Source organism: Flavobacterium sp. Arc3 (assembly GCF_041431375.1).
Classification (GTDB): domain Bacteria; phylum Bacteroidota; class Bacteroidia; order Flavobacteriales; family Flavobacteriaceae; genus Flavobacterium.
This window is the reverse complement of record NZ_JASMRI010000005.1, coordinates 1-115,343: the sequence shown is the minus strand read 5'-3', so window position 1 is coordinate 115,343 and position 115,343 is coordinate 1. Positions and strand designations below refer to the sequence as shown.

Annotated in this window: 99 protein-coding genes and 2 pseudogenes (1 of these 101 running past the window's edge); 54 read left to right on the top strand and 47 right to left on the bottom strand. The window is 33.3% G+C overall.

All coding sequences use genetic code 11. From position 1 onward, the window contains the following. From QO200_RS05075 to QO200_RS05065, 3 genes are all read right to left on the bottom strand, one after another. Nucleotides 1-648, bottom strand: the 5' portion of a protein-coding gene (locus QO200_RS05075; RefSeq protein ID WP_371537172.1) for a phosphotransferase. The gene continues 345 nt to the left of window position 1, outside the view; 648 of the gene's 993 nt are visible here — the first part of the coding sequence; its start codon is at nt 646-648; its stop codon lies off the left edge, out of view. Between the two features lie 105 nt (nt 649-753). Beyond that, a complete protein-coding gene (locus QO200_RS05070) occupies nt 754-1,788 on the bottom strand; it encodes a serine hydrolase domain-containing protein (RefSeq protein WP_371537170.1) in 1,035 nt (344 codons plus the stop codon). Between the two features lie 155 nt (nt 1,789-1,943). After that, nucleotides 1,944-2,942 (bottom strand): YhdH/YhfP family quinone oxidoreductase, encoded by a 999-nt coding sequence (locus tag QO200_RS05065; protein ID WP_371537167.1) that lies wholly within the window; start codon nt 2,940-2,942, stop codon nt 1,944-1,946. A gap of 139 nt (nt 2,943-3,081) precedes the next feature. Between QO200_RS05065 and QO200_RS05060 the strand changes: the two genes are divergently transcribed. Beyond that, nucleotides 3,082-3,408, top strand: a complete 327-nt coding sequence (locus tag QO200_RS05060; protein ID WP_371537165.1) for a winged helix-turn-helix transcriptional regulator — start codon at nt 3,082-3,084, stop codon at nt 3,406-3,408. Nucleotides 3,409-3,510: 102 nt separating this feature from the next. On the opposite strand, the gene QO200_RS05055 is transcribed toward QO200_RS05060, so the two are convergent. From QO200_RS05055 to QO200_RS05010, 10 genes are all read right to left on the bottom strand, one after another. Beyond that, nucleotides 3,511-4,041 carry a CIA30 family protein gene (locus QO200_RS05055; protein WP_371537163.1) on the bottom strand — a complete coding sequence of 177 codons (531 nt, stop codon included), beginning with the start codon at nt 4,039-4,041 and terminating at the stop codon, nt 3,511-3,513. Nucleotides 4,042-4,252: 211 nt separating this feature from the next. Further along, nucleotides 4,253-4,678 (bottom strand): YidH family protein, encoded by a 426-nt coding sequence (locus QO200_RS05050; RefSeq protein ID WP_371537162.1) that lies wholly within the window; start codon nt 4,676-4,678, stop codon nt 4,253-4,255. Between the two features lie 9 nt (nt 4,679-4,687). Next, nucleotides 4,688-4,756 carry a hypothetical protein gene (locus tag QO200_RS05045; protein WP_371537391.1) on the bottom strand — a complete coding sequence of 23 codons (69 nt, stop codon included), beginning with the start codon at nt 4,754-4,756 and terminating at the stop codon, nt 4,688-4,690. 175 nt (nt 4,757-4,931) lie between these two features. Beyond that, entirely contained in the window at nt 4,932-5,090 is a 159-nt protein-coding gene (locus tag QO200_RS05040; protein ID WP_371537161.1) for a universal stress protein, read from the bottom strand. A gap of 194 nt (nt 5,091-5,284) precedes the next feature. Continuing rightward, complete coding sequence (locus QO200_RS05035; RefSeq protein ID WP_371537159.1) at nt 5,285-5,740, bottom strand: TlpA family protein disulfide reductase; 456 nt, start codon at nt 5,738-5,740, stop codon at nt 5,285-5,287. A gap of 317 nt (nt 5,741-6,057) precedes the next feature. Beyond that, nucleotides 6,058-7,794, bottom strand: coding sequence for a response regulator (locus tag QO200_RS05030; RefSeq protein WP_371537156.1), 1,737 nt, complete (start codon nt 7,792-7,794; stop codon nt 6,058-6,060). 603 nt (nt 7,795-8,397) lie between these two features. After that, nucleotides 8,398-9,825: an L-serine ammonia-lyase gene (locus QO200_RS05025; RefSeq protein WP_371537154.1), complete on the bottom strand. Its 1,428-nt coding sequence runs from the start codon at nt 9,823-9,825 to the stop codon at nt 8,398-8,400. Between the two features lie 227 nt (nt 9,826-10,052). Then, complete coding sequence (locus tag QO200_RS05020; protein ID WP_371537152.1) at nt 10,053-12,344, bottom strand: BamA/TamA family outer membrane protein; 2,292 nt, start codon at nt 12,342-12,344, stop codon at nt 10,053-10,055. A gap of 27 nt (nt 12,345-12,371) precedes the next feature. Then, a complete protein-coding gene (locus tag QO200_RS05015; protein WP_371537149.1) occupies nt 12,372-17,318 on the bottom strand; it encodes a translocation/assembly module TamB domain-containing protein in 4,947 nt (1,648 codons plus the stop codon). A 217-nt stretch (nt 17,319-17,535) separates the two neighbouring features. Then, the gene (locus QO200_RS05010; RefSeq protein ID WP_371537147.1) at nt 17,536-19,218 is read right to left on the bottom strand and encodes a Na/Pi cotransporter family protein; all 1,683 of its coding nucleotides are present in this window, start codon (nt 19,216-19,218) and stop codon (nt 17,536-17,538) included. A 352-nt stretch (nt 19,219-19,570) separates the two neighbouring features. Here QO200_RS05010 and QO200_RS05005 point away from each other — a divergent pair, with 352 nt between their 5' ends. Beyond that, nucleotides 19,571-19,810, top strand: coding sequence for a hypothetical protein (locus tag QO200_RS05005; protein WP_371537144.1), 240 nt, complete (start codon nt 19,571-19,573; stop codon nt 19,808-19,810). Between the two features lie 153 nt (nt 19,811-19,963). Here the strand turns inward: QO200_RS05005 and QO200_RS05000 are convergent, their stop codons facing one another. From QO200_RS05000 to QO200_RS04990, 3 genes are all read right to left on the bottom strand, one after another. Next, on the bottom strand, nt 19,964-20,263 hold the full coding sequence (locus tag QO200_RS05000; protein WP_371537141.1) for an HPF/RaiA family ribosome-associated protein: 300 nt from the start codon (nt 20,261-20,263) through the stop codon (nt 19,964-19,966). 253 nt (nt 20,264-20,516) lie between these two features. After that, entirely contained in the window at nt 20,517-21,287 is a 771-nt protein-coding gene (locus QO200_RS04995; RefSeq protein WP_371537138.1) for a patatin-like phospholipase family protein, read from the bottom strand. Nucleotides 21,288-21,508: 221 nt separating this feature from the next. After that, entirely contained in the window at nt 21,509-21,946 is a 438-nt protein-coding gene (locus tag QO200_RS04990) for an acyl-CoA thioesterase (RefSeq protein ID WP_371537135.1), read from the bottom strand. Nucleotides 21,947-22,367: 421 nt separating this feature from the next. Between QO200_RS04990 and QO200_RS04985 the strand changes: the two genes are divergently transcribed. The 4 genes from QO200_RS04985 (at nt 22,368) to QO200_RS04970 (ending at nt 27,942) form a co-directional block, all read left to right on the top strand. After that, the gene (locus tag QO200_RS04985; RefSeq protein ID WP_371537388.1) at nt 22,368-23,918 is read left to right on the top strand and encodes an SDR family NAD(P)-dependent oxidoreductase; all 1,551 of its coding nucleotides are present in this window, start codon (nt 22,368-22,370) and stop codon (nt 23,916-23,918) included. 1,008 nt (nt 23,919-24,926) lie between these two features. Next, entirely contained in the window at nt 24,927-26,171 is a 1,245-nt protein-coding gene (locus QO200_RS04980) for a glycine betaine/L-proline ABC transporter ATP-binding protein (protein ID WP_371537133.1), read from the top strand. 1 nt (nt 26,172) lies between these two features. After that, on the top strand, nt 26,173-27,036 hold the full coding sequence (locus QO200_RS04975; protein ID WP_371537130.1) for an ABC transporter permease: 864 nt from the start codon (nt 26,173-26,175) through the stop codon (nt 27,034-27,036). A gap of 33 nt (nt 27,037-27,069) precedes the next feature. Then, complete coding sequence (locus tag QO200_RS04970; RefSeq protein WP_371537127.1) at nt 27,070-27,942, top strand: glycine betaine ABC transporter substrate-binding protein; 873 nt, start codon at nt 27,070-27,072, stop codon at nt 27,940-27,942. A gap of 179 nt (nt 27,943-28,121) precedes the next feature. On the opposite strand, the gene QO200_RS04965 is transcribed toward QO200_RS04970, so the two are convergent. Then, nucleotides 28,122-28,481: a zinc-binding dehydrogenase gene (locus QO200_RS04965; protein WP_371537385.1), complete on the bottom strand. Its 360-nt coding sequence runs from the start codon at nt 28,479-28,481 to the stop codon at nt 28,122-28,124. A 311-nt stretch (nt 28,482-28,792) separates the two neighbouring features. On the opposite strand from QO200_RS04965, the gene QO200_RS04960 reads away from it, so the two are divergent. Then, nucleotides 28,793-31,411, top strand: coding sequence for a TonB-dependent receptor domain-containing protein (locus QO200_RS04960; RefSeq protein ID WP_371537125.1), 2,619 nt, complete (start codon nt 28,793-28,795; stop codon nt 31,409-31,411). Between the two features lie 145 nt (nt 31,412-31,556). Here the strand turns inward: QO200_RS04960 and QO200_RS04955 are convergent, their stop codons facing one another. Both QO200_RS04955 and QO200_RS04950 read right to left on the bottom strand, forming a co-directional pair. Then, a complete protein-coding gene (locus QO200_RS04955) occupies nt 31,557-31,946 on the bottom strand; it encodes a DUF1398 domain-containing protein (RefSeq protein ID WP_371537121.1) in 390 nt (129 codons plus the stop codon). A 164-nt stretch (nt 31,947-32,110) separates the two neighbouring features. Beyond that, nucleotides 32,111-32,800 carry a DUF2461 domain-containing protein gene (locus QO200_RS04950; protein ID WP_371537119.1) on the bottom strand — a complete coding sequence of 230 codons (690 nt, stop codon included), beginning with the start codon at nt 32,798-32,800 and terminating at the stop codon, nt 32,111-32,113. Between the two features lie 207 nt (nt 32,801-33,007). Between QO200_RS04950 and QO200_RS04945 the strand changes: the two genes are divergently transcribed. The 3 genes from QO200_RS04945 to dnaK all read left to right on the top strand — a co-directional run bounded on the left by QO200_RS04945 (nt 33,008) and on the right by dnaK (nt 36,332). Next, nucleotides 33,008-33,469, top strand: coding sequence for a transcriptional regulator (locus tag QO200_RS04945; protein ID WP_371537117.1), 462 nt, complete (start codon nt 33,008-33,010; stop codon nt 33,467-33,469). Nucleotides 33,470-33,472: 3 nt separating this feature from the next. Beyond that, nucleotides 33,473-34,111, top strand: coding sequence for a nucleotidyl transferase AbiEii/AbiGii toxin family protein (locus tag QO200_RS04940; RefSeq protein ID WP_371537115.1), 639 nt, complete (start codon nt 33,473-33,475; stop codon nt 34,109-34,111). 337 nt (nt 34,112-34,448) lie between these two features. Next, nucleotides 34,449-36,332, top strand: a complete 1,884-nt coding sequence (gene dnaK, locus QO200_RS04935) for a molecular chaperone DnaK (protein ID WP_371537112.1) — start codon at nt 34,449-34,451, stop codon at nt 36,330-36,332. A 78-nt stretch (nt 36,333-36,410) separates the two neighbouring features. Here the strand turns inward: dnaK and QO200_RS04930 are convergent, their stop codons facing one another. Next, nucleotides 36,411-37,310, bottom strand: coding sequence for a Brp/Blh family beta-carotene 15,15'-dioxygenase (locus QO200_RS04930; RefSeq protein WP_371537109.1), 900 nt, complete (start codon nt 37,308-37,310; stop codon nt 36,411-36,413). A gap of 116 nt (nt 37,311-37,426) precedes the next feature. Here QO200_RS04930 and QO200_RS04925 point away from each other — a divergent pair, with 116 nt between their 5' ends. From QO200_RS04925 to QO200_RS04860, 14 genes are all read left to right on the top strand, one after another. Continuing rightward, nucleotides 37,427-38,152 carry a bacteriorhodopsin-like gene (locus QO200_RS04925; RefSeq protein ID WP_371537106.1) on the top strand — a complete coding sequence of 242 codons (726 nt, stop codon included), beginning with the start codon at nt 37,427-37,429 and terminating at the stop codon, nt 38,150-38,152. A gap of 224 nt (nt 38,153-38,376) precedes the next feature. Further along, nucleotides 38,377-39,447, top strand: a complete 1,071-nt coding sequence (corA, locus tag QO200_RS04920; RefSeq protein ID WP_371537104.1) for a magnesium/cobalt transporter CorA — start codon at nt 38,377-38,379, stop codon at nt 39,445-39,447. 153 nt (nt 39,448-39,600) lie between these two features. Further along, complete coding sequence (gene pta / locus QO200_RS04915) at nt 39,601-41,694, top strand: phosphate acetyltransferase (RefSeq protein ID WP_371537101.1); 2,094 nt, start codon at nt 39,601-39,603, stop codon at nt 41,692-41,694. Between the two features lie 118 nt (nt 41,695-41,812). After that, nucleotides 41,813-42,997 (top strand): acetate/propionate family kinase, encoded by a 1,185-nt coding sequence (locus QO200_RS04910; RefSeq protein WP_371537098.1) that lies wholly within the window; start codon nt 41,813-41,815, stop codon nt 42,995-42,997. A gap of 98 nt (nt 42,998-43,095) precedes the next feature. Next, on the top strand, nt 43,096-45,843 hold the full coding sequence (locus QO200_RS04905) for a histidine kinase (RefSeq protein WP_371537095.1): 2,748 nt from the start codon (nt 43,096-43,098) through the stop codon (nt 45,841-45,843). Nucleotides 45,844-46,085: 242 nt separating this feature from the next. Beyond that, nucleotides 46,086-49,076: a SusC/RagA family TonB-linked outer membrane protein gene (locus QO200_RS04900; RefSeq protein ID WP_371537092.1), complete on the top strand. Its 2,991-nt coding sequence runs from the start codon at nt 46,086-46,088 to the stop codon at nt 49,074-49,076. Nucleotides 49,077-49,096: 20 nt separating this feature from the next. Next, nucleotides 49,097-50,557 (top strand): RagB/SusD family nutrient uptake outer membrane protein, encoded by a 1,461-nt coding sequence (locus QO200_RS04895; protein WP_371537089.1) that lies wholly within the window; start codon nt 49,097-49,099, stop codon nt 50,555-50,557. 26 nt (nt 50,558-50,583) lie between these two features. Then, the gene (locus tag QO200_RS04890; RefSeq protein WP_371537086.1) at nt 50,584-51,402 is read left to right on the top strand and encodes a LamG domain-containing protein; all 819 of its coding nucleotides are present in this window, start codon (nt 50,584-50,586) and stop codon (nt 51,400-51,402) included. 178 nt (nt 51,403-51,580) lie between these two features. Beyond that, nucleotides 51,581-52,963, top strand: coding sequence for a glucoamylase family protein (locus tag QO200_RS04885; RefSeq protein ID WP_371537084.1), 1,383 nt, complete (start codon nt 51,581-51,583; stop codon nt 52,961-52,963). 34 nt (nt 52,964-52,997) lie between these two features. Then, nucleotides 52,998-53,696 (top strand): prolyl oligopeptidase family serine peptidase, encoded by a 699-nt coding sequence (locus tag QO200_RS04880; RefSeq protein WP_371537081.1) that lies wholly within the window; start codon nt 52,998-53,000, stop codon nt 53,694-53,696. A 6-nt stretch (nt 53,697-53,702) separates the two neighbouring features. Beyond that, the gene (bglX, locus tag QO200_RS04875; RefSeq protein ID WP_371537078.1) at nt 53,703-56,000 is read left to right on the top strand and encodes a beta-glucosidase BglX; all 2,298 of its coding nucleotides are present in this window, start codon (nt 53,703-53,705) and stop codon (nt 55,998-56,000) included. A gap of 148 nt (nt 56,001-56,148) precedes the next feature. Continuing rightward, nucleotides 56,149-58,248 carry a glycoside hydrolase family 97 protein gene (locus tag QO200_RS04870; RefSeq protein WP_371537075.1) on the top strand — a complete coding sequence of 700 codons (2,100 nt, stop codon included), beginning with the start codon at nt 56,149-56,151 and terminating at the stop codon, nt 58,246-58,248. Between the two features lie 163 nt (nt 58,249-58,411). After that, nucleotides 58,412-60,187: a discoidin domain-containing protein gene (locus QO200_RS04865; RefSeq protein ID WP_371537072.1), complete on the top strand. Its 1,776-nt coding sequence runs from the start codon at nt 58,412-58,414 to the stop codon at nt 60,185-60,187. A gap of 19 nt (nt 60,188-60,206) precedes the next feature. After that, complete coding sequence (locus QO200_RS04860; protein WP_371537069.1) at nt 60,207-61,586, top strand: M28 family peptidase; 1,380 nt, start codon at nt 60,207-60,209, stop codon at nt 61,584-61,586. Nucleotides 61,587-61,723: 137 nt separating this feature from the next. On the opposite strand, the gene QO200_RS04855 is transcribed toward QO200_RS04860, so the two are convergent. From QO200_RS04855 to QO200_RS04840, 4 genes are all read right to left on the bottom strand, one after another. Next, nucleotides 61,724-62,821 carry an AI-2E family transporter gene (locus QO200_RS04855; protein ID WP_371537066.1) on the bottom strand — a complete coding sequence of 366 codons (1,098 nt, stop codon included), beginning with the start codon at nt 62,819-62,821 and terminating at the stop codon, nt 61,724-61,726. A 91-nt stretch (nt 62,822-62,912) separates the two neighbouring features. Continuing rightward, the gene (locus tag QO200_RS04850; protein WP_371537064.1) at nt 62,913-64,013 is read right to left on the bottom strand and encodes a PAS domain S-box protein; all 1,101 of its coding nucleotides are present in this window, start codon (nt 64,011-64,013) and stop codon (nt 62,913-62,915) included. A gap of 293 nt (nt 64,014-64,306) precedes the next feature. Continuing rightward, on the bottom strand, nt 64,307-65,125 hold the full coding sequence (gene kdsA, locus QO200_RS04845) for a 3-deoxy-8-phosphooctulonate synthase (RefSeq protein WP_371537061.1): 819 nt from the start codon (nt 65,123-65,125) through the stop codon (nt 64,307-64,309). A gap of 167 nt (nt 65,126-65,292) precedes the next feature. After that, a complete protein-coding gene (locus QO200_RS04840) occupies nt 65,293-65,745 on the bottom strand; it encodes a 2-dehydro-3-deoxyphosphooctonate aldolase (protein WP_371537059.1) in 453 nt (150 codons plus the stop codon). A gap of 179 nt (nt 65,746-65,924) precedes the next feature. Between QO200_RS04840 and QO200_RS04835 the strand changes: the two genes are divergently transcribed. Together QO200_RS04835 and QO200_RS04830 are read left to right on the top strand one after the other, a co-directional pair. After that, nucleotides 65,925-66,482: a YeeE/YedE family protein gene (locus tag QO200_RS04835; RefSeq protein WP_371537056.1), complete on the top strand. Its 558-nt coding sequence runs from the start codon at nt 65,925-65,927 to the stop codon at nt 66,480-66,482. Nucleotides 66,483-66,485: 3 nt separating this feature from the next. Next, nucleotides 66,486-66,899: a DUF6691 family protein gene (locus tag QO200_RS04830; protein WP_371537053.1), complete on the top strand. Its 414-nt coding sequence runs from the start codon at nt 66,486-66,488 to the stop codon at nt 66,897-66,899. Between the two features lie 50 nt (nt 66,900-66,949). Here QO200_RS04830 and QO200_RS04825 read toward each other — a convergent pair whose 3' ends face one another. The 9 genes from QO200_RS04825 to QO200_RS04785 all read right to left on the bottom strand — a co-directional run bounded on the left by QO200_RS04825 (nt 66,950) and on the right by QO200_RS04785 (nt 74,682). Further along, a complete protein-coding gene (locus QO200_RS04825; RefSeq protein WP_371537051.1) occupies nt 66,950-67,621 on the bottom strand; it encodes a lysoplasmalogenase in 672 nt (223 codons plus the stop codon). Nucleotides 67,622-67,630: 9 nt separating this feature from the next. Continuing rightward, on the bottom strand, nt 67,631-68,902 hold the full coding sequence (locus QO200_RS04820; RefSeq protein WP_371537048.1) for a sterol desaturase family protein: 1,272 nt from the start codon (nt 68,900-68,902) through the stop codon (nt 67,631-67,633). A 102-nt stretch (nt 68,903-69,004) separates the two neighbouring features. Beyond that, nucleotides 69,005-69,280 (bottom strand): ATP-dependent Clp protease adaptor ClpS, encoded by a 276-nt coding sequence (locus QO200_RS04815; protein ID WP_371537046.1) that lies wholly within the window; start codon nt 69,278-69,280, stop codon nt 69,005-69,007. Nucleotides 69,281-69,414: 134 nt separating this feature from the next. Next, nucleotides 69,415-70,248, bottom strand: a complete 834-nt coding sequence (prmA, locus tag QO200_RS04810; RefSeq protein ID WP_371537044.1) for a 50S ribosomal protein L11 methyltransferase — start codon at nt 70,246-70,248, stop codon at nt 69,415-69,417. A gap of 107 nt (nt 70,249-70,355) precedes the next feature. Further along, nucleotides 70,356-71,108, bottom strand: a complete 753-nt coding sequence (gene tpiA, locus QO200_RS04805; protein ID WP_371537041.1) for a triose-phosphate isomerase — start codon at nt 71,106-71,108, stop codon at nt 70,356-70,358. Nucleotides 71,109-71,159: 51 nt separating this feature from the next. Then, the gene (locus tag QO200_RS04800) at nt 71,160-71,660 is read right to left on the bottom strand and encodes a TlpA family protein disulfide reductase (protein ID WP_371537039.1); all 501 of its coding nucleotides are present in this window, start codon (nt 71,658-71,660) and stop codon (nt 71,160-71,162) included. Between the two features lie 208 nt (nt 71,661-71,868). Continuing rightward, entirely contained in the window at nt 71,869-72,945 is a 1,077-nt protein-coding gene (locus QO200_RS04795) for an ABC transporter permease (protein ID WP_371537037.1), read from the bottom strand. Nucleotides 72,946-73,025: 80 nt separating this feature from the next. Beyond that, nucleotides 73,026-74,126, bottom strand: a complete 1,101-nt coding sequence (locus tag QO200_RS04790) for a BT_3928 family protein (protein ID WP_371537034.1) — start codon at nt 74,124-74,126, stop codon at nt 73,026-73,028. Nucleotides 74,127-74,139: 13 nt separating this feature from the next. Continuing rightward, nucleotides 74,140-74,682, bottom strand: coding sequence for a DUF1599 domain-containing protein (locus QO200_RS04785; RefSeq protein ID WP_371537032.1), 543 nt, complete (start codon nt 74,680-74,682; stop codon nt 74,140-74,142). A 165-nt stretch (nt 74,683-74,847) separates the two neighbouring features. On the opposite strand from QO200_RS04785, the gene folP reads away from it, so the two are divergent. Together folP and QO200_RS04775 are read left to right on the top strand one after the other, a co-directional pair. Then, a complete protein-coding gene (gene folP / locus QO200_RS04780) occupies nt 74,848-75,672 on the top strand; it encodes a dihydropteroate synthase (protein ID WP_371537030.1) in 825 nt (274 codons plus the stop codon). A 137-nt stretch (nt 75,673-75,809) separates the two neighbouring features. Next, nucleotides 75,810-76,427: a hypothetical protein gene (locus QO200_RS04775; protein ID WP_371537027.1), complete on the top strand. Its 618-nt coding sequence runs from the start codon at nt 75,810-75,812 to the stop codon at nt 76,425-76,427. A gap of 47 nt (nt 76,428-76,474) precedes the next feature. On the opposite strand, the gene rlmH is transcribed toward QO200_RS04775, so the two are convergent. From rlmH to QO200_RS04745, 6 genes are all read right to left on the bottom strand, one after another. Then, nucleotides 76,475-76,948: a 23S rRNA (pseudouridine(1915)-N(3))-methyltransferase RlmH gene (rlmH, locus tag QO200_RS04770; protein ID WP_371537025.1), complete on the bottom strand. Its 474-nt coding sequence runs from the start codon at nt 76,946-76,948 to the stop codon at nt 76,475-76,477. Between the two features lie 58 nt (nt 76,949-77,006). Continuing rightward, nucleotides 77,007-77,315 (bottom strand): antibiotic biosynthesis monooxygenase, encoded by a 309-nt coding sequence (locus tag QO200_RS04765; RefSeq protein WP_371537022.1) that lies wholly within the window; start codon nt 77,313-77,315, stop codon nt 77,007-77,009. Nucleotides 77,316-77,360: 45 nt separating this feature from the next. After that, nucleotides 77,361-78,860 (bottom strand): adenosine deaminase, encoded by a 1,500-nt coding sequence (locus tag QO200_RS04760; protein WP_371537020.1) that lies wholly within the window; start codon nt 78,858-78,860, stop codon nt 77,361-77,363. Between the two features lie 89 nt (nt 78,861-78,949). After that, entirely contained in the window at nt 78,950-80,893 is a 1,944-nt protein-coding gene (locus tag QO200_RS04755; protein WP_371537018.1) for a mechanosensitive ion channel family protein, read from the bottom strand. A 38-nt stretch (nt 80,894-80,931) separates the two neighbouring features. Then, the gene (locus QO200_RS04750) at nt 80,932-82,194 is read right to left on the bottom strand and encodes a DUF2254 domain-containing protein (protein ID WP_371537015.1); all 1,263 of its coding nucleotides are present in this window, start codon (nt 82,192-82,194) and stop codon (nt 80,932-80,934) included. Nucleotides 82,195-82,305: 111 nt separating this feature from the next. Next, entirely contained in the window at nt 82,306-83,370 is a 1,065-nt protein-coding gene (locus QO200_RS04745) for an endonuclease/exonuclease/phosphatase family protein (RefSeq protein WP_371537012.1), read from the bottom strand. 403 nt (nt 83,371-83,773) lie between these two features. On the opposite strand from QO200_RS04745, the gene nadC reads away from it, so the two are divergent. The 4 genes from nadC to priA all read left to right on the top strand — a co-directional run bounded on the left by nadC (nt 83,774) and on the right by priA (nt 88,707). Then, nucleotides 83,774-84,631 carry a carboxylating nicotinate-nucleotide diphosphorylase gene (nadC, locus tag QO200_RS04740; RefSeq protein ID WP_371537009.1) on the top strand — a complete coding sequence of 286 codons (858 nt, stop codon included), beginning with the start codon at nt 83,774-83,776 and terminating at the stop codon, nt 84,629-84,631. A 57-nt stretch (nt 84,632-84,688) separates the two neighbouring features. After that, nucleotides 84,689-85,621 (top strand): YihY/virulence factor BrkB family protein, encoded by a 933-nt coding sequence (locus tag QO200_RS04735; RefSeq protein WP_371537007.1) that lies wholly within the window; start codon nt 84,689-84,691, stop codon nt 85,619-85,621. Nucleotides 85,622-85,767: 146 nt separating this feature from the next. Next, entirely contained in the window at nt 85,768-86,196 is a 429-nt protein-coding gene (locus QO200_RS04730; protein WP_371537004.1) for a DUF2147 domain-containing protein, read from the top strand. A gap of 57 nt (nt 86,197-86,253) precedes the next feature. Further along, on the top strand, nt 86,254-88,707 hold the full coding sequence (gene priA / locus QO200_RS04725; RefSeq protein WP_371537002.1) for a primosomal protein N': 2,454 nt from the start codon (nt 86,254-86,256) through the stop codon (nt 88,705-88,707). Between the two features lie 9 nt (nt 88,708-88,716). Here priA and QO200_RS04720 read toward each other — a convergent pair whose 3' ends face one another. Continuing rightward, entirely contained in the window at nt 88,717-89,412 is a 696-nt protein-coding gene (locus tag QO200_RS04720; protein ID WP_371536999.1) for a LytR/AlgR family response regulator transcription factor, read from the bottom strand. A 165-nt stretch (nt 89,413-89,577) separates the two neighbouring features. On the opposite strand from QO200_RS04720, the gene rpsF reads away from it, so the two are divergent. The 4 genes from rpsF to QO200_RS04700 all read left to right on the top strand — a co-directional run bounded on the left by rpsF (nt 89,578) and on the right by QO200_RS04700 (nt 91,609). Further along, a complete protein-coding gene (gene rpsF / locus QO200_RS04715; protein WP_371536996.1) occupies nt 89,578-89,919 on the top strand; it encodes a 30S ribosomal protein S6 in 342 nt (113 codons plus the stop codon). Between the two features lie 3 nt (nt 89,920-89,922). Continuing rightward, entirely contained in the window at nt 89,923-90,219 is a 297-nt protein-coding gene (gene rpsR, locus QO200_RS04710; RefSeq protein ID WP_066077030.1) for a 30S ribosomal protein S18, read from the top strand. Nucleotides 90,220-90,285: 66 nt separating this feature from the next. Continuing rightward, entirely contained in the window at nt 90,286-90,723 is a 438-nt protein-coding gene (rplI, locus tag QO200_RS04705) for a 50S ribosomal protein L9 (RefSeq protein ID WP_371536993.1), read from the top strand. Between the two features lie 412 nt (nt 90,724-91,135). Continuing rightward, on the top strand, nt 91,136-91,609 hold the full coding sequence (locus QO200_RS04700; RefSeq protein WP_371536990.1) for a DUF6495 family protein: 474 nt from the start codon (nt 91,136-91,138) through the stop codon (nt 91,607-91,609). Between the two features lie 58 nt (nt 91,610-91,667). Here QO200_RS04700 and QO200_RS04695 read toward each other — a convergent pair whose 3' ends face one another. From QO200_RS04695 to QO200_RS04675, 5 genes and pseudogenes are all read right to left on the bottom strand, one after another. After that, nucleotides 91,668-91,952 carry a putative inorganic carbon transporter subunit DabA gene (locus QO200_RS04695; RefSeq protein ID WP_371537382.1) on the bottom strand — a complete coding sequence of 95 codons (285 nt, stop codon included), beginning with the start codon at nt 91,950-91,952 and terminating at the stop codon, nt 91,668-91,670. Between the two features lie 59 nt (nt 91,953-92,011). Next, a pseudogene (locus QO200_RS04690) lies at nt 92,012-92,740 on the bottom strand (putative inorganic carbon transporter subunit DabA). A 34-nt stretch (nt 92,741-92,774) separates the two neighbouring features. Beyond that, nucleotides 92,775-93,536 carry a putative inorganic carbon transporter subunit DabA gene (locus QO200_RS04685; protein ID WP_371537379.1) on the bottom strand — a complete coding sequence of 254 codons (762 nt, stop codon included), beginning with the start codon at nt 93,534-93,536 and terminating at the stop codon, nt 92,775-92,777. Between the two features lie 44 nt (nt 93,537-93,580). Next, nucleotides 93,581-94,048, bottom strand: a complete 468-nt coding sequence (locus QO200_RS04680; protein WP_371537376.1) for a putative inorganic carbon transporter subunit DabA — start codon at nt 94,046-94,048, stop codon at nt 93,581-93,583. A 116-nt stretch (nt 94,049-94,164) separates the two neighbouring features. Continuing rightward, nucleotides 94,165-94,590, bottom strand: coding sequence for a hypothetical protein (locus tag QO200_RS04675; RefSeq protein ID WP_371536988.1), 426 nt, complete (start codon nt 94,588-94,590; stop codon nt 94,165-94,167). A 94-nt stretch (nt 94,591-94,684) separates the two neighbouring features. On the opposite strand from QO200_RS04675, the gene QO200_RS04670 reads away from it, so the two are divergent. The 3 genes from QO200_RS04670 (at nt 94,685) to QO200_RS04660 (ending at nt 98,409) form a co-directional block, all read left to right on the top strand. Continuing rightward, nucleotides 94,685-95,578 (top strand): LysR family transcriptional regulator, encoded by an 894-nt coding sequence (locus tag QO200_RS04670; protein ID WP_371536986.1) that lies wholly within the window; start codon nt 94,685-94,687, stop codon nt 95,576-95,578. A gap of 124 nt (nt 95,579-95,702) precedes the next feature. After that, nucleotides 95,703-97,706: an NAD-dependent DNA ligase LigA gene (gene ligA, locus QO200_RS04665; protein ID WP_371536984.1), complete on the top strand. Its 2,004-nt coding sequence runs from the start codon at nt 95,703-95,705 to the stop codon at nt 97,704-97,706. A 10-nt stretch (nt 97,707-97,716) separates the two neighbouring features. After that, entirely contained in the window at nt 97,717-98,409 is a 693-nt protein-coding gene (locus tag QO200_RS04660) for a hypothetical protein (protein WP_371536982.1), read from the top strand. Here QO200_RS04660 and QO200_RS04655 read toward each other — a convergent pair. Together QO200_RS04655 and QO200_RS04650 are read right to left on the bottom strand one after the other, a co-directional pair. Then, nucleotides 98,395-99,306: a bifunctional UDP-sugar hydrolase/5'-nucleotidase gene (locus tag QO200_RS04655; RefSeq protein WP_371536979.1), complete on the bottom strand. Its 912-nt coding sequence runs from the start codon at nt 99,304-99,306 to the stop codon at nt 98,395-98,397. The genes QO200_RS04660 and QO200_RS04655 overlap by 15 nt on opposite strands. A 121-nt stretch (nt 99,307-99,427) precedes the next feature. After that, nucleotides 99,428-100,207 carry a 5'-nucleotidase C-terminal domain-containing protein gene (locus QO200_RS04650; protein WP_371536976.1) on the bottom strand — a complete coding sequence of 260 codons (780 nt, stop codon included), beginning with the start codon at nt 100,205-100,207 and terminating at the stop codon, nt 99,428-99,430. 47 nt (nt 100,208-100,254) lie between these two features. Here QO200_RS04650 and QO200_RS04645 point away from each other — a divergent pair, with 47 nt between their 5' ends. The 15 genes and pseudogenes from QO200_RS04645 to QO200_RS04575 all read left to right on the top strand — a co-directional run bounded on the left by QO200_RS04645 (nt 100,255) and on the right by QO200_RS04575 (nt 114,601). Beyond that, complete coding sequence (locus tag QO200_RS04645; RefSeq protein WP_371536974.1) at nt 100,255-100,773, top strand: hypothetical protein; 519 nt, start codon at nt 100,255-100,257, stop codon at nt 100,771-100,773. Nucleotides 100,774-100,779: 6 nt separating this feature from the next. Next, nucleotides 100,780-101,661, top strand: a complete 882-nt coding sequence (dapA, locus tag QO200_RS04640) for a 4-hydroxy-tetrahydrodipicolinate synthase (protein WP_371536972.1) — start codon at nt 100,780-100,782, stop codon at nt 101,659-101,661. Nucleotides 101,662-101,797: 136 nt separating this feature from the next. Beyond that, entirely contained in the window at nt 101,798-102,592 is a 795-nt protein-coding gene (locus QO200_RS04635) for an outer membrane protein assembly factor BamD (RefSeq protein WP_371536969.1), read from the top strand. A gap of 8 nt (nt 102,593-102,600) precedes the next feature. Beyond that, on the top strand, nt 102,601-102,918 hold the full coding sequence (locus tag QO200_RS04630; protein WP_026709525.1) for a DNA-directed RNA polymerase subunit omega: 318 nt from the start codon (nt 102,601-102,603) through the stop codon (nt 102,916-102,918). 7 nt (nt 102,919-102,925) lie between these two features. After that, complete coding sequence (gene coaBC / locus QO200_RS04625) at nt 102,926-104,137, top strand: bifunctional phosphopantothenoylcysteine decarboxylase/phosphopantothenate--cysteine ligase CoaBC (protein WP_371536964.1); 1,212 nt, start codon at nt 102,926-102,928, stop codon at nt 104,135-104,137. Next, entirely contained in the window at nt 104,130-105,014 is an 885-nt protein-coding gene (locus tag QO200_RS04620; protein ID WP_371536961.1) for a DUF4835 family protein, read from the top strand. Before coaBC ends, QO200_RS04620 begins: the two co-directional genes overlap by 8 nt. 58 nt (nt 105,015-105,072) lie before the next feature. After that, nucleotides 105,073-106,725 carry a DNA repair protein RecN gene (recN, locus tag QO200_RS04615; protein WP_371536958.1) on the top strand — a complete coding sequence of 551 codons (1,653 nt, stop codon included), beginning with the start codon at nt 105,073-105,075 and terminating at the stop codon, nt 106,723-106,725. Between the two features lie 92 nt (nt 106,726-106,817). After that, nucleotides 106,818-108,008: an enoyl-ACP reductase FabV gene (gene fabV, locus QO200_RS04610; protein WP_371536956.1), complete on the top strand. Its 1,191-nt coding sequence runs from the start codon at nt 106,818-106,820 to the stop codon at nt 108,006-108,008. A gap of 461 nt (nt 108,009-108,469) precedes the next feature. After that, the gene (locus QO200_RS04605; RefSeq protein ID WP_371536953.1) at nt 108,470-109,009 is read left to right on the top strand and encodes a lysozyme inhibitor LprI family protein; all 540 of its coding nucleotides are present in this window, start codon (nt 108,470-108,472) and stop codon (nt 109,007-109,009) included. Nucleotides 109,010-109,257: 248 nt separating this feature from the next. Continuing rightward, the gene (locus tag QO200_RS04600) at nt 109,258-110,064 is read left to right on the top strand and encodes an enoyl-ACP reductase (RefSeq protein ID WP_371536951.1); all 807 of its coding nucleotides are present in this window, start codon (nt 109,258-109,260) and stop codon (nt 110,062-110,064) included. A gap of 124 nt (nt 110,065-110,188) precedes the next feature. Then, nucleotides 110,189-111,187, top strand: a complete 999-nt coding sequence (locus tag QO200_RS04595) for a glycosyltransferase family 2 protein (protein ID WP_371536948.1) — start codon at nt 110,189-110,191, stop codon at nt 111,185-111,187. A gap of 2 nt (nt 111,188-111,189) precedes the next feature. Continuing rightward, a complete protein-coding gene (gene coaE / locus QO200_RS04590) occupies nt 111,190-111,786 on the top strand; it encodes a dephospho-CoA kinase (RefSeq protein ID WP_371536945.1) in 597 nt (198 codons plus the stop codon). A gap of 59 nt (nt 111,787-111,845) precedes the next feature. Beyond that, nucleotides 111,846-113,429, top strand: coding sequence for a sensor histidine kinase (locus tag QO200_RS04585; RefSeq protein ID WP_371536943.1), 1,584 nt, complete (start codon nt 111,846-111,848; stop codon nt 113,427-113,429). Nucleotides 113,430-113,452: 23 nt separating this feature from the next. After that, the gene (locus QO200_RS04580) at nt 113,453-114,169 is read left to right on the top strand and encodes a response regulator transcription factor (protein WP_371536941.1); all 717 of its coding nucleotides are present in this window, start codon (nt 113,453-113,455) and stop codon (nt 114,167-114,169) included. Nucleotides 114,170-114,293: 124 nt separating this feature from the next. Beyond that, nucleotides 114,294-114,601: pseudogene (locus QO200_RS04575) on the top strand (DUF4294 domain-containing protein). The last annotated feature ends 742 nt before the right edge of the window (nt 114,602-115,343 follow it).

Sequence of the window (115,343 nt, the reverse complement as noted above, 5' to 3'; positions counted from 1 at the left end):
TTCATTAAAGTGCATATTATCAAACCATACGTCGAGGTGGACGGCGCCAAATCGTATTTGTTCCTTTTCTACATTATTAAATTTATTTTGTAGAAAACCAGCCATTTTTTCTAAAAATACCGTCTCGTCAGTTTCTTTCTTAAAAAATGCACGTGTTCGTTTTACGGAATCTATTAGTAAAACTTTATTGTCATAAGTTATTCGGTTTAAGGTAAAGTTTTCTGACGCTTTGTGCACTTTTGCTAAAGCATGTCCAATGCAAAAACTTGTTTCAGCTGTAAATCTTGCTGATTTCGTACCTTCTGCAAACGAAAATAAGACACCAAATCTTTTTCCTTCTGGTGCGTTTAACTCTTGAATGTATTCCTTTAAATTATCAGCTAGGGGGAAGGAAACAGGTGCTTTATTTTCATTCAAATGGATGAGAAGTCTTAGTTCCTCAGCTACTTCATTTTTTGTCCTCCAATCGAAAGTATAGACCCGAAAAACATATTTTTCACTACAATCAGTAACGATGTAAACGTGATTCATTGCTGCTCTAAAAAGTTTGCATTCGATATTTTTACTTAAATTATATTTATGCTGTAATAGTTCTCCCAGTTTAGTTGCTGAAAGTGTTGAATTTATAACTGGAAATTCATTAGTCATGTATTCTTTTTTTATTATTCTGTTGCTTAACTTTTTTTGCTATTGCAAAAAAGGGGAAATAAAAAGTCCGTTCGAAATTTAAAAATAGAACACGAGAATAGGAAATTACTCATTGCCGTTGTTGAGCGTTTGATTTTTTACTAATTGCATTATTTCAGTATGTACTTTGAATGTTTTTTTGAAATCATCTAAACTATTACCTGTGTTTTCCAAAATGATTAAGTTCATATTAGATTGAGGATAAAAATAACAAGCAGAAACAAAACCTGGAGCATAACCAAAAGCACCAATTTCCAAATTTTGTTCACCATCTTTAAAGAGGAGTCCATATCCATATTCAATTGTATCAAAAACAGGATGGATACGTGTGGCATATTTTGTTTCCATTAATTCCAACGTCTCTTTTTTGACTAGTTTTCCAGAGTATAAAAGTTGGTTCCATTTATTCAAATCGGCAACGTTAGAGATAAAAGAACCTGCTGCTGCATAATTAGACAAACTATTGGGCGTAAATTCTAAAACACCACTTTCACTTTCCTCATATCCTTTTACTAGATGTTTATACCTTTTATAATCAGGATGGAAGGTGTTTTTTAATAAATATTCGCTAAAGAACTCTGTTGTTAGTTTTTTGAATGTTTTAGCAGTTACTTTTTCAAGAATTTGAGCAAGTAATTCATAGCCTAATTGTGAATAATGAAATTGAGAACCTGGTTTAAATTCTAATGGCTTATCTAAAGCTACAATTCCATGAGTATGCGTTAGCAATTGATGAATAGTGATTTCCTTTGACCAAGGTTCTTTAATATCGATTAGATAGTGATTGATTTTGTCTTCAAGCCCAATTTTTCCCTTTTCATATTCTCTCAATATTAATACGGCAGTTATTTGTTTGCTTATTGAGCCAATGACAAATTGATCATTGATCGTAAGCGGCGTTTTTTTCTCTAAATCACAATAACCAGTAGCCACGGAGTATATCGCAGTAGAATCCTTCGTCAAAAGGACAACTCCATTAAAGCTATTATTCTCAATAATGGAATCGATCTTTGACGTTAAATCAGCATATTTTTTGGTTTGTGCTAATACGTGACAAGAAGTTAAAAAAGAAAATACTACAATTAGAATACTAAATTTCATTAAATTGTATCTGGGTTTAAATGACGGCTCACAGTTTAGAATGTGAAAATTACGTTTTTTAAAGCGCAACTTTCTACTATTTAATTTAGTTGCTAAAAATATTCTTTTTTATTTAATTCAACACTCTTTTTTACCATGTATCGTCTGACGTATTTTTAAATATCCAACTTAACCACAGTTCTTCCTTTTAATTTCCCTTTAAGCATTAAATCAATTTTTTCCTGTAATTCATTTAAAGTTATCTCAGTACAAGTTTCGGTTAAGCTATCAATTTTCCACTCATTTGATAATTTACTCCACACTTTCTCTCGATAGGTCATGGGATAATTTTGAGAGTCAATACCTATTAACGATATTCCTCTTAAAATGAAAGGAAACACAGTTAAATCAAGTTTTGGAGAGGCTACGTTACCACAGCAAGTAACCACGCCCATTGGACTAATGGATTTTATAATATTTTCGAGGATAACTCCACCCACAGTATCAATAGCTCCGGCAAAAGCGGGTTTTAACAGTGGTTTTTTTTCTGTTTCTTCAAAATCTTGTCGCATAATAACTTCGTCTGCTCCAATTTTTATTAAATAGTCACGTTCTGTTTCTTTGCCTGTTATTGCAGCGGTTTTATAGCCTAGCTTTTTTAAAATAGCGATACTTAAAGACCCCACGCCACCAGTAGCACCAGAAACAACTATTGGTCCATCTTCAGGTTTAACGTTTTCACTTAGTCGCAATACTGAAATACCCGCTGTTAACCCTGCTGTTCCAATAATCATTGCTTCTTTCATGCTTAGGTTTTCAGGTAGCTTTACAGCCCAGTCTTCAGGTACTTTGATATACTCTGCAAATCCTCCATCGGTATTCATTCCTAAATCATAACTGGTTACAATAACATTATCCTTGACATGAAACTTATTCGACTCTGAAGAAACAATCGTTCCTACAGCATCAATTCCTGGAGTATGAGGATAATTTCTGGTTACGCCTTTATTTCCGCTTGCAGATAAAGCATCTTTATAGTTCAAAGAGCTGTAGTGTACTCTGATAAGTACTTCGCCTTGAGCTAGTGACGTAAATGGCATTTCTTTAATTGTAGAAATGTAGTTTCCCTCATTTTCTTCCACTCTAAAAGCTTTGTATGTTGATTTAGTTTCCATAGTTGATATCTTATATGATTTGATTACTTTTGTTACAAATTTCGATAAAAATATACTGATATACAATAGCTTACAATTTTTTTCCCTACGAACATTTTGTGCTGTTTTGTGTGTTTACTAGGTATTCAAAGCAAAAAAAATGAAAAAAAGTTATTGTCCCATTGATACTTTTATAAATTCAATTAAAGGAAAAAGAAAAGGCACTATCATTTTGCATCTTTTTCGTGGCACTAAAAGATACAGTGAGTTAGTAAGGCTAATGCCAGATATTAGCGAGCGTATGATGACTAAACAACTGAAGGAGTTAGAACAAGATAGTTTGATTCATAGGGAAGTATTCCCTGAAGTTCCGCCCAGAGTAGAGTATAGTTTAACAGAATTAGGGAAAGAAATTCATCCTGTTTTAAAAGGAATGTATAAGGGAGGGCTGCTTTTTGAAAATCTTATTGATAGAGTCGAAAGTTAATTAGTTATCGGCTTTTATTTTACGATCTACGGTACAAAATACGTATGGTATTCGCTCAGCAGCGACAGCAACAGGAGTTTTGCCGCGCTGTGCCTCGAAGTTCTATTTCAACTCTATTTTATCAATCATTAGTTTAAATTTTTCTGCTTTTTTATTTCCTATCAAGAAAGCTATTTCGTTAATAGTACCTTCGTGAAAATTGGGCTGATCAAGTATCTTCCCCCTGAAAGAAGGGTACATATCTTTTAGTGGAATTTCTAATTCTTGCCATTCACCTGAGGAAGAAAATGGCGCTATGTAGGAATAATAATCTCCAGAATTAGATTTTATCCTAAACTGATAATTTTTACCATCGCCTTTAAGTTTAATACTAATGGTCGTGTAGTCTTTTACTATTATTTTGGGAAATCGATAACGTAAAGAAGAGAATCCTCCATTGTTATCTAATGATATATTGCCTTCGAAAACACCAAAACCATCTGCATTTAATTTGAAAGTACTGGCTGATTCGCCTCCCATCACGACATCATCAACAATCATCCAGTCTTGAATATTTGAATTTTTGTTAAAATCAAAAATTACTTTTGGGGCCATTATAGAAAATAAAAGTATCATATAAATTAAGTGTTTCATAATAATTCCGCTTTTACTGTTTGCAAACGTTACATGTCAACTGCATAAGCCTTAGTTAGTTTTGTTTAAGCTAAGTTAAGCATTTTTGTCAAGAAAAAAATAGAATCCTTATTGTGCAAAAAGGGTACTAATTGTTTCTTCCTCAGCTACCAAGTGTAAATTATTTTATAGCTTTTTTGTAACCAACTTCTTGTTGGATTTAGTAATCTTACTAATACCTGTTTGTATTATCAATCAAATATAAGATGAGTAAAATGCTTATTGAAAGAATAATTATTGTTATTGAAAAAACAAGTTTTGAAGATGCCTCAAATGCCTCATTATTCAACTGTTTTTCTGTTTGTTTAAATTTTATGTATGCTAATAATAAGACGACTGCTCCTACAGCAACTAACAATATTCCTATCATGGAAGAATAACCGTTTTGCTGTGGAAGTTTAGCCGTATTACCGAGTAGAAGGGAAATTTGTTTAATGAATAAAGAAAATTTCACAACTACAAAACCAAAAGCCATAATCCCGATACTGGTTCTTATCCACGCTAAAAGAGTCCGTTCATTTGCTAGGTGCTCTCTTGCATTTTGTTGTTTAATTATTTCAGTAACTAAATTTTTGTCCTTGTTTTGTAACTCTCCCATTTCTCGTTTTTATTTAGCATCGATAACAAATAATGGTTTTGTAGAATGTCTCATTATTTTTTCAGTAACACTACCCATTAATAAATGTGATAGTCCAGTTCTAACATGTGTCCCCAAACAATTATATCTGCTTCCCACTCTTCAGCTACTTTTAATATTATTTGGTTTGCCTTTTTCTACAAAATTCCATGCTTCATAGTCTTTAAATACCTTGTCAATAAGCATTTGCTGACTTTTGTATAGAATCTCCTAACTATCGAGGAGTTATACCGACATTGATCATAAGATCTGTTGTGTCAACAACGCTTATTCGTGCAATCTCTGCATTTAGTTGTTGTGCAAGTTGCAAAACCATTGAAGCAACTTTTTTAGAAGTTGGTCCATCATCTAGTGCAATTAGTATTTTTTTCATGTTGTTATCGTCTTTGATTGTCGCTAATGGTCTAACTTATGGCAGAATTGGAATTAATAGCCAATTATTTTACTACTGTTACGCATTTTACCGAAAGCTCAAGATTTGGCTTATAAGCAATGTTAACGTCAGTTACCGCTCTTTTTTTCAATTTAGTAATTGCAGAATTCATTTCAGAATAAATCTGCTTTATTCTATGAACAAAGGTCTTCAAGTGCGTACATTAGCCTGTTTTGAGAACCTGTTTGAGAACCAAATATTGATCGATATAAAACTCCTTCACTCGTAATCAAAATCCATTGAGGAGTCCCCTCTGAATTGAATTGGTCGTATACTTTATGTCCACTGTCTAAATAAATAGGGAAGGGGATTTCATCTTTTGTAAAAATGCTTTTTATATCATTTTCTGTAACCTGATTTGTACCAAAATTTGTATGAATGCCTATCACTTGAAGATTGTCATATTCTTGTTGATATTGATAAGCCAATGGAATAGCTCTTCCTGTGCAGCCTAAACATTGATTATTATAGATTATGATTAATAATGGTTTACCTTTGAATTTTTTAATCAAATCAATTTCATTCAAATCAAATTCTTGCACCTTTATCGATTCAATATTCGCAGTTTTGTTTGAGTTTTCCTTAACCATTATAGTTGCTTTTTTACTACTATATGAATTTCATGTAGTTTGTCTTTCAAAGTTAATCAAATTTATCTTTTCCAAATAAATTACGACAGTTGTTTCTGATTTTTTATTGATTCCGATATCGTTCGCCTTTAAAGATTTTTGAAAACGTTTTTTTGCGTTACGAAGAAATTGAAGTTACTCTTTTCAATGTATTATTATGATAGAATAATATCTTTCTCTTTTTTAATTCACAATACTTGAAAAAAATATGATTATTAGTAAATATAGAAAATCAGCTTTACGATTTTCAGATAAAATAATTTTTACGAGAACGGGAATTAGCTTGGTTCGCAGACTTTTATTCTTTTGTGAATTATTTTTAATAGGGCATTAATTTCAAATGGTTTTGTTACGAAATCATTCATACCAGCATTTAAACATTCTGATAATTCTTTTTCACCAACATTAGCGGTTAAAGCAATAATAGGAATATTTTTTTTGTTTTCGTCGGTTAGACTTCTAACCTGCGTGGTTGCAGTAATACCGTCCATTACGGGCATAATTACATCCATTAGCACAATGTCGTATTCATTGTCTTTTATTAAGTTTAATGCTTCTAAGCCATTATAAGCAGTAGTAATTTGGCTGTTTTTCAATTTGTTTTTTAACTGCTTTTCTAAAACTAATAAATTGATTTTATTGTCATCAACTATCAGCATTTTTATACTCGTGTTGTGAAAAATATTTTCAACATTTTCTAAATTTGCACCGTTGTTTTCTACAATAGGTAATGGAATAGTAATGTTAAATGTCGTACCCTGATTTTGTTTTGATTTATACGAAATAGTTCCTTTCATTAAATCAATTAGGCCTTTTGAAATGGTTAAACCAAGACCAACGCTATTTTTGGATGTGTTTGAAGTAGCATATTTTTGAAATATCTTTTCGCCTAAATCTTTATCTATTCCTTTGCCAGTATCAGAGATTGTAATTTGAAGTTGAAATTCATCTTTATTATCCGCATTATGATTTCCATTTACATGCATTGTTACTATTCCAGCTGTGGTATATTCAATCGCATTGTTTAGAAGATTTAAAACGATTTGATTGATTCTGTTTTTATCACCATAAACAGTATTAGGAATGTTTTTATCGATTTGGATTTTAAACTCTAATCCCTTCTCTAAGGCTAATCTTTCATTCATTTTAAACAACGAATTTAGAGAGGTTGTTAAGTTGAACTCTGAGTACTGCAAAGAGAAAACCCCGTCGTTTAGTTTGGTAAAATCCAATATGTTGTTTACCAATGCTAATAAATGATTGGTGGAATAATCCATCAGTTCTAAAAGATTACAATCTTCTTCACAATCTATATTATTTTTTAAAATATCTGAAATTCCTTTTATGGCATTTAAAGGAGTTCTAATTTCATGACTCATTATGGCAAAAAATGATTCTTTATTGATTTGTAACTTTTTCAATTCAATTCGAGATTCTTCTAATTCAATATTTTTAGCTTTTAGATCTTTAATTATATCAGCAACTAACTTTGTTCTTGCTTTTAATAACACAACCAAATAGAGTGTTATCATTATTACAATAAAATTTAACAAGCTATCATGATTATCTTTTTCATAATACATTTCATTACCATAGTCAAATCCAAAAAAATCAAAATAGACGGTAGTTGTAATGATCAATAAAATGAGTACGCTAAAAAAAATCATTAACTTATTATAGCGAAGTAGTATTAGTAAAACAATTGGAGTTAAGTAAGTTATAAGTAAAAAATCATAAGACTTCCCATATAGTATAAAAGTAAATGTATAATATGCTGTTATTGTAGAAATAGCAATTAATGACTTTTGTGGAAAACTAAATCTCTTTGAAATTGAAAAATAAAACAATAGTAAAATAATAGGAATGGTTCCCCAAGCCATATAGGTCAATTTTAGATAAAATAGAAATATCATCACAAGTAAAAACTGTACTGTGAAAAAATTAAAACTAAAATTGTCAATTTTACTTAATTTACTTATGCTTTTAAGACTAGTAGGAGGTCTCTTTTTATCCATTTGTAATAGTTAAATAATATATTTAGTAGTTTTTTTTTAATATTTCCCTAGTATTTTCAGCATAAACAGAGTTAAACTTAGCTATACTTTAAATCCAGGTATTATAAAATCTACTTTTATCATGAATAAAAGTAGTAAAAAAATTATTACAAAATATCGAAGGAGCTTTTTATTTATTGACTATTTATTCCGCTAAATTTCATTTGTTTTACTACTGCTTTGACCTATTATTGTCTTCTTGTATCCTTTACCAGTTTAATTTGCCGATAAATGAGTTGGTATTTCTATGACTAAACTAATCTATGATGGTGTTAGTTGAACGTATTTTTTTAAAAGAAAGTAGTACTGATTAGAAGTTTGTTGTAGTGTAATGGATAGAAGTGGAAATACTTTTTTCTTTTATCGAACTGTAGCGCAATAAAAAAAAGATTGTTGCAAATACCCCGATGCCGCTAAAACGGCTAGTCAATTGTCTAGCCGTTTTAGCGGGGATAAGCCATTATTATTTTTGTTTGTAGAGGAACGATTTTAAATATAGTTGTTCTTAAAGAAGTTTAGGAAAAACTAAACGTTATCAAGAGATTGAAACAAGTTAAGCACATGCTAGCAGTCAGACATGTTCACCGCTACGGCGAGTCCGCCTTCAGAAGTCTCTTTGTATTTATTGTTCATGTCCTTTGCCGTTTCCCACATGGTGTTAACTACTTTGTCTAAGGGAACTTTGGCATGTTTTGGGTCGGTTTCTAGCGCTAGTTCAGCAGCATGGATTGCCTTGATCGCGCCCATGGTATTGCGTTCGATACAAGGGATTTGCACTAAACCACCTATAGGGTCACAGGTTAATCCCAGATGGTGTTCCATGGCAATCTCAGCAGCCATTAAAACCTGTTCTGGGGTTCCGCCCATCAACTCGCACAATGCTGCCGCAGCCATAGAAGACGAAACGCCTATCTCTGCCTGACATCCTCCCATTGCGGCTGATATCGTTGATCCTTTCTTGAAAATACTGCCTATTTCACCAGCAACCAACAAGAATTGCTTGATTTCTTTTTCACCAGCTTGATGGTTTTCAATCACCAGATAATACATTAATACGGACGGAATTACTCCGGCGCTACCATTTGTGGGTGCGGTTACGATGCGGCCCAAAGCAGCATTAACTTCATTTACCGCCAAAGCAAAACAGCTTACCCATTTCAGGATTTGGCGAAATTTCACTTCGGTGAGTCTTATTTGTTCCAGCCACGTTTGTGGATCGCTGTAATTTGATAACCCAATTAAATTTTGATGCATGTCAAAAGCCCTACGACGAACATTTAAGCCGCCAGGAAGGATTCCCTCTGTATGGCAACCTATATACATACACTCTAACATGGTGTTCCAGATTCGCATTAACTCGAGGTCGATTACTTCTGGCGTACGCATGGATTTCTCGTTCTCATAAACGATTTCAGAGATTTTCTTATTTTCAGTTTTACAGTAGCCTAAAATGTCGACTGCTTTATCTGTAGGGAATGGAAAAGCACATTTTATTTCTATTTTTTTCTTAGCATTCACTCGTTCTTCTTTAACCACAAATCCACCACCGATGGAGTAGAAAGTCGCTACATATTCTTTTCCGTTAGCCAGAAAAGCGGTAAATTTCATTCCGTTAGAATGAAAAGGTAGAAACTCTTTATTGAAAACGATATCTTCTGAAAAGGAGAAAGAAATTAAGAATTCATTCCCTAAATTGATTTGGTTTTTGTCTTTGATGGACTTTATAATTCCATCAATATTTTCTACAGCAATGTATTCTGGATCCTGACCACTTAAGCCAAGCATAACCGCTAAATCAGTAGCGTGACCAATTCCGGTTAAGGATAAGGAGCCGTATAAATCTGTTTTTACTCTAACGACAGACTGAATTAGATTTTTCTTTCTCAGTTCTTCAAGAAAGCGTTCTCCTGCACGCCATGGTCCAAGGGTATGGGAACTAGATGGGCCAACACCAATTTTTAGCATGTCAAAGACAGAGATACATTCTTCCATAAATAAAGTAGTTTATGCCACAAATATAATCGAAATTAGCAATGATTTACTCCAAAAGCCAACTAATGTTAGCTATATGATGGCATTTGGCTTTATAATTTAATTATTCTGCAATGAAAAGTAGGATTGTAATTGTTATTGAAATTATAATTCGCTTATAAACAGTGATTCGACGCTATAAATCGAGTAGGGCAGTATAAATTGAAATGGAACTGTTTTATAAATTACTAAAACGGATACCCAATGGCTAGATTAAAAACTAGATTATCGTTTCGCCAAGAACTATTTCCAAGACTTACTTTATCCAGTACCCAACGGTCACCTTCTGGCAAATATGGTTTGCGTATGGGAAAAGCAAGATCGGTTCTTAGTACCAGAAAAGAAAAGTCAAATCGCAATCCAGCACCTACACCCACGGCAAGTTCGTTTAAGAAATCTTTAGAGAACTTTGCACCAGGTTTATCGGGGTTGTCTTTAAGTAACCAAATGTTTCCAGCATCTACAAACAAGGCTCCTTTTACAAAATCATATATTTTAGCTCGGTATTCCGTACTCAATTCTAGTTTTAAATCACCAGATTGATCGGCGAGAAATGCATTAGTAGTTGCTGTACCATCAAAACTTCCCGGACCTATAGATCTCGCGCGAAAAGCTCTTATACTATTGGTTCCACCGTTAAAGAACTGTTTTATAAAAGGCATTTCATTTGAATTTCCATATGCAAATCCTGCTCCCGCGATAATCCTGCTAGCCAATTGTTTTTCGCCACCTAATTTTAAATAATGTCTGAACTCACTCTCTACTTTAACGAATTGACTAAAGGGTACACTGAAGACTTTTATAGTGTCTTTTTTTTTCAAATTAGCTCCAGTAGCAAGTCCAGTAATATTTCCTGATAAATCCACACCTCCCTTATAATAGAATGTATGTTTTCTTCTTTTTTCGATGGTATTTGTATACGTATAGGAATAGGTAGGGCCAAAAATCAATTGCTTTTCGATTACTTTTCCAAGGGAAGCATTGGCATCAATTTGCTCTTGGTATAGTGGTGTCACGTTTTGCGGACTAGCATATGTAATTTCAGTAATATTGAACTGATGTTCTTTACGTTCATTTTCTTTCCATAAATACCCAAACGAACCTTTAAAGGTTTGTAGCGAATACAGTTTGGTTCTATTTTGGAACTCATATCCTAAGGTCGCTTTTGTCTTTGGAACAAAACCGCTAGAGAACAAAAAGTGGAATGGCGATATAATTCTGGGCCAAACTAAATTAGCCTCAGTCCCAAAACGGTATACATTAAAGCCGTTGTTTACACCTGAAACTTGGACTTCTAATCCACCAAATGCAGAAATAGTTAGTAATTCAGCTCCTTTAAACACATTTCTATTGCTCCAGTTCACATTGAGTTCTGTACCCGTATAATTAGCCGAATTGGTTTTGGCCAATACTTCCAAACCAATCGATTTTTTAGGCAAAGGAGTGAGGTAGTAATACGCATCTAGATAATTCCCGATCGTGTCAGCGACTTTAAATTCATTTTTAACAAACTTAAACGTACCTAAATTGACCAATCGGTTTAGGGATAAATTGTGATTGGTACGGTTGTAAAAATCATCTTTTTTAAAATATAAGGTACGATCAAAAATACGAGGTTTAAACAAATTTTCGTCATCGATAATCGTCATGTCATTGTGTTTCAATGCCGAAGCCGAAGCGGTAACGGTGCTATCCATATTAATGGAATAATTAGGATATACGATGATGTCATTGATTCGGTATTGCGTTTGCGATTGCTCTGGAGTTTTGTCTTTTACCTTGACAATTAAATCGACTTGATAGTCTGCAACGGTACTGTCTACTTGAACTTTAAGATAGTCAGAATTGAAATAGTAGAATCCCTTCTCTTTAAGGCGTGCGTCGATGCGTAACCGTTCTTCTTTGATGGTAGCGAGATTATAACCCTGATCTTTTTTAAGCAAAGTTCTTCTTTTAGTTTTACTTATCGCAGTCGATAGGACTGTAGAATCTTGAGGGAATTGAACTTCTCTAATGCGGTATTGTTTGTTGGGAATTACGTTATATACGGCATTAACTGTTTTACCGTGGCGCGTAGAATCAGCTGTGGATTTGGTGTTGAAGTAGCCGTTGTTTTCGGCATGGTTTTGTAAAACCAATTTGTTGTATTCTAAATCTACTTTACTGTAGTAAACAGGCGCTTCGCCTACTTTGGTTTTTAGCCAATAGCGAAATCCTTTTTGCTTTTTTGGAGTACCAGCAAGTTTATAAATAAATAATTTGGGTCTTTGACCCAAAAACGAACCATTAGGTTTTGGTCTGACAATAGCTTCAAATTCGGCTTTCAAAGCCTTACGTTCCTTTTTTGGCGTTGCATCACCTTCGACTTTTATTTTAGCTCCCGTGTACAATAGTTCACCGTCAGGTAAATTTTTTGTACCACTGCATGCAGCAATAAGCAATAGCGTAAAAAGAAGATATAGTATTGAATTCTTATTCATCAGACTGCTGTTTGGAATGTTCTTTAATTATTTTTCTTTTTTAACTTTTTGAAACAATTCTTTAAATTCATTGTAATCTAAAGTAATGACAAAAGCGACTCCAGTTTCAACTACTTGGCCTTGAAGCGCCACTTGGTATTTGTTGATGCGATACGCCTTTAATTTATATCTTCCGTCTTTAGAAAGCTGATATTCTATCGTAACGTCACCTGCAATGGTATTGGCTTCTTGGTTTTGTTGTTGTGGTCCTTCCAACCCAAAGCTGCTTCCTACGGTAACCTTCAAGCGATCATTCAGCAATTTTTTAGAAATCCCAACATTTAAATCAGTTTTGTTTTCTAACTGACCTGTTGTATAATCTTGTGAGGAAGCTAAATCAAAATTCAGTTCGACACCGCTTATTAAATCGCCTGCTAGATTGTTTAATTGTTGTGACAGGATCTTACTAGCACTTTCTCTGGCAAGAGACGAAACCGTTGTTCCTCCTGATTCGCTGGCAAATGGATTTTCTCCTATAAAACGGTTCAATAGGAGTAAAGCAAACACTTGCTTGTTCAGTTCGTCTGGTTGCTGACGCAATTGGGTTAGTTTAGCTTGTGTTGTGTTAATGATTTCTGTAGAAACGCTGTTGTTTCCGTCTGGCAAGATAATGTCAAAGGAAATGGTTGGCTTCATTAGCTCGCCTTTCATTTTTAATTCGGTTTCAAAAGGAATTTTTTGCTTGTAGGTGTTTCTTATAGAAGCTGATACGTTAGATAATTGGTCGTCGACAAGATCAATTGGCGCAGCTTCGTTTTTATAAACTGCTGTGATATTGATATCAGCTGCCGTTGGCTCACCTGTCCACAGGATATAACTACCGCTTTTGATATCAAATTTGCGTTTGATCAAATTGAAATTCATTTCATAAGATCCTTCGTTTAACTCATACCGACCCGTTAAAGTCGTTTTTCCAGACGGATCAATACCGCCACTTAGTTGGGCTTCTCCTTTTAATTTTAAAAAATCACCATTGGCTTTGTCAATGACAATTGATAATTCAGCGTCTTTATCCACTTCGATATTTACAGATGCATTGATACCTGTAATTTCGAGGTTACTCAAGGCTTCGTCTGCTCGTAGCTTCGTCTGAATCATTGGCGGGTTGTCCTGATCTATAAATTCAACAATACCTTCTCGATCTGCTATTGATGGATCAGACTGTGGCATTACAATCGTGAATTTAGTATCTTTGTTTACTTTAATATTTCCATCAACGGTAGGATTATTAAAAGTACCACCAATTCTTAAATGATTGTCCAGATACATTTCACCGTAATACAAGTCATTGTCTTTCTCCTGGGAATTGACCGCTTTGAAATTTATTGCATCGAGCGTTAAATCATAGCCAATGTTGCTCAAATTTTGAGTATTGATTTTTCCGTTGATATCTAAATCATTATCTTTTTCATCTTTTATCTTAAAATGATTGAAAGCAATAGTATTACCTGTAAATGCAATTTTATCATTTAGCGATTTAAACGTTGCATTGAGAGGTGTTATTTTAAATCCTATTTCATTAAAAAGCAAATCACCTACCACATTTGGCTGGCTTGTATTTCCAGCTATTTTAAAATTACCGCTTAAGAAACCGGTACTCTCCTTTAGGTTATCCAATGTAAAACCTTGAATACTTTTTAGGTTTAATCTTGAAATGTCTAAATTTATATCTAGGTTGCCTTCGCCTGTCTTGTAGGTTCCGTTTAAATCGACAAGGTTATCTTGTCCAGTTAGAGAAACTTTTGCATTGTAAGTATTAGCCACTATATTGTCAACTTTTATGTTGATTGTACCAATGGTGTCTTTCTTGAATGAGAAATTATCCACAATCAAATCAGAAGTAAAAACAGGGGATTGATTCAAGTTTTTTACGACCGCATTCCCGTTGATGTTTCCGCTTATTTCTATGTCTCCTTTGACAGCGATATTAGTGATAGTCTCAATTTTGAAATCTTTGAAGTCAATTGCTAAAGGAGCGTTTGTCTTTTCTGACCGTGACTGTATATTAATGCTGCTTTCTTCTTTGCTTAATTTAAAGTTGTTGGCATAGATTCCTTTTTCTCCAAAACGAAGTAGGTTATTTGCATCCATCATCCAAGGCTCATAATTTAGGACTAATTTCAGTGGGTCAAGCCTAAGTTCATTATTAGCTGCTGAAGCTTTAAGTGTTCCAGAAATCAAGTATCTTTCTATATCTTTTGCATCTTTTAATTGCAGGGTATAGTCTGCTATATTGTTTTGCACTTGCCCACTAATGGAAGTATAAGGCAATTGGAATTGGCTGTTTTGAATGTCATCCACCACAAGACTGTATAGTAAAGCATTGTCTTTTGTATCTACTTTTAGAATTCCATTTGTAATTGTATTACCACCATAGACTAATTTAGGAATAGCACCATTCAAGATTATGGAATCATTGACAGTGTTGTATCTTCCAGTTATAGTAATAGGCTCAAGGCTCTTTAGTTCAGGAATGAGTTTCAAAATAATAGGGCTGTCTGAAATTCCAATTTTAAATGCAAATTGTTGCTTTTCGGTCATTGTTGCTTTTCGAGATTGACTTAGGTTGTAATAATTAGCTGCCGAATTAGCTAGTGCGTCTGCAATTGTTGTCAATTTGTATTTTCCTTCTATTTCTGCATTTAGAAACTGAGACTTAAACAACAATGTATTTTTGTCTGCTGCCGAAGTAACAATCATAGTAATGGAGTCCATCACAAATTGTTCTTTTTCATCGGCAATAGTAAGATTGAGAATATTAAATTTTCCATTAAGATAATCGAGATCAACAGATTGAATATCTGCATCTAATGCTCCTCGTATCTTCATTGGTCCGGCATGTAAGTTTAGCTTCTCTAAGTCAGCAACATCAATATTTAACTTTATTTTTCCAGCTGGGTATTTGTCTTTAAAACTACCGCTGGTCACCAAGTCAAAAGTTAAATTTGGATCGTTACTATCTGCAATAGCTTGAAATAAACCGTTATTAATGGCTCCTTTAAGATCAAGATTGGTATAGTTGTATTTATTATAATTGATTTTTCCTATGGTCCCTTTTACGGCAGCATTAGCTGTTTTGGGATCTAACCCAGATCCTTTTATAGTTGCATTCCCACTTATTTTCCCAATCGTATTATTCTTGATTAGTTTTCCTAAATCAAAATTTTCGAGCTTTGCTTTTAGATCGTATTTTTCTTTGTTTTTTATTCTTTGATCCAATAAAGCATTGATTTTGGCTGGACCAAAACTACTTTCCAAAACCAAATCAGTAGCGAAGTTACTGATCGTTCCTTTGAAAGTTCCATTGACATTAAATGATGCAGGTAAACTAATTGAATTAGGAATAGTTTCTTTCGGAAGGAAAGTATTAAAATCCTTGGCAGTAGATGAAAATTCTTTTAAATCTAAATCAAAGTACGCTTTTTTTGTATCTGGCAAACCCGTTATGGTTCCGCTACCCACAATTTTTGTATTTCCTATACCGCTAATTTCTAAACCTGGAATTTCAATCGCTCCTAGTTTACCGAAAATTTTGCTGTTTACTTGAAGTATAGCATTTGGATTGTCCTTAAAAGGTACCGTATTGGCTAAACCAGGAACAAAAAGCAAAATGTCTTTAAAGCCCACGCTGCTTTTTTTCAAAGTAGCATTAATACTTAATTCTTCTAGATGATCACTAATGGCTGCAATAGAAGGATAACCAATACGGATTTCGTCTTTTACTAAAGTTTGTGGTGTTTTTAGGTATAAATTTTTAAGAAAAGAATTCGTTTTCCCGTAGAAAAAATCAGCTTTAAAAGACTGTAAGTCAAGACCGCTCTTTTCTTTTAGTTTAAAAGCGTTAATTTTTCCGGAGGTGCTAACAGAACTGTAATGGATATCTTGGGAATCAAAGCTTAACGATTGTAGTTTTAAATGATTGTAATCAAACCCTTTTGGTATCGCAGCAATGTTGTTATTGTCATAGTTGAAATCAACTCTTTTGATATTAGATTCTCTTACTTTAAAATCCCAGTCCCTACTTGCAGTTGCAGTTGGTTCTTTTTTTGTCAGTTTTTTTACTGATTTTTCAAAGGCTATTTTTCCGTTTGCATCTGATAAATTGAGGACATCAATTATAAAAAAATGGTTGTAGAAGTCGGTTTTATCAAATTTTGCGAGACCTTTTTTTAGGGAAATAGTAGCGCTCAATTTACTAGCTTCATCTTGATAATCTACAGCAATTTTAGCTAAATCAATTTCCCCTAACAGTAATTTATAATTACTTTGAGGCGTATCATCCTCCTGACTGGTAGTTTGAGCAATGCCCTGTCTATATTTAAGGTTCAAGCCTTTTATCTTGATCTTCGGGACTTCGAAATCCAAGGAACCTAAATCAAAAGTTTTAATGCGAGTTTCAAGGTGATTTAATTTAACGTACAAGTCATTTTTTGAAAAGGCATCAGTATATTTGATGTTTATCGTGTCCAGATTAATGTTTTCTAGCGAAAAGGTCATCGGACTAGAATCAGATTTTGGACTGTCAGGGGATGAGAATGCTTTGATGATATAATCAAAATTAAACATAGAAGTAGAGTCTCTGTTGATATTTGCCGTAACTCCCTGAAAATCGACAGAATTGATTTCAATTTTGTTATTGACCAATTGAAACATGCTGATGTCAACGGCAAGTTTGTTAGCACTCAACAGCGTGTCTTTTCCAAGGCCTTCAAAGTATACGCCTTCTAGAATAATTCTTTTAGGAAACCCAATGTCAATTTTCTTTATTGTAACCTTAGTTTTGATTTTATCTTGAATATAGACTACCGCCTTATCCTTTGCAAAATTTTGCACATAGGGGATTTGGATAAGCACAAGGACTAATAAGAATAGTAAAAGTATGGTTCCTATTGTCCACTGGATAATTTTAAGGCCTTTTTTTAAATATTCTTTCAAATCCTTTTGTTTTTTGATAAAAAAAAGTCAATCTGGACTAAAAGTCAAAATTGAATTAACTACAAAGATGAAAATTTATATCCGGACTCTTTTATAAAATATAAAGTTTCTATTATAAAATTATTGCTTTATAATCAGGCCAAATTAAATTTCGATTTTGGAGGTTTTTTAATATTTAGAAAAAGCTTTGGCACGAGTAATGCTAGCTTTGCCTTTATTAGGTTTTATACACTGGAACTTCATTAAATTCCTGAGCTTGTTTTTCTTTCAATAAAAAGTCTTTTACGGCCATTAACATTGCTTTATTAGACGTAAAAAGCTCCCTGTTAAAATTAATAATCGTCGTAATATCAATTTTTTCTAAAGTGGTATTTTGTGCCTCTGAATAGAAATTGTTGAGCGCCGAAGTATAGTTGTTTTCTATAGAATTGAAAACGTACTGGAGGTTATCAAAAGTACTTGGCATTTCTTGGTTGATAAGTGCATTAAATTGATGGTACAATGCTTGTGTTTCTTGTCTATTATGGATGAAAAAATTGTACTTGATGTCTTTTGATGAATGTCGGAGGTTAGTAATATTGGTACCTATATCTTTGACACTCTTTACGGAGTGCATGGAACTGCGTACAGCAGAAATTAATTGATTGATATCAGAATACTGCTCCGATTGTAATTTTGGCCTTAGCTCTAAATAAAATAAATGAAGTTCACCCTGCAACTGTTTGAGGAAATTATATTTTTCTTCTTTTGTTTTTATGAAAAACTTCTTCTTCTCGTTAATGCTTATATAGTCGGAATTTTTAGTGATGTAGTTCGTGTCAATCTTAAAAAGTTCTAAATTAAAAAGCATTGAATTGTGTATGAAATAGTTACTTTCCCTTTTAAATAAATCTAAGGCAGTAATAGGTTCTGCTATGGAAGCATGTTTAATAAAAGCAGTCACTGATCCATCTGACTCTTTGAAAAAGCGCTCCAAAAAATGAGTAAATTGATCTAATAGCGGTAAGAAGATGATAATGGAAAACAAATTAATTATGGTGGAGAAAAGAACCAAACCAATGAGAGGATCCTTGACATTAAACTGCTCAGTTATCAGGAATAATATGGGGGACAACAGTAGGTAAGCAAAGAAGGTGACAAAAATATTAAAAAGGAAATTCCCTAACACGATTCGTTTTTTTGAAGCATTTCCTCCTATAGCGCCAAGCATTATTTTAATGGTAGTTCCAGTTTGTGAGCCCAATACAATGGCGGCGGCGATAGGCAAAGATATAGCCCCAACATGAATTGCACTGAGTGCAAGGGCCATGGTTACAGAACTCGATTGAACAAGTACAGTGATTATAAATCCAATTAGTAAAAAAACCGCCAGTGACATTGCAGTATATTGCGAAAAATCAAAAACTTTCACCTGAGCTTCCATGGCAGTTTTCATAAAAGATAGGCCAATAAATAATAAGCCAAATCCAAAAAGAAAATAAGAAATATATTTATAGGTTTTCCGACTTCCGAAAAGGATAAGAAGTAGACCTCCCATACAAACTGCAGGATAGGAAACAACTTCTATATCCATATTAAATCCAAGCGTTGCAACAATCCAACTATCAAGTGTAGTTCCTAGATTAGCGCCCAGAATAATAGCCATCGCATTCCTCATGGTAAATACACCAGCACCTACAAAAGCCAGTACCATGAATGAAACCATAGAACTACTCTGAAGAATACCCGTAACTATCGCGCCACCGGTAACCGCCCCAATCGCATTTTTAGTAATGCGCTGTAAAAAGAGTTTAAAACTCCTTCCAGAAAGATTTTTTAAAGACTCCTCCAGTAAATACATGGCAAATAGAAATAGACCAATGCCAGCAAGGAGTTTAAGAATATGATAGAATGTATCCATAGTATAAAATATACTTAAAGGTAAGAATAAAAGTAGTTTACCTATAAAATAAGACTATTTTTAAAATTGGAGTGGAATACAATTGTTTGAAAGAAGATGCTATAGCTACTTATTGTGAGTTTAATAAAAATAAGTATATTGGGTACAAGAAGCACTTTAAAATTCAATAAGGCAATAACTTTTCTATGGCAACTCTAAATTTTATTGATTCCAATAAGCGATAATAATAAATAATATTATAGCAAAAATTCCAACAAGGGAACTAATAAAAAAATTATCAGCCAATTTTTCAAGTCGGATTTATTTCTCTAAATTTTGGGTTCGTATCGAAAAAAACGACAGTAGCGAAGAAATGGTTAACAATAAGGCCATAATAGAAGTGAACTCATCTATTAAGCTGTTTTTTGCGGTATCGGTCATGTGTAGTGACGTGATTACAAACAAACAAAAACCGAGTAGGTTAGCCGATGTATTTAGTATATGTTGGGACGTTCTGTTTGCCAAAGCTTATTCTTTTAGAGAAGTAATTAGTGTTGTTTTAGTGCATTATGAAGTAATTTTTAAAGGTAAAAATTGGAATGCAGCACTATAAATCTTACTTAGATTAGAAAAACATATCGATATTTACTTGTATCAATTATAAAAGTATAAAAAAACTACAACCTTTTTTGGCTGTAGCTCCTTTTTTAAATTTGTCGTTTTACAAAGCAACAGAACGAGTATTTATCCACTTTATATTTTAACTCTAGTGCGTTTGCATCTCACTTTTACGTTTTTTTAACTGTACTTCTATATCTCTTATGGTTTCAGCAACCGCAGCTTCAAAACTATCCTCATTAGACGAAGCAAATATTTGCGGACCAGGACAGCTCAATATAATTTCGCATATCTTGCCTTTGCCATACGTTCCTTTTTCTTCTTTAAATTTTACATCAGCTCGAATAATCCATTTATAATGTTTTCCTAATTGTTCTAATTTTTCAAAGACTAAAGCATCTGCTGTGTTTTTTGTTTCTGCTTGTACAAACTGTATGATTATTTCCATGGTTACTATTTTATAATGTTAGTAGTATTGAAGTTATAATTAAAAAAGGTCTTGCTATGCTATATAAGCTATTTTTAATAGGTAAAATGTGTAAAACTAAATTTGCACACTACTCAAATTTACATATTAAATTCATAAGAGTTTAAAATTCAATGTTAAACAAATTAAAAAAAGCTACATTGATATATTTTGAAACTGATGCGCTTTGGATTAAAAATTAAGTAGTGAATCTAGGCTATATTTTTTTTATGATTTATAAATGAAGACCGAGTTCTTTTATCTGTTTTTCGAAAGTAAGAGCGTATTGATAACCATATTCAAAAATTTCATCCGATCTTTTTAGGTTAAAAAGACTAAATTGACTCATGTTTGGCGGTTCGATGTATAAAGTGCAACTGTCTATTTTATTTTGAACAGAACCTTTCATCGCTAAATGAAAACAACGGTCGACGATGTTATTCATGTGAACTTGATCTATTTCTTTTTTAATCGAATTCACATAACTGCCTATAATAATATCACATTGGCCAGCCAAAGGTTCGGTTGGGAAATTATTAAGCACTCCGCCATCCACAAATAAGGTTTCGTTGTAATTTACGGGTTGGAATATTAAGGGAATGCAGGAAGAAGCCATTAATGCTTGGGATAGATTTCCAGATGAAAAGTAAACTAGTTCCCCTTTTAAAATATCGGTAGCAGCTACATACAAGGGTATATCAAGATCCTCAAAAGAGTTGTTTGGAAAGTATTCCTTATAGATATCATTGAATCCTTTCATAGCAAAAAAACCTTGTCTCTTTATTAGGATATTGGAGAAATTAAAGATCTGTCCTTTTTTTAAAATAGTTACGATTTCTGGGATAGAATAACCTGCGGCATAAAAAGCTCCTGCAATAGCTCCTGCGCTAGTTCCGGAAATATGGGTTGGAACAACACCAAATTCTTCTAAAGCCTTTAAAATTCCTAGGTGTGCAATTCCTCTAGCGCCACCTCCTGATAATGCAATACCAATTTTAGGTTTCATATGACACTCTTAAAATTAGTAATAATTGGTTTCATTGCTCGAATAATTTGAGGAGAATGGGTGAATAACGCCGCTTTTTGCTCTGTTCAACCAATATAAATAAAAAAGACTAATTAGCAATGTTTTATATTGATAAGTAGTCTTTTTGTTATTGGCTGTAACTGTTTTATTCCGTTTTAAATTAAGGATTGACAGTGTGCAGTCTTTTCAATGGCAATAATTTAAAGTGCAATAAAGTCTTCTGTTTTTGGTATACTGTTCATGGCTTCCATTGCGATTTCAGGAGTTGGATTAGCTATTTTTCTAAGTTTTGTGTCCATCCAAGCACCGTCAACAGTTATTGTAGCACACAATTTATCTTCTTCATTCTTTAACTCATGCACAATAGACCAACGGGAAGCGTCAGGTCTCATTTTAGAAATTTTGGTGTGGATAAATATGGTGTCTGCAAGCCCTATTTCTTTTCTAAATACGCATTCTTCTCTAAAGAGTATTGGACCAAAATGATTGGCCTGTAAAACTTTCATGGTCAAGCCAAGGCTTTCTAGAATCTCGATACGATGCTGAGCACCAAAATCGTAATACGCGCTGTGACGCACATGGAAATTAGGGTCTAAATCTGACCAACGAAAGGATAATTGTTTACTAAAAGATGTCATTATAATTTATATTAAAAGTTTGAATTCGTTTTTTATTACTTGTGTTGCTTGCTCCATGATAAAGTACCCCTAATGACTACTATAGTTTTTTTAGAAAACAGTTATAGAAAAACACTCTAGTTTCGTGTAGCGTACTTGTTTGCTATGAATGGTGTACTCATACATTTGAGCTTAGCAAGCGTAAATATAGGGAAAAACGAGAGTTTTGATTGAAATTGTACGGTGTATTTAGAGATTATTCTTTAATTTAAAAGGAGACTACTATGTCATTGTCATGGCAATATAATTACAGGTAATTTGCTAGTTTACGTAGCCTTTTGGAACCGTGGTGACTATCAGAAAAAATGTGAGTAGGGGAAAGATTTTAAAACTATATTTGCGCCCTTGGTGTTTTTGCCAAGACTGATCCCTGTTTTTTATGATGACGAAAGATGAAACAATGCCAAAGACCGCAATAACTTCAGATGAAATTGATAGATGCATCGCCATATTGGCACAATTAAATTTGAACACCGACGAGATATTCGATATTGAGAAAGACCAAAGAACGGCCTTGATCAAAGCAGCTGGAATGTTTTCGAGACCAGATAGAGATGAACTTTCCCGACGTAAAAAAGACGGTAGACTAGTTGCCAAACGTAAAAAGGAAAAGCAGGACAAAACAGCTCGTAAAGAAACTGGAATACGCCACGCGAGAGAAGCGAGTATATTTATTGCGCCAAAACTATTGGCTTATAATGATCTTGCTAATAAAGAACAGTTAGAACTAGAAACGCCTAGAAACTGTTACGTATGTAAAACCCCATTTACTAAAATGCATCACTTTTATGATACCATGTGTACAGATTGTGGGGATTTTAATTATGCTAAACGTTTTCAGACAGCGGATGTAAAAGGACAAATAGCAGTTATAACTGGTTCTAGATTAAAAATAGGATATCATATTACTCTAATGCTTTTGCGTGGTGGAGCAACCGTTATTGCGACGACCCGTTTTCCAGTAGATTCGGCCATGCGTTTTTCTAAGGAGGAGGATTTCATGGAGTGGGGGCATCGTTTAAGAATTCACGGATTGGATTTACGACATATTCCTAGCGTAGAGATTTTTTGCAATTTTATAGAGCAAAAATACGAACGTCTCGATATTCTGATCAATAATGCAGCACAAACAGTGAGACGACCAGCGGGATTCTATACTCATTTAATGGCTAACGAAGAGCGCCCGATAAGTGCCTTACCAAAGCAGGTACAGGATTTATTGCTGGATCACGCAGATTGTTTACAGGAATTAAAAGTACTGACTGCGGGAGCTTCTTCTAATCAAAATATGCCAGTTACTTGGCACGGACCGGAACCTGGAATTGGTTTACGGGCTTCCGCCAAATTATCTCAGATTCCGTATAGCTTTGACAATACACTGGTGGCGAATGAAGTATTTCCAGAAGGAGAATTGGATGCCGATTTACAGCAAGTAGATTTAAGGAAAACGAATAGTTGGCGTTTGCGATTGGGGCAAATTGAAACTACTGAAATGATTGAAGTACAACTTGTGAATTCTGTAGCACCATTTGTGTTGTGTAACCGCCTTTCGGAAATAATGAAGAAAGACAATACGGGAAAAAAACACATCATAAATGTTTCGGCTATGGAAGGAAAGTTTCATCGTTTTTTTAAAGAAGACCGCCATCCTCATACTAATATGGCCAAAGCTGCTCTAAATATGCTAACGCACACCTCTTCTGGGACTTTAGCAAAAGATGGAATATTTATGAATGCAGTTGATACAGGTTGGGTAACCGACGAAGATCCTGCCGAATTAGCCAAAAAGAAACAGGAGTTGGAAGATTTTCAACCACCTTTAGATATTGTTGACGGCGCCGCACGCGTAATGGATCCCTTGTTTGATGGTATAAATACTGGAAAACACTGGTGCGGAAAATTTTTAAAAGATTATAATCCTATACCGTGGTAATATACTTGGGCTATTCTTTATTAAGAAAATATTCTATGTACAACTTCAGCTAGATGACTTTTTTAATAGTGGAAATTTAGTTGGGCCTTTTGCAAGGATTTAATTATTCTATCTTAATATCGCTTAAAAAAATCACTTTTTTTAAGCGATATTTTTTTATAACATTTCCTACTTATGAGAAAAATTAAGCGTGACTGTTCTATCTACGTAAGATACTTTGAGATTGCGGCTTTTAAGGAAGACATAAGTGAGTAACTCAGAGCTTAGAATTAATTATAGATTTCTCCAAATTTTGGGGTTGAGTCTATAAATCTTAATTAGTACAAATCAACAATTTTCACTTTGGGAATAATTGCAGTTATTTTGTACCCTTCTTAACTATTTGCTTTATTATGAATAAATCGTTTGTCCATACTTAATAGCACAGAATTGGTATGTGAATTTTAGGTTTGCTAATCAATATTTTATGTCTTTGCGCAGTTCAAGCGATAGATTTATTTTTTAGAGGAAATCTTTGCAGAACGGGGATCTTTTCGTGCTGATTAAAATCAAAAAAAAAGCATATACGCTAAAATAAAAAGGATTTAAAATATTATTAAATCAACAATTCTCAAAAAATAAATCTTGTTTTTTTGAAATAATATAGGGCTGCGCAACGGTCGATAAAGTCCGATTTATGCGTTAACATATGTTTAAAGGGGCTTTTAGTTGTATATTTGTAATCCATCAAGAATAAAATTCACAAACAAAATAACGAAAAAGTTGACGGCTTTACATTTGATTTTCAGAAATCAGATGATAGAGTCGAATATTCTTTTATGAACTTAAAGGAATATTAGTTAGTGCAGGACATGTTGATAACTACATTAATGCAGCGCAAGGAAAAAACTAACCCTGGTTAGGGTCTGTTTTGAGGAAATACCTTATTTAACAGGACCATTGATGCTGATTGGGAGATGCGCTTCAATCTTAATATCGTTTTACTTTTAATTAGAAAATAGAGATATTATGGAGGAGAAAAGAAAAATAAAAATCAAGGTTGAGGACTTAACCCTAATTTTCGGAAAACGTAAACAGGAGGCTCTCGCTCTACTTGAGAAAGGTATTTCAAAAGAAGAAATCCTCAAGAAAACAAAATGTACTGTTGGTGTCAACAAGGTTAGCTTTGAAATTATGGAAGGTGAGATTTTTGTAATTATGGGCTTGTCCGGTAGTGGAAAATCTACTTTAATCCGTTGTTTGAACCGGCTAAACGAACCTACGTCTGGTAAAGTTTTTTTCGATGATCATGATATTACCCGCGAGACAAATAAAGAACTATTGGAAACCAGACGTACACAAATGAGTATGGTATTTCAAAAGTTTGGTCTGCTGCCACACAGAACGATTATTGAGAATGCTGCTTTTGGATTAGAAATCAGGGGAGAAGCAAAGGAGGAACGGGAAGAAAAAGCCCTGCAGGCACTAGAAACAGTGGGATTAAAAGGGTATGAATATCAATATCCATCGGCAATGTCAGGAGGTATGCAACAAAGGGTTGGTTTAGCACGGGCCCTAGCAAATGATCCTGAAGTTTTGCTGATGGACGAAGCGTTTTCTGCACTTGATCCATTGATTAAATCGGATATGCAGGATGAGTTGCTCGCTATACAAAACAAGTTACACAAAACAATCGTATTTATTACTCATGATTTAGACGAAGCCATGAAAATTGGTGACCGTATTGCTATTATGAAAGATGGTGTCGTGGAACAAATTGGAACAGCAGAAGATATTTTAACAAATCCAGCAACTACTTACATTGAAGCTTTTGTTAATAAAGTGGATCGAAAAACTATTATTACAGCTGAATCTTTAATGTTTAAAAAGGTTACGCTGGTTCAAATGGGCAAAGACGGACCCAAAGGTGCCATCCGAAAAATGAGTGAAGTTGGAGTTGAGATTCTTCCTGTGGAAGATGAAAAGAAAAAATTTCTTGGTTATGTCTGGTTAGAGGATTTGCTAGAATTGGAAAAAGAAAAAGTAATGTCTGTTGAGAAAGTGCTAAGAACAAATGTCCCTAGTGTATATAAATCCTATTCCGTAGAAGATATGTTACCCTTGATTACAGGGACTAAATACCCTCTGGCTGTTATTGAGGAAGCGACTGGGAAATTACTTGGTCTGATATCTCAAACTTCTCTGATTATTGAAGCTACGCGATTTGAAAAGGAAGAAATAAGTGAACTAAAAGAACGTGCAAACGAAATGTAATATGGAAAAGTTAATTGACCTTGGTAAATATATAGAAATTGGAATTAATAAGTTAGAAAAGAACTTTTCTGGATTATGGGGAGCTATAGATGGCGTTATCTCCTGGACGGTTGACAGTATGAATGACGTATTACTGGATATCCCTTTTTATATCATTATTGCATTTGTAGCCTTGGGGGCATATTATGCCAATGCCGGGAAAAGTGCCTTTAAAATGGAAGGATTAAAAAAAGGATCAGGATTAGCACTATTTGCTGTTTTTGGATTATTGTTGATTTTTGCGATGGGCTACTGGGAAGAATCCATACAAACAACCACCTTGGTTATTGTTTCCACCCTGATTGCGCTGCTTTTTGGTGTTCCGTTAGGAATTGTGGCTGCCCGTAGCACAACAGCTGACGTGATTATTAGGCCTATACTTGATTTGATGCAAACCATGCCGGCCTTTGTTTATCTGATACCGGCTATTTTCTTTTTTAGTGTAGGAAATACTCCTGGAGTTGTGGCTACTGTAATTTTCTCGCTGCCGCCAGCTGTTCGGTTAACGAGTCTGGGAATTAGAAATGTTGCAGAGGATGTAATCGAGGCCGGACGCGCTTTTGGTGCAACCGAAAGACAAATTTTATTTAAAATACAGTTGCCTTTGGCAAAACCAACTATTTTGGCAGGCATCAATCAGGTAATACTATTGGCTTTATCAATGGTGGTGATTGCTTCGATGGTAGGAGCTAAAGGGCTGGGAAGTATTGTTTACCAGGGAATTCAACAGAACGACATTGCAAAAGGTTTTGAATCTGGATTAGGTATTGTGATATTGGCGATAATTTTAGACAGAACGACACAAGCTATCGCAAAGAAAAAATAAGAGTAATAAGAATAATAATAAATAAATATAATTATGTTGAAATTGAGAAAGTTAGGAATCTTACTTGGAGTTGCACTATTAACTGTTTCAGTTAGTTCATGCAAGAACGGTGAGAAGAAAAAAGAAGAAGGCGAAAATAAAAAAGAAGTTAGCATCTTTTATCCCAATTGGTCTGAAGGAGTTGCGTTCACTTATTTAGCAAAAGCAGCACTTGAATCACACGATTATGAGGTGACATTAACCAATCTTGCACCAGGCTTAATTTATGGAGAATTGTCGAAAGACGACTCAAAAGGGGATGTGTTTCTTGATGCATGGCTTCCTAATACGCATAAAGATTACTGGGCCGATTATGGTGATAAACTAGTAGTGTTAGGCGAAGCATTTAGCGAGGGTACAACTGGTTTAGTTGTTCCTGCTTATGTAACAATTAACTCTATAGAAGAGTTGAACGCTAATAAAGATAAATTTAAGGGTGAAATTATTGGTATTGGTGGTGGTGCCGGTATTCATGCTAACACGGTTAAAGCAATAGATTTATACGGTTTAGACTATGAGCAAATTACATCAAGCGGACCTGCAATGGTGGCGAGTCTTGAGAAAGCAATCAGGGATAAAGAGTGGATTGTAGTAACAGGTTGGAAACCACATTTCAAATGGTCTCAAAACGACTTAAAATATTTAAAAGATCCTAAAGGAGTTTACCCAAAAGATGCTTGTACAATTATTTCAAGAAGAGGATTTGAAGAAGACAAACCTGAGGCAGCAACTTTTTTCAAAAACTTTAACCTTAAAGAAGGGCAATTGGCCGAATTAATGACAGCCATTAAAGACAAAGGTGAAGAAGCAGGAGCTACAGAATGGTATGAAGCCAATAAAGTTTTGGTTGACTCTTGGATGAAATAATCTGGAAGTTTAAAACTTTAAATGAATATAAAAAGGGAGCCGCATTACTAAAATGCGGTTCCCTTTTTTATGTCTTAGTTACTACTGTTTTTGTTTACGAATTCTTTTTTTGTCCAACTTTCAGTACAATTTTACCAGTATGTTTTCTCTAAAAAAACTTACTATGCAGCAACAGTATCTTATAACGGATAGGTAGCTGCAACCAATGGAGAAATGCCTCCACTCTCAATACGTTTTACTAGATTTGAGAAAACACCTTCATCAAGAACCGTACATACAAAAAGTCGTAAATCTTTTAAGTAAAGTGTTCTTATATCCAATTCAACATGTGCGTCTCCAATTGCACCTGCACCTGCATATCGCCCAAAAGGTTTTAGTACATTCAATAGATCCGGCCATTGCTTACCTCCAACCAAATCAATTACTACATCAATACTATTTTCTCCTAATTTCTCTACCAAATTATCGTTTCTCATTACTACACTATCGGCTCCAATGCTTAGCACGCTATCCGATTTTAGTGGACTCGTAAAACCAATAACTTTTGCTGGCAGTCGCGAACGTTGAAACCATCGTGGTCAATTGTAATTAAAGTCTTGCAGTACGAGAAAAAAAATAGAGTAACGAGTAAAGAAACTTAGATGTAGTTTGATTTAGTAATTGGCATATGGTGACGGTTTTTGACTATTTATATTTGAAAACAGTAGTGTTTGTAAGGCTTTTGCGTAATAACAGTCAATATGTGATATTTTTATTTTTTTAAATAAAAATGTAGTTACATTAAGGTTTCTTTAACAAAAAATGATAGATTTGTTCTCTAGATTACAAAAAAAAACAAAAAAAACCATTTATGAAATTTAACCAATTTTTTTTAGTCGTATTATTTATGATAATAGGACCCACAGTTATGAATGCCCAAACAATCAAAGGGGTTGTTATGGATGAGAATGGACAAGCCTTACCTTATGCTAATGTTGTAGATAAAGTAACTTCTTCTGGAGTCACTACAGATGGGAACGGTAATTTTGAAATTAAGGTAAAAGGATTTCCTGTTACATTAATAGCGAAATATGTGGGATTTCAAAATAAAAACATAGAGGTAACTAATGCAGCTGCTGCTATCGTTTTTAAATTAAATCCTAATAACAGTTTAGATGAGGTTGTTGTTACAGGAAACAGATCAAAAGTGAGAAGTGTATTAAACTCTGCTGTACCTATTGATAAGTTGTACGCTGAAGATCTTAAATCAAGTGGGCAGGTTACTTTTGATAAAATGTTAGCCTATAAAATCCCTTCATTTAATTCAAGTACTCAAGCTATATCTGATGCAACGGCTCATTTTGACCCAGCAGATTTACGTGGATTAGGACCAAGCCGTACCTTGGTTTTGGTAAACGGAAAAAGAAAAAATCAAAGTGCATTAGTGTATATTAATGATACTCCGGGTAAAGGAGAGGTAGGAACAGATATGAAAAGTATTCCGTTTTCAGCTATCGAGAGAGTAGAAGTACTACGTGACGGAGCTTCATCTCAATACGGTTCAGACGCTATTGCCGGAGTAGTGAATATTATCCTTAAAAAACAAACTAACTTTACTGAAGTAAATGTTACATCTGGAGTGACTTCACAAGGAGATGGTTTCAATTTTGGAGCTGATTTAAATTCAGGATTTAAAATTGCTGACAAAGGTTTTGTAAATTTCAATCTTTCTTATTTAGATCAAAAGAAAACAAACAGAGCGGCAAAACCGGGTAAAGACGATTTGTTTGGAGTAGCTGCAGACGATGCGACATGGGGAGATTGGTTAAGTAAAAATCCTGATTTAGGGATGACTATCGGGCAACCAGATTCTAAAATGGGTGCTTTAGTTGTGAATGCTGAATATCCTCTTTCTGATAAAACTACGCTTTATGCTTTTGGAGATGTTAATATTAGAAAAGGAACGAGTTTTGCTTTGTACAGAGCGCCTTACTGGGTTTCAGACGATAACAATTTATTACACGATGCCGGAACAACCTATAATGGATTCCAACCTACCTTTAAAACAGATATTTTTGATAACCTGGGATCTATTGGGATAAAAACTACTTTGTTTGGTTTTAATTCCGATTTCAGTTTAACAGCTGGTTCTAATAAAGTAGATTATACTGTTGACAATACATTAAATCCTTCTTTGGGTGCTAGTAGTCCAACCTCATTTAATGTTGGTGGGTATTCTTTTAGTCAGTTAGTAGGTAATGCTGATTTTAGCAGAACTTTTGATAAAGTAACTTTTGGTTTTGGTACAGAATTAAGAAAAGAGCAATTTGAAGCTAGAGCTGGTCAGGTAGAGTCTTATGTAGACGGTGGCGCGCAGTCGTTCCCTGGGTTACAACCTGCCAATGCATTAAAAAAAGATCGTAACAATTTTGGTGTTTACACTACTTTAGATTACGATATGACAGAAGCTTTTTTAATAGGAGGATCTATTAGATATGAGAACTATTCAGATTTTGGAGATAATGTCTCTTGGAAAGTAAACTCGCGTTACAAACTTAATGATGATATTGCTATACGTGCCTCTTACAGTACAGGATTTAGAGCTCCAGCATTACACCAGATTTACTTGAGTAATATTCAAACGCTTGTTTCTGGAGGTACAATTTCTAATCAAGGAACTTTTAATAATGTAGATCCAGCGGTTATTGGACTTGGAGTGCCTCAATTACATGCTGAGAAATCGCAAAATATTTCAACAGGAGTTACTTTTAGATCAGGGCCTAATTTTTCTGCTTCGCTTGATTTCTATCATATCAAGGTTAAAGATCGCGTATTGTTTTCAGGAGAGGTTGGTTTTGACGGAGATGATACGACTATAAACCCGGTTGAACAGGTTTTATTAGCTAACGATATTACAAGTATGAAGTTTTTTATCAATGCTGTTAATACAATAACTAAAGGAGTTGATGTTGTTTTGAATTATAAAAACCTAGAAATAGGAACTGGTAAATTAGGACTTAGTTTAGCATCTAATATCGCTAAGACTAAAATTGACGGACAAATTGCTACACCAGCTATTTTGAAAGCTAACGGATATGATATTTTTAACCGTAAAGAGCAAGGTAGAATTCTAAGCGCAAGACCTAATACAAAAGTATTATTAGGAGCGAACTACGATTTGAAAAAAACAACTTTTATATTTAACAATACTTATTTTGGTGAGGTTACTTGGCAACATGCTACTGATGTTTCCAAAGATCAAACTTTTGCAGGAAAGGTAATTACAGACTTAGGTGTTGCTTATAAATTTACAAGTACTATATCTGCTAATGTAATGGTAAACAATCTATTTAATGTGTATCCAGACAAATTGGATCCAAAAGGAGATGTTGTTACTGATTTAGGAGGTCGTTTCAAATATGCTTGGGAAGTAAACCAATTTGGTTTTAGTGGAACAACTTTTTCCGCAGGACTTAACTTTAAGTTCTAAATTTAACTAAAATACAATTATAAAAAAAAACGGGATTTATTCCCGTTTTTTTTATGTCTATATTTTTTCGTCTATTTAAGTATAATAAAACAATGAAGAACCAAAGGCTAGTTGTTTGATAATTCAGTTTTTAAAGCGCTGAAAATTAACTCGGAATTTTTTCAATGATAATGGCATCACCAGCTGTGTCAAAATAAGTGCAGGTCATCTCGATAATGTCTACACGCCATTTAGCAATTCCAGATTGAGCTGCCTGCTGGCAAAAAGTAAAATAATCGGTTTGTCCGTCTTGATGCATTACAAGAAATTCGATAAAGCGTTCTTTATTTGCCATTGGAGCGATCTTAATTTCGTCGTATTTTTTATCAGTACTTACTGCATAGTCGTTTTCACCATAATAAGCTACACGTCCATCATTCACATGAGTATCGTATCCTTTTACACCTAGATTGATTAATTCTTGAATGTAATTTGTAAAATCATCAGCTGTTTGCACTTTATCATGTGCTTGTTTAATTTGTTCTAGGGTAAACATAATTTTTTGTTTTTGAAAGGTCAAATATAGTTAAAATACTGTAATTGAGAATTTGTTGGAGATCGCTGTATTGTAAGATGTTTTTAAAAAGTGCGATTTACTATATGTATCTGTTTGTTTTACTTTTATTGGAATGCTAAGGTATTTGAATAGCGCGCATTGTGCTAAACTTTAATTTCCCCATTTAAATCAGTGGTAAGAACAGTGCTCATATAGTCAAAAAAGGTTCTCACTGATTTAAATATTTCGTTTACTTTGTAAACAAATTGTGGGTCAATTACTTCTTTATCTGTAAAATTATGCCTCAAGACAAATTGTTTATGCCGAATTAAATCGATGGCTTCATGGTCTTTAGAAAATCCTCTTGGGGACGTTGGGACTTTATTTCCTGCTAATTCCACAAAATTATCCTTTATTGATTTTGAATTTAAAATTTTGCGCCATGCTGCAGGATTTAGTTCGATGTCTTTTCTTATTCTTTTCAGGTCATCTGGATTAGGGGAGAAAAAACCAGCTGCTAGAAAATTATTACTAGGTTGTATATTCAAATAATAGCCACCTCTTTTTAATTTAGTAGCTCTTTGTAAACCTAATGCAAATCGTGGTTTGTAAGGTGATTTGTCTTTACTGAATCGGACATCGTTATAAATCCGGTACAGACTTTTCTTTCCTGACACATTTTCTATAGCATCATGAGCATTCATTAGTGCAATGAGATGGTCAGCAAAGGCAATAATATTGCTTTGTGCTTTTGTATATTGTGTTTTATGTTCTGCAAACCAATCTTTATTATTATTCTTTTCTAGATTTTTTAAAAAAGTAATGCTACTTGATGCTATAAATGAATCTTCCATTTTTAATTTATTGGGGTTTTGTAGTTTGCTTTAACTGGAATGGGTAAGCTCCAAATTTAGGTAACTTTTTTATGTAGTAGAAATGAAAGAGGTTAAAGTTTTCTTGTAGTTTTTGGAATGAATGGTTTAGTTCTGATTTTTTCATAAGTGTTTGAGTGTTAAATTAAAAACTATGTAAACAATTTTGTTTACATTTGCAATATGAAAATGATTGACATTATAAAAGGAATTCATCCTGGTAAAATGGTTGAGCGGGAGTTGAAGAGAAGGAACATCAATAAAAGACAGTTTGCGCTTTCTATTGATGAACATCCTCAAACTCTTGGTGCGATTATAAAAGGCAGTAGGAGGATGAATGTTGATTTGTCGCTTAAAATAGAGGAGATGCTAGAATTTGAAGAAGGTTTCTTAATGACACTTCAAGTTTTTTACGACATAAAGGAAGCCAAGAAAGACAGTAGTTATAAACCGAATCTATTTAAATTTAGAAAAGGAGTATTTTGGGATACTACTTTTGATAGAATCGATTGGAAATTGATGAAGGTTTCGATTGTGAAACGTGTTTTTGCTTATGGCAATAAAATAGAACAAGAAGAAATTATACGTTTTTACGGGAAAGAGGAAGTTTCTAAAATTAATTTACTAAATCCTGAACGACTAACAAGATAGCTTATGTATTGGAACACAGTTTCACCATTGCTTAAACAAATTTTAATTGATTTAATGGAAGAAGATTTATTTGCTTCTTTTCGATTAGTTGGAGGAACTTCTTTGAGTTTACAAATCGGTCACAGAATGTCGGTTGATATTGATTTGTTTACTGCTGCAGACTATGGTTCAATTGATTTTAAAGAAATTAGGAGTTTTCTTGAGAATAAATATCCGTATTGCAGCTCTAGGAATCTTGATGATGTTGGATTTGGAACTTTTTTTGAGGTAGGGAATTCGAAGGAAGATTTTGTAAAAATAGATTGTTATTATACAGATGAATTTATTTTTGAGAGCGTTGATAAAGAGGGTATTCGAATGGCTGCTGAAAATGAAATTATAGCTATGAAACTAGATGTTGTTTTGAGAGGAGGAAGAAAAAAAGATTTTTGGGATTTACATTACTACCTTGATAAAGTATCTATTGATGAAATGATTTTGTTTTATGGACAACGCTATCCTTATAATGATGGATCTACTATTAAATCTCAGTTTGTAAATTTTGAATCGGCAGATGCTGATTTTGATCCAATATGTTTATTAGATAAATCTTGGGAACTTATCAAATTGGATTTTTTTGAAAGAGCTAATGAAGATTCCTAACTCTGTTGAAGTAAATTGAATACACAAATGCCCTAGCCCTGATAGCAGCGGCATCTCCCGACTTAGAAAAACAAGGCTTTTTTTTAGCCGTAGTTTTTGTTTATCGGGAATACAGCGGAGAGCAGGAATAGCTTCTGAATATTAATATAGAAACTGCCAACTGCATTTTGTGACTTTATCAATGACAGTCAGCCTAAAATGTCATCTTGGCAGAGTATTTTCCGCCATTTTAACAAAAACTGACAATTGATTAGAGGGTTTTGTGTTGGCACAAAGATTGCTTTACAGTCATCAAGTAATAAAAACGAGTATACATTATAATTAAATATAAATAAAAATGGGTAAAATAATCGGAATTGATTTAGGTACGACAAACTCTTGTGTCTCTGTAATGGAAGGTAACGAAGCAGTTGTTATCCCTAATGCAGAAGGAAAAAGAACAACACCATCTATCATCGCTTTTGTTGAAGGTGGAGAGATCAAAGTGGGAGATCCTGCAAAAAGACAAGCGGTAACAAATCCTACCAAAACAATTGCTTCTATTAAACGTTTTATGGGACATTCTTTTAGCGAAGTTTCGGCTGAGATAAAAAGAGTTTCTTACAAAGTAGTAAAAGGAGACAACAATACACCACGTGTGGATATTGATGGTCGCTTATATACTGCACAAGAATTGTCAGCAATGACTCTTCAAAAAATGAAAAAAACTGCTGAAGACTATTTAGGTCAAACAGTTACTGAAGCAGTTATTACTGTTCCTGCTTACTTTAATGATGCACAACGTCAAGCTACAAAAGAAGCTGGTGAAATTGCAGGTCTTAAAGTAATGCGTATTATCAACGAACCTACAGCTGCAGCTTTAGCTTACGGTCTTGATAAAAAAGGAACTGATCAAAAAATTGCTGTTTACGATTTAGGTGGAGGTACATTTGATATTTCTGTTCTTGAATTAGGAGACGGAGTTTTTGAAGTATTGTCTACAAATGGTGATACTCACCTTGGTGGAGATGACTTTGACCACGAAATTATTGACTGGTTAGCTGACGAATTTAAAACTGCAGAAGATATTGATTTACGTTTAGATCCAATGTCTTTACAACGTTTGAAAGAAGCTGCTGAAAAAGCAAAAATCGAATTGTCTTCTTCTACTGAAACTGAAATCAACTTACCTTACGTAACTGCTACAGCTTCAGGACCAAAACACTTAGTAAAAAAATTATCTAGAGCTAAATTTGAGCAATTAACTGATTCATTAGTAAAACGTTCTATGGCACCAGTTGCTAAAGCGTTGAAAGATGCAGGTTTATCTGTTTCTGATATTGACGAAGTTATCTTAGTAGGTGGATCTACTCGTATGCCAAAAATTCAAGAAGAAGTTGAAAAATTCTTTGGTAAAAAAGCATCTAAAGGAGTTAATCCTGATGAAGTTGTTGCAATTGGAGCAGCTATTCAAGGTGGAGTTCTTTCTGGAGATGTAAAAGATGTATTGTTACTTGACGTTACACCTTTATCTTTAGGTATTGAAACTATGGGTGGTGTTATGACAACTCTTATTGAGTCTAATACTACTATTCCAACTAAAAAATCACAAGTATTCTCTACTGCTGCAGATTCTCAACCAACAGTTGAAATTCACGTATTGCAAGGAGCTAGAGCAATGGCTGCTGATAATAAAACAATTGGTCGTTTCCATTTAGATGGTTTACCACCAGCTCCAAGAGGAGTTCCACAAATTGAAGTAACTTTTGATATTGATGCTAATGGTATCATCAAAGTTTCTGCAACTGATAAAGGAACTGGAAAATCTCACGATATTCGTATCGAAGCTTCTTCTGGATTAACATCTGAAGAAATCGAAAAAATGAAACAAGATGCTGAAGCTAACGCTGAGTCTGACAAAATCGCAAGAGAAAGAGCTGAAAAATTGAACGAAGCAGATGGAATGATCTTCCAAACTGAAACTCAATTGAAAGAACTTGGAACTAAGTTATCTGACGAAAACAAAGTAGCTGTAGAATATGCATTAACTGAATTGAGAATGGCTCACCAATCTCAAGACATTCCTGCAATTCAAACTGCATTAGATAATATCAATGCTGCTTGGAAAACTGCTACTGAAGCAATGTACGCTCAAGGAGAACAAGGTCAAGGTGAAGCTAAACCAGAAGGTGAAGCTCAAGGAGATGATGTTCAAGATGTCGATTACGAAGAAGTAAAATAATTATTTCCTGTAGAGATACACTGCGGTGTATCTCTACTATATAATAAAAAAAACCGAGCTAGAAATAGCTCGGTTTTTTTATGCGCTTTTTGTATTTTTTTTATGCATCATTTTCAGAATTACTAATACATGTGGAAATGTGATAGCTGCAAGAAAAGAGAAAAAAAGAGCATTAAATATTTCCTTATCTCTAAATAGGAAATAGAGAAGTCCTATTCCTAATAATGAAGCCAGCCAATACGCAAAAGCGTTCCTACAATAGGCTATAAAGTTGCTAAAAGTAAATGAACCATAAATAAATTTTATTTGATCTAAAATAGAAGGAATACTATGCCAAATAATAAAGTAGATTGCAAACCCCCATATTAAACTCGAAGTTTTAAATAAAATGGCAAAAACCACAAGCAAAAATAATTCTATTTGTAATTTTTTTCGAAAGGATTCAAATTTCCAATAAAAATAAGCACTTATACTTAGAAAGATCAATCCGCTAGTCATGAGGATTTCATTTATATATAACGTAGGGACTTTAAATCGTATAATCTCAGTTACGATGACTTTGACTTCATTGGAATGAAAGAAAAACAATAAAAATAATATAACGATTCCGTAAATGAAAGGGTAAAAGATCAGGATGTATTTTGATACTTTAAAATCTAAATAGAACCCTTGCTGATCGCCAAAGTGAAAGGCACTAACTAAAATAAACAGAAGCAAGGCTACTATCGGTATCAAATAGAATAATAACAATCCAAATAGGACTGCAATAACATAATATAGTACTATTTTTTTAGATGTAATTTTATTTTTTGAATCGTTTGTATTCTTAATTAAAAGCAAGTCATTAGCGCCATGTAGAATTCCGAATGTAAAAATGAGTGAAAAACCAATGAATATTTGTATTTCTTTAGGGAAAAAGGAGTTGAGCCATAGGCAAAAAAAGCTTGCTACGATTGCAATATTTGTATATCTAAGCATGGTTAAGTTAATTTTGTTTAAAATTAAGAAAAAATAGTTGAACAAAAAATATTTTGTTTGTCTAACTATTCTTATATTTACATGAACAAAAAAAAATTTAACCTTAAATTTTAACTATGACAAATTTTATGTTTATTTCAGGAATGGTTTCAAAATTATCTCCTACGGACTATGTAGGGTTTACTTTTTTCGTAGGATGCATGGCAATGATGGCTGCGTCTGCATTTTTCTTTTTATCACTGAGCCAATTTGACAAAAAGTGGCGTACTTCAGTGTTGGTTTCGGGTTTAATTACTTTTATTGCAGCTGTTCATTATTTCTACATGAGAGATTATTGGGCTGCATTTGGTGAATCACCTACTTTTTTCCGTTATGTCGACTGGGTATTGACGGTGCCATTAATGTGTGTTGAGTTTTATTTAATACTGAAAATAGCAGGAGCTAAGCAATCCTTGTTATGGAAAATGATTATCTATTCTTTAATAATGTTAGTTACAGGTTACTTTGGAGAAGTTGTAGATACAGCGAATGCTTCAATGTGGGGAGCAGTTTCAGGATTAGCTTATTTCGCAATTGTCTACGAAATATGGTTAGGAGAAGCTTCAAAACTAGCGAAAGCTGCAGGGGGAAATGTACTTGCTGCACACAAAATATTATGTTGGTTTGTACTTGTAGGTTGGTCAATCTATCCATTAGGGTATATGATGGGAACAACTGGATGGTACAACGGAATAATTCCTGCTGGTAATATTGATGTTGTCTACAATATCGCAGATGCAATCAATAAAATTGGTTTTGGATTGGTAATTTATACATTAGCTGTGAAGTCACAAACGAACTAAAAAAAATAATTTTTTTTGTTTATTAAAGCCGAGCTAGAAATAGCTCGGCTTTTTGTTTTACTCTAAAACATGATTTATCTCATAAAACAAAAGTAGTAGTGTTAATACCTTTGTTTATTACCATTATGAAGTATTAGTAATTTTCGTTAGTACTTTTTTCAAAAACGTTAAGGTAGTATTGATTGAAAAAAGTTTTTTGTAATATTACCGTATATATTATTTGTATGAGGAAGATTAAATTTAAGAAAGGCCGCAAAGCACAGCCGAATCAGCTTGAATACACCGGAAGGCATAAGAAGATGGAATCGGAGATGCAATTGTTTGTGTATGATACTGTGGATTTTTTTGAGTATGAAGATGTTGACATTATCGACTTAAAGAGTTGTATTATTGATCAAAAAACAAATTGGCTGAATCTCCATGGTTTAAATGAAATTGAAATCATTGAAGCGATAGGTGCTTTTTTTAAAATTGATAATTTTCTGCTTTCTGATATTTTAAATACTACGAGGCGAACAAAACTCGAAGAATCTCCGGATACTTTGTTTTTTAATATAAAGTCGATGTTGCCTACTGAGAATTCTGATAACATCAATGTGGAGCAGATTAGTTTTTTGATAAAAAACAATGTTCTAATTTCTTTTCAAGAAAAGCGAAGTGATTTTTTTTCACATATAAGGGAACGAATTAGAAATCAATCTGGAAGTGTTCGCAATAAAAAGGCAGATTTTTTACTCTATTTGTTGTTAGATGCTGTTATGGAGAATTTCTATGTCACTATCGAAAATGAAGAAGATAAAGTGGAAGAATTAATAAACCTTTCCAAGAATAGTGCGGATCCTGAGATTCTGATACGAATTGAAAAACACCGTGATAATTTCAATTTTTTGAAACGGGCGATAATTCCGCTTCGAGACTCTTTGTATGCGATTAAAAGTTTAAAGGAAGATGAAGATTTCAGTGTTATAGAATCAGAAACTTTTGGTTATTTCTCTCGATTACATCAAAAGAGTTTAGAGCTTTTGGAACAGATTGACTCTGATATGGGGATGTTAGAAAGTGCTTCTAATTTCTTTTTTTCTTCGCAGTCTCATAAGATGAATGAGATCATGAAAACCTTGACGATTGTTTCGGCCATATTCATCCCTCTTACATTTATTGCAGGTGTTTACGGAATGAATTTTCAGCATATGCCGGAACTTCAGTATAAAAATGGCTATTATACTGTGATAGGTGTTATGTTTGTAATAGGAATCATTATGGTGTTTTATTTTAGAAAGAGAAAGTGGTTTTAGGAGGGATAATTAAGTTTCAGGGCATAGTATTCAGTAAAATGGGGATGTTTATCAAAGCTAAATGACTTTAAAAGAATATAAGATCTATGAATTTATATGTTTTAAAAAAATTCATAAAGGATATTAGATTTAAGCAATTAAAAAATTAACAAAATGAACAAAGCCATATATATAGCAACATCTGAGAGTAATAGCGGGAAATCCATTATTACTTTAGGTTTAATGAGTATGCTCATTGGTAAGACAGCCAAAGTGGGCTACTTTCGTCCAATAATTGAGGATTTTGAAGATGGTAAATTAGATAATCATATTGAAACCGTAATCTCTCATTTTGGTTTGGATATTGCATTTGAAGATGCGTTTGCTATTACAAAAAGCAAGCTGATCAAAAAGAAAAACAAAGGTAAAATAGGAGAAGTCCTGGATTTAATCATTGATAAATACAAGCGACTAGAAGAGCAATTTGATTTTGTTTTGGTCGAGGGAACCAGCTTTAGTGGTGAAGGAACGGTTATCGAGTTTGATATGAATGTCCTTATCGCTAAAAACCTTGGGATTCCAACAATAATTGTGGGTTCAGGTGTAGGCAAGACATTAGAGGAGTTAGTGGACAGTTTATATCTGGCATACGATTCCTATAAAATAAAGGATGTTGAAGTGCTGGCAATTATCGCTAATAAAGTGCAACCTGAAAATATCAAAGTAGTTGCAGACGGTTTGAAAGCTAGCTTACCAAAAGAAATTTTGGTAAATGCTATTCCGCTAATTTCTAGTTTGAATAATCCAACGATTAAAGAAATTGTAGATGAACTCGATGCTAAAATACTGTTTGGTGGCGAATTCTTAAATAATGAAATCGGGAATTTTAGCGTTGGAGCCATGCAGTTGCGCAACTACCTGTTGCATCTTAAAGATAAGGCGCTTGTTATAACGCCTGGTGATAGAGCAGATATTATACTGGGTGCATTACAAGCCAATGAATCTGCAAATTACCCTTCGATTTCAGGGATCATTTTGACAGGTAATATAGTTCCTGATGAAAGCATTCTAAAATTAATTGAAGGATTGACTAGTATTGTTCCTATTATTTCCGTTGAAGGCGGTACGTATAGTATCACCAATAAAATAGGAGATATAAAGGCTGAAATTTATGCTGATAACAAACAGAAAATAGAGACCTCTATAAATACTTTTGAGAAATATGTCGACATGGACAGCCTTGGTGAAAAGTTAAGTTCTTTTGAAGCGGAAGGGATGACTCCCAAAATGTTTCAATACAACTTGGTCAAAAGGGCTAAAAAACACAGAAAGCATATCGTTTTGCCGGAAGGGAATGATGACAGAATTATTATTGCAGCCTCACGCTTGTTAGCAATGGATGTCGTTGATATTTCTATTCTTGGAACTAAAAAACAAATAGAAAACAAGGTTGCAGAATTAGGTATTGCTTTTGACTTTTCGAAAGTAAAAATCATCAATCCGATTGAATCTCCAAATTTTAAAGATTATGTAAACACCTATTATGAGCTTCGCAAGAATAAAAATGTGACAATGGGGATGGCCAAAGATTTAATGGAAGACGGTTCTTATTTTGGAACTATGATGGTATATAAAGGGGACGCGGACGGAATGGTTTCTGGAGCAGCTCACACAACGCAACATACTATTTTGCCAGCATTACAATTCATAAAAACCAAACCAAATTCCTGTATCGTTTCTTCCATATTTTTTATGTGTTTGGAAGATCGAGTTTCTGTTTTTGGGGATTGTGCAATAAATCCAAACCCTACTGCAGAACAATTGGCAGAAATAGCTATTTCCTCAGCTGATTCCAGTTTGGCTTTCGGCATAGAGCCAAAAGTAGCGATGTTGTCTTATTCTTCTGGAGCATCAGGAAAAGGGGATGAAGTGGAGAAAGTAAGAAAAGCAACTGAAATAGTTCGATTAAAGCGCCCTGATCTAAAAATTGAAGGGCCAATACAATATGATGCAGCTGTAGATATGGAAATTGGTCAAAGTAAAATGCCAAATTCAGTAGTGGCTGGACAAGCAAGTGTGCTTATTTTTCCTGATTTAAACACGGGAAATAACACCTATAAAGCAGTTCAAAGAGAAACAGGAGCGTTAGCCATCGGCCCTATGTTGCAAGGCTTAAATAAACCCGTAAATGATTTAAGCCGCGGTTGCACGGTCGACGATATTATTAATACGGTGGTCATTACTGCAATTCAAGCACAAGGGTTGTAGTTAAAAGTTTCAAGTTTTAAAAAAACAATAATAAAGACAAAATAAATCCATCCAGTCACCCTCTCCTTTGAAGAGTCCCTATAGTTATCGAGGGGGGAGAGGAAAATATAAAAGGTAAATGAAAATACTCATAATAAATTCTGGAAGTTCGTCTATAAAGTATCAAGTAGTTGAGATGCCAAACCAGCTCGTGATTTGTAGTGGTATGATTGATCGAATAGGCTTAGAAACATCAAATCTTACCTACGTTACAAATACCACAAAATTAGAAGAGACCTTACCAATATTAAATCATAAAATAGGCTTAATAAAGATTGCCGAATTATTGATGAATGAAAATATTGGTGTTATTAAAAGTGCTAAAGAAATTGATGCTGTAGGGCATCGGGTGGTTCACGGAGGGACTTATTTTTCAGATACAACTATAATCAATCAGGAGGTTAAAGATAAAATTGAAGAGCTTTTTACCTTGGTTCCATTGCACAACCCAGCCAATTTATTAGGAATAAATGTTGTCGAAGAAATTTTTGCAACAGCAAAACAAGTAGCCGTATTTGATACTGCTTTTCATCAAACTATTCCTGTAGTAGCTTATAAATATGCGATTCCAAATAAATTTTTATCTGAAAATAAAATTAGGGTATACGGTTTTCATGGAATTAGTCATAAATACGTTTCAGAAAAAGCAATTGAGTATTTAAATAAAAGTTCCAAAATTATAAGTATTCACTTAGGGAATGGGTGTAGTATGACTGCAATTAAAGATGGTAAAAGTATCGATCATTCGATGGGTTTTTCTCCGTCAAATGGATTAATAATGGGAACAAGGAGTGGTGATATTGATCACGCTCTTATATTTTATTTGATAGATACATTAGGATATAGCGCAAATGAAGTGAATGATATTTTACTTAAAAAAAGTGGTATGCTTGGGCTTACTGGTTATAGTGATTTGAGAGAAATAGAATTGCAAGCAGAACAAGGTAATAAAGAGTGTCAATTAGCATTAGCAATGAATGCCTATCGAATTAAAAAATTCATTGGTACTTATACTGCAGTTATGAACGGAGTAGATGCTATTATTTTTACAGCTGGTATTGGGGAGAATTCTAGTTATATTAGAGAATTGGTGTGTACTGATATGGAGTATTTCGGACTAGAATTAGACTTTGCCAAAAACGCAATTAGATCAAAAGAAATTCGGGAAATAAACACGCCCAATTCTAGAACTAAAATTATGGTGATTCCTACCAATGAAGAAATTGAGATTGCAAATCAAGTTTATGATCTTCTTTCAGATTAATAAAATACTTATACTTTAAAAGGCTTCTCTGTTGAGAAGCCTTTTTTATGTCCTATATCGAATAATGTGATTATATTTGGAATTTAAACCTTCTCGATTTGAAAGCTAACACTTTAAAAATATTTTTTTTCTTCCTATTATGTACCCAATTGTATGGACAGCAGCTGCTGCCGTTTGTGGAAAATTACAACAAAGCAAATTATCAGGGTGACAATCAAACATGGAATGTGGCGCAAGGGAGCGATAACGCAATGTATTTTGCTAACAATCATTACTTACTGCGTTATGATGGTGTAAAGTGGGAAAAAAACATGCTACCTAATAAAACTATTATTCGTTCGATCTATGTAGTTGGGGATAAGATTTATTCCGGTTCTTATAAAGAATTTGGATACTGGGTTCGCAAAAATGGCAAGATGAGTTATGTGTCAATCTCTAAAGGAAAATCTGTTTTTGACGATATTGAAAATGAAGAAATCTGGAAAATTTTTAAATTTAATGATGCGATTTATTTTCAGTCCTTCAATGCGATTTACAAATACGATGGACAAAATGTCAAAAAAATAAAATTATCATTTCTTATTTCCTATTGTTATGTGATAGACAATCAAATTCTAATTGCTTCCGTCAGTAGTGGTATTTATAAGTTGGTCAATTCTCAAGTGGTAAAAGTGAAAGGATGGGATGTTTTAGAAAACAACGTTATTCACGATATTGAAAAGTTCCAAAACAAAACCTATTTTTTTACGAAGAAAAATGGCGTTTATGTGGAGGAAAATGGTGTTTTAGCTCCTTGGAAAAATCCTTTGAATGAAACTTTAAAAACGGCTAATATCAATGTAGCTCACTTCTTGAAAAACAACAAGCTAGCTATCGGAACAAGTAGTAGAGGAGTGTATGTTTTTGATCTTAATAAGAATACCTATATTAATATTGACCGTAATAATGTGTTGATGAATAACTCTATTTTAAGTATAGGATTAGATAAAGAAAACGATTTATGGTTAGGTCTAGATAATGGAATCGCTCATATAGAGATTAATTCGCCTACTGCTATTTTTTACGACAATAGTGGTGCTTTAGGTTCGGTTTACTCCGTTGTTAAAACGGACAAAGGTTTTTTGATGGCGTCAAATCATGGCGTTTTTAAGTATGAAGGTACTACTTTCTCACTAATCCCAAATTCAGAAGGGCAAGCGTGGAATATTAGTAAAATAGGTAAGAAGTATATCATCGGCCATAATGAAGGAACTTATATTTATGAAGATGCTATTTTTTCAAAATTGAATAATATTAATGGAGGTTGGAATTTAGTAAAGAGTAATAGTAACGATTCCTATCTGCAGACCAATTACAGTGGTATTTTGATCTATAAAAATGTAAAGGATCTTTCTCAAACAATTGCCGTCAAAGGGATTTTGAAACCAATAAAATATGTTGCACAAAACAAAAAGAATGAAATATGGGCTGCTGATAATTACAGAGGTTTATATAGAATAAGATATAATGATGCTTTTGAAACCACTAGTGTGGAGAATATTACACAGAAAAGTAAAAAAAACACAAATGATTTTGGAGTAAAAATATTTGAGTTTAGAAATGAAATTCTTTTTTTGATTCACAAAAGTTGGTATACCTATAATTCAATTTCCAACCAATTAGTGAAAAACGAATTGTTTAATTCGAAATTTGAAAATACATCTGATGTCGTTAAAATTGACGAAGACCATTTTATAGTGCTGCAAGAGGGCTTGCTTTATCAAGTTGATGTCAAAGGAAATGATTTTGTTCGAAATCTGATCCAGGAGAAATATTATAAGGGTAAAATTATCAATGATAATTTAAATATTTTTAAAAATGGAGATACCTATTTGCTGAATCTAGATGACGGGTTCATATCGCTTCAATTGAAGAATAGGAAGGTAGTCAACCCAAAAATAAAGATTGAAGCTTTTAATGAAAATAGATTAGTCGTTAATCATTCTACAATTAATTATAATTCAGAATTAAAAGTAGATGTATTATCAGGAATATATGGATCACACAAACCAAGTCTGTTTTATAAGATAAATGGCGCAGAAAAATATTCCCCAGTAAATGAAGGATTGATTATTCTGAATAATTTAGATAGTGGTAGTCATACATTAACGATTTACAATCATGATGGTGTCGATTTTAATGAAGTTTCAAGTTTTGACTTTTATGTTGCACAGCCTTGGTATTTTTCTTTTTGGATGATAATGTTGTATTTGGTATTAATTGCTAGCGTGCTATTTGTGTATTACAGATGGAATAAAATGCGTTACATTCAAAAACTTGAACTACGCGAAGAAGAATTGAAACATCAGAAGAAAATTTTGGAAATTGAATTAAAAGCAGACAATGAATTAAACAGTCAAGAATACGAAAAACATATCTTAGAACTGGAGCTGCAGTCTAAATCATCGGAGGTGACTGGGAAATCACTATCAATTGCTAAACAAAGTGAAATGATAGAAAGTATCCAGGGGATTTTGGATTCAGAAACGGATCTAAACAAACTTAAGAGTGAAATTAGTAAGACCATAAAAATCAATGCTATTAATAAGCATGAGTGGGAGACTTTTGAAACCAATTTAAATCAAATCCATAACGAATTTATCATTAAACTTTCTAAGAACTATCCTAATCTTACTCCTAAGGATATTAAGTTGTGCATCTATTTAAAAATGAATCTTTCTTCCAAAGAAATTGCGCCAATGATGAATATTTCTTTCCGCGGAGTTGAATTACATCGTTACAGATTAAGAAAGAAATTACAACTTGTACAGGATGATAACCTTTCAAAGTTTTTATTATCAATATAAAAACTAGTTAATTTTTACATATAATATATTTTTGAGGGTAATTTTTAACAGAATTACAATACATCATTACTACATCATACTGATGTAATACAGATTCTATTATTTAACGTTAGCCATTGTTAATCAAAGGTATATTGTTGATATATAGTATTGTGATGTATTTATGTAGTATTCCTCTTTTGACTACTACAACGTTGTAATTGCTTAATTTGGCACCACTAACTTTAACAAATTATTAATACATGAGAAATTTTATATTTGGCTTTTTAGCACTCATTCTACTTCCTGCATATATGTCAGCGCAAGTAATAAAAGGAAAAGTATTGGATAAAGAGGGTTTGGGAATTCCGGGAGCAATAATTATCGCTCTTGATTCAAATACCAATACTGATACTGATTTTGACGGGAATTTTAGTATCAACGCTAAAAGCGGTGAGTTACTAAAAATTTCAATGATTGGTTTTGAAACTTTAACTGTAGGGGCTAAAACTACGTCTATGGTACTAACGATGCAAGTTTCAAAGAGTATGCAATTAGATGAAATTGTAGTTATCGGTTATGGTAGCGCAAAAAAGAGAGATTTAACGGGCTCTATTGTAAAAATTGAAGGTAAAACAGTAGCTGATAAACCTAATGCTAATCCAGTTGCCTCCTTACAAGGTAAGGTTGCAGGATTATCAGTGGTTAACTCTGGTAGACCGGGACAAGAACCAGACATTCGTATACGTGGTACCGTAAGTCGTAATCAGACAAAACCTTTGTATGTTGTTGATGGAATTTTTAGTACTGATATTAGCTATATCAATTCTAATGACATCGAGTCGATTGAAATTCTAAAAGACCCTTCCTCTTTAGCTATTTTTGGAGTAAGAGGTGCTAATGGTGTTATTCTTGTTTCAACAAAGCAAGGTAAAGCGGGAAAAATGAGCATCAACTTTAACACTTCTACAGGAGTTAAAAGTATTGTAGGTAAACCAAAAGTTGCTAATGCAGCACTATTTAGAGAATTGTATGATGAACAAAGAGTAAACGATGGTGCTGCTCCTTATGCATATTATAATTTATTTAATGGTGATACAGATTGGATTAACCAAATAGAGAATAAAGGAGCTATTGTACAAAATTCTAATCTAAGTATTCAAAGCGCTACTGACAATAATAAGTTAAGTTTAGGCTTTGGGTTTTTAAAAGAAGAAGGTGTTATTCGCAATGAAAATTTGCAAAAAATCACCTTTAATGTAAATGACGAGATTAAGGTTTCTGATAAATTAAAATTTGGAATAGGATTAAATGGAATAAAATCAAAACTACCTGTTGGTAATAGTTTTGGTTCGGCATTGAATGCAACTCCTATTGTTAGTCCTTACAACGCAGATGGTGTTTATAATCAATTGCCAGTTCAAATTGGAGGGGCACAAATTGGAAATCCTTTGATTCCAGTTAATGAAGAGTCTGATACAAAGATTAATAATCAATATAGATTTGTAGGTAATGTATATGGAGAATTAAAATTATTAAAAGACTTTACTTTTAGAATTGGATATTCAGGGGATATGGATATTAGAAAGGGAAGAAGTTATGTGCCATTAGTTGATGTATTTGCTGCTGAAAGTAATCAAGTTACACCTTATTCTGGTAGAACTTTGACTAGCGTGTCACAATACAACACAACTGTCCAAAATTTCCAACAAGATTATTTATTAACGTATAATAAAAAATTTGGAGATCATAGTTTAACATTTTTAGCGGGTTACAATTCTTTTCAAGAATATTTAGAAAGTATCAGTGGTTCTGTAAATCAAAAAATAGGTGGAGAGCCGATACCAAATGATTCTAGATGGTGGTATTTAAATGTATTTCCTTACGGAGATCAAGCTACAAGGGTTTCAAATTCTGAGCAATGGGAAAGAGCAACTACTTCTACTTTATTTCGTGCCTTATATAATTACAAAGGAAAATATATCGTAAATGGATCTTTTAGAAGAGATTCTTCTTCTGAATTGCCTAAAGATACTAGAGATCAAAACTTCTGGTCTATAGGTGCAGCATGGGAATTAGGAAAAGAAAAATTCATGGAAGACAGCGGTATTAATTCTCTAAAAATTAAAGGTTCTTATGGAGAACTAGGAAATCAATATAACGCGGTTCATTATCCTTATTTGCCTAATTATACTACCGGTGCATCAGCAGTATTTGGTTCTACTTTGGTACCTGCTTTTGTCTTGGCTTATAGAAATACTGACAATTTAAAATGGGAAACAGTAACGTCTTATGAAGGAGGTTTTGAATTAACTACTTTTAAAGATCGTTTAAGGTTTGATGCTACTTATTACAATAAAACTACCAAAGATTTATTGGTTTTTGTTACGCAAGGAAACGAAAATTTCTATACAAATGCTGGTGAAATTGAAAATAAAGGTTTTGAATTTTCTACATCTTGGGATGAAAAAATTTCAGATAAATTCTCTTATTCTATTAGCGGAAACTTGACTACTCTTAACAACAGAGTTAATTCAGTTTTTGAACCTGGATATGAAATCTTTTCAGGTCCAACTCGTACAAGTGCAGGTAATCCTATAGGTTCATTCTACGGATATGAAGTGGAGGGAATATACCAATCTTATGCTGATGTTTTATCTTCACCTGTTAGTACCTTAGGAAGTTATGGCCCTGGTGATTTTAAATATAAAGATGTTAACGGTGATGGAACGATTAATACTGATGATAGAAAGGTAATTGGAAATCCTACACCAGACTTTACTTATGGTTTTAGCACAAGCGTAAACTATGATAAATTTTCATTAGCTATTGATTTGCAAGGAGTTTATGGAAATGAAGTATGGAGAAACTGGGGTAACGGAAGTACTTTTGCTCAATTCAACTATAGAGAAGCGAGACAAGACAGATGGACTGGAGCTGGAACTTCAAATTGGGAGCCAAGATTATCTGAAGCTTCTGGTTATAACAAATTAAATTCTACTTATAACGTGGAAGACGGTAGTTATATCAGAATTAGAAATGTACAATTGGCCTACAACTTTAAACCGTTTAGTGCACAAAACATTACTTTTCAAAGTATGAAACTGTTCTTAAATGCTCAAAATTTACATACTTGGAAACACAATTCAGGTTTCACTCCTGAAGCAGGTGGATCTCCTATTGAGTTTAGTATTGATAACGGAGGATATCCTTTACCTGTAATAACAAGCATAGGTTTTAGTGCTACATTTTAATAAAATTAAAAATTTAAGATATGAAATATATTTCATTACGAATTAAGTATTCATTATTTGCAATACTTATTTTAACATCCTTTTCTTCATGTACGGATTTAGATACTAAGCCTTTAGGGACAGCAGTTGATGGAGATTTAAGTGCTGGAGGATTCGAAGCTCAAGCATTTGGATTATATGGACAACTTCGAACTACGGCCGTCTCTGACTGGACGAGATATTGGTTTCAATGTATTCGTTCCGATGATGCAGCCAAAGGAAGTTCTCCTACTGATCAAGCCGAACAAGCAAACTCGTTTGACAATTTTAATTATTCAAAAACATCTTTTTTAAACGGAAATAACTGGAATGACCACTATAAAGTGATTTATGCCTGTAATGATTTGATTGATGCAATTGAAAAATCAGGTTTGACTGATAATGGTACAATGGTTAATAAAGCAGAAGCTAAAGTACTAAGAGCATTTTTGTATTTTGATTTAAGAAGAGATTATGGCGAAGTTCCTTTGATCGAAAACAAAGTTGTAGTTCCTTCTGATGGGGTTAAAGCAAAATCTACTGTTGCGCAAGTTGATGCATTCATCAAAGCGGATTTAGAGTTTGCTAGCCAAACACTACCTGCGAGCTGGTTGTCTTTTCCAGGTAGAGCGACTAAAGGTTTTGCAAATGCTATGCTTGCAAAACTGTATTTATATCAAGGGAATTATCCTGCTTCTTTGGCAAAAAGTCAAGAAATCATAACTTCAGGAGTATATAATTTAGAACCATCTTATAAGACATTATTCTCCATTGATGGTAATAATTCAAAAGAATCTGTTTTTGAAGTTCAGCAATTGGTTATCTCAACGGGACAAAGTTTTTCAAATAATTATTTTGTTTCGCAAGGAGTGAGAGGTTCAGGAGTTTGGGATTTAGGTTGGGGCTTTAATGTTCCTACTCCCGCTTTAATCAATGCTTTTGAAGTTGGCGATCCTAGAAAAGGGGAAACTATTTTGACTTCAGGTCAAGATGATGGTGGTTATGGAAGTGGTACTTTACCAGCAGCTCCACCGTTAGATCAAATGTATTGGAATAAAAAAGCATATACCGAGGCTAGTGTAAGAGCAAAGTTAGGACTAAAACAAAATACTTGGGAAAACATCAAAATAATTAGATATGCTGATGTTCTTTTAATGGCTGCTGAAGCGGCTGTTCAAACAGGAAATGCTTCGGCAACTGGATATTTGAATCAAGTGAGAGCAAGAGCAAGAGGTGGTGCAAATGTCCTTCCAAATGTGGTTGCAACTTTAGCAACTATCAAGCAAGAGAGAAGAGTGGAATTTGGGATGGAAAATGAACGCTTTTATGATTTAGTTCGTTGGGGTGATGCTCCAGCAGTATTAGGAGGTTTAGGATATCAAACTAAAAATGCTTTGTATCCAATACCACAAACTGCTATTGATCAAGCACAAGGTGTTTTACTTCAAAACCCAAACTATTAATTTCAATTATTTAAAAAATAGTAATTATGAAAATACATATTCATTTTATTAAAAAAATCACTTTTGCAGTTGCAGCTGCAACAGTACTGTTCAGTTGTCAAGAAATGGACAGGCCTGAATTAGGAAATTATCCTCAGGATGTTAATGCTGTAGGAGGGCCATTAAAATTTTATGTTCCTTTTGACGATACAACTACTGATCCGTTAAAATTTGCTGTTGATAATATTAGAGCAAAATTTCCAACTGATAATCCATTAACTGCTACAGAGGGCATCTCTGGGAAAGGTGTAAAAGGAGGAATTCCAAAAAAGTTCATTGCTTATCCTTCTGCTAATGATTTTGCTGTAACAGCATCAAGTATGACTGTTGCATTCTGGTCTAAACATGGAGTGCCAACTCAAACTGAATTTGCTTTTGCTTTAACAAGTGATAACTGGGCTAAAGCATCTATGTTTGGATTATTTGAGGGAAGCGCAACTAATGCTGTTGTTAAAATATTTGTAGACGAACAAGGTACAGGTGATCATTGGTTCGAATGGGTAGGTGTTCCAGGTACTGCGGTAATATTTGATAATCAATGGCATCATTTAGCTTTTGTTTATGACCAAGCCTCTTCTGTAATGACTTTTTATATTGATGGTGTTGCGAAGGGAACAAATACTTGGGCTAATCATGGGCCGATAAAATTTAATGTTTCCAAAATTAATGGTTTTAGATTAGGTGGTTCTGGAAATCCAGACGAAGGCTGGATGAACTCATGGAGTGGAGCTCTTGATAATTTTAGATTATACAATACTCCACTTAGCAATGCAGAAGTAACTACTTTATTTACTAAAAAAAAATAATGCACATAAGCTTGTTATAGTTCATGCTATAACAAGCTTTTTTTTCATAGGATTAATAGACTTGTTTATACTTTTAAATAAAGTTTATTTCTAAATAATATATGTCTAATGCGATTCTAGAATTGCAATATTTATATTGTGATAAAGGGGTATTTGGCTTAATTTTTAAATTACAAAAATGAAAAATATTGCAGTATTACTACTAATCATATTGGCTGTAAGTTGTGATTCATCATCAAAAACGCAACAAACAACATCAGAGGATGTGCCTACTAATCCAGTTCCTGTTACGGAAAAAATCTCTAATGACGAACTTGTAGAATTGGTACAAAAACAGACTTTCGCCTATTTTTGGACTTATGCGCAATCCGATTCTGGAATGGCAAGAGAGCGTTATATTCCAGCCAATCCTTCTTTTGAACAAAATATAGTTACTACTGGGGGATCAGGTTTTGGTTTAATGAGTTTAGTCTCAGGAATGTCTCGTGGATATATCACAAGAGAAGAAGGAGTACAAAGACTAAGTAAGATTGCTGATTTTTTAGAAAAGGCTGATCGCTTTCATGGTGCTTGGCCACATTGGATCGACGGAACTACAGGAAAAGTAATTCCTTTTGGTACTAAGGATAATGGAGGAGATCTAGTAGAAACTTCTTTTTTAGTGGCAGGGATGATAACAGTTAGAGAATACTTCAAAGAAGGAACTGCTGAAGAAAAGGCAGTAGGTCAAAAATTTGATCAATTATGGAAAGGTGTGGACTGGCAATGGTATACTAATAATCAAAATAAATTATACTGGCATTGGTCGCCTACTTACGATTGGCAAATGAATTTTCCATTAGAAGGTTACAATGAATGCTTAATTACTTATGTAATGGCAGCAGCCTCACCTACACATACTATAGATGCAAAAGCCTACCACGAAGGATGGGCAAGAAATGGCGCGATAGTATCTTCTAATAAAAAATATGATTTACCTCTAATTTTAAAACATAATGGTGCTCAAGAATTCGGAGGACCTTTATTCTGGGCGCATTATTCCTATCTAGGTTTAGATCCGAATCAGTTGACTGATCAGTACGCTAATTATTGGGATTTAAATTTAAATCAAACAAAAATCAATTATTTGCATTGTGTAGAAAATCCATTTGGCTACAAAGGATATGGTGCTAATTACTGGGGATTGACAGCTTCTTATTCTAGAAATAGCGACGGAGGAGTAGGGTATGATGCACATATGCCAAGTAATGATAAAGGAGTTATTTCTCCAACAGCTGCAATTAGCTCGGTAGTTTATACTCCGGCAGAATCAATAGCGCTTATGCGAAATTTGTATGAGAATTATAAGTCGGATGTTTGGGGTGTTGCAGGTTTTTACGATGCACATAGTATACATGATAATTGGACAGCTCAGCGCTATTTGGCTATCGATCAAGGTCCGGAAGTCGTTATGTTAGAAAACTATCGCACAGGATTACTATGGAAACTTTTTATGAATGCTCCAGAAGTAAAGCAAGGACTAATAAAGCTTGGATTCCATTCGGGGAAATATGGATTTTAAGAAAAATTACAGATTAAATATAAAAGCTTTTGATATGAAAAAAACTATTCTTTTTCTGTTTTTAATAATAACAGTATGCTCCAATGCTCAAAAGGATATTACAGGGAAAATTAAAACAGAAACCGTTACTACTCACGAACTAAATTATGCATTGCATGTACCTAAAAGTAGTAAAGAAATGAAACCACTGATTATTTTTCTCCATGGTTCTGGTGAAAAAGGGACTGATATAGAGAAAGTAAAAGTACATGGCCCTTTTAAGTATTTAAAGACAAATGAACTGGACGCTTATGTCCTAGCTCCTCAATGTCCAGAAAATGAATATTGGGATTCGGAAGTATTGTACCAATTGATTTTAAAAATTCAAAAAGAGAACAATATTGATCCCAACAGAATTTATCTAACGGGACTAAGTATGGGAGGCTGGGGAGCGTGGAATTTAGCTTTTGCACACCCTGAAATGTTTGCTGCTTTAGTGCCTATCGCAGGTTTCGTAGATCGTGTTCCAATGATCGAAAACTGTAAAATAGCATCTATTCCCATTAGAATTTTTCATGGTTTAGTAGATGATGTTGTAGATGTTAATTATTCGATTTCTATTTACAAAAAACTTAAACCTTGCAATAGTAATATTGAACTGACCATTTTTGACGATGCAAATCATGATAGTTGGACACGAGTATATGATAACAAAGAAATTTATGATTGGATGTTCCAACAAATTAAAAAATAACAAGAAATGAATAACAAATTAATTATAGTACTTTTTTGTTTTTCTGTTTTTGGCTACAGCCAAAAAAAGGGAGCAAAAAAATCAGTTACGATCCAACCAAAAACCGAGTTTGTTGCTGATTTAATAGCAAAGATGACTTTGGATGAAAAAATAGGTCAATTAAATTTACCTACTTCTGGTGATATAACTACTGGGGCGGGTAATAGTTCTAATGTGGCTAAAAATATAGAAGAAGGAAAAGTAGGTGGTTTATTTAATATCAAGTCGGCTGAAAAAATTAGAGAAGTACAGAAGATTGCTGTTGAAAAAAGCCGCCTGAAAATTCCATTGCTTTTTGGGATGGATGTAATTCATGGTTATGAAACAACTTTCCCTATACCGCTGGGACTTTCTTGTACTTGGGATATGAAATTGATTGAGCGTAGCGCGCAAATTGCAGCTCAAGAAGCCAGCGCTGATGGAATCAACTGGACATTTTCGCCAATGGTGGATATTTCTCGTGACCCACGTTGGGGAAGAGTTTCTGAAGGATCTGGTGAAGATGCTTATTTAGGTAGCCAAATTGCAAAAGCAATGGTCAACGGTTACCAGCAAGATGATCTTTCAAAAAACAACTCTATTTTATCCTGTGTAAAACATTTTGCGTTGTATGGTGCGGCAGAAGCTGGTCGTGATTACAATACCGTAGATATGAGTAGAATAAAAATGTACAATGATTATTTTCCTCCTTACAAAGCCGCTATTGATGCAGGTGCTGGTTCAGTGATGGCCTCTTTTAATGAAGTTGACGGAATTCCTGCAACGGGAAACAAGTGGTTAATGACAGAGGTATTGAGAAATCAATGGGGTTTTAAAGGTTTTGTGGTAACTGATTATACAGGAATTCCTGAAATGATGGCTCATGGAATGGGCGATTTACAAACGGTATCTGCTTTAGCGTTAAATGCCGGAATTGAAATGGATATGGTAGGAGAAGGTTTCTTGACTACATTGAAGAAATCTTTGGCAGAAAATAAAGTGACTATGGAGCAAATCGATAATGCGGTTCGTCTTATTTTAAATGCTAAATATGACTTAGGTTTATTTCAAGATCCTTATAAATATTGTGATGTAAAAAGAGCTAAAAATGAAATTTTCACTAGTTCAAATCGATTGGAAGCCAGAGAAATAGCATCGCAATCTTTAGTTCTACTTAAAAATGAAAAGCAGTTATTGCCTTTAAAAAAATCAGGAACGATTGCAGTTATCGGACCCTTGGCTGATGCCAAAGAAAATATGGCTGGAACTTGGAGTGTGGCTACAAATATGGATAAATCCATTTCGCTAATTGCAGGAATTAAAGAAGTTGCAGCTAATGCAAATGTGCTTTACGCCAAAGGAAGTAACCTTGATTATGCTGCTGCTTTTGAAGAAAAAGCAACTATGTTCGGAAAAACATTACATCGTGATGATAGAACAAAAGAGGCATTATTAGCTGAAGCTTTAAAAATTGCGAATCAATCAGATGTAATTGTAGCAGCTCTTGGCGAATCTGCAGAGATGAGTGGAGAAAGCAGCAGCAGAACAAATATTGAAATTCCACATGCACAAAAAGATCTATTACAGGAATTATTAAAAACAGGGAAACCGGTTGTACTAGTTTTATTTACGGGGCGTCCTCTAGTTTTAGTGCAGGAAAATGAAACAGTACCAGCTATTTTGAATACTTGGTTTGCGGGTAGTGAAGCAGGAACCGCAATTGCTGATGTTTTATTTGGTGATGAGAATCCTTCTGGAAAATTGACAACGACTTTTCCTAGAAGTGTAGGCCAAGTGCCTATTTATTACAGTCATAAAAATACAGGTAGACCACTTGGTAATAAAGAAGGAAACTTCGAAAAATTCAAGTCGAATTATATCGATGAGAGAAACGAACCTTTATATCCTTTTGGTTTTGGATTGAGTTACACCACATTTGGCTATTCTAATTTTAAAATTTCTTCTGATAAGATGAATTTCAATGACAAGATTAATGTTAGTGTTGATGTCACGAATACTGGAAATTATGACGGAAAAGAAGTCGTTCAATTGTATTTAAGAGATGTAGTTGGTTCTGTTACAAGACCAGTAAAAGAGTTAAAAGGATTTCAAAAAATAGCCCTTAAAAAAGGGGAGAAACAAACAGTGACATTTGAAATTTCCGTTGAAGATTTGAAATTTTATAATTCTGATTTGGAATTTGTTGCTGAAGCAGGACAATTTGAAGCTTTCATTGGTGGAAGCTCTGACATAGAAAATAAAGTTAATTTTGAGTTGAGTAAATAGTTTGGTTTTTATTTTAACTTGGTTTGCCTTTCGGTAGAAATTCTATCGAAGGGCTTTTTTAAAAGTAGTATATAATTAATGGAAGCCGAAAGGATACTAGTTCTGATTTTACTATTTTAGCTTCACTAAAAACAAAAACAATACATACATGAAACATTTTTTATCAGCTATTCTATTTTTAGCCTTGAGCACGCTTCAAGCGCAAAGTGTAGCTTCGCCTTCTAAAAAGATTACATTAGACTTTAAGTTGACAGCAAATGGGCAACCTAGTTATGCCGTTAATTATAAAACCAAAGCTGTTGTATTAGAGAGTGCAATGGGAATTAAATTGAAAGAAAAGGCAGCTCTAGACGCTAATTTTAAGTTATTAGGAAGTGAAAACACGTCTTTTAATGAAACTTGGAAACCAGTGCTAGGCGAGCAATCTTCTATTATTAATCATTATAACGAATTAAAGATTTCACTTATTCAAAATGAAACTAACGTGAAAATGAATATCATTTTTAGAGTTTTTGATGAAGGTGTTGCTTTTAGATATGATTTTCCTAAACAATCAGAACTGAATTATTTTATTATTTCTGAGGAAGTGACGCAGTTTAACTTAACAGATAATTATAAAACATTCTGGATTCCTGGCGATTTTGATAGCAATGAATATGAGTACAATGAGACAAAACTGTCAGAGATTGACAACTCAAAAATTGATATGAATAATGGAATTGGCGTCAAATCAATTCCTGGAAAATACATTGTTCAATCACCACTAATGATGAAATCAGCAGCTGGTTTATACGTTAATATTTTTGAAGCCGCCGTAGTAAACTATCCAGTAATGCATTTGAATGTTGATGTGAATAACTACCATTTAAATGCGCAATTAGTACCTAATGCAATAGGTGATAAGGCCTATTTGCAAGCGCCTTGCGTATCGCCTTGGAGAACAATTATGATAAGTGATGATGCGAGGGACATTGTAAGTTCTAAAATGATTTTGAATTTGAATGAACCTTCTAAAATTGAAGATACTTCATGGATTAAACCAATGAAATATGTTGGAATCTGGTGGGAAATGCACGTAGGGAAATCAACATGGGATTTTGCGGGTTCTCAAAATGCACAAAACTCATTAACACAAGATTTAATCCCATCAGGAAAGCACGGCGCAACAACAGAAAACACGAAAAGGTATATTGACTTTGCTGCCAAGAATGGTTTTGATGGAGTTTTAGTTGAAGGTTGGAATGTAGGTTGGGAAGACTGGTTCGGGAATTGGAAAGAAGAAGTTTTTGACTTTGTTACTCCTTACCCAGATTTTGATATCGCTGCTCTTTCGGCTTACGCCAAATCAAAAGGAGTGAAGATTATCATGCATAATGAAACATCAGGATCTGTTGCTAATTTTGAACGGCACCTTGACCGTAATTTTGAAAACATGGTAAAGTATGGTTATCCAGCGACGAAAACCGGTTACGTAGGGAAAATTATTCCTCGTGGCGAGTTTCACGATGGCCAAACTATGGTGAATCACTTTAATTTTGTTGCCAGACGTGCTGCAGATTATAAGTTAATGGTAAACTCTCATGAATCGTCAAGGCCTACAGGTTATAGCAGAACATATCCAAACTACATCGCTGCCGAAGCCGCTCGTGGAAATGAATTCAATGCTTGGAGTGTGGGAAATCCACCTATGCATGAAACCATTTTGCCGTTTACAAGACAATTAGGAGGACCTATGGATTATGCGCCAGGGATTTTCGAAATTAAAATGAGTTATTACGATAAAACGAAGACAGAGCAGGTTCACACTACTTTAGCTAAACAGTTGGCTTTGTATGTAACGATGTATTCTCCATTACAAATGGCCGCTGATTTACCTGAAAACTATGAAAAGTATAGTGATGCTTTTCAGTTTATTAAAGATGTCGCTGTAGATTGGGATAAAAGTAAGTACCTTGAAGCAGAGCCAGGTGATTATTTAACCGTTGTTAGAAAAGCCAAAGGTTCAGAATCTTGGTTCCTAGGAGCAATTACTGATGAAAATGCAAGGAAATCTGAAATTAAATTGGATTTCTTGACAAAAGGTCAAAAGTATAAAGCCATCATCTATGAAGATGCAGAAAATGCAGATTGGCAAAAAAATCCGATCGCTTATAAAATTAAAACGATTATAGTAACAAGCAAATCAAAAATCAATTTGAACTTGGCACGAGGAGGAGGAACAGCAATTAGTTTCGAACCAGTTAAATAGTATAATTTAACTTGTAAAAAGAAATTGAAACCAGTTTGAAATTCTTTTTAGAAGTAAATACTAATTTATGTAATCCTGCAAGTACTATACTTCTTGCGGGATTTTTTTTGAACTTTTGTAAAGAATCTAGGTTGTAATTTCGAATAAAAAAAACACTTTAATTATGAAAAAAAAGAGAAACATCATTTTCAAATTACTATTTATAGGCTTATTATTTTTTTCGGTTCAGGCTGAAGCCCAGCAAAAAACCTATTGTAACCCAATCAATATTGATTATGGTTATTGTCCAATTCCTAATTTTGTAACGCAGGGAAAACACCGCGCTACTGCTGACCCAGTGATTACTTTTTTTAAAGGAGAGTATTACCTTTTTTCTACGAATCAATGGGGATATTGGCATAGTAAGGATATGCTAGACTGGAAATTCATCTCTAGAAAATTTCTTAGACCAGAGCATGACGTTTACGATGAACTATGTGCACCCTCATTATCATTTGTAAATGATACGTTGTTAGTTGTAGGCTCCACTCATGGTAAGGAATTCCCAATCTGGATGAGTACAAATCCTTCTACTAATGAGTGGAAAGAATTGGTTCATAAATCAGAAACAGCAGCCTGGGACCCATCAATCTTTTGGGACAAGGAAAAAGATGAAATTTATGAGTACTACGGTTCTAGTAATTTATATCCTTTATATGGTGTAAAATTAAATAGAAAAACGTTTCAACCAGAAGGGGATGTAACTCCTTTAATAGCGCTTAATGATGAAGAACACGGTTGGGAACGCTTTGGTGAAAATAATGACAATACTTTTATGCAGCCCTTTATGGAAGGAGCATTTATGACCAAATACAATAATAAATATTATTTGCAATATGGAGGTCCCGGAACTGAGTTTAGCGGTTATGGTGATGGTGTTTATGTTAGTGACAAGCCACTTGGTCCTTTTGAATACCAGTCTCACAATCCTTTTTCCTATAAACCAGGAGGATTTGCAAGAGGAGCAGGGCATGGAGCAACCTATCAAGATGATAAAGAGGCTTTCTGGCATGTGTCTACAATTGTTATTGGTACTAAAAACAATTTTGAAAGACGTATCGGAATTTGGCCTGCAGGTTTTGATAAAGACGGAATTTTATACTCTAATACTGCATACGGTGACTATCCAACTTTTTTGCCTTCGCAAAATAAAAACCATCTAAGGGATAATTTCTCAGGCTGGATGTTATTAAATTACAACAAACCGGTTCAAGTTTCTTCAACTTTAGGAGGCTATCAAGCTAATAATGCGGTGAATGAAGATATAAAAACCTATTGGTCAGCAAAATCAGGAGAAAAAGGAGAGTGGTTGATTTCTGATTTAGGAGAAAAGAGTACGATTCAAGCAATCCAAATTAATTATGCAGATCAGGATGTTAGCTTAATGGGGAAACCAGAAACGACATCAGGCCATCAATATGTTGTGTATTATTCAGATAATAGTAAAGACTGGAAGATTCTTGTTGATAAAAGCCAAAATAAAAAAGATGTACCACATGATTATATTGAGCTTGAAAAAGGGGTTTCAGCACGTTATGTAAAAATTGAAAATAAAGGAATGCCTACAGGTAAATTTGCACTTTCAGGTTTCAGAATATTTGGAAAAGGAAGCGGAAAAATTCCCAATAGTGTCAATAATTTTGTTCCTTTACGTTCAGAACCGCTTAAAAAAGGAGAAAGACGTAATGTTTGGTTTAAATGGCAACAAAATCCATTAGCTGATGGTTATGTAATCTATTTTGGTAAATCTCCTGATAAAATGTACGGTTCTATAATGGTTTACGGAAAAAACGAATATTATTTTAATGGTTTAGATCGATCGGATGCTTATTATTTTCAGATTGAAGCTTTTAATAATAACGGAATCGGACCGCGAACAGAAATTAAAAAATCAGAATAGAAACTAACCACAATAAAAAATGAAAAAAACTACTGTTTTAGCGCTAGTCCTTTTTAACGGATTTGCACTTTTTGCACAAAAAAATGACGAACAAGTTCTTAAAGAAGTATACAAGTCAGCACTGACTAATTCTAAATGCTATGCTTGGCTTGATGATTTATCTAATAAAATTGGTGCCCGTTTATCAGGATCAGTAGGAGCGGAGAAAGCAGTTGTATATACAAAAGCTGAAATGGAAAAGCTAGGTTTTGACCGTGTGTATTTACAAGAAGTAATGGTGCCAAAATGGGTGCGAGGAGAAAAAGAAACGGCTTATATTCTTGATAAAAGCAATAAAATCACAGTTCCTATTTGTGCTTTAGGTGGATCAATCTCCACAGCCAAAAACGGTTTGACAGCCGAAGTAGTTGAAGTCAAAAGCTTTGAAGAGCTAACTGCATTAGGAAAAGATATAATTAAAGGCAAAATTGTTTTCTATAATCGTCCAATGGAGAATGAGCAAATCGAGTCTTTTCACGCTTATTCAGGAGCGGTAGATCAAAGATATGTTGGTGCACAAAAAGCAGCAGAGCTAGGAGCTGTTGGAACAATTATTCGTTCGATGAATTTAAGGTTAGATGATTTTCCTCATACTGGAGCACAAAGTTATGGTGATCTTCCTAAATCCCAATACATTCCTACTGCAGCAATTAGTACAAATGGGGCTGAGCTATTGAGTAAGAGTTTAAAAAACAATCCTAAACTGACTTTCTATTTCAAGCAATCATGTCAGCAATTTGACGATGTATTATCGTATAATGTTATTGGAGAATTAAAGGGATCGGAAAATCCAGATAATATAATGGTTGTAGGTGGGCACTTAGATTCTTGGGATCTGGCTGATGGTTCTCATGACGATGGGGCAGGAGTAGTGCAAAGTATGGAAGTGGTGAATATTTTTAAAAATATAGGATACAAACCCAAGAATACTATTAGAGTTGTTCTTTTTATGAATGAAGAGAATGGTTTAAGAGGTGGTAAGAAGTACGAGGAATTAGCTCAAGCTAATAATGAAAACCACATATTTGCTTTAGAAAGCGACTCAGGAGGGTTTAGTCCAAGAGGATTTTCACTAGAATGTAATGAAGCTAATTTTCAAAAAATAAGTAACTTTTCAAAGTTATTTGAACCTTATTTAATACACAGTTTTGTAGAAGGTCACAGTGGTTCAGATATTGGTCCATTAACTTCAAAAAACATTGTAAAAGCAGGTCTAAAACCAGATTCACAACGCTATTTTGACTACCACCATGCTGCAAATGATAAATTTGATGCGGTTGATAAGAGAGAGTTAGAGTTGGGAGCTGCTACTATGGCATCATTGATGTATTTAATTGATCAGAACGGAATATTAAAATAAGTAACATTACTGTTATTGATATAAAAGCCACAAGTGATATTCTTGTGGCTTTGTTATTTTGGTTAAGTAGTAATTTTTGTAGAAAGAGTACTTACTTATAAAATACCTGAATTAGACATATTGGAATGTTGATAAAACTAGGGCTCTGTTTTAGTTTGTCCTTCATCTTCGCCTTCCCCTAATAAGATGGATAAGGTCTTTAAACTGTCAGTACGATCAGCAATAAGTTTTGCGATACTTGCGAATGGTATGAACAAAATCATTCCTGCAGCGCCCCATAAAATTCCTCCTGCAGTAATCATTATGATTATAACTAAAGTATTGATTTTTAATCTGCGGCCCACTGCTAAAGGAAATATTACGTACGCTTCTAAAGCTTGGACAATTGAAAAAACCACGATAACACCTACTGGATACCAAATCGAATTAAAGGTTATCCAAGAAACCGCAATGGGTAAAAGAGAGGATATCATGATTCCAATATAGGGGATAAAAGTGAGTATAGAAGCGATAAAACCAAACATAAATGGATGAGGAACGCCAACAATTAGAAGACCAATACTATTTAAAAGCCCAACTATAAAATAAACTAATAGCATTCCTTTTATAAAGTTATAATAGGCACTTATTGTTTCAATCAAGACTTCATGTACCGTTTCTTTTCTGTCAGCAGGAAAAATTTGATACAACACTTTTGCTAATATCTGACGATAATATAGAATTAGAGCCGAAAAAACAGGTACTATTAAAAGAAAAAATAGGGATTCTGAGAGTGAGTATAACGAGTTTCGAAGTAGTGAAAAGGCTTGTGTCCCTGAATTATTAACAGCATTTTTTAAAAATGCTATTTGTTCTTCTGTAGTTATTTCAAATCGCTGTGCAATGAACACACTGATTTGGGTTAAAGTTTCCAAAAGTTTTTTACTGAGTAGCCCCCATTCATTAGAAAACTCATTAATTTGTAGAATAAGTAAATAGACAATGATTGCAATAAAAGAGATAACGACTAAAAGAGAACTAAGAATAGCACCCATTTTATTGAACCCTTTACTTTCCATCCATTTACAAACCGGGTAAAGAATAAAACTAATCAACAAAGAAAAACTGAGAGGAATAAAAAGTGTTTTTCCGTAATAAAGTATAAAACAAATAAACACGATATATTGTAGTATTTCAAGTGTTGAAAATTTACCGTTCTTAGAGAGTTGTGTTGGTGTTTTCGGAATTTCTATCATAAGAATTTTAAAATTAAACAATTAGTTGTTTCTATTGTGTTGTCATTCCACTTCTTATAATTAAACGCTAACTTAATCGCGCATTTTAATTTTAGTTATTAAATGTTATGATGAATTTAGCACCTTGATTTTTTTTACTTTCTACTACTATCTGTCCTCCTAGGCTAGTAATGTGATTGTAAACTAAATAGAGGCCAATACCGTGACTGTCCAAATTATTATTGAATTTTTGATGTAAACCAAAAATTTTATCTTTGACCTTATCCATATCAAAACCAATTCCATTATCAGCTATAATTAATTGCTTATTTCCATTAACAACCCTTGAATAAATAGAAATAATAGGTACGAGATTAGGCTTTGAATATTTTATAGCATTGGTTAGCAAATTCAGAAAGATACTTTTCAAATAACCTCTGTTGAAAACAATAGTTTCAAGCTCTGAAAAATTAACATTAATTATTGCACTTGAATTATGGATAATTGAATTTATGGAAAGTAATACATCATTTGAAATAGTATTAAAACTTAGTTCTTCAAGATTAGAATTTATTTCATTTTTTTTATTTAAAATAGCTATATATTCATTTAGGGTTTGTTTTAAACCTTCTGTCGAAGATTTTAAGATAGTAATGAACTCAAGCGTTTCTGAATCTGTAATTGTAGAGAGGTCTAAAAGCTCAAAAACAGCAAGCATATTATTGACTGGAGACTTAATATCATGTGCAGTTGAATAGGTCAGCTGCTTGAACTCATGATTAATTTTTGTGAGTTTGGCTAGATGTATATTCCGTTCTTCTTCAAGTTCTTTCCGATACGTTATGTTTTTGGCAATCGCATAGATTACTTGATCACTTTCTATAGGTAACGAAGTCCATAAAAGCCATACAATAGCACCACTTTTAGTTACATAACGGTTTTCAAAATTAATTAAAGATATCTTATTTCTAAGGTCATTTCGAGCGCTGGAGGTACTACCTTTATCTTCATTATAAACAAACTCATTGATTGGCTTAGACAGTAATTCTTCATTAGAATAGCCCAGTAATTTTGACACTGCTGGGTTTACCTTTTTCAAATAGCCATCATACCCAGCTACACATAATAAATCTACTGACAAATCAAAAAACTTTTCGAAGTTTTCAAAACTGCTATAATTATCATTTACAACATGTGCTTCTGTTCGTTTCATTTCCCCCATTCCTTCAAAAAATAATGCCTTCTTGCTAGTAAAGGCTAGTTTAGAACTGAAATACTAAAGTAACTATAAATTATCATATATCACAGAGACAGGGTTAAAACTACCCAAATGAATCGTCATTTACAATATGAACTGCTTTTTAGAATAGAAAAAGGAGATTGTCTCTAAAAGACTATCTCCTTTATAATTTTGCAATTCTCGAAATTATAAGCTACTTCAGTTATATTTCTTGTTTGATTAAAGTAGTACTATTTACTCCTTCTATTATTAACCCCTAAAAAAAATTAAAATGAATTAACCGTTTTTCTAATCGCTACAAGCTTAGTCATTAAAGCCTCAAAATAATCCAAATGCAGCATATTTGCTCCATCACTTTTAGCATTAGCCGGATCAAAATGTGTTTCAATAAAAATTCCATCAACACCTACTGCGATTCCAGCCTTAGCAATTGTCTCAATCATATCTGGTCTTCCTCCTGTAACACCTGCCGTTTGATTAGGCTGTTGCAATGAATGTGTTACATCAAGTACGGTAGTTGCATATTGTTGCATCGTAGGAATTCCTCTGAAATCAACAATCATGTCTTGGTACCCAAACATAGTTCCACGATCAGTTACCATTACGTTTCCATTGTTACAATCTAATACCTTTTGTACGGCATGTTTCATGCTCTCAGGACTCATAAATTGTCCCTTTTTTAAATTTACCACTTTTCCTGTATTGGCTGCAGCCACAACTAAATCAGTTTGACGAACCAAAAAAGCAGGAATCTGAAGGACATCTACATATTGAGCGGCCATATCTGCATCTTCATTCGTATGAATATCAGTTACAGTAGGAACCCCAAAAGTTTCCGACACCTTTCTTAGTATTTTTAGCGCTTTTTCATCGCCTATTCCAGAGAAACTGTCAATTCTTGAACGATTGGCTTTTTTAAACGAACCTTTAAAAACGTATGGAATCTGTAATTTATCAGTGATACCAATCAATTTTTCAGCAATGCGCATAGCCATTTCTTCACCTTCTATTGCGCAAGGCCCAGCAAGTAAAAAAAAGTTACCGCTATCTGTATGTTTAATTTGAGGAATATCTTGTATGTTCATAATAGTTATATTTGAAAGTGCAAAGATAGTTATGATTTGCAACTTAATTTTAGATTTTATTTCTTTTTTAAGAAGCCATTCCTGCTATTCGCTTGTATCTTTCTGTTTTTAAAGAAAAAACAGCAAGGATACCGCTGCTATCAGGGCTAGGGCAAGAGTTACAGCATTTAAAACTTCTTTAAACTAAGACCCAGAGGTACCATTATAGCTCCTTTTTCATAAATATTTATATATAGAACGAGGGGTTTCTTTAATCCATCCCATGTTATTTCATATACATCGAGAAATCCAGCACCCATTTCACTTCTTTTTGCAGGAAATGGACAACAGCTTTCTATTTTTTTAAAAGTTATTTTCTCCCCTTTAGGCCCAGCTAATGCATTTAGAAAACGTTGTTGATTTATAGAATCATCTTTAATACTTCTATAAAAAATATTTATAGGGTAGTCCTTATTGTAGCCATATTTTATGTCTTTGCTGTATTCAGTAATCACAAAAGTATTATTCTTGGAAATCTGAGGAATAGGAGCATTGTCATCTATATTTTGCAAAGTAGATTTTGTGCTTATGCAAGAAACAGCCATGCCGAGTAAGAAGATAAAAAAAAGTGTTTTTTTCATGATATAAAATTATTTGAGACTCCATGCAGTTGAAAAAAAAAACTATTGATCTGTTTTTAATTAATAGTTTATAATATACAAATATATAGGAAACCAATCTCTAAAAATAATTGTGTTGCAAATAGTGATTACTTTAAAAGTAAGAATCGTTACTTTTGCAAAAAAATTAATTAAAAAAGATGAATATTATTTTTCAAACATGGCCGTGGTATGTATCCGGTTTTTTGATTGGCATGATAATGCTTTCCTTAACTTATTTTGGTAAAACATTTGGTATGTCTTCTAATCTACGCTCTTTATGTTCTATGACAGGATTAGGTAAACGTGTTGCTTTTTTTGACTTCGATTGGAAAGCACAGCGTTGGAACTTAGTAGTAGTTTTAGGTGCGATGCTGGGAGGATTTATAGCTGTTCAGTTTATGAGTGATCCTTCAAATGTTGCTATTAATCCAAAGACTATTGCTCAATTGGCAAAATTAGGAATCGATGCTCCAAACGGAAAATTGATGCCGGATGCCCTTTTTGGACCTGATATTTTCAGTTCTCCAAAAAATATTTTAATCTTGTTAATAGGTGGCGTTTTAGTTGGTTTCGGAACTCGCTATGCGGGTGGATGCACCTCGGGGCACGCGATTTCTGGTTTGAGTAATTTGCAAATTCCATCTTTAAAGGCTGTTATAGGATTCTTTATCGGAGGATTGATTATGGCCTATTTATTATTTCCCTTAATTTTCTAGAATATGAAAGTATTAAAATATTTATTGGTTGGTTTAGTTTTTGGAATTGTACTGACAAAATCGGAGGCGGTTTCTTGGTATCGAATCTATGAAATGTTTCAGTTTCAGTCATTCCACATGTACGGAATCATTATGACTGCAATTGGTACTGGAATCATTGGAATTCAGTTGATAAAAAGAAGAAATATAAAAGACATCAAAGGCTTAGCAATTGAAATCCAAGATAAAGAGCAAGGATCGACAAGATATTGGGTTGGTGGATTATTTTTTGGATTGGGTTGGGCTCTCGTTGGCTCGTGCCCAGGTCCTATATTCATTTTGTTAGGTGCTGGCTTTTGGAGTGTTGGTATTGTTCTTTTTGGTGCGCTGTTAGGAACTTATCTATATGGCGTCTTGAAAGATAAATTGCCTCATTAATTGCCGTAATTTAAAAACTAAAAAATAGCATTTTCTAAAAATAGAGAATGCTATTTTTTTTGATTTAATTTTAAAATACCAGATACTATTAAATACTGGGCAACAAGATAAGTTATCATAATAAGAAATGAGCTCATTACTAATGGATTGTAAAACTTGTTGAAGGCGAGAATACTATCTGAACTTATAAAAATAATTGCACCTATCAGGATATACCATTTTGCTGGAGCATGCCATATTAGAAAGCCTTTGAAAGCAAATAATAGCATTGTTGAGATAACCAATGCGTAAACAAAAACAGGAATAGTTAAATCACCTAGGCTAGGCAGTAGCAAAGCAATCATTACAATTAGATACATTATAATTGCTGTAACACCCATCCAGAAAACAGCTTTACTTTTGGTGTTTTTGGGTTTTATTTGTTTGTTGAACAAAAGGATATAGGCAATGTGAGAGAGTAAGAAAGCAATTAAACCAACAATGAAATACATTTCGTCTCGATCAGCAAATAAAAGTATAATGTCACCTATCCAAGAAAAGGTTAAAGCTATTAACAGGTATTTCTTTGAAGGGAAATCACGATGAAAATATACGCCTACTAATAAAAAGGGAAGCAAAAAGGGTTTAATATACCCAGTAATATCCTCGTAACCTAAGAGTATAATTAGTAGATAGATAACACTTACAATGAGATAACTTTTTAAAAATAATGTGTTTTTCATGGTCAATTTTTAGACAGTGAGAAGTGCTGTGTTTTTTGTTTTAAATTCTAAAGCTACAAAATAAATAGATATTACTAATGAAAGCAGAAGGTAGCTGATAACTATATAATTTCCCATTGCAAATAGAGAATTGAGTCCAAACCAATCTCCAAAATAGTAAATAATACCTAAACCAAATAGAAAACGAATTGTTTCCCAATACACTGAGAAACGGCTTTCATCCATTAATTCAGTATAACTATATACTGTTATGAATATAAATAATCCATAAATAAAAATAGTAGGTAATCCTATTTGACCTATGTTGTTAAAAAGATAACTGACAAATAATAATGTCATTAATACTTGTGCAATTGACCAATAAATAAGTTTAGAAGATGCTTTAGTTCCATATTTATCAAAAGCATAAACGTTTGTAATTTTAGTGACGGGGTATTTTTCTTCAAAGTTTTCAGGACGCCAACCTGTGGGTTTAAACCAAATCGTAAATTTATCTTTCCAGTTCTGTGAGCGCCAAGCATCAGAAATCAACAGACTTAAATGTTGAAAGTTAATGCGAATAGGGTTCCAAGTTTGTGCGGGTCTTGTAATGCCAAAAACGGGAGGAATAGCTTCCAGTTCCTCTTGGAACGTATTAAATAATTTATCCCAAATAATAAAAATTTGAGAATGATTCTTGTCGATATATTCTGGATTGATTGCGTGATGTACCCTATGGTGAGAAGGCGTAACGAGAATGTACTCTAAAAAGCCCATTTTTTTAATATGCTTGGTATGGTACCAAAATTGTAAAAACAATTGAATAGGAAGTGTTATAACAATTACAGTAGTGGGAACTCCTATAATAGCTGCAGGAATAAGTAAAAAAGTAAATAGATTTACAAAACTTGAAACTGTTTGCCTTAAAGCACAAGCAAGATTAAACTCTTCACTGCTATGATGAATCGCATGTTTGTTCCAAAAAAAGTTGACTTGATGTGCTATACGGTGGATCCAATAGCCGTAAAAATCAATGATGACAAAAGCAACTAAATAAGTAAGGATGTTGGCTTCTAAATGGAAAATAGCGATTTTTGAAACAATCCACTCGTAAGAAATAAAAGTAATGCTAAGACCCAATACGTCCTTTACGGCATTTGTAATTCCAGAACTGATACTAGAAACACTATCCATTAAAGGAACGTTGTCTTCACCTTTGTAAGTACCGTAAATTTTTTCTATGACAATCAGTACAAAGAAAAGGGGCATTGCGATTAGTAATATTTTACCATATTCTTCCATAAAAGCCTTCTGTTTTATCCAAATATAGAATAAAATAGAATGTTTTTTGAATTATTTGTAAAAAAAAATGGAACAGGAATTAATTTTATTCCTTTACGTAATCTAAATAATCTCAGCACTTAAACCCGCTTCTAACAATCCAGTGCATTGTGGCTTTAACTTACTAAGTGGACCCGTTTTTACGGTACACTTTCCATTATAATGTACAATTAAGGAACATTGTTCCGCTTGTTCAGGAGTATGATCACAAACACGCACTAAGGTGTCGATTACATGGTCGAAAGTGTTGACGTCATCATTGTAAACGATGATTTCGTTATTTTTAGAGGTAACTTCTTTTACACTAACTTTCTCTCTTACTTTTTCTTTTGTACTCATTTTTAAAGAATTTAGGTGGTTAGATAAAAATATAGTAGGATTGTCCTACATCAAACTCACCTCATTGGGAATTAGTTTTATAAACTACTTCCCAATGATTTTTATGGTTGTTTTTGTATTACTGTAATTAGCTCCTAATTTACGTATTTTAATGAAACCCAGTTGTTTCTTTCAAATTTTTTAACATAAGTTAATCCTCTTTCTGTGCAAGAAGCATCAATAAAAGGGATATCTTGCTCGTAGAAACCGCTTAGAAGAAGGGTTCCTTTTGGGTTGAGGCAATCTACGTAGCTTTGCATATCATTTAACAAAATATTTCTGTTGATGTTGGCAATAATTAAATCATATTTATGACCTTTCAATAAAGAAGCGTCTCCTTCATAGACAGTAATGTGTTCACAATTATTGCGTTCTGCATTTTCTATAGAATTCAAATAACACCAGTTATCAATATCGATAGCATCAATTGGCTGAGCGCCTTTCATTTCTGCAAGAATAGCTAAAATAGCTGTACCACAACCCATATCCAATGTCTTCATGCCTGTAACTTCTGTCTCTAACAAGTGCTGAATCATCATGTGTGTCGTCTCGTGATGCCCTGTCCCAAAGCTCATTTTAGGTTCAATCAAGATATCAAATTCAGCATCAGTTTTAGGGTGAAAAGGAGCACGTACGTGACAATTTCCTTCTACATCAATTGCTTCAAAATTTTTCTCCCATTCTTCATTCCAGTTTACCTGATCAATTTCTTCGAATGTATATTCGATTTTAAATTCCTCTGATTGTAATATTTGGATGTTTTCTAGGATTGTTTCGTCCCATAAGTCCTTTTGTACAAAGGCAGAAATTCCTGTCTCTGTTTCAGTAAAACTTTCAAAAGCAGTTTCTCCCAGTTCAGCGATCAATATTTCCGACCCTAATTCTTTTGGTTCAACCGTAAAATGGTAACCGATATATATGTTTGACATGTTTAATTTTTTTGCAAAGGTACTATTTCCTTTTTATCGAATAATATAAAAATAAAAAAAGGCGGTAAATTCAATTACCGCCTTTCCTATTATATTAAAGAATCAGTTTAAATTGCATTCACAATTGCTATGAAATCATCTGATTTTAAAGCTGCACCACCTATAAGACCACCGTCTACATCTGGTTTAGAGAAAATTTCTTGGGCGTTTTCTGGTTTTACACTTCCTCCATAAAGAATAGAAACTTCGTCAGCGATATCGCTCCCGTAAGCTTTTTGAACTGTTTGTCTAATGAACTCATGCATTTCTTGTGCTTGATCTGGAGATGCAGTTTCGCCTGTTCCGATAGCCCATACTGGTTCGTATGCCAAAACAATATTTCCCCAATCTGAAGCTTGAATGTTGAATAATCCATCTCTCAATTGATTTTCTACTACATTGAAATGATTTTTAGATTGACGGTCTTTCAATTCTTCGCCAAAACAAAAAATTACAGTCATGTCATGCTCTAAAGCAGTATTTACTTTGTTTGCAATTAAGGCATCCGTTTCATTAAAAATTGCTCTGCGTTCTGAATGTCCAAGAATTACAATATTCACACCAACGTTTTGCAACATATCAGCAGATATTTCTCCTGTAAATGCACCAGCTTCTGCTTGATGCATATTTTGGGCAGCAACATCAATAGCAACGAACTCTAAATGATCAACCGCTGTAGCTAGATTAATGAAAGTAGGAGCTACAATTATTTGCACTTCGGTTTCAAAAGGCATTTTATCGATCAATTCATTTAATAAATCTTCAGTTTGCTCAGCATTTTTATGCATCTTCCAGTTTCCTGCAACTATCTTTTTTCTCATTTCAATTTGTGTTATTTAGTTCTTTATTTTTAGTTCTTTTTCGAAATACTATTATTTTAAGTCAGCTAACGTTTCGTTGATTTTATCAAAATCAGTTTCTATCGCTCTATATAAAACGATTTTACCAGTTTTGTCTACAATGATGTACCTCGGAATCCAATCTAAATTAATTGCTTTTGCGAAGACACCTTCCATTTGGTCATTGGCCATAAAATGATCCCCTTTAAGTTCGTGTTTATCGATGCCTGCTTTCCACTTATCAGCTGCTTTATCCATTGAGATAAATACATAATCTACGTCAGGATTATTTGCTTGTAGTTTTTTTATTTTTGGCATTGCTTTTACACAGTCGCTACACCACGAGGCCCAAATTTCTATGACCACCGTTTTTCCTTCGTGTTTCTTTAAAACATCTTGAAAAGCTACCTGACTTCCATCAGTGGCCAGTAATGTTTCTGATAACGCTTCTTTAGAAAACGCGGTTTTATCTGTATTTGAATTGGAACAGGAAAATGTTAAGAAACCGACTAATAAAGCAAATATTTTTTTCATTTTTTTATTTTTAACAAAGTTAAACAAACATTCTAAATAGGGCATATAGATTAAGAAAAATTGAATTACACCTTTTAAAATAACAAAACCATGCTAATTTGTTATAAAATCAGAAATGAAATCGTAATAGTTGGACTTAAAATAATTTTTGGAATAACCTTATTACTGATTTTATCTAAAAAACTACTCGAAAATCAAATTTTGAGTGTTAGGAAAGCCTAATTTTAGGATCTAGATAGGCATAAATAATATCTACAAGGATGTTAATAATGACGAATGTGGTCGAAATAACTAGTACTGAACCCATTATTACAGGCAAGTCTAGATTGTTTAACGCTTCCACTATTTCTTTTCCTAATCCATTCCATCCAAAAATAAATTCAACAAATACCGCACCAGCTAGCATCGAGGCAAACCATCCAGAAATAGCCGTAACGACAGGATTTAAGGAGTTCTTTAAAGCATGTTTTCTAATGATTTGATATTCAGAAAGTCCCTTAGCTCTTGCAGTACGGATATAATCCTGACCAAATGTTTCCAATAAGGAGTTACGCATTAGTTGAATTACAACTGCCAGCGGACGTATTCCTAATACTACTGCGGGCAAAATAATGCTTTTCCATTGGATATAGCTGCCTTCACCAAAATCATCTACTTCATACAAACTTCCTGTCATATTTAAATGGGTGTATTTTTGTAATACAAAACCAAATAGCCAAGCAAATAAAATCGCGCTAAAAAAGGAAGGAATACTCATACCGAGTGTACTTACAAGCGCAATCAAACGATCGATCCATGTATCTTTATGCAGCGCTGAAATGATTCCAAACAGAATACCAAAAACAATAGCGATTACAATGGCAAAAAATGCCAATATCGCTGTACTGGGTAATGTGTTTCCAATGATTTCTGATACTTTCTTTCCGCTTTTCTGAAAACTTTCTCTCAAATAGGGAGCTTTGATCACTAAATTTAAATTGGAGAAACTAAATAATTGTGTCGCATTGTATTTTTCTTCACTCAAATAAGTATAATCTGATTCGTTTTTACTGTGTAAGGAAATAGGGGAGAGGTCATTTAGGTAATATAAATATTGGGTAGAAATTGGTTTGTCAAAGCCATATTTTTTTTTAATCAATGCCAATTGCTCTGAATTTTCATTTTGATCCAACATCATTCTTGCTGGATCTCCGGGCAAAACATTAAATAAAAAGAAAATGACCGTAATCACTCCATAAAGGGTAAGTAGTGCATATCCGAACTTATTTAAAAAGTATTTCAGCATGTTATTTTGTCTACGGTTAAATGTTTAAATATTGAAGTTAAAGCATACTTTATCTTCCGTATTTTAGGATTCGGGTTTACTTATAATTTCAAATCTTTAATATCGTTGTAATGCACTTTTTGTTTCACAGTTCCTTTTTCTAGAACTACAATACTTGGGTTAGCTCTTTCAATCGTTTTTAAAGCGATTGCGTCACAAGTATAGAAATCAAAAGTAAGGCCATATTTCTTTTTAGCTTTTTCGATTTCTTCTACGGCAGAGTTCGTCATTCCAATTACTTTATATCCTTTGGCCTTCGCGTCCTGGCTTAGTTTTTCCAGTTTTTCCATACCGCCTTCTTCAGCAATAGTTAAGTCATAAGTAACAAACATCAGTAATTTAGGCTCTGCTAAAAACTCGTCTTTATAGTCTGAATCGTCTTTCATCATTGTGAAATCATGAATAGGAGGCACATAACCTTCGGTGATTATTTTATCTTTCCGGTCAACGAAATCGGCTCCTTCAGGGAGATTCATCAAATCATCGGTTGAAAACTCAGTATTTACTCCATTTACGTTATAGATAAAAATCATTTCTACAACTGATTTTGGTGCACCTTCAGGAATTTCCATTCCTTTTTGGATATTAGTTCCCACTTTATAAGGGCGAAAGTCAATTAGAGGTAAATGATTAAGTACCCATACCGCCATAAACATACATAAGATGATGCTGGCATAGGCTATTATGTTTTGGGCGCTATTTGCAAAAAGCGGTTTTACTAATTTTTGATTAATGAATAAAATAAGGATAAAGAATAATAAAACAATATCCTTAGTAAAAGATTCCCAAGGTGTTAAATGCAAGGCATCACCAAAACAACCACAATCTTTTACTACATCGAAATAAGCAGAGTAGAACGTTAAGAATGTAAAAAATACAATCATAAGCAATAAACTCCCGATCGTAAATTTAGATTTGTAACCTATAAGAAGCATGACTCCAAGAACGACTTCGACAATGACTAAAAATAGAGCCAAGCCTAGTGCAAAGGGAACTAAAAACGGAATATTAAAAACGGGTTCGCTAAAATATTCAGCCAGTTTATAAGAGAAACCTACTGGGTCGTTTAGTTTTATTAATCCTGAAATGATGAAAAGTAAGCCAACGAATATTCTAGAAAATTGAGTAATTATGTTTTTCATTTTTATGTTTTTTTTATTTACTGAAACCCATTAATATTAAAGCGAAAATAGAATAGTTAATCATGTCTTGATAATTAGCATCTATCCCTTCTGATACAATTGTTTTTCCTTTGTTGTCTTCTATTTGTTTTACTCGAAGTAATTTTTGCAAAATCAGGTCTGTTAGTGAACTCACACGCATCTCGCGCCAAGCTTCACCATAATCATGATTTTTGTTTTCCATTAATTCTTTGGTCAGTTTGACTTTAGCATCATATAATTCAGTTGCTTTTTTGACTTCTAAATCAGGTTGAACTGCTATTCCTAATTCCAATTGGATTAAAGCCATTATCGAATAATTGATGATCCCGATGAATTCACCGGTTTCATCTTCGTTTACTTTTCGAACCTCATTTTCCTGTAAACTACGTATTCTTTGTGCTTTTATGAAGATTTGATCCGTTAATGAAGGTAATCGTAATATACGCCATGCACTACCGTAATCGGTCATTTTATTGATAAATAGCGAACGACAAATCGCAATTACGTTATCATATTCTTGAGAAGTATTCTTCATTATTGATGTATATTTGTCTAAAATTTCTTCAAAAATAGGAATTAATTTTAAAAGGTTTAAAGTTTCAGGTTTAAAGTTAATGGAATAGTTGAGTTTTGCATTTGAACAACTTTAATCTTTAAACATAGAAAACTTTAAACAAGGAAAACCTTAAACAATGATTTAATGACAATTAACTGTAAAGGACAGCTTATCGATTTATCGACCCCTAAAGTAATGGGGATTTTGAATGTGACTCCCAATTCGTTTTTTGATGGAGGAAGGTACAATGACGAAAGGGAATTATTATCTCAAGTCAATAAAATGATAAACGATGGGGCTACTTTCATTGATATAGGCGCCTATTCTAGTAAACCTAATGCAGAATTCGTTTCTGAAGAAGAAGAACTAGGCAGAATCATTCCTGCAATTCAAATAATCTTGAAAAATTTTCCTGATGCGTTACTTTCGATAGATACTTTTAGAAGTGAAGTAGCCAAAGCCTGCATTGAAAATGGTGCTGCGATAATAAATGATATTTCGGCTGGAAATATGGATGATGCGATGTTTGAAATTATTGCCAAATATAAAGTTCCGTATATAATGATGCACATGCGCGGTACGCCACAAACGATGCAAGGAATGACAAACTATGATGATATTGTCAAAGAAATGTTGTTTTATTTTTCAGAAAAAATTAATAAGGCGAGGAGTTTAGGTATCAACGATTTGATTATTGATCCTGGCTTTGGCTTTGCAAAAACAATTGACCAAAACTATGAAGTACTAAGAAAAACAGAATTATTTCAACTGTTAGAATTACCATTATTAGTTGGGGTATCAAGAAAATCCATGATTTACAAACAATTGAATTCCAGTGCAAAAGAAGCTTTAAACGGAACTACAGTTTTAAATACAATTGCGTTATCTAAAGGAGCTACTATTCTCCGGGTTCACGATGTGAAAGAAGCAGTGGAGTGCGTTCAACTTTGGAAAAAAGTTAATTTATAAGCGGATTAAGAGAATAACGGTAATTCGATGTAAGCACTAATCAATAAGTGCACAACGAATTTCAATTACTCAAATAAAAACCAAAAATCGGAATCATTTTTCTGTTATTTTAAAAAATAAATAAATAATATCTACATATGAAATATTTAAGTTTAGTTATCATTTTTCTATTAGTGTCTTGCGGAAGTAAAGAAGATATCTTATTGCCAAAATCGAATGTTACTGTGGTAAGTGATGTTATTGATCATTCTGCAATTTATATTTTTTTTAGAACAAGCGGCAAAGATACTTTGGCAGAAGTCAACCGAAAAAACAGCATAATTACAACCAATTGGATTTTAAATATTGATAAGCGTTTGCCGTTGAAATTAGTTATTCCTGAGGTAATGAAATTACAAGACAAGAAACGTAAAGAGAAAGCCCATAAAAACGAAAAAGCCGAAAATTATTACTCCTATGCCGATACAATAGGGAAGAATATGGCTTTTATTCCTTTCACGAAAGTGTATTATAAAATGGAAAAGCCACTAGGAACGATTATCTATTTTGATAAAAGCAATGAAGTTTTAATTGAAAATAGTGTCGTTGAAAGAGAAAAAATTAAAGAGATGTTTACTACGGTATTGCCTAAAGAATTAGCTAACAATTTTATTTTTATGTTTGACAAAAACATGAGTTATGGAATGTACATTCAAAATAAGATTTTCATTGAAAGTTTAAAACTGGACAATAATAGCGAGGAGTTTATCTATTAAAAGACATTGTGCTTTATAGCTAAAAACTAATCACTGTATATTTTTCTTTACTGATGATGATAAGGCTCGTTTTTCAAAATCGTAAACCCGCGATACAATTGTTCGATAAAAAACAAACGTACCATTTGATGTGAGAATGTCATTAATGAAAGTGATATTTTTCCTTGTGCTTTGGCGTAGACCGTATCAGAAAATCCATAAGGCCCACCAATTACAAATACTAAAGTTTTGACTCCAGAATTCATTTTCTTTTGCAATTCTTCAGAGAAACCTACACTAGAAAAGTTTTTTCCATTTTCGTCTAATAGAATCAATTGGTCGGTAGCAGTAATTTTTGACAAAATCAATTCACCTTCTTTCTCCTTTTGTTGGCTTTCAGATAAATTTTTAACGTTTTTGATATCTGGAATAACCTCTAGGTCAAATTTGATATAAAAAGACAATCTCTTGGTATAGTCGTCAATCAAGGATTGTAATGCTTTATTATCGGTTTTGCCAATGGCTATTAATTTGATATTCATTTTCAATTTTATTAGGGACGTTGCTAAAGACTCAGTATGGTGTTAAATCACTTTTTAATTAAGCTAATTTTATCTTTTCTAAAATAATTTCGTAATGCTCTACAACGGGAAATGGATCGTAATAATCGTGGAGTAATTTTTTCCATTCTAAATACTCGACTGATGTTCTAAAACCAATGACATGATCTTCCAGCTTTTCCCAATCCACAAGAAGTAAATACTTGTTTTCGTGCTCGACACACTTTCTTAAACTATGTCCAAGATACCCATCAATCGCACTGATGTACTGTCCCGCAATTTTAAAATCATGTTCAAATTGTTTCTCTTTCCCTTTCTTTATATAAAGTATTGCGGTTTCTAGAATCATAATTTATTAATTAAAATTAGAAAATAGGTATGCGATGACAGATTGTTATAAAGGAAAATTAGCCTCAAAAGTTTTAAATCTCAAATCAAGATCTTTCAATAATTGTTTCTTTACGGATTCGTCTTTGATAAAACTGTAATTAATACTGTTGTACACGTATTGCTTGATATCAGCATAGGATATCTCTTTGTATCTCTTGGCCAATAAAACATATTGTTCGGTCATATTAGATCTTAATATTCCGGCATCATCTGTACTGATAACGATGGGAACGCCAAATGCGCGATACAATGAAATAGGATGGCGGTTTTCTTTAACTCTTAAAATGAATTCATTACTGACTAGGTTAATTTCGATAGCTATCTTATTTTTTGCCATATAACGCAACAACTCGTATGATTTACCTTCGTAAGCAATATCAACTCCGTGCCCAATTCGATTTGCTCCAGCCGTATAAACAGCATCGTTGATATGTGATGTTAGGTCTTCTGGTTGAACTAGTCCTAAGGTAAGTTCGCCTGCGTGCATTGAGTATTTTACATTAGGGTAATGAGAATGGCAATAGTTAAACATCACCATGTGTAACCAATAATCCTTCATGGACGTTTCACCATCTTCTGGAGAAACAATGTTAACACCAGCCATTAACGGACTACTATCTGCAGAGATAAAAGCGACTACTAAGTTTTTGAAGAGATCCACTGGTTCCATAAAACGCAACACAAAATTTTGATAACGCATTGTGAATTTTTTATCGTCAATTTTCAAATCGGTATGTAGTTTAGTTACAAAGTTTACATTAAAATCCTTTGCATCTGCTGCTGCGTCTCTTTTTAGCATCGTTTCGTAAAGAATGTCAAGAAGTGCTTTAACTCCTTTTTCGTCCTTAGCATTTGCTAATAATCGTAATTGTGTATTGAAAGCAGATAGGTCAGCAGTATTAATTTTAGAAGGGATGGTGGAGAATTCGGTTTCGATATAACTCACGTTTTCCTTAATTGCTCTATTTTTTAGTTCCAATAAACCTTCGCCAAAATGACCTGCAATTGCTGGACTAAACTTGCCAAAAGACTCAAAAAATAACTTATCTGAAGGATAACTCACGTGGTTATAATCTTTTACCGACCATTTTTCCATTATTTTTTGTTTGTAAATACCCAGTTCACCTCGATTATTTATCGCAGAGAATTTCTCCCAGGTTCCAGTGGCTGGTTTTTCCTTAAGTACCTCCATAGTGGCAGTATTCAAGTAAAGATTTTCGGTTATTGCATCTTCTAACATTGGTTCGGCATAGATGGAACCACTAAAATGGTGGTGTAGATCACCTCCTTTTGGCATTTGGGAAAAGAAAGCTGTCAGTTCAGCTTCATTATTTCTAATTTTCTCTAAATAAACGCTAGGAGATTGTGAGTAGCTTAGATTCAGCATTGCCGAAAAAAGAAGCGTATAAATTAATTTCATAATATCTGTTTTTGTGGTTCCGATAATTATCGGTAAAATTGCAGCAAACGAATCCAGTTTGAGAGTCTGAATTATAGTTTGCATAGCACTATATTTATGCCAAATATGTTATTCAGAATAAATTGCTGGCAAAGATAAGCGATTTAGCGTATAAAAAAAATAGTCGTTATAAATTACTCTTTTTTCAATGTCACATTAAAGGGAGGTGCTTGATATTCTTTGTCCAAATAATTTTCAGGAATAGTGGTTCTACTTCCATCTCTTGCTGCACGATAATGCGGCGACATGATTTCAATTCCTCTTTCGTTGCATACATCCTGAATGTTTTGATGTAAATCAGAGTAGATTACCGCTTGCTTGTTAGGCTCTTTGATATACGCATTAATCTCATAAGATACGTAGAAATCATCTAGGCTCGTTTGCAGCACAAATGGTTTAGGTTCTTGTAAAACTAAGGGTGTTTTTGAAGCCGCATCGATCAAAGCCTGATGCATGTCCTTCCAGGGTACATCGTAGCCAATAGTTACTGTGGAGTGAATAATTAAACCTTTTTCTGGAGCATCGCTACTATAATTGATTGTATGGCTGCTCATTACGGCCGAGTTCGGAATAGAGATGATTTCGTTTTTAATCGTTCTTATTCGGGTGACCAATAATGATTTTTCGATTACGTCACCTACTACTTCGCCAATTTTCACACGGTCCCCAATTTTAAATAAGCGCATATACGTGAGGATCAAACCAGCTATAATATTCGAAAGTGACCCCGCTGAACCAAAGGTGAAAAGGAAACCCAAGAAAACAGAAACACCTTGAAATACAGGTGAATCACTTCCGGGAAGATAGGGAAAAATCACAACAACCATAAAAGCAAATACAATTACTCTTATGATTTGATAGGTAGGATTAGCCCAATCTGGAAAAAATCCAGGTAATTCTAAATTCCCTTTTTCAATTTCGTTTTTAAGGAACTTAATCCCTTTTAATACATAACGAAACACGAAAATTATGACTAATATCGTAATTAAATTAGGCAGGTAATTCCAAAAACCGATACCTATTTTTTTAAGAGGATTTAAGATATAGCCAAAAAGCGTTGCAGCAAAGCCTTTGGTCCATGGGAAAATTCCGAAGAGAATAGGTAAGGCTATATAAACAAGTAATGCGATTAATAACCACTTTAGAATCGTATTGGCATTCAATAATGCATTAACTTGTTGCTTGGCGTCAAATAAAATAAAGTTCCTGATTTTTATCCCGTGGATGCGTTTACCTTCCTGAAACTTGATTTTAAATGCTATCCAATTAAAAAACTTTTTTAAATAGGAAATCAATACAAACATGATAATCAAGACAAGTAAAGCCAAGCCAATTTCTTTAGCTAATGTAGCTAAGCTGGTTTCGCTTTTGTATTTGATAATAGCAGCGCTAATTAATCCTTTGTATTTCTTAGCTAATTCCTGTTTTGATTTATTGTTCCAAAGCGCATCATTTTCAGAAATACTCATGATGATGCTTTCGCCATTCACTAAATCTAAGGTTGTTTCTGTTTCATCAATATGGATGGAATTGGAACTAAAACCAAATTGATCTGCAAGATTTTTTATTCGAACGCTAATAGCATCGGCCCTTTCCTTAGCTGAGAAGCTACCTAGTTTAGTGTAAACATGAAATAAGGTGTCATTAAAAAATCCGTTAACTGGATATCCTTTAGCTGTAAGGCGCATTGAATCAATTTGTGCTTTTTTTTCAGTAAGACGTAGTGAGTCTTTTTCGTGCAACGCCAGCAACTGTTTTTCTAAGTCTTCCTTTTTAAGATTATCGGTTGTTTTTAAAGAAAGTAGTTGCTTTTCTAACGCCACTTTTTTGATAGAATCAGTAAGACGTTGCGCTTCAATAATAGACAGCTTTTTGTTGAATGCCTGAATTAGGGAAGTATTTATGGAATCATTTTGCTTATTAATACTATCATTTTGTGAGAACGATGCCGTCGAAGCAAATAGAAATAAAATACCTATCACTAAGGTCTTTATTTTTCCAATAGAAAAACCTAATATAGCTTGATTACATATCGAAAGAAAAATGATTTTATGATATCTAGTAGGTCGGTGCAGCATAAATTAGTTCTGTTGAAGGTATTAAAAACAGTGTGTCTTTATAGTTGTTGTGTAAATAAACTCTCGTTTTTTAGTAGGCTAAGATCTCCGTTAAATTTCATTTCTCTTTCTGCCCTTTCAAAAGCTTGATAAGAATTATGCAGAGCCGCTATTTTTATAGCCGGATTATCGATGGAATATAGAGTGCTAAAGGCTTTTTGAAGTCGGATCATCACTTCAATGTTTCCAGCACCGTCTCTGGCTATAGGTCTGAATGCATCTTCAAATAGGTCTGAAATTGCAAGTTCTGGAACCGAGATACGATCGTAACGATTTTTTTCTTCTTTCTTTGAATGAACCGGTTCAGCCCACAAAGTAAATAAACGCACATAACTGCTAATTATTTGTATTGCAGTACCAGGATCATTGACAGCAGGAGAGAGAGCACGACTTGCAATTTCGCTTAAAGTGATGAGCCCAAAACGGGGGTCTTCGTCAAAATACCGCATATCGCCTATTATAAATGCTTTCCTCATTTCATTGTAATCAGTCTCTGTTGTTGTGCTTTTTTTTAACGATATATAAAATAATGGTTTGTCTATGGAGGAAAAACTTCCAGGAAGTGCATTTATGGTAATTATGGCATCTAATTTTTCTGCAATTTCCTGTAATTTAGAGATATATAATTGCTGGACATAGCCCGTAATTTGGCTATAAACGGCGATCCCTTGCTCTTGATGCGGATTAATAGCTAATCCATATAGGGTAGGCGAAGCTAATCGGTTTTCTATCGCATTTGCAGTAGCATTTTCTACTAATTTAATAGTATGTCCCATACGCCCCAATCGAGAAATACGCTCTACCCATCGTAAAAAAGTAAGAATAACTAATGCGAAAAACAGTAAGGTGAAGACAAATAAAGTAAAATTTCCTGCTATGCCGTAGTAGCCATTTTTTAAAGCTACTGTGGCAACTATGCTATAGATAAAAGAGCCTATGAAAACAGAAAGAGCATTTTTCGAAACATCATCGGCAATAATTAGTTTAAAAGAGCGTGGAGTAGCCGTATTACTAGCTGCAGAAAATGCTGAAATCATCGAACCCACTGCAAAAATGGAAATGACCAACATGCTTGCTGATATGTTATTTAGTAGTGATTCTAGAGAATCTTTGTTAATTTTAGGGACCAATTCGTGAAGACCGGTACTATCGGCTACTTGGGCAATTAGGGCGGCTATGATAGAAAGAACACAAAAAATAAGAGGTCTAAACCATAGTTTTTCTTTGAGACGTTTGATTGCAAATAGTACGTTTTCGTTCATAAATGGAGGTTTTGGACTAAATTAATACATATTTAATGAAATAACTAAAATGAATTAGTGTTCCTGTTTTATTATTACTGTTAGTACAATAAGTTTTAATAAATTATAGAATTAGAGTGGTTCCCCATTTATTCCGGCATTAATTTTTTTATTAGCCAAGGCTTTATCCTCTTCGTCAGCTGTCATTTTATCAGATTCATCTTTTTTAGATATAATAAGGCTTATGCTTATAGGAAAATGATCGGAGTCGATTGATTTCTCCACATTCATTGAAACGAGTCTAAAATGACTGCTTAAAAAATAGTGATCTAATGGCCACCGGAGCAACCATTTTTTAGCATTAAAAGTACTGTACATTCCGCGTCCACGTCGAGGATCCATTAATTCACTGGTTTTCAGGAATAATTTGGTAGTGTAACTCCAAGCGACATCATTCATGTCACCTATAACTAAACAAGGGTCTTCATAATCTTTAGCCATTTTTCCTACCATTAAAATTTCGGCATCTCGGTCAGTGCTGAATTTATTTTCTTGTGGAACTGGTGGGGTAGGGTGTAAACCATAGATTCTAACAATTTGCGAGTCAAATTCTAGATCTACAATGATGGAAGGTATTTCATTATCAATCAGATAGTTGATTTGTGTTTTTTTTATGGGAAGTTTGCTGTAAAAGAGTAGGCCGTAGGTATTTTCTTTAGGTATTTCAATATAATATGGATACTCTGCTCGAAGTTCTATTACGGCATCCAGCCATTTTTGATCAGTTTCGACTAAAAAAACCACATCTGGATTTCTTTTTTTTATAACTGTTATGAGTTTGGAATAACTCTTATTGTATTGGTAAATATTAGAAACAAGAAGGTTTAATGTTTCTTGGTTTGGTGCTTTTACGCGGTCAATCATCGTTTTACTCAGGAAGGTAAAAGGAAGAATTACATAAAAAAGATGTAGAAAAGTTAGTGCTAAAAAAATAATAATACCCCAATCGAGAACTAATTTTGTATTTCTAAAAAATAGCAACCAGATTGCAATAAGCGACCCTACAATTACAAATTTTTGTAACCTAGGGTAATCAAAAACACGGAAAACCCAATAGTCTTTTTTTATTAATGGGAGAAGTACCGTAAGAATGACCAAAAAGGAAAATAGATATAGTGTAATTTTAAAAAATCTCATTGTAAGCTGATTATAGTATCTTGTTAGGTATTTATTTCTTATTTAAGGAATTTAAAAATACTCTGTCTCAATAGTTTAATTTAAATTTTATAAGTTTTTTGTAAAAAAATAAAAGTACTAAATTCGCACTTATAATTCGTTTTTTAATTGCAAATTATAGAGCGTTTTTTTTGGACATGTTGATACTTTCATAGTGTGAAATATGAAGTTGAAAAAAAACTATGTTCTCTCTTGTAAAAGTAGTAGTTATGGATTAATGGTTAAGTATTTCAAAACGGTACTGTATGTTTTTATAACGCTTTTGCCGCTTTCGTTTTCGGGGGTAGTTCTTAAATTGGCTGTGAAACAAATTTTAAATTTGACAAAAATAACCTACTTTAGCATTATGTAAAATTTTTATAAGATGATCAGCGAAGCACAATTTCAAAACGAGTTACAGATACTAATTGTAAATGCCATCCGGGAAGATGTCGGTGAAGGAGACTATAGCTCACTGGCTTGTATTCCTGCTTCGGCAGAAGGTAAAGCAAAATTATTGGTCAAAGATGACGGGATTATTGCCGGTGTCGAATTTGCCAAAATGATATTTCACTACGTAGATCCAAATTTAACGGTAGAAACTTTTATAGTCGATGGTACGCTGGTAAAATACGGTGATGTAGTGTTTCATGTTTCAGGTAGTTCACAGTCAATCCTTAAAGCAGAAAGAATGGTATTGAACTCCATGCAAAGGATGTCAGCCATCGCTACTAAAACCAACAAGTATGTCAAATTACTAGAAGGAACAAATACCAAAATACTGGATACCCGTAAAACAACACCTGGATTTCGCGTAGCTGAGAAATGGGCAGTGAAACTAGGCGGAGGAGAAAATCACCGGTTTGCCTTGTATGATATGGTTATGCTTAAAGACAACCACATTGACTTTGCGGGCGGAATTGCCTTGGCTATAGCCAAAACAAAAGCTTATCTCAAGGAAAACGGCCTGGATTTAAAAATTATTGCGGAAGCTAGAGATTTAAATGAGGTTAAAGAAATAATTGCTTGCGGAGGAGTTTATAGGATTTTGTTGGATAATTTTGATTACGAAATGACTAGAAAGGCGGTAGTTTTTATTGGAAATCAAAGTTTAACAGAATCGTCTGGAAACATTAATGAAGAAACTCTTAGAGCATATGCTGAATGTGGCGTGAATTATATATCTTCGGGTGCTTTAACGCATTCTGTCTATAATATGGATTTGAGTTTAAAAGCGATTTAAAAAAAGCTGTTTTTATAACCTAATTTTTAAGGTTATCGGAACTGTAACCTGAATACAATGAGTCAAGAAATTGAAGAAAGAATCGAAAGAATCCCGCTACTGCGTAATTTTGCCCATTATTTAAAGGGTATTAAATTAAAGTGGTTATCTGGCTTATCTCTTTATGATTTATTGGAATTATACGTCATAGGTATTGCAGAAGGCGCTTTGTCAAACAGAGCTGGTTCTATTGCATTTAGTTTTTTTATGGCTTTGTTTCCTTTTGCGCTATTTATTCTTAACCTTATCCCTTACATTCCTATTGAAGGGTTTCAAGAGGATTTCTTGAAGTTTGTATCTGAAGGTGTTCCTCCTAATACTTTTTATGCGATTGAAAACATAATAAATGACATACTCCATAATAGTCATTCTGGATTACTGTCTACGGGTTTTATATTGTCTATTTTTTTGATGGCAAATGGATTAAATGCTATTTTAGGTGGTTTTGAAAATTCAAAACATGTACTGGTAAAGAGAGGTTTTTTTCGACAATATTTAATTGCGATAGGAATGTCAGTTTTTTTATCTATGCTACTATTGGTAACAGTTGGTGTAATTGTTGTTTTTGAAGTGTTTATTCACAAACTAACGGCGCATCAGGTATTAAATGAACAAATTCCGCTGATAGTTATGGGGCGCTATGTTTTTTTAATAACTATGATTTTAATTACGACTTCAATACTTTTTAAGTTTGGAACAAAGCATGACAAAACAAGAGCTTTCATATCCATTGGTTCTGTATTTACAACAATTTGGACTATCATTATTTCCTACTTTTTTGGAATCTGGGTTATACAATTCTCGCAGTACAATCAACTGTATGGTTCAATTGGTACTTTGTTGATTGTGATGTTCTATATTTGGATTAATTGCATGGTTTTACTTCTAGGCTTTGAGTTAAATGCAGCAATAAATAACTTGAAAAGAAAAAATAATATTAAATTAATCTAAATGTTATTTGCTAATTTTATAGTATGTTTGATGAAAATTATTTTTTTTTTTAGTTTATACTAATCAATCACTTGTGGTTAAGGTAGTTGTCGCCTAAAATAAAAATAATTTTTCTCATTAATGGGAATTTAAAAAAAAAAAGAAATATGAAAAAGAATATCACATTAGCATTGTTATTTGTTTCAACATTGTTTTACGCACAAGGTCAAGGAGTTATTGGTAAATGGAAAACAATTGATGATCAATCAGGTGAGGAAAAATCGGTTGTAGAGATTTATGAAAAATCAGGAAAGATTTATGGTAAAGTACTTGAAATCTTTGATGCAAGTCATAGAAAAGACCGCTGTATTGACTGTGAAGGAGAAGATACAAATAAGCCTGTACTCGGTATAACGGTGATAAAGGGACTTTCAAAAGATGGAGATGAATATAACTCTGGAAAAATATTAGATCCTAAAACTGGAAAAATATACAAATGTTTTATTACGTTAGAATCAAAAGATAAACTAAAAGTTCGTGGTTATATCGGATTTGCCTTATTGGGAAGAACCCAGTACTGGTATAGAGTTAAATAAATTGTTTTGTACGTGCTGCAGCTACAGTAATTATAATTAATACCCAATATTTAAAGAATGCTTTTTTTTGTCGAAGTAATTTTACCGCTTTCTCTTGCCAAGACGTTCACGTATAGTATATCGGAAGCCGAGTATCATTATATAAAGAAAGGAATGCGTGTAGCAGTGCCTTTTGGAAAAAGCAAGGTGTATACTGCACTTGTGATAGAAACACATCAAAATCAACCCACATTGTACGATGCTAAAGAAATTCATCAAATACTTGATGAATTTCCCATTGTAACCGAGATTCAAATTGCGCATTGGCAATGGATTGCATCTTATTATATGTGTGCTATTGGTGATGTATATCGCGGTGCGATGCCAAGTGCATTATTACTAGAAAGTGAAACGGTAATTTCTCAAAAAACCGATGCTTTCGTAGATGTAAGCAAGCTTTCTGATGATGAGTTTTTGGTCTATGAGGCTTTGCAGAAGCAATCGTCTCTTAAGGTTCAGGATGTCATTTTAATCTTAAATAAAAAAAACATTTTCCCCGTCATTCAAAAATTGATTGACAAAGACATATTAGTGCTTCAAGAGGAAATGCTTGATAGTTATAAGCCTAAATTAGTGCGATACATTCGTTTGCATTCTAAGTATGAATCCAATCAAGGGTTAGGGGAATTGTTGGAAGCGCTAAAAAATGCCAACAAACAAAAAGAAATTGTTCTAACGTATTTTCAATTAATTGCTTCCGAAAAGAAACCACTTACTGTAAAAAAACTAGTTGATACAGCCAATTCTACATCGGCAGTGGTCAAAGCATTAATTGATAAGGAAATACTCGAAGACTACCATATACAAGAAGATCGTGTTAATTTTATCGGACAGACTAGGGAAGATGAATTACAACTAAGTGTAGTGCAGCAAAAGGCTTTTGACGGGATAAGAGATAGTTTTATTCATAAAGAAGTTTGTCTTTTACATGGTGTAACTTCTAGTGGAAAAACAGAAATCTATATCAAGTTGATAGAGGAGTACCTCCTCACAGGGAAGCAAGTTTTGTATTTGTTGCCAGAAATTGCTCTTACCACACAATTAGTTGGGAGATTAAGAGCTTATTTTGGAAATAAAGTGGCTGTTTTTCATTCGAAATATAGTAACAATGAGCGCGTAGAAGTGTGGAGTCAAGTTTTGAAAAATTCTGAAAAAGCTCAAATAGTAATAGGAGCAAGGTCGGCGCTATTTTTGCCATTTGCTAATTTAGGATTTGTTATTGTGGATGAAGAACACGAGCAAACCTTCAAACAAATCGATCCGGCACCAAGATATCACGCCCGCGATGCGGCAGTGGTATTGGCGAAATTCCATAAAGCTAAAGTTTTATTAGGTTCGGCAACGCCTAGTATTGAAACCTATTTTAATGCTAGTACTGATAAGTATGGTTTGGTTGAAATCAAGGAACGTTACGGAAAAGTAATGATGCCAGATATCGAATTAGTTGATCTAAAAGATAAGTATTTCCGTAAAAGGATGAAAGGCCATTTTAGTGATACCCTAATCGAGGGAATTACCAATGCTATTGCATTAGGAGAGCAAGTGATTTTGTTTCAAAATAGAAGAGGATATTCTCCTCTGGTAGAATGTATGACCTGTGGTCACGTACCACATTGCCAACAATGTGATGTGAGTTTAACGTATCATAAGCATAAAAATCAACTGCGCTGTCATTATTGCGGTTATTCTATTGCAAAACCTACTCATTGTCACAGTTGTTCTAGTGTTGAGTTGGTTACTAAGGGTTTTGGAACCGAGCAAATACAACAGGAATTAGTGAGTCTTTTTCCTGACAATCAAATAGGAAGAATGGATCAGGATACTACTCGTGGTAAATTTGGATTCGAAAAAATAATTGATAGTTTTAAAAACAGGGAAGTTGATGTTCTTGTGGGTACACAGATGTTAGCTAAAGGACTTGATTTTGATAACGTAAGTTTAGTAGGAATAATGAATGCGGATAATATGTTGTATCATCCCGACTTTAGGGCTTTTGAAAGAAGTTTTCAAATGATGACGCAAGTGTCAGGGCGCTCAGGACGCTCAGAAAAACAAGGAAAAGTGATTATTCAAACCTATAATCCAGATCACAATACAATACAGCAGGTTACAAAGAATGATTATACAGGGATGTATAAGGAACAATTATATGATAGGCAGATTTATAAATACCCTCCCTATTTTAGGATTATCAAAATTACATTAAAGCATCGTGATTATGAAAAACTTAAGGAAGGTGCTTTGTGGTTGTATCAAGTTATTAGTCAAAATCTAAACATACCAGTATTAGGTCCAGAAGAACCTGCTATAAACAGAATAAGAAACGAATATATCAGAACAATAATAATTAAGATTCCCACTACCATTTCGATAGTGAGTACCAAGAGTACTATCCAAAAAATGTTGAATAGTTTTGATTCAGTGGCTCAATACAGAGCAATTAAAGTAGCGATAAACGTGGATTTCTACTAAATTAGTTTTTTATACAAATGAAAGTGCTTTTACTAAATCATCTTTTTTGTTTCGACTTAGTGGTATTTTGGTAACACCTATCTCTGCAAATTTACTATTGAAACGTTCTACTTTATCGATGTTAATGATGTACGATTTATGTACTCTTACGAATTTCTTTTTCGATAAATCATTTTCAAAAGATTTCATAGTAGAAAGGACCAGATTACTGTCGTCTTCTGTTACAACCCTCACATAGTCACCAAAAGCTTCAATCCATTTAATTTTTGAAGTAAAAATCTTCAATTTTTTTAAATTGCTTTTTATAAATATATGTTCTCCTTCTTCTTCCTTGGTGTCATTTCTAAGTAGGTGCAAATCCATTGCTCTAACAACGGATGCATTAAAGCGATCTAATGCAATCGGTTTTTGTAGGTAATCCGTTGCGTCATAATCAAATGCTTTTAAAGCATATTCTGCTTTAGAAGTAATAAATATAATTTGGGGTTTAGTTTTTAATCCATCTAAAAAATCAAAACCACTAATTACGGGCATTTCTATATCAAGAAATATTAAGTCTACATTATGAATAGACATGCAACTTCTTGCCTCAATAGCATTTGAAAAATCACCAATTAAGTGTAAGCTTGGGTGATTATTTACTAACTTGGAAATGATCATTCGTTGAATCGAACTATCATCTACAACAACACAATTTAATTTCATAATGTTAGTCTTTAAGATTTGGAAGAGTAAATATATTATTTTTTTTTAATGAAACTAAATTTTCGTGGTGTTTTTTTACCGTACGTCGATTAAATTGAAATTAGTGTTGGTTATTGAAAAATAAAAACTATTTTTGCAGCCAAATTAACAAATAAATAAATATTTATGAATCATTATGAAACTGTTTTCATTTTAAATCCCGTTTTATCTGATGTTCAGGTAAAGGAAACAGTAAGCAAATTTGAAGATTTTCTTACTACTAGAGGAGCCGAAATGGTATCGAAAGAAGACTGGGGCCTTAAAAAAATGGCTTACGAAATTCAAAACAAAAAAAGTGGTTTTTATCACTTATTCGAATTCAATGTATCAGGAGAAGTTCTAATTGCTTTTGAAACAGAATTTAGACGTGACGAAAGAGTTATGCGTTTTTTAACTGTAAGTTTAGACAAACACGCTATTTCTTGGGCTGAAAGAAGAAGAACAAAATTAAAATCTACAAAAGCTTAAATCATGGCAACACTACAACAATCTGCTTCAGGAAAAAAAGACGGAGATATCAGATATCTTACGCCTTTGAACATAGAAACTAACAAACAAAAAAAGTATTGTCGTTTCAAAAAATCAGGTATCAAATATATCGATTATAAAGATGCTGATTTCTTATTGAAATTCGTAAACGAACAAGGAAAAATTCTTCCTCGTCGTTTAACAGGAACTTCATTAAAATACCAAAGAAAAGTGTCTGTTGCTGTTAAGAGAGCACGTCACTTAGCTTTAATGCCATATGTGGCTGATTTACTAAAATAATATTTAAACTCGGTTGTTGGTTTTCTGAAAGACGAAACCTAACTTCTATAAAAAAAGGACAACAACATGGAACTTATTTTAAAACAAGATGTTCAAAATGTAGGATTTAAAGATGACGTAGTAACTGTTAAAAACGGATACGGTCGTAATTTCTTAATCCCACAAGGGTTTGCTCAATTAGCTACTTCTTCTGCAAAGAAAGTATTAGCTGAGAACCTTAAACAAAGAGCTCATAAAGAAGCTAAAGTAGTAGCTGATGCGCAAGCAATAGCAGAAGCTTTAAAAGCTATCGAAATTAAAATTACTGCAAAAGCAGGTGGAGAAAAATTATTCGGTTCAATCACGAATATCGACATCGCTGCTGTTTTAGCAAAAGGTGGTCAAGTAATTGACAGAAAATTCATCACTAGCGGTATCGTTAAACGTACTGGTAAATACGCAGCTAGCGTTCGTTTACACAGAGATGTAATCATCGAATTACCTTATGAAATTATTGCAGAATAATTTTATACAGTTAATTTTTTTCTTAAAGAAATATAAAATCACTTTTCGGAGTGATTTTTTTTTTTTGGTCTAATTTTAACGCTTACAAACAAATTCTAAAAGAGATGAAAAACACTACTTTATGATTCCTTGTTTTTTGGACTACAGACTATCCTAGCCCAAAGTACGACTTCCTGTTTAATAGCAAAGGTAGAGTTCAGACATAGTGTTGCATCGAGGAGCCAATATTTTAGCAATTTCTATTACAGAAGGGGTTAAGTATTATGCATTATTAAGCAAACTAAAACATTTTGCAATGATGGTAGTTTACTGTCAAGAAGGCTTTTTTTTGGTTTAAAAATTATAAATTTGCCACAGAATTATAATAACAAAAGCTTTGTGCCATAGTGCCTTTGTAGCAAAAACAAATTTCATGAAATATACAAGATTAACTAAAGAGCAATTTGAAGAATTAAATCAAGAATTCAGTACTTTTTTAGCCACTCAAACAATTGATAAAGCGGAGTGGGACAGTATAAAAGCCGAAAAACCAGAAGTTGCAGAACAAGAATTGGACGTTTTTTCTGATTTAGTATGGGAAGGAGTTTTGACAAGAGCTGAATATTTAGAGCATTTTTCAAAAAATCACATTTTTCTTTTCCAAAGTTTCGATACGCATGTACAGTCTATTGTTCTAAAATCATTAGTTCCAGAAGTTGATTTTCTAACTAAAGAAGGTTTGCAATGGCTTAGTGATAATATGTTTACAGAAACAATTGAAATGAAAGTAGGTAAAAAAGAGTTTACAGAAGAGCGTAATACTTCCATATTTGCTTTGATACAACAAGGTGCTTTTTTAAGTGACGGACAATTGTATAAGCAAATAAATTCAATTATAGAGTCGTAATTAAATATAGTGCAAAAAAAGCAGCGTTTTCTCTATAAAAGAAAACGCTTTTTTAATTTCACATGCAAGAGATGCTTTCCCAATTTAAGTTACTCTTATATCTATTTGCAATTATTCCTTCATCATCCATTTGCAGTAATTTCAACCAGCCATTGTCGACTAAATTTCGAAGCGATTGGTTTTTTTTGAGTACTTCGTTAATTGCATCAATTGAAGCCTCGATGATGACATTTAATATGTTAGGTGTGTGTTGTAATTTATGACCATCACTAACCGATTGCCAAGGTAATCCAGTTCTTAAATGCCCAGAATATCCTTCAGTTACTCCAATTCCCGCAGTTATGTTGTGTATGTTTTATTACCTGATCCTAATTTTTTATTATCAACTGTTGAAGCGTAATATTATAAACTTATCCAACTGGTGACTATCATAGGGGCAGTCATGATGGCAGTTAAAACATTGTTTTCAGTATCTTTTTCGCAATCATTCGTATGTAAAAAAACTTCGCCATTTAGATTTGGATTTTTTGTTCTTTGTCATTTGCTAACTAAAAAAGCGTTACATCCTGGTAATCCCCATTCTGGGCAAACTTGCGACCAGTCTTCGCTTCTTTCTGCAATGGTTCTATTTGTTTCGGTTATCATTCTTAAAGCACGTTCAGTGCGCGTTTTTTCTGTTGCAGTTATAAGGTTTCTTTTTAAAGTTGTCAGTAGATTTTCATTTTTAGTTGTAATATCTTCCTCGTTGAATATGGTAATATCATCTGTTGTTGTATTGTGCAAACAAGCTAGAGATACGGTTTCTTTTGGGATGTTTATTTTATGTTCGATTAATTTTGTTCTTACATAATCATTATTAAAAACAGCTGTAGCTACCTTCGCATTAACTTCTCCCGTATGGCTGCCAAAAGCTCCGCAATGCAATGCAGATCCATAAGGATTATTTTTAGTACTCGATCCATGTCCCACAAGTAACACATATTTGCCAAAATTACTTGTCATAGACATTGCTGTCAAAGCATTTTTTGCCATTTCAACCTGTGTTTCAATTGGGATTCCTATTCCGTGGTTGTTTTTTAAGCTAATGATAGTTGGCTTTATTTTTCTATTTAAAAAATTTAAACCTTTCAGTGCATTAGGTGTTTTGAACGTTTCTGATAAAAGTTTATTGATATAGAGTAATTCCTAGTGGGCTGACAAATACAAAGCAACTTATAGAGCCTGATTTAAAGGTTTTCCATAAATTTAAAATTTCCTTTTCTAACTGAAATTTATGAAGTATTTTATTGTTTTGTGTATTATTTTTTATCCTTTCAATAACATTTAGTTTTGGTATTAACAGTGCAGGAATTTGTACTTTACTAGTCTGTTTCCCCATACCAAAGAAGTTTACGGGAAACCCCAAGAAACCTGCAAAACCTAAAGTCTGAATGCTACTATTGGTTTGTTCTAAATTTCGTCTGTATATTTCTGAACGGACATCTATACAGAATACAGCTTGAATTTCTGAAGGAATAACTTCGTCCGTGTTCTTTGTTTTAAAATTAAATTTTGCAATTTTTTTTCTTTGTACCGAAAAATTTAAAGCTTCTTGTAGTATGATTTTTTTTTGTATTTCATCGCTGTAAATTTTAGATGCTTCAATATTTTTAAAGTTGGTTACGGTTACTTTCTGTTTTTCAGTAAGACTTTTGTTTCTCAGCGCTAGGAATGTGCAAAGTTCCCAGCTCGTAAGAACGGTTAATACTTCGAGAACTATGGTAGATTCTAAATTGTCTAATTTTGCTTCATAATCTCGTTTTGCAGCATAACTGGTCCAACCGTTCAAGTTCATTAAAACTCTTTCGAGATAAAATGATGATGCTGTACCATTCAATCCTAAAGCGCACAAGTTGTGTTTAATAGCTTCAAGTGGCTCATTAGGGATGTTTTTAAAACCTAATAATCCCGCAATTTCGGGTGTTCTGTCAACTAGAGCTCCTTTTTCCAGGAGATAAATAGTCTTTCGTTATTCAAACTACTCAATTGGGCTTGACCTTTGTCAAAGTAAGAGGCGAACGAGAGCGATATTCTTTGGGTAGCAAATCGTTGCCAATCTTTGTTATTTATTTCACTTGCTTTTTCAATGGCAGTGCCGATAGTAGGTAATTTTTTGTTTTTATTCTCTTTATTTTCCAGACTTTGCATGAAAACGGCAGTATTGTTTGTAGAACTTTTTAAATTACTATTAAGAGCGTTTTTGATATCACTTTCAATTATTTCGTCTTGTTTTATTTTATCTAAATAATATTCAATAGACATAATAGAGTCAATCTCTGAAATATAAGCGAGTTCTTGTGCGTCGCTTCCAAATTCTTTGTCTGTATTTCCCATATACGGATTTACAGCTACAAAATTTTCCAGTGACCATAATGGTGCTATAGTTTGGTAAACTTTAATAATTCTTTGTTCTATAGAAATAAGCGGTTTTGTAGAGATAATTGTTTCAGATTCATCGATTTATTCTAGTTGCACTGCTTTCTTTTTTGATGATTAATAAAAAGTGTTTAGATTACTTAATTGTATTTACTTGAATTTAGTGCTCCTACAAGTTTGTCAAAAATAGTATTGATGTAAAATCCATTCTTTCGATGAATGTAAAAGTGGGCTATGCTATCGTTTTTGTGTGTTAATGGAGCTAGAATCTGTATCTGATGAATTTTGATGGATATAGTAGCTTTTATATCCAAGATTTGATCGGTACTGTCTAATTGTTCGACGTAAGAAGCCAATTGTTTTTGATAGGAAGTTAAAGCGATAATCCGTTCCCCCGAATTGTCATTTTGAATTCCAAAACGAATTTTTTCGCTAAAATTTCGCAGTTCATGGAAATTGATTTTCTTTTGAATAATATGATTGATGATTTCCATTGTTTCATTCGGTAAAAAAGTACCATCAATTAAGTCAAAAGTCATTTTTTGTACGGTTGTTTTTTGTTCCATTTTGAAAATTATAAATTGGTTTATTTTATAAAGGTCCTGTTTTTAATTCATTTACTTTTATTTATATTTGTAATTGAATACATTAAAAAATTTTATGAATTATACCATACACCAATTACAAATTTTTCTTAAAGTGGTTCAAAAGTTAAGTATTACTAAAGCTTCCGAAGAACTCTTTATGACCCAACCCGCCGTGTCGATTCAATTAAAAAATCTTCAAGATCAATTTGATATTCCACTTACAGAGGTTATTGGACGACAACTTTATGTCACTGATTTTGGGAGGGAAATAGCAACTATAGCACAGCGAATTATCGAAGAGCTCGAAAATATAAACTATAAAACCATTCAATATAAAGGGATACTTAATGGGAAATTGGTTATTTCATCGGCTTCAACAGGAAAGTATTTGATTCCTTATTTCTTGTCAGGATTTTTGAATAAAAATTCAGGAATTGATTTGGTATTGGATGTAACCAATAGGAGTAAGGTCATAGAAAGTTTGAAAAATAATTTAATAGAGTTTGCTTTAGTATCTCAATTGCCTGAAAAATTAAATGTCGAAGAGGAATCATTAGTTGAAAATAAATTATATCTCATTGGCAATGAAAAAGAAAGAATGAAGAACAAATCATTAATATATAGAGAAGATGGCTCTGCAACGCGTATGGCTATGGAAAAATATTTTGATGATAAAAGAGGGAAGCAACGCAAGCAGATTGAGTTGTCAACTAATGAAGCGGTAAAACAGGCGGTTATTGCAGGTTTGGGTTATTCAATAATGCCACTTATAGGACTGCAAAATGAACTGTTACAGAAACAATTATTTATTTTACCCGCTAAAAACACACCAATAGTAACACAATGGCGATTAATATGGTTGAAAGGAAAAAAGTTGTCTCCCATAGGAAAGGCTTTTCTTGATTTTGTACGTTCTGAGAAGCAAACTATTTTAAAAAATAATTTTGATTGGTACAATCAGTACTAAATTAGCGGTAACAATATTTTTATTTCATTATTTTTGTTGACAAATAAATAGTAATACAGACAAAAAACTTGTCCTGCATTATTTATTGTGTCCAAATTAAAACTTTATTCAGGATAGTCATTTTATGGAAATTCAGCAACAAATACTGTTATTACGAGAAGAACTTAATCAGCATAATCATAATTATTATGTTTTAGACAGACCCACTATTTCTGATTATGATTTTGATTTACAACTAAAACAACTTCAGGATTTAGAAAATAAGTATCCTGAATATTTTGATGAAAATTCACCTACGCAACGTGTAGGAGGAACGATCACTAAAAATTTTAAAACGGTCCCTCATGAATACAGAATGTATTCATTGGATAATTCTTATTCTAAGGATGACTTAATCGATTGGGAAAAACGCGTGCAGAAAGTACTGGGCGACGTTCCATTAGAATACACCTGTGAATTAAAATATGATGGGGCATCAATTAGTATTACTTATGAAAACGGAAAGCTAACAAGAGCTGTTACCAGGGGGGATGGATTTCAAGGAGATAATGTTACTAATAATATCAAGACAATAAAGTCAGTTCCGCTACAGCTAAAAGGTAATTTTCCTGATAAATTTGATGTACGCGGCGAAATAATTTTGCCTTTTGCCGGATTCGAAAAAATGAATCAGGATTTAATTGAAATTGGAGAAACACCCTATTCTAATCCTAGGAATACTGCCTCGGGGAGTTTAAAATTACAAGATAGCGCCGAAGTTGCAAAACGACCATTAGATTGTCTTTTGTATTTCTTAATTGGAACTAATCTTCCATTCGCAACACAATATGATGGCTTAGAAACAGCCCGAAAATGGGGATTTAAAGTACCCAAGGAAGCGAAGCTAGCAGATAGTTTAGAGGAAGTTTTTCAATACATTGATTATTGGGACTTACACAGACATGAATTGCCTTATGAAACAGATGGTGTAGTGGTAAAAGTAAATCGCTTTCAATATCAGGATGAATTAGGTTATACTGCTAAATCTCCGCGATGGGCAATGGCATACAAGTTCAAATCAGAACAAGTTTCAACTAAATTGAATTCTATTTCTTATCAAGTGGGAAGAACGGGTGCAATTACGCCAGTTGCAAATTTGGAACCAGTACAATTAGCCGGTACAATTGTTAAACGTGCTTCTTTATACAATGCTGACCAAATCGAAAAATTAGATATACGAGTGGGGGATACTGTATTTGTTGAAAAAGGAGGCGAGATTATTCCTAAAATTATATCGGTAGATTTAAGCAAGCGTCCCGAAAATTCAGAACCCACAAAATACATCACGCATTGTCCTGAATGTCATACGAAATTAGTAAGAAATGAAGGAGAGGTCAACCACTACTGCCCCAATTTTTATGGTTGTCCACCGCAAATTATCGGGAGAATACAGCATTACATTTCCAGAAAAGCCATGGATATAGAAGGTCTTGGTGGAGAAACGGTAGCTTTACTTTTCAATAATGGATTAGTTCATAATTATGCCGATTTATATCAATTGACTGTAGAACAAATTCTCCCCTTGGAACGTATGGCACGAAAGTCTGCTGACAATCTAGTTAAAGGAGTGGAGAATTCAAAAAGCATTCCATTTGAACGTGTTCTATATGCTCTTGGAATTCGTTATGTCGGAGAGACTGTTGCTAAAAAATTAACCAAACATTATAAAAATATTGATGCATTGAGTCAGGCAACTTTAATGGATTTGATTCTAGTCGATGAAATTGGTGAGAAAATTGCTAAAAGTGTTCTTGAATTTTTTGACAATGAAGAAAATAAAATTATCATTGAACGATTGAAGGCTTACGGAATCCAATTTGAAATTGTAGAAAACATAAACCCTAATGCAACGGATAAACTCGCGGGAAAAATATTTGTGGTATCTGGCGTTTTCCAAAAATTCTCTAGAGATGAATTGAAAAAAGCAATTGAAGAAAATGGAGGAAAAGTAGGTAGTTCCATTTCTGCAAAAACGGATTACGTAATAGCTGGAGATAATATGGGACCGGCCAAATTAGAAAAAGCCAACAAATTAAATATTCCTATTCTATCTGAAGATGACTTTATGATTCTTATAAATGTAAATTAATACAGAAAAAATGAAGATCGTAAGTAAAGATAGGAACATTGAAAAAGTGTTAGTAATACTCTATTTTTTGACAGGAATAATCGAGATTCTGTTCCAGATATACATGGATAGTTATTTTCAATATATTATAAAACCAGTAGAGTTTTTACTATTGATAACTTTGTATTGGTATACCTCTTCTTTGAAAAATGGGCTTTATTTTTTTAATCTTTTATTTGTACTAATTGCAAGAATGTTTTTTATATCAAATGAAATAACGATGATAGGGTATGCCTTAATATTCGTTTTTTTTCATCGTGTCATTGAGATATATTATGTTGCTAAGTTAACTCGCATTAATGATTATATTCCAGCCTTACTAGCTTCAATACCTTTCCTATTTTATTTTTTGTATTTTGTGTCAATTCCTGATAATGTAATGGTAAAAAGTTATATTAATTTAGTTATTCAGATTGTCTTAATTTCAGCGCTCAGCGGAATTGTGTTGTCAAATTATTTGTTAGCTGATGATAAAAAAGACATCTGGTTGCTTATTTTTGGAATTATGTCGATAAGCTTGACTTTTGTTGTCTTAATTGAGAGATTTTATTTATCTGATGTGACATTAATTAGTTTAAGACCATTGGCATTATTTTTAAATACTTTAGTATGCTTTTCCTTTTATAAATTCGTTATAATTAATGAGCGGTTAAACAACGATTGATATACCTTCAGATGCTTTTTTCTTATCAGAATCAAAATAGAAATCAATTCGGCCAAGGTTAATACCATAACAGCCTACTTGGTTTACTAAAACTTCTTTTCCTGCGCTGTTTTTTGTAACGGTAGGTTTATCGAGAAAAGTATGTGTGTGTCCACCGATTATTAGATCAATATCTTTTGTCAAGGCAGCCAGTTTTAAGTCGTCTATTTTCGTTGACTCATTTTTATACTTATAACCAAGATGTGATAAACAAATAATTAAGTCGCATTTCAGATCCTCTTTTAATATCCGAGTCATTTCTTGTGCTGATTCAACGGGGTCATTATATACTGTTTCTTCATACATTTTTTTATCGACTAAACCGGCAAGTTCAATCCCAATTCCAAAAACACCGACTTTAATTCCGTTTTTATTAAAAACCTTATAAGGTTTCACCAAGCCGTCCATCAACGTGTTTTTGAAATCATAATTAGCAGATAAGAATTCAAATTTTGCATGTGGCATTTGAGCATATAAACCAGCAATTCCATTGTCAAAATCATGGTTTCCTATAGTTGAGGCATCATATTGCATCATGCTCATTAATTTAAACTCCAGTTCACCTCCATAGTAATTGAAATAAGGCGTCCCTTGAAAAATATCGCCCGCATCAAGAAGTAACACGTTTTCATCTTCCTTTCTGATTTTTTGAATCAATGCGGCTCTTCTGGCAACACCACCCATATTTGGATTTCTGGGATCGTCGGCAGGAAAAGGATCAATATGACTATGGACATCATTAGTATGGAGAATGGTTATTTTTTTGACATGCAAAGATTTAAAACTACTCAATGATACACCTAAGCCTAATACTGCAGTAGTTACGGCTGTTTTCTCTATAAAATCTCTTCTTTTCATTTTTTCCTTTTTTGGAGCTTAATCCCGCTTTCCGCTGCAATCTTTTTATTTTAAAGGAAAATAAAAAGGATTTTCACTACAATCGGGGCTAGGGCTATAATTATTTTAAGAATTTTGGTACTTATTCGACAGTGATTCGAATATCTTTAATTACAGGAATGATATCTACTTCTTTAAAGTAATCAACTAAGATGTTTCTCAATTTATAATCCAAATCATATTTTTGAATTCCTTTATTGAAAAAAGCCATGTTGTCTCCTCCATTCGATAAATAATCGTTAGTACCTACGTAGTATATTTTATCTTTATCAACAGGCTTGCCTTGTACCAGTATATTTTTAGCATTATTGTTTTTGTCAATAGTAAATGTCATACCAGCCAAAGGATGGGGCTGCTTTTCTCTAAGGAAATAATCGACAATTTCATAAATTTGTTCTCCTTTTAAAGCCACCACAACGAGACTGTTTTCAAAAGGCATAATTTGAAAAGCATTTCTAGTCGTTACATTTCCTTTTGGAAGAATTGATCTTATTCCACCTTGATTCAATAAACAAATATCAATGGTTTTGTTTTCTCTTTTAGTAAAAACAGTATTTCCACGACTTAGAGTAACATCGGCCATTAAGTTTCCTATAGTCGATTGCCACTTTCCAGTATTTTTTTCTAAAGTTTGAGGACAGTAAGCCAGCACGCTGTCTAAGTCCTTATTAATATGTTCTCTGTAAGGTTTTATAAAGTTTTCAATTTCAGGGATTTGAGATTCCTTTTCTGTAATTGGTAATTGTACGCCTTCAATTCGTGTTAGTGTCAGCGTTTTGGTTCCACAGGATACAGCGAAAAAAAATGTTAAGAATATAACAAAAAGTTTCAAAACATCGTTATACTTTTTTAGATTTACCATTTGTTATGGGACTTAATTAATTAATTTTGTAAAGTGGTAAAAATAGAATGTTTTTAAATTATATAAAAGAATTTTCTGTAAAAAAAATATTAAAAAACAGTTTGCAAAATGTTAAAAGCAATTCGGTTTCTGGAATAATCAAAACGGTTGGTGTGATTATCGACCAACGTCATTTTTTAGAAACAAACGCTTTTATAAACGAGCTTATTGCTAATGGTATTTTAGAAGAAAATATAGAGGTTGTTGTTTATAGAGAGGCAGTAAAAAAAAGCACAAATAATGTAAGAGCTACGTTTAGCTCAAAACATTTAGAGTGGAACGCAGAAATAGACAATCCTGCTGTAAACGATTTTATTGACAAAGAATTTGATTTGTTAATTAGTTATTATGATGTTGAAAAAGCAATTTTACTAATAGTAACTCACAATTCTAAAGCACATTTTAAAGTTGGTTTTTCAGCTATTGATAAAAGATTAAATAATTTAATGATCAATACTAATACTGAAAACTACAAGGTTTTTACTCGTGAATTATTTAGGTACTTAAAAATATTAAACAAAATATAATTTAACATGCAAGCATTAATAGGAACTGGTGTTGCTCTTGTGACTCCATTTAAAGCAGATTTCTCAGTTGATACGGAAGCATTATGCAGAATCGTAAATTTTTCAATAGACGGAGGGGTTGAGTATCTTGTAATTCTGGGAACAACAGCAGAGAATGCGACCTTATCTCAAGATGAAAAAGAATTGGTCATCAAAACAGTTGTTGACTGTAATAAAGGAAGATTGCCTTTAGTATTAGGAGTGGGAGGAAACGACACTAGAAGAATTGTTGAGGAATTAAAGACTAGAGATTTTTCTGGTTTTATAGCTATCCTTTCAGTTTCACCATTTTACAATAAGCCTACTCAAGAAGGAATATATCAGCATTTTAAAGCGATTTCTGACGCATCACCAATTCCAGTAATCATTTATAATGTTCCTGGAAGAACGGCAAGTAACATTTTGCCAAAAACGGTATTGCGTTTGGCAAATGATTTTAAAAATATTGTTGCTGTTAAAGAAGCAGCTGGAGATATCGTCCAAGCGATGCAAATAATAAAAGACAAACCAAAAGACTTCCTTGTGATTTCAGGGGATGATATGATAGCTTTACCTATGGTTTTAGCGGGTGGTTCAGGAGTTATTTCCGTAATTGGACAAGGTTTTCCAAAAGAATTTTCTGAAATGATTCGCTTAGGATTGAATCGCAAAGTAGATGAAGCATTTAAAATGCAGTACATCTTATCGGATTGTATAGATATGATTTTCGAACAAGGAAATCCTGCTGGAATTAAACAAGTGTTTGAAGCAGTGGGAATAGCAGATAGTTTTGTGCGTTTACCATTAGTTCAAGTTGATGAATCTTTGGCTCAAAGAATAGCTGAATTCGTTAAAAAGACAGTTAAATAGCAGTTTAAAACAGCTCTTATTTTTAAGCGAAGAAATATTTTGTAGTAGCTAAATTAATAACTAAATTTGCCACCGAAACTTCGGTATGATTTTTTGTGGGTTATGAGTAACCTATAAGTCAAATAAAATAAATAAAATGAAAAAAATTATATCTCTATTGCTTCTTGTTGTTCTTTTTGCTTCTTGTAATGAATATCAAAAAGCATTAAAAAACGATGATGTAGCTGCGAAATTTGAAATGGGTACCAAATTATATGAAGCTGGAAAATATACAAAAGCAATCCGTCTTTTTGAACAAATAGCACCTGCTTACAGAGGGAAACCTCAAGCTGAAAAGTTGTTTTACATGTTTGCGCAGTCATATTATAAAACAAAACAGTACTATTTAGCGGGTTATCAGTTTGAAAGTTTTGTTTCAGGTTATCCTAAAAGTGAAAAAGTGCAGGAAGCTGCTTATTTAGGTCCAAAAAGCTACTCGATGTTATCACCGGTTTTTAGTTTAGATCAAACAGATACATTTAAAGCTATAGATAAATTACAGAATTTCATTGATACTTATCCAAATTCAGAATATTTAGGAGAAGCAAATGAGACAGTAAAGGTTTTAAGTGAAAAAATCGAGAAGAAGGTATATGAAAATGCGAAAGGATACAATACAATTTCAGATTATAAATCAGCAATTGTAGCTTTAGATAATTTTATTAATGATTATCCAGGAACGCCATATAAAGAAGATGCATTGTTTTATAAGTTTGATTCTGCTTACCAACTAGGAATCAATAGTGTTGAATTTAAAATGGAAGAACGTTTGAATGTTGCAAAATTAGCTTATTCAAATTTGATTAAATTTGACCCAGAAACAAAATATAAAGAGAAAGCGAACGAAATGTTAGTTCGAATTGAACAAGATTTACAAAAATTTACTAAATAAATAAAGTCATGGATTTAAAAAAGACGAATGCTCCGGTAAATACAATAACATACAATAAAACTGTTATTGAAGAACCTACTGGAAACGTGTATGAAGCGATAACCATTATGGCTAAAAGAGCAAACCAAATCAATTCTGAAATTAAAAAAGAATTGACTGAGAAATTAGAAGAGTTTGCTACATATAATGATAGTCTTGAAGAAGTTTTTGAAAACAAAGAACAAATTGAGGTTTCAAAATTCTATGAAAAATTGCCAAAGCCACACGCTTTAGCTGTTCAAGAATGGTTAGACGGTAAAATTTACCATAGAGATTCAAATAAATAATACTACAATGTCAGTTTTAAGCGGAAAGAAAGTTTTACTAGGAATTTCTGGTGGAATTGCCGCCTATAAAACTGCGTCTTTAGTACGACTATTCATAAAAGCAGGTGCACATGTCCAAGTGATAATGACACCTGCTTCTAAGGATTTTGTAACTCCTCTTACATTATCCACCTTGTCTAAAAACCCAGTGCATTCCACTTTCTTCAATCAAGATGAAGAAAACGAAAAATGGAATAATCACGTTGATTTAGGGTTGTGGGCAGATCTTATGGTTATCGCTCCAGCGACAGCAAATACTTTGTCAAAGATGGCAAACGGTACTTGCGACAACCTTCTAATCGCAACTTACTTATCTGCAAAATGTCCTGTTTATTTTGCGCCAGCAATGGATTTAGATATGTATAAGCACCCTTCTACAATAGCTAGTTTTAAATTATTACAAGCATTTGGCAATACTATAATTCCGGCAGAAAGTGGCGAATTAGCGAGTGGTCTTTCTGGCGAAGGAAGAATGGCTGAACCTGAAAATATTATTCGGTTTTTAGAAGCTGATTTAGAAAGTAAATTACCCTTAAAAGGCAAAAAAATACTAATTACTGCAGGGCCTACCTACGAAGCAATTGACCCAGTACGTTTTATAGGGAATCATTCCTCCGGTAAAATGGGATTTGATATTGCAAAGAGTGCTGCAAACTTAGGAGCTTCGGTTATTTTAGTTGCTGGTCCCACACATTTTACGGCAAATCATAGTTTAATTAAGGTTGTATCTATTGTTTCTGCACAGGAAATGTACGATGCCTGCCATAAGTATTTTGATGAAGTGGATGTTGCGATAGCTGCTGCTGCAGTGGCTGATTACAAGCCTAAAAATGTAGCTACACAAAAAATAAAGAAAGCCGCAGATAATTTTGTGATTGAACTCGAAAAGACAAAAGACATATTAGCTTCATTGGGAAGTATAAAGAAAAATCAGTTCTTAATTGGTTTTGCTTTAGAAACAGAAAATGAAATTGAAAATGCGAAGGGTAAAATCCAGAAAAAAAACTTAGATTTGATTGTTTTAAATTCTTTACAGGATGAAGGAGCCGGTTTTGGAAAGCAAACTAATAAAGTTACCTTTATCGACAAGAACTTTAATATTGAACCGATGGAACTGAAATCAAAAGAAGCAGTTGCTGACGATATATTAAATAAAGTAATAGCAAATTTTTATGAGTAAAATATTTACCTTTTTCTTACTACTTTCAGTTGGACTTATGCAAGCACAACAACTAAATTGTACTGTAACGGTAAATTCAGATAAATTAAGTAATGCCAATCAGCAGGTTTTCAAAACCCTTGAAACGTCACTGAATGAATTTATAAATAAAACAGATTGGACAGGTGAAACATTAAAGCAAAATGAAAAAATTAGTTGCTCTATGTATATTACTATCTTGTCTAACAGTTCAGATCAGTTTACGGCAACACTGCAAGTGCAATCTTCAAGACCTATTTATAATTCTTCTTATTCTTCACCAGTTTTAAACTATAATGATAAAGATTTTAGTTTTAGATATACTGAATTTGAGAATTTACTTTTCAATCCTACGGCCTTTGAATCTAATCTTGTTTCTGTAATTTCTTTTTATAGCTATATAATATTGGCAATGGATCAGGATACTTTTGTTTTAGAATCAGGTAATCCTAATTTTGAAGTAGCACAAAATATTGCAAACGTAGCTCAACAAAGTGGTTATAAAGGGTGGAGTCAAATTGACGGCAATCAAAATCGTTATTTCCTCATCAATGATATGTTATCTGGATCCTTTTCTACAATACGTAAAACAGCATTGGACTATCATTCAGGTTTAGACCTAATGGCAAAAGATCTGAAAGCGGCGAAAGAAAAAATTAAAGAGTCATTATTAGATTTAGGGAAACTAAATTCTTCTAAACCTAATGCGTTTTTGACACGTATATTCTTTGATGCAAAATCAGATGAAATTCTTTCCATCTTTTCAGGTGGACCAAGTCTCACGATATCGGATTTAATTGAGAGTTTAAATAAAACATCTCCTTTAAATTCAAGTAAATGGGGAACGATCAAATACTAAATTTATTATCTATTTTTTTTACAATAAATTTAAATCTTCAAAATAAAATATACCATAAATGATAACCACTCTATCAATAAAGAACTATGCTTTAATAGAAAAATTAAGTATAGATTTTTCAAAAGGATTTTCAATTATTACAGGAGAAACGGGTGCTGGTAAGTCAATTATATTAGGGGCTTTAGGACTGGTTTTGGGAAAAAGAGCCGACTTGACTTCTTTAAAGAATAAGGAAGAAAAGTGTATTATTGAAGCACATTTTGAAATATCAAAATACAATTTATCACCTTTTTTTGAAAGTAATGAATTAGATTATGAAGATGATACGATTGTAAGACGTGAAATTCTACCTTCTGGAAAGTCGAGGGCTTTTATTAATGATAGCCCTGTGAACTTGCAAGTATTACAAGAGTTGAGTTTGTTTTTGATAGACATTCATTCGCAACAGCAAACAAGGGAACTGTCTGAGGAGAATGTACAGTTTGATATCATAGATGCTATAGCTGACAATGACCAAAATATTCAGCAATATCAATCTCTTCTTAAAAGTTATAAAGCTGATAAAACGAAATTAAATTCACTTATTAAGAAACAAGGAGAATCGCTAAAAGAGCAGGAGTACCATAGTTTTTTATTAAATGAACTAGTTGAAGCAAGTTTAAAATCAGGAGAACAAGAAATCCTTGAAGATGATTTTGAAAAGTTAAATAATGTTGAGATTATCAAAGAGTCTCTTGATAAATCTTTGGCTGTTGCCAATGAAGAACAGATAGGTGTTTTGTATAATCTAAAAGAAATTAAAGCTTCTTTGCAAAAAATAGCTTCTTTTTCGACAGATTACAATTCACTTTTAGAAAGAATTTCAAGTGTTGCAATTGAATTTGACGATATTTCAGATGAACTTAGTCGTTGCTCAGATAAATTGGTGAATGACCCGGTACAATTGGATTTTATTGGTCAGAAGTTACAACTCATTTACAATTTACAAAAGAAGCATCAGGTTTCAACTATCGATGAATTACTGGAAATTCAAACTCAATTAGAAAATTCAGTTTTTGAACTTGGACATCTAGAAGCAGAAATTGAAAGTCTTACGGAAGCTATTCAAGAAAAGGCAGAATTATTAGATGTAACTGCTACTTCAATTCACGATAATCGATTGCTGGCAATTCCAATTTTGTCTAAGAAAATGATTGTTATTTTAGACACCTTAGGAATGCCTAATGTTCGTTTTGATATTCAGGTGAAACAATCGGCAACATATTATCCTAACGGAAAAGATGAAATTCAATTTCTATTTTCGGCTAATAAAGGAACTGATTTTGGAATACTTAAAAAAGTTGCTTCTGGTGGAGAGATGTCCAGAATAATGCTTGCTGTAAAAGCAATATTAGCGCAATATTCTAAATTACCTACATTGATTTTTGACGAAATTGACACTGGTGTTTCCGGTGAAATTGCCATTAAAATGGGTGAGATTATGAAAGAAATGAGTAAAACAATGCAAATTTTTGCAATTACACATTTACCACAAATTGCAGCAAAAGGAAATGCGCATTTCAAGGTTTCAAAATCTACGGTAGGAGAGGATACACAATCGGAATTAAAGCTATTGACAGACGAGGAACGTATTATTGAAATTGCTCAAATGTTATCAGGAGCAGTAGTTTCAGATTCGGCCCTAAATCACGCTAAAGCCTTGTTGAACTAGTTTTTTGGTTTATATTTGCTTTGTTTAGGAAGAAGAATAAAAAATTTTAGAAATAAATTGAAATAGTAAATCAACGATTAAACGATATAAAAATGATTATAGAACCTAGAATGAGAGGATTTATTTGTTTGACAGCTCACCCTGATGGATGCGAACAAAATGTAAAAAATCAAATTGAATACATTAAATCAAAAGGAGTAATAAACGGAGCAAAAAAAGTGCTTGTAATTGGTGCTTCAACAGGTTTTGGTTTAGCTTCAAGGATTTCAAGTGCTTTTGGATCTGATGCTGCAACTATTGGTGTGTTTTTTGAAAAGCCACCTACTGAAGGAAGAACAGCTTCTCCAGGTTGGTATAACTCTGCTGCTTTCGAAAAAGAAGCGCATAAAGCAGGTTTATATGCAAAAAGTGTTAATGGTGATGCTTTTTCTGATGAAGTTAAAAAACAAGTATTAGATTTAATTAAAGCTGATCTAGGACAAGTGGATTTGGTTGTTTATAGCTTGGCTTCCCCAGTGCGTTTAGACCCAAAAACAGGAGTTTTACATCGTTCAGTTTTAAAACCTATTGGAGATAAATTTACAAATAAAACAGTTGATTTTCATTCTGGAAAAGTTTCTGAAATATCTATTGAGCCTGCTGCAGGTGATGATATTGAGAATACAGTGAAAGTAATGGGAGGTGAAGACTGGGCAATGTGGATCGATGCTTTAAAGGCTGAAAATCTTTTAGCACCTGGCGCTACTACAGTTGCTTATTCTTACATAGGGCCATCATTGACTGAGGCTGTTTATAGAAAAGGAACAATTGGTCGTGCAAAAGATGATTTGGAAGCTACTGCATTTACTATCACTGATAGTTTGGCAGACATCGATGGAAAAGCGTACGTTTCGGTAAATAAAGCATTAGTAACGCAAGCAAGCTCTGCTATTCCGGTGATTCCATTGTATATTTCTTTATTGTACAAAATAATGAAAGAAGAAGGAATTCACGAAGGATGTATCGAGCAAATCCAACGTTTATACGCTGATAGATTGTTTTCTGGAAAAGAAATACCTACGGATGAAAAAGGTAGAATTCGTGTTGACGACTGGGAAATGCGTCCTGATGTTCAAGAAAAAATAGCTAAACTTTGGATAGAAGCTACTACTGAAAATTTAGCCGAGTTAGGAGATTTAGAGGGTTACAGAAATGACTTTCATAACCTATTCGGATTTGGATTTGACGGTGTAGATTACAAAGCAGATGCAAACGAAATGGTAGCAGTAGGAAGTATCAAGTAATACTTTTTCTTCATTCAAAATACAACACCTTAATTTATGCGGTTTATGCCAAATAAAGTAGGGTGTTTTTTTTAGGAGTCTTGCGATTGTTGATTTCAACTAAACACAATAGAATTATTTGCTAAATGCACAATAGCTGAAAAGTACTATTGAAAAATATTTTTTTTCTTTTGGAGATTTGTGTTTACTTAAGGCCAATAGGAGCAAGGATTATAAAATGATTTAGGTGGAATTCAGTTTTAAAAAATCTTATTCTGCAAGTTGATTAATTTAGAAATTCAATAGAATACTAACCATATCGTTTATAATGCGAAGTAAAAAATAGTACCTCTGTTTTTTTTTAATATAATTTTAGGTATTAGTTTTATATCATTTGATTACTTTAGTTTATTGTTGGCGCAAATAGGTTTTAAATGGAATGAATAGTCACTTTGCGTTATAAATTACAAATAAAATAAATAATGAAAAATAGACTGCTCTTAATTCTACTAGTATCAATAACTTTTGCAAATGCGCAATCAGAAATTACAAATGCTAAACTAAGTGAAATTAAAAGTCAAGTAGGTAAGCAATCACTTAAATTTAAAGATTCTTTGACAAAAACGAATGATGGTTCTGATCTTCCTATGGATATAGAATTTAAAACAGACGTTTACCGAATTGAAAAGTTAGCTGATAAGAAAGTAGAGATTGACTATACCACTTCAGGAATGACTAAAGCAATTGTAGAACTTAATAACGATTATGATAAATTACTTAACAAGTATTACGCTATTCTAATGAAGAAGTTGCAAGCTAAAGATCAAGAAAAATTAAAAGAAGCACAAAGAAATTGGATTAAATTCAGAGACAGTGAAATTCAAGTAATAGGAATTGTTTCTAAAACTGAATATTCTGGTGGCGGTACAATTCAAAGTAATATTATGGCCGGACGTATAAGCGACTTGACAAAAAACAGGCTGTATATTATCAAGGAGCATCTTAATCAATGTGTAAATTAGCAGTTGCTTTTTTATAATTTGATGAATCGTTAATAGTTGTAATTTACTCACGACAGTAGTATCGTCTCCAGATTTTGAAAAACAAGGCTTTTTAGCCGTAGTTTTTATTAATAGGGAATGTGGCGAATGGTCGGACTACTCTTCCTGAAAATTATAAATAATGGGATACCTAATAATGAAAAATAAAAGGCGTTTGCAAGCCAATGTTTGATTGTGTATTTTTGGGTGTTTGTATAAAAAAAGGATGTATGCATAATTTATTAAAAGGAAAAAGAGGAATCATATTTGGTGCTTTAGATGAAAATTCAATAGCCTGGAAAACAGCAGAAAGAGTTCATGAAGAAGGCGGTGTTTTTGTTCTTTCGAATGCTCCGGCTTCAATACGAATGGGTTCTATTTACGACTTAGGCCAAAAAACCGGCTCGCAAATCATAGCTGCGGATGCGACATCGGTGGCTGATTTAGAGAATTTAGTTGATCAGGCAATAGAAATTCTTGGCGGTAAAATAGATTTTGTTTTACACTCCATAGGTATGTCTGTCAATATAAGAAAAGGTAATCATTATACCAATCAGAATTACGAGTATACCGAAAAAGGATGGAACGTTTCTGCAGTTTCTTTTCACAAAGTAATGCAGGTATTGTATAAAAAAGACGCTATGAATGAATGGGGGAGTATTGTCGCCTTGTCTTATATGGCTGCGCAACGTGTTTTTCCAGATTATAACGATATGGCTGACAATAAAGCATACTTGGAATCGGTCGCACGTAGTTTTGGTTACTTTTTTGGAAGAGATAAAAAAGTACGAGTAAATACAATTTCACAATCACCAACAGCTACAAAAGCGGGTCAAGGTGTAAAAGGATTTGTTAGTTTTATTGCTTTTGCAGACAAAATGGCACCTCTAGGGAATGCAACTGCTTTAGATTGCGCTAATTATACGGTGGCTATGTTTTCAGATTTAACTAAAATGGTCACCCTTCAAAACCTTTTACACGATGGTGGATTCTCTAATATGGGAGTAAGTCAGGAAGTTGTGGAAATGTTTGAATAACGAGAAAAGGCTTAATAAAATTTTATACAAAACCATCAATTAGTAGTTGATGGTTTTTTTATTGAGATAGTATATCTTTGTTAAAAGCTTGCCTTAATCGTATAATTAATTCACTTATAAAAATATGTTTTTTTCTTTAATTATTCCCGTTTACAATAGACCTGATGAAGTTGATGAACTACTAGAGAGTTTGTCGAAATCAAATTACAATGAAGATTTTGAAGTTGTAATTATAGAGGACGGTTCATCTGTAAAATGCGAAGATGTAGTTCGGAAATATGACCGTAAATTAGGTATTTCCTATTATTATAAAGACAATTCCGGTCCTGGTGACTCTAGGAATCACGGAATGAAGAAAGCCAAAGGCGATTATTTTATCATTTTTGATTCGGATTGTATTATTCCAGCGGAATATCTTACTGAGGTGGATAAAGCATTAAAGCATAGTTACGTGGATTGCTTTGGAGGGCCAGATCGGGCTCTTGATAGCTTTTCAGATATACAAAAGGCAATCAATTTTGCTATGACATCTTTTCTAACAACAGGAGGAATAAGAGGCGGTTCTGAAAAAATAGATAAATTCCAACCAAGAAGTTTTAATATGGGATTGTCCAGAAAAGCTTTTGAAGCATCAAAAGGCTTTGGAAACATTCATCCTGGTGAGGATCCAGACTTATCAATTCGCCTATGGAATTTAGGTTTTGAAACCAAGCTCTTCGCAAGTGCGTATGTATATCATAAGAGAAGGATTGATTGGGATAAGTTTTCAGTACAAGTTAATAAGTTTGGTAAAGCAAGGCCGATACTTAATAGTTGGTATCCTAAATACAATAAGCTTACGTTCTTTTTTCCGTCGGTTTTTATAATTGGATTTACAGTAGCGGTAGTATTGTTGATTTTCAATTTTGATTTATTGCTTAAGCTGTATTTTATTTATTTTTTGGTACTGTTTTTGGTCTCAACATATCAAAACAAAAGCATTAAAATTGGCTACTTATCAGTTGTAGCTGTTTGGAAGCAGTTTTATGGTTATGGAATAGGTTTTATAGAATCATTTGTAAAAATTATCATTCTGAAAAAGAAGCCTCAAAATGCTTTTCCTGAATTATTTTTTAAAATTTAATTATGACTAAAATTGTAGGATTAACAGGTGGTATAGGTAGTGGGAAAACTACGATTGCAAAATATTTTAAATCTTTAGGGATTCCTGTTTACATTGCAGACGATGAAGCAAGGAAAATTATGCAAACAGCCGAAGTTATCAACTCAATTAAAGAAACATTTGGAGCGGGTCTTTTTCAAGGAGCTGATCTAAAAAGAGATAAACTAGCTGAAATAGTGTTTAACGACGCTGAAAAACTGAAACAACTCAATTCGATTGTTCATCCAGCCGTAAAGAGTCATTTTAAACAATGGCTTTTTGAACATAAAGAGTCGGCAATTGTAATTTACGAAGCAGCAATTTTATTCGAAAGTGGAAATTATAAAGATTTTGACGTAATAATTACGGTCACAGCCCCATTAGAATCACGAATTCAGCGTGTAATGGATAGAGATAAAACAACGCGAGATAAAATTTTGGAAAGAATAAATTCGCAATGGACTGATGAACAGCGTGTTTCAAAAAGTGATTATGTCATTGAAAATATCAATATTGAAATTGCTAAGAAGAAAACGGATAAAATTCTTAAAATTTTGAGTATTAAACAAAATGAGTGTTAGATGTTAATGTTTGGTTAATGTATTATCATTCATATTGTTAAAATGTTAATTTTGTTCTGATGAATAAACTATTTTTTAGATTACTGGTTTTATTAATGAGCTTATCCTTAATCGGAATAATTCTAGTTCAGGTATATTGGTTTAATAGCTCGTTTAAAAACAACGATGAACAATTTAAATTTCACGTAAAACAAGTTATTGGGAATGTTGCTGATAAGCTTCAAAAACAAGAAGCATATAGCTTTTATAATAAATACAATCGTATAAAAGATAGTACAGGTAAAGCACCAAAAAAAGAAGATTTAACTGAGTTTTATTACGTACAGAGAAATACAAAAACGAATAAGACTATTGTGTATTCTAATAGTATTATTTCTGAAGATTATGATATTTCATCTTCTTTATTTAATAAGAAATTCAACGGTGATAAATTTAAGAATTTCAGCTCAAAACGAGTTACTGAGGTGTATAATAGTAAAGGAGTTGATAAATCTGATTTACAGCAGAATTTACTTCCAGATGTTACGGTTGAAAAATCGGGGAATCTAGATGTATTAGATAAAGTACAATTTGAAATCTCTTATAAAGATATTGCAGCAGCAATGCCTTTAGAAGAAAGAGTTTCTAAAGAAACACTAAATAAATTAATAAAGAAGGAACTAGAAGAATACGGTGTAAACACAAAATTTGAATTCGGAATTTACAGTAATGGTATTGCCACAAACGTAAAGTCACCTGATTTTAAATATGATAAGGAATTAACCTATTCTATACCTATTTATACTGATAATGAAGGGAATGAAAAATACAAGTTATTAGTTAGTTTTCCGCACAAGAAAAAATTCTTGTTGTCTGAATTGATAAGTATAACAGTATTGTCGATCATTTTTACATTAATTATCATTGTGGCTTATACGAGTGCACTGAATCAATTGATACGCCAACGTCAAATTTCTGAAATCAAAACAGATTTTATTAATAATATGACGCATGAGTTTAAAACACCTATTGCTACTATTAATTTGGCTTTGGATGCTATTAAAAACCCAAAAATAATTGATGACAAGGAAAAAGTTTTCAAATACCTGCAGATGATTCGGGATGAAAATAAACGAATGCATGCCCAGGTTGAAAATGTTTTACGAATTTCTAAGCTCGAGAAAAAAGAGCTCGATATAGATAAAGAATCAAGCAATGTAGAAGAAATTATTGTTGACGCTATTGAGCATGTTAATTTAATTTTAGAAGATAGAGAAGGAAAGATTACAGCTCATTTTGATGCTGCGAGAACCACAGTTTTGATGAATGATGTACATTTTACAAATGTGATTGTCAATGTTCTAGAAAATGCAATTAAATATTCTCCTGATGTACCAGATATAGATGTGTATACAGAAAATATTAAAGATATGATCCTTATCAAAGTTCAGGATAAAGGTTTAGGAATGAGTAAAGTGGCTCAAAAAAGAGTTTTTGAAAAGTTTTACAGGGAACACACTGGAAATATACATAATGTAAAAGGGCATGGTTTAGGTTTAGCCTACGTTAAAAGAATCGTAGAAGATCATAACGGTCAGGTATATGTGGAAAGTGAGAAAGGCAAAGGGAGTACCTTTATAATAAAATTACCCCTAATAAATTAAAAATACCGCAAATAAAATATAATATGGAAAATATAAATAAAAAAATACTTTTAGTAGAAGACGATCTTAACTTTGGTGCTGTTCTTAAAGATTATTTAATGCTAAATGATTTTGATGTCATTCTTGCTAAGAATGGTATGGAAGGATTCGAAAAGTTCAAGAAAGACACTTATGATTTATGTATACTGGATGTAATGATGCCTTATAAAGATGGGTATACATTAGCGAAGGAAATAAGAGAGAAAAATAGCGAAGTGCCTATTATTTTTCTTACTGCAAAATCGATGAAAGAAGATGTTTTAAAAGGGTACAAAGCGGGAGCTGATGATTATTTGAATAAACCTTTTGATTCAGAAGTCTTATTGATGAAAATCAAAGCAATTATTCAAAGAAAATCTTCTGATACTAAAACAGAACAAGTTCAACATGAATTTAATATTGGAAAATTCCACCTTAATTCTAAATTAAGATTCTTAACGTTTAACAACGAAGAGCCTATTAAATTATCTCCAAAAGAGAATGAATTATTAAAAATGTTGATTCTTCATGAAAATGATTTAATGCCAAGAGAATTAGCTTTGACAAAAATATGGAGAGATGATAACTATTTTACTTCTCGTAGTATGGATGTATACATTGCTAAATTAAGAAAGTATCTTAAATTAGATGAAGATGTCGAAATCCTGAACATTCACGGTGAAGGGTTTAGATTAGTAGTCAAAAACAAAGTAGAAAAATAAAATAAGTAAGGCTTCGAGAAATCGGAGCCTTTTTTTTTCGGAGCTTTTTCGAACTATCCAGTATGATCTTTTTTGAGGTCAGTACTAAAACTTGTAGTGGAACAAAATTAGGCTTAAAAAATTGGTGCGTAGTCAAGGGCGAATAGTGGTAAAGTTAATCCACCGCCAAACGGAACAACAACTTTTGACTTGGTAAAAACACTAAAAAGTGGATGGAAAGCCTTTTGGTCTAATACCGCAGCCAGCATGTTTGACATTAATTTGAAAACAGAATATGTCCCTTTTGAATCCAATGAAGACTTTTTGATAGAAACTATACTAGCAAGAGCCTTCGAATCAGGGAGGTTGCAAAATCAAATGCCGGCACATCCTGTAGATATTGATAAGCTGAATGATTTCTGGGAATCAAAAGCACAGCAACCAAAACGATAAATAATATATGGGCGTTCCCCATTATAAAAAAAAAGAGGCTATACCTATATATACGGAGTAGCCTCTTTTTTTATAATCGGTCGGGCTATCCGCTACAAGTCCTCGCCGCGATTCCACTTCGTTCCACCGGGACTGTGGGCTTTTCACTACTATCCCTAACGCAAAGAAAGGAGGTTAGAGGTAAAACACACAACGAAAAAAGAAAAATTCACTGTTTTTAAATACTAAGTCCTATAGTAGATCGGCAATATCGTCTTAAAGGGGCAGTTGTAATTTGTTCCATATAATTGCAAAGCAATTTTAAAAACGCTGTATTTGCATAGAAACCCCACAAACTTCGTTCATAATGTCCCCCTCTCCTTCGGAGAGGTGCGGGGAGAGTAAAAAAAATCCATCTTCAAAAAGCGTATTTTCAGCTAGTTAAACTCAAGGTTAAGAGAACATCAAAAAAAAGCTAAATTAAAGTATTGTTTAACGGTATAAAGAGTGTATTTTTGCACCCGCAACAACGAATAAGTTCTTTACATGATGATAAGCAAACGAAATAATAAAGGAAATTTATTTTCTAAAAATTTCAAAAAAAGCTTGTGAGATTTGAAAGAGTTTATTACTTTTGCACCCGCTTCGAGAAACGCGCTAAGTGTTGCAACGAGACGATAAATAATAAAAGAACACGTTCCTAGACATATTGAATTGACAGCCGTTTTAACAGAGATGTTAGAACAAAAGAATAAAGAGTAAT

Coding starts and splice junctions, on each gene's coding strand:
- QO200_RS05070 (WP_371537170.1), bottom strand. CDS start 1,788: ATGAAATTTAGTATTCTAATTGTAGTATTTTCTTTTTTAACTTCTTGT.
- QO200_RS05065 (WP_371537167.1), bottom strand. CDS start 2,942: ATGGAAACTAAATCAACATACAAAGCTTTTAGAGTGGAAGAAAATGAG.
- QO200_RS05060 (WP_371537165.1), top strand. CDS start 3,082: ATGAAAAAAAGTTATTGTCCCATTGATACTTTTATAAATTCAATTAAA.
- QO200_RS05055 (WP_371537163.1), bottom strand. CDS start 4,041: ATGAAACACTTAATTTATATGATACTTTTATTTTCTATAATGGCCCCA.
- QO200_RS05050 (WP_371537162.1), bottom strand. CDS start 4,678: ATGGGAGAGTTACAAAACAAGGACAAAAATTTAGTTACTGAAATAATT.
- QO200_RS05040 (WP_371537161.1), bottom strand. CDS start 5,090: ATGAAAAAAATACTAATTGCACTAGATGATGGACCAACTTCTAAAAAA.
- QO200_RS05035 (WP_371537159.1), bottom strand. CDS start 5,740: ATGGTTAAGGAAAACTCAAACAAAACTGCGAATATTGAATCGATAAAG.
- QO200_RS05030 (WP_371537156.1), bottom strand. CDS start 7,794: ATGGATAAAAAGAGACCTCCTACTAGTCTTAAAAGCATAAGTAAATTA.
- QO200_RS05025 (WP_371537154.1), bottom strand. CDS start 9,825: ATGGAAGAATGTATCTCTGTCTTTGACATGCTAAAAATTGGTGTTGGC.
- QO200_RS05020 (WP_371537152.1), bottom strand. CDS start 12,344: ATGAATAAGAATTCAATACTATATCTTCTTTTTACGCTATTGCTTATT.
- QO200_RS05010 (WP_371537147.1), bottom strand. CDS start 19,218: ATGGATACATTCTATCATATTCTTAAACTCCTTGCTGGCATTGGTCTA.
- QO200_RS05005 (WP_371537144.1), top strand. CDS start 19,571: ATGGTTAACAATAAGGCCATAATAGAAGTGAACTCATCTATTAAGCTG.
- QO200_RS05000 (WP_371537141.1), bottom strand. CDS start 20,263: ATGGAAATAATCATACAGTTTGTACAAGCAGAAACAAAAAACACAGCA.
- QO200_RS04995 (WP_371537138.1), bottom strand. CDS start 21,287: ATGAAACCTAAAATTGGTATTGCATTATCAGGAGGTGGCGCTAGAGGA.
- QO200_RS04990 (WP_371537135.1), bottom strand. CDS start 21,946: ATGACATCTTTTAGTAAACAATTATCCTTTCGTTGGTCAGATTTAGAC.
- QO200_RS04985 (WP_371537388.1), top strand. CDS start 22,368: ATGACGAAAGATGAAACAATGCCAAAGACCGCAATAACTTCAGATGAA.
- QO200_RS04980 (WP_371537133.1), top strand. CDS start 24,927: ATGGAGGAGAAAAGAAAAATAAAAATCAAGGTTGAGGACTTAACCCTA.
- QO200_RS04975 (WP_371537130.1), top strand. CDS start 26,173: ATGGAAAAGTTAATTGACCTTGGTAAATATATAGAAATTGGAATTAAT.
- QO200_RS04970 (WP_371537127.1), top strand. CDS start 27,070: ATGTTGAAATTGAGAAAGTTAGGAATCTTACTTGGAGTTGCACTATTA.
- QO200_RS04960 (WP_371537125.1), top strand. CDS start 28,793: ATGAAATTTAACCAATTTTTTTTAGTCGTATTATTTATGATAATAGGA.
- QO200_RS04955 (WP_371537121.1), bottom strand. CDS start 31,946: ATGTTTACCCTAGAACAAATTAAACAAGCACATGATAAAGTGCAAACA.
- QO200_RS04950 (WP_371537119.1), bottom strand. CDS start 32,800: ATGGAAGATTCATTTATAGCATCAAGTAGCATTACTTTTTTAAAAAAT.
- QO200_RS04945 (WP_371537117.1), top strand. CDS start 33,008: ATGATTGACATTATAAAAGGAATTCATCCTGGTAAAATGGTTGAGCGG.
- QO200_RS04940 (WP_371537115.1), top strand. CDS start 33,473: ATGTATTGGAACACAGTTTCACCATTGCTTAAACAAATTTTAATTGAT.
- dnaK (WP_371537112.1), top strand. CDS start 34,449: ATGGGTAAAATAATCGGAATTGATTTAGGTACGACAAACTCTTGTGTC.
- QO200_RS04930 (WP_371537109.1), bottom strand. CDS start 37,310: ATGCTTAGATATACAAATATTGCAATCGTAGCAAGCTTTTTTTGCCTA.
- QO200_RS04925 (WP_371537106.1), top strand. CDS start 37,427: ATGACAAATTTTATGTTTATTTCAGGAATGGTTTCAAAATTATCTCCT.
- corA (WP_371537104.1), top strand. CDS start 38,377: ATGAGGAAGATTAAATTTAAGAAAGGCCGCAAAGCACAGCCGAATCAG.
- pta (WP_371537101.1), top strand. CDS start 39,601: ATGAACAAAGCCATATATATAGCAACATCTGAGAGTAATAGCGGGAAA.
- QO200_RS04910 (WP_371537098.1), top strand. CDS start 41,813: ATGAAAATACTCATAATAAATTCTGGAAGTTCGTCTATAAAGTATCAA.
- QO200_RS04900 (WP_371537092.1), top strand. CDS start 46,086: ATGAGAAATTTTATATTTGGCTTTTTAGCACTCATTCTACTTCCTGCA.
- QO200_RS04895 (WP_371537089.1), top strand. CDS start 49,097: ATGAAATATATTTCATTACGAATTAAGTATTCATTATTTGCAATACTT.
- QO200_RS04890 (WP_371537086.1), top strand. CDS start 50,584: ATGAAAATACATATTCATTTTATTAAAAAAATCACTTTTGCAGTTGCA.
- QO200_RS04885 (WP_371537084.1), top strand. CDS start 51,581: ATGAAAAATATTGCAGTATTACTACTAATCATATTGGCTGTAAGTTGT.
- QO200_RS04880 (WP_371537081.1), top strand. CDS start 52,998: ATGAAAAAAACTATTCTTTTTCTGTTTTTAATAATAACAGTATGCTCC.
- bglX (WP_371537078.1), top strand. CDS start 53,703: ATGAATAACAAATTAATTATAGTACTTTTTTGTTTTTCTGTTTTTGGC.
- QO200_RS04870 (WP_371537075.1), top strand. CDS start 56,149: ATGAAACATTTTTTATCAGCTATTCTATTTTTAGCCTTGAGCACGCTT.
- QO200_RS04865 (WP_371537072.1), top strand. CDS start 58,412: ATGAAAAAAAAGAGAAACATCATTTTCAAATTACTATTTATAGGCTTA.
- QO200_RS04860 (WP_371537069.1), top strand. CDS start 60,207: ATGAAAAAAACTACTGTTTTAGCGCTAGTCCTTTTTAACGGATTTGCA.
- QO200_RS04855 (WP_371537066.1), bottom strand. CDS start 62,821: ATGATAGAAATTCCGAAAACACCAACACAACTCTCTAAGAACGGTAAA.
- QO200_RS04850 (WP_371537064.1), bottom strand. CDS start 64,013: ATGAAACGAACAGAAGCACATGTTGTAAATGATAATTATAGCAGTTTT.
- kdsA (WP_371537061.1), bottom strand. CDS start 65,125: ATGAACATACAAGATATTCCTCAAATTAAACATACAGATAGCGGTAAC.
- QO200_RS04840 (WP_371537059.1), bottom strand. CDS start 65,745: ATGAAAAAAACACTTTTTTTTATCTTCTTACTCGGCATGGCTGTTTCT.
- QO200_RS04835 (WP_371537056.1), top strand. CDS start 65,925: ATGAATATTATTTTTCAAACATGGCCGTGGTATGTATCCGGTTTTTTG.
- QO200_RS04830 (WP_371537053.1), top strand. CDS start 66,486: ATGAAAGTATTAAAATATTTATTGGTTGGTTTAGTTTTTGGAATTGTA.
- QO200_RS04825 (WP_371537051.1), bottom strand. CDS start 67,621: ATGAAAAACACATTATTTTTAAAAAGTTATCTCATTGTAAGTGTTATC.
- QO200_RS04820 (WP_371537048.1), bottom strand. CDS start 68,902: ATGGAAGAATATGGTAAAATATTACTAATCGCAATGCCCCTTTTCTTT.
- QO200_RS04815 (WP_371537046.1), bottom strand. CDS start 69,280: ATGAGTACAAAAGAAAAAGTAAGAGAGAAAGTTAGTGTAAAAGAAGTT.
- prmA (WP_371537044.1), bottom strand. CDS start 70,248: ATGTCAAACATATATATCGGTTACCATTTTACGGTTGAACCAAAAGAA.
- tpiA (WP_371537041.1), bottom strand. CDS start 71,108: ATGAGAAAAAAGATAGTTGCAGGAAACTGGAAGATGCATAAAAATGCT.
- QO200_RS04800 (WP_371537039.1), bottom strand. CDS start 71,660: ATGAAAAAAATATTTGCTTTATTAGTCGGTTTCTTAACATTTTCCTGT.
- QO200_RS04795 (WP_371537037.1), bottom strand. CDS start 72,945: ATGCTGAAATACTTTTTAAATAAGTTCGGATATGCACTACTTACCCTT.
- QO200_RS04790 (WP_371537034.1), bottom strand. CDS start 74,126: ATGAAAAACATAATTACTCAATTTTCTAGAATATTCGTTGGCTTACTT.
- QO200_RS04785 (WP_371537032.1), bottom strand. CDS start 74,682: ATGAAGAATACTTCTCAAGAATATGATAACGTAATTGCGATTTGTCGT.
- folP (WP_371537030.1), top strand. CDS start 74,848: ATGACAATTAACTGTAAAGGACAGCTTATCGATTTATCGACCCCTAAA.
- QO200_RS04775 (WP_371537027.1), top strand. CDS start 75,810: ATGAAATATTTAAGTTTAGTTATCATTTTTCTATTAGTGTCTTGCGGA.
- rlmH (WP_371537025.1), bottom strand. CDS start 76,948: ATGAATATCAAATTAATAGCCATTGGCAAAACCGATAATAAAGCATTA.
- QO200_RS04765 (WP_371537022.1), bottom strand. CDS start 77,315: ATGATTCTAGAAACCGCAATACTTTATATAAAGAAAGGGAAAGAGAAA.
- QO200_RS04760 (WP_371537020.1), bottom strand. CDS start 78,860: ATGCAAACTATAATTCAGACTCTCAAACTGGATTCGTTTGCTGCAATT.
- QO200_RS04755 (WP_371537018.1), bottom strand. CDS start 80,893: ATGCTGCACCGACCTACTAGATATCATAAAATCATTTTTCTTTCGATA.
- QO200_RS04750 (WP_371537015.1), bottom strand. CDS start 82,194: ATGAACGAAAACGTACTATTTGCAATCAAACGTCTCAAAGAAAAACTA.
- QO200_RS04745 (WP_371537012.1), bottom strand. CDS start 83,370: ATGAGATTTTTTAAAATTACACTATATCTATTTTCCTTTTTGGTCATT.
- nadC (WP_371537009.1), top strand. CDS start 83,774: ATGATCAGCGAAGCACAATTTCAAAACGAGTTACAGATACTAATTGTA.
- QO200_RS04735 (WP_371537007.1), top strand. CDS start 84,689: ATGAGTCAAGAAATTGAAGAAAGAATCGAAAGAATCCCGCTACTGCGT.
- QO200_RS04730 (WP_371537004.1), top strand. CDS start 85,768: ATGAAAAAGAATATCACATTAGCATTGTTATTTGTTTCAACATTGTTT.
- priA (WP_371537002.1), top strand. CDS start 86,254: ATGCTTTTTTTTGTCGAAGTAATTTTACCGCTTTCTCTTGCCAAGACG.
- QO200_RS04720 (WP_371536999.1), bottom strand. CDS start 89,412: ATGAAATTAAATTGTGTTGTTGTAGATGATAGTTCGATTCAACGAATG.
- rpsF (WP_371536996.1), top strand. CDS start 89,578: ATGAATCATTATGAAACTGTTTTCATTTTAAATCCCGTTTTATCTGAT.
- rpsR (WP_066077030.1), top strand. CDS start 89,923: ATGGCAACACTACAACAATCTGCTTCAGGAAAAAAAGACGGAGATATC.
- rplI (WP_371536993.1), top strand. CDS start 90,286: ATGGAACTTATTTTAAAACAAGATGTTCAAAATGTAGGATTTAAAGAT.
- QO200_RS04700 (WP_371536990.1), top strand. CDS start 91,136: ATGAAATATACAAGATTAACTAAAGAGCAATTTGAAGAATTAAATCAA.
- QO200_RS04675 (WP_371536988.1), bottom strand. CDS start 94,590: ATGGAACAAAAAACAACCGTACAAAAAATGACTTTTGACTTAATTGAT.
- QO200_RS04670 (WP_371536986.1), top strand. CDS start 94,685: ATGAATTATACCATACACCAATTACAAATTTTTCTTAAAGTGGTTCAA.
- ligA (WP_371536984.1), top strand. CDS start 95,703: ATGGAAATTCAGCAACAAATACTGTTATTACGAGAAGAACTTAATCAG.
- QO200_RS04660 (WP_371536982.1), top strand. CDS start 97,717: ATGAAGATCGTAAGTAAAGATAGGAACATTGAAAAAGTGTTAGTAATA.
- QO200_RS04655 (WP_371536979.1), bottom strand. CDS start 99,306: ATGAAAAGAAGAGATTTTATAGAGAAAACAGCCGTAACTACTGCAGTA.
- QO200_RS04650 (WP_371536976.1), bottom strand. CDS start 100,207: ATGGTAAATCTAAAAAAGTATAACGATGTTTTGAAACTTTTTGTTATA.
- QO200_RS04645 (WP_371536974.1), top strand. CDS start 100,255: ATGTTTTTAAATTATATAAAAGAATTTTCTGTAAAAAAAATATTAAAA.
- dapA (WP_371536972.1), top strand. CDS start 100,780: ATGCAAGCATTAATAGGAACTGGTGTTGCTCTTGTGACTCCATTTAAA.
- QO200_RS04635 (WP_371536969.1), top strand. CDS start 101,798: ATGAAAAAAATTATATCTCTATTGCTTCTTGTTGTTCTTTTTGCTTCT.
- QO200_RS04630 (WP_026709525.1), top strand. CDS start 102,601: ATGGATTTAAAAAAGACGAATGCTCCGGTAAATACAATAACATACAAT.
- coaBC (WP_371536964.1), top strand. CDS start 102,926: ATGTCAGTTTTAAGCGGAAAGAAAGTTTTACTAGGAATTTCTGGTGGA.
- QO200_RS04620 (WP_371536961.1), top strand. CDS start 104,130: ATGAGTAAAATATTTACCTTTTTCTTACTACTTTCAGTTGGACTTATG.
- recN (WP_371536958.1), top strand. CDS start 105,073: ATGATAACCACTCTATCAATAAAGAACTATGCTTTAATAGAAAAATTA.
- fabV (WP_371536956.1), top strand. CDS start 106,818: ATGATTATAGAACCTAGAATGAGAGGATTTATTTGTTTGACAGCTCAC.
- QO200_RS04605 (WP_371536953.1), top strand. CDS start 108,470: ATGAAAAATAGACTGCTCTTAATTCTACTAGTATCAATAACTTTTGCA.
- QO200_RS04600 (WP_371536951.1), top strand. CDS start 109,258: ATGCATAATTTATTAAAAGGAAAAAGAGGAATCATATTTGGTGCTTTA.
- QO200_RS04595 (WP_371536948.1), top strand. CDS start 110,189: ATGTTTTTTTCTTTAATTATTCCCGTTTACAATAGACCTGATGAAGTT.
- coaE (WP_371536945.1), top strand. CDS start 111,190: ATGACTAAAATTGTAGGATTAACAGGTGGTATAGGTAGTGGGAAAACT.
- QO200_RS04585 (WP_371536943.1), top strand. CDS start 111,846: ATGAATAAACTATTTTTTAGATTACTGGTTTTATTAATGAGCTTATCC.
- QO200_RS04580 (WP_371536941.1), top strand. CDS start 113,453: ATGGAAAATATAAATAAAAAAATACTTTTAGTAGAAGACGATCTTAAC.